Genomic DNA, 102,275 nt, shown 5'->3' with positions numbered 1-102,275 from the left:
CCCTGGTCGACGCGGGCCGGCCGGGCAGTACCCCGGTGGCCTCCGGCGAGGGCGCCGGCGACGAGGTCCCGGTCCCGGTGGCCGCCCACTGACCCACCGGTCCCGACGGAGGAATCCCGCAGGGCAAGGGCCCGTTCGTACGGACCAGGAAGGGGACGCCTCGTCCGTACGGCCCCCCGGACCTGCCCGGGCCGCGCGGAGCGACAGCCGCTGATCCATCAGAGGGGCCCTAGCGCAGCCAGGGCAGGTCCGCTCCCGCGTCCGGGGGCTGAAGTCCCTCGGCGACGATCTGCATGATCTCGCCGAGGGACTTCTTCTGTTCCGGGGTGAGCCGGTCGAACAGGGCCTGCCGTACGGCGGTGACATGGCCGGGCGCGGTGCGGCGCAGCACCTCGTAGCCGTCATCGGTGAGCACGGCGAACTGGCCGCGCTTGTCGGAGTCGCAGTTCTCCCGGCGCACCCAGCCGTTCTTCTCCAGCCGCGCGACGGCGTGCGAGAGCCGGGACCGGGTGATCTTCGCGTCCATGGCCAGCTCGGTCATCCGCAGCCGCCGCTCCGGGGCGTCGCCGAGCCGTACGAGCAGGCCGTAGTAGATGTGCGGCATGCCCGCGTCGCGCTGGAGCTGGCGGTCGAGGTGGTCCTCCAGCAGGGTGGTGGCATGGAGGTAGGAGCGCCAGACGCGCTGCTCCTCGGCGGTGAGCCAGTGGGGCTCGCCGAGGGGCGTGCGATCGGCCGCGGCTGCGCCGGTGGTTGCGGGTGCCGTGTTCATGGGTCCACTCTACGACCGTAGTCCTTGAAGTTTAAACAAGACTGGCCTAGCCTCATACCGAGAGGAAGCTTTAAAGTTCAAGTGTCAGTCAGGCCTCCGGAGGGAGTCGTCGTCATGTCCGCCACCCAGGAGCGCATGCCCGCCCTGTATCTGTCCCACGGGGCCCCGCCGCTCGCGGACGACCCGGTCTGGCCCGGCCAGCTCGCCGCCTGGTCCGCCGGACTGCCCCTGCCGAGGGCGGTCCTCATGGTCTCCGCGCACTGGGAGGAGGCGCCGCTGGCGCTCGGCGCGGTGGAGACCGTGCCGCTGGTCTACGACTTCTGGGGCTTCCCCGAGCACTACTACCGCGTCCGCTACGACGCCCCGGGCGCGCCCGGACTGGCCGATTCCGTACGCAAGCTGCTGCGTGCCCCCGGTATGCCGGTGCAGGACATCCCCGACCGCGGGCTCGACCACGGGGCCTATGTGCCGCTCGTGGAGATGTACCCCGAGGCCGACATCCCGGTCCTCCAGATCTCCATGCCGACCCTCGACCCCGTGCGGCTGATGGAGATCGGGCGCAGGCTCGCCCCGCTGCGCGACGAGGGCGTGCTCATCGTCGGCTCCGGCTTCTTCACGCACAACCTCGCCGCGCTCCGGCACACCGGCGTTCCCGGCTGGTCGGCCGAGTTCGACGACTGGGGGCGGCACGCGCTGGAGGCGGGCGACGTGGACGCGCTGCTCGACTTCACGGCCAAGTCCCCCGCCGGGCAGCTCGCCCACCCGCGCACCGAGCACTTCGCCCCGCTGTTCGTGACCATGGGGGCCGCCGACGCGGGCGGCGGGCTCGCGGAACAGAAGTCGGTGATCGACGGGTTCTGGATGGGGCTGGCCAAGCGGTCCGTACAGTTCGGGTGAGTTCCGTGCGGTTCGGATGAGGCCGGTGGGCCTCGCGCGGGGCTCTCGGACGAGACCCGTGAGCCCCGCGCGGGGCTACAGCTCCTTCTCGTGCCAGGCCACGTCCCAGTAGCGGCCGAACCTGCGACCCACCTCGCGGTACGTGCCCACGTGCCGGAAGCCGAAGCGCTCGTGCAGCCGTACCGAGGCCTCGTCGGGCTGGGCGATGCCCGCGTACGCGCGGTGCACGTCCTCGCCCGCGAGGGCCTCGAACAGCGCCTTGTAGAGCAGCGTGCCGATGCCGCGCCCGCCCGCGTGCGGGGCGACGTAGACCGTGACCTCCACCGAGGTCGCGTAGGCCGGCTTCGCGCGGAACGGGCTCGAGGTGGCGTAGCCGAGGACGTCCCGGGTACCGGCGTCCAGGGCAACCTTCAGGCGGTACGGGCCGTCTTCAGGGTGGGAGAGCAGCCACGGGCGGCGCTCCCGAGCGGTGAAGACGCCGGTGTCGAAGGTGATGGGCGTCTCGCGGACGTAATGGTTGTAGAGGTCGGTGAGAGCCTCGAGATCTTCGTCGATCCCCGCTCTGACCTGCACTTCCGACGGTTCCGACAGCATCCGACCCCCTTCGTGGCGGCACAGGGTACTGCATGATCAGAAAAATCGAGGGACGGGTTGGGAATTCTGTCCTGATTCCAGTCGTTGTTTCCATCGGATGCCGGGCACCCGACGAGAGTGATCCAGTGTCCCGACCGCCCGCTGACCCCACCATCGCAAGGGAGCACGCATGGCAACCCGTGCCGTCGCCCGTCGTAAGTCCGCCACCGGCGAGACCGCAGACGCGGCCAGCAGTGTTCGCACCCATGGCGGCGAGATCGCCGACCGCGACCTGGTCGGCATGTATCTCGACGAGATCGCGCGCACGCCGCTGCTCGACGCCGCCAAGGAGGTCGAGCTGTCGCAGACGATCGAAGCGGGTGTGTTCGCGCAGCAGGTCCTCGACGGGTACGAGGCGTCCAAGGCCGACGCCACCCGCGACGAGCTGGAGGCCCTCGTGGAGGAGGGCGAGCGCGCGAAGGACGTCTTCATCCGCTCCAACCTCCGGCTGGTCGTGGCCGTCGCCCGCCGCTACCCGCGCAGCGGCCTGCCCCTGCTGGACCTGATCCAGGAGGGCAACGCCGGACTGGTGCGCGCGGTCGAGAAGTTCGACTACCGCAAGGGCTTCAAGTTCTCGACGTACGCCACCTGGTGGATCCGTCAGGCCATCACGCGGTCCATAGCGGACCAGTCCCGCACCATCCGCCTGCCCGTCCACCTGGTGGAGGAGCTCGGCCGGATCCGGCGCGTGCAGCGCGAGTTCAACCGTGACCAGGGCCGTGAGCCGGAGCACACCGAGATCGCCGTGGAGCTCGGCACCACGCCGGAGCGCGTCGGTGACGTCCTGGACTGGGCCCGTGACCCGGTCTCGCTGAACATGTCGGTCGACGACGAGGGCGAGACCCAGTTCGGCGACCTCCTGGAGGACACCTCCGCGGTGTCGCCGGAGCAGTCGGTGCTGACCCTGCTGCGCAGCGAGGAACTGGACGGCCTCATCGGCCGCCTGGACCAGCGCACGGCCTCGATCATCAAGATGCGGTACGGCATCGACGACGGCCGGGAGCGCACGCTGACCGAGGTCGGCAAGGAGCACGGGCTGACCCGTGAGCGCATCCGCCAGATCGAGAAGCACGCGCTGCTGGAGCTGAAGAAGCTGGCCCACCAGACCGGCTTCGACGCGGCGGCCTGACGGACGAGGTGACCGGAAGGACACGGGTGACCTGACGGACGCGGCGGTCTGACGGACCAGGTGGGGCGCCGGGCGCGGCGGGGTACCGGGTGCCCGAAGTCGGGCTGTCGTTGCGGGGGTTGCCGGCCGAGACTGCCGCAGGGGTGCCGGGGCGGGCGCGGCAGGGGGTTCCGTCATGGGCGACAGGGGCGTACGCCGGGTGGCGCAAGGCCGCGCAAACATGGCTGTGTTCCGTCGCTTCAACCCCTGAGGCGGCGGGAACAACCCTTCAGGGCAAGCGGGTTCGCACCCGGCGTGCGGAACGCGGCCCCCGAGGGCCTGTGCGCAGGACCGTTCCGCCTGTGCCGCGAGGCTTCGGTACGACCCGGTACCACCGCTCGTCCGCGAAGACCTTCCGTCCACGTCCCGACGCACTCCCCCCGGTGCCGGGACTTTCCCGAGCCGGGCTTCGGCGTCTCTCCCCCCCCCTGAGCGCCGGGGCCCGGCTCTTTTGCGCGCGCCCGGCGTGACCGGCGGGTGGTGCGAGTGGTGCGAGAACCTGCGCATGCGGGCAGGGGCGGATGCCCGCCGGGCGGACGGGCACGCGGACATGGAAGGACGGGGCACCCCGGACCTGAACCCCGGGGTGGCCCGCCGGATGGCAGATTGTGCCACATCGGCATAGCCTGCCGACGTGAGCAGTACCACCTCCGGGCAGAACCGGCCCGGTTCCTCCGCGTCCCTGACCGAGCGGCGCAAGGCCGAGACCCGCATGGACATCGCCCGCGCGGCCGCCGGTCTCTTCGTCAGCCGTGGCCTGAAGGCGACCCGTGCCGAGGACATCGCCCAGGCCGCCGGAGTCGCCCCGCGGACGTTCTACCGCTACTTCGCCTCCAAGGAGGAGGCCGTCGCGCCGCTCTACGCGGCCGGGGCGCAGCGCTGGACCGACGCCGTGCGCGAGGCCCCCGCCGGGCTGGACGTGCCGCAGGCCCTGGAGCACGCCGTACGGCACACGCTGCTGCCCGGTGCCGGCGCGGGTGCTGCGTCCGGAGCAGGGGTGTCGGCCGCCTCCTGGGAGTGGGCGCGCACCCTGATCCGGCTCGCGGACTCCAGCCCCGCCCTGCGCAAGGTGTGGGCGGAGGTGTGCCAGGCCTCGGAGCAGACGCTGGGCGAGGTGCTGGCGGAGCGGGCCGGGGCCGGGGCGGGGGACGGGGTGAGCGAGAGGCCGGGTGGGTCCCGGGCGGACGGTGATGACAACGTTGCCCGGGGCGCGAAGGCCGAGGACGGCGCGGGGCAGCGGTTCCTGGCCGCCGTCGCCAGTGCCGCCGTACGGACGGCCGTGCAGGCGTGGGCGTCCGGTGACGCGCTTTCCGGGGGAGAGCGGGGGCCGGCGGCGCTGGCACTGCGGAACCTGGAGGCGCTGAAGGGGTTCGACTGGCGGCTGCGCTAGCGTGGCAACGGCGTGCGGTGGCCGCTGCGGTGCCGCCGTCGGTTCACTCCTCCGCGCTCCGCCGCCGTCGGTTCACCCCGCCGCGCGTGTGAGGCGGGCGCCCAACTCGCGGACGCACGCAACCAGTTCGGCGGGCTCCTGGACCGTGAAGTCATGACCGAGCATGACGAGCCGTACGGCGAGCCACTCGACCGGATCGCCGCTCGTCCCGCGCAGCCGGCAGGTGCCGGCGTCGAGCGGTTCGGGCGGGCTCAGCCAGGCGGGGAGCCGGGCGGCCACGGCGTCGGCGGGCGCGGCGAACGTGACGGCGAAGTCGTAGGACTCCTGGCGCCTGCCGATGGACTGCCGCAGGTACTCCGCGGCGCTGCCCGTGGGCAGTTCCCGCGGCGCGAACCGCGCGCCCGTGGCGAAGGGTTCGCTGACCCGGTCGACGCGGAAGGTGCGCCAGTCGGCGCGGTCGAGGTCGTAGGCGACGAGGTACCAGCGGCGGCCGGTGGACACCAGCCGGTACGGCTCGGTCAGACGGCGGGACTCGATGCCGTCCTTGGCCCGGTAGGCGAAGCGCAGCCGTTCGTGGCCGGCCACCGTCGAGGCCATCACGGTGAGCGTCTCGGGCGCGATGCTCGGGCCGTCGCCGCTGGTCAGGGCGGTCGTCGCGGCCTGAAGGGTGGTCACCCGGCGGCGCAGCCGGGACGGCAGGACCTGCTCCAGCTTGGCCAGCGCGCGCACGGACGCCTCGTCGACGCCCTCGACCGCGTGCCCGGCGCCGGCCCGCAGGCCCACCGCGATGGCCACGGCCTCCTCGTCGTCGAGCACGAGCGGGGGCATCGCCTTGCCCGCGACGAGACGGTAGCCGCCGTCGGAGCCCTTGGTGGCCTGGACCGGGTAGCCGAGTTCGCGCAGCCGGTCGACATCGCGCCGGACCGTGCGCCGGGAGACCCCGAGCCGGTCGGCCAGCTCGCCGCCGGGCCACTCCCGGGGCGTCTGGAGCAGGGACAGCAACTGGAGGAGCCGTGCCGGGGTGTCCGTCGTCATGGAGAAGAGGATGCCTCGGAACTAGGACACGATCTGGCCTAATGACCCTCTAGCTTTGTCTCATGACCTCCACCGAGACCACCTCCGCACCCGCCCCGGGCAGCTCGGGCAGCCCTCAGGGGCAGCCGGAGCCGAACGACCGGCGTCGCTGGTTCGCCCTTGCCATCGTCATGACCGCGGCCTTCATGGACCTCGTCGACGTCACGATCGTCAACATCGCCATCCCGTCCATCCAGCAGGACACCGGCGCCTCCTTCAGCCACATACAGTGGATCACCGCCGGATACGCCCTGGCCTTCGCCGCCGGACTGATCACCGGTGGGCGGCTCGGTGACATCTACGGCCGCAAGCGGCTGTTCCTGCTCGGCATCGGGGGCTTCACCATCGCCTCCGCGCTGTGCGGCTTCGCGTCGAACCCGGACATGCTGGTCGCCGCGCGCATCCTCCAGGGCGGTATGGCGGCGCTGATGGTGCCCCAGGTGCTGGCGATCGTGCACGCGACCTTCCCGGCGCACGAGCGCGGCAAGGTGTTCGGCCTGTTCGGCGCGGTCGTGGGTATGGGCGCGGTGCTCGGCCCGCTGCTGGGCGCGCTGCTGACGGAGTGGAACCTCTTCGGCCTGGAGTGGCGGCCGATCTTCCTCATCAACCTGCCCGTGGGCATCGCCGGACTGCTGCTGGGCCGCGCGTTCATCACCGAGTCCCGCGCCCCGAAGGCGCTGAGGCTGGACCTGGTGGGCGTCGCGCTGGTGACCCTCGGCCTGCTGATGCTGCTCTACCCGCTCACCCGCGGCCGTGAGCTGGACTGGCCGCTGTGGGGCTACCTCTCGATGGCCGGCTCGCTCCTGGTCTTCGGCGCGCTGGTCGCCTACGAGCGGTACAAGACCGCGCGGGACGGCTCCCCGCTGATCGAACTGTCGCTGTTCCGCGTCAAGAGCTTCGCCGCGGGCATCGCCGTGCAGATCGTCTTCGGTGTCGGGCTCGGCATCTTCTTCCTGGTCTGGACGCTGTACCTCCAGATCGGTCTGGGCTGGGGCCTGCTGAAGGCCGGACTCACCGGCGTGCCGTTCTCCATCGCGGTGTCGGTGGCCGCGGGGATGTCCGTGCAGAAGCTGGTGCCCCGGTTCGGGCGCAAGGTCCTCCAGGCGGGCGCGCTGGTGCTGGCGGCCGGAGTGCTGCTCTACCGCTGGGAGTCCGAGCACTTCGGGCTGGACATCACGCCCTGGCAGATGATCCCGCCGCTGGTCGTGATGGGCGCGGGCATGGGTCTGATCTTCGCCCCGCTGACCGACGCGGTGCTGTCCGAGGTGCCGCGCGAGCACGCCGGCTCGGCCTCCGGCCTCATCAACACGGTCAACCAGATGGGCAACGCCCTCGGGCTCGGCCTGGTGTCCGTCGTCTTCTTCGGGGTGATCGACGAGAAGGTGGCCCCGGCGCAGGTGGGTCCGGAGTTCGTGAACGGCTTCCAGCACGCGCTGGGCTACGTCGTCGCCGTGATGGGCGCGATCTTCCTGCTGATGTTCGCGCTGCCCAAGCGGTCGGCCGAGCACGCGGAGGCGGCCGCCTTCGAAGGTGCCGTAAGCGTCGAGGGTGCCGGGGGCGCGCGGGGCGCGGACGAGGTGCCCGCCGAGGTGCCTGCCGGGGTCGTCGCGGGTGGCGCGCACGACCACGACCCGAAGAGTGCCTCGCGTGCGGCGAACTGAGCCGGACGAAACCTCCTGACGGTCTGCGAGCCGTCTCCCACGGGCCTCCGCCCCGTCCCGCGCAACCGCGTCGCGGGACGGGGCGGAGGCCCGTTCTCGCGAGAGCCGGCGGCCCGGTGACGGCGGCGGACGAGATGGTCCACGGGATGCGGGGCGGTGCCGACGGCCCCTGGGGGCGGGCCGCCCCGAACGGCCGCGCCCCCGGACGGAGGAGAGGATTCCCCGCCCCTGGCCTCCGTCACCCCAGGTGTCCCGGGTTCCCCCTTTTCCGCTCTGTCACGCCGAGGAGCGTGATTCCACGGCGACCCGGCCGGGAAGTGCGCCGACGGCCTGGAGCGGGGAGTGTGCCGCCGGCCCGGAAGAGGGGCGCGTCGACGGTCCGGAAGGAGGGCACGGGGAGGGCGGCCTGCCCCTTTGAGGGGCCGTGTGCCGTTCGTTCTTTTCAGCCATATTCACGTCACCTGGGCAATAACAAGCCAACTGCACCACCTGCGAGATACATCACGGTCCGAGTCGAACGCCCGGAGCGTGGTGTCTACTGGGATGTATGCCTGAGCATGTCTCGATCCTCCAGTGGGCGGGGGTGACCGTCCTCGCCCTGGGCGCCGCCGCCTGGGCGGTCGGCCTGAGCCGGGCGCTGCGCCGTGGCCGCTTCGAGGCCGTCGCACAGATGCCGGGCCCGGTCGCGCTGCCCGCGCTTCCACGTCAGCGGCAGGCGGCTCCCGACCTGGAGTCGGTCGAGCTGACCCCCGCCGAACGGGACGCCTTCGCGGGCCTCGTGCGGCAGTTCGCCGAAGGTCACTGAACGCGCGGTGGATCACCGGCGTGGTTCACCGGGGGCGACGCCGCGCCCAGGACACTGATCAGGAGACCTGCGCCGCGCGCCGCTCCATCGCCTCGCGCGCGGCGTCCTCACTGCAGTACACCTCGCACATGTGCCGCCCGTCGGGCGTGGCCGTGTGCTCGGCCTCCCACAGGGACAGCTCCCTGCCGTCGCGCAGCAGGAACGCGTGCTCGTAGAGCGCGAATCCCAGCCCGATCCGCCCCGCGCGGCACGGCCGCCCGAACGCCTGGGTGATCTGGTGCGCGAACGCCGTGGCCAGCAGCGCGGCCGTCTCCGCGTCCGGCCGGTCCGGGTTCTCCGCCCGGCGCAGCAGCCGACGCGCGTGATCCGCCGAGTCGTCGGGCACATACGCGTGCCGCGGGCCCGGCGGGGACCACAGCGGGGTGAGCGCCGGCAGCTCGAAGTCGGGGAGTGCGGGCGGCAGCGGGAGCCGGTCGGTGGCCGCGCGCAACTCCTCCTCGTCGACGTACACCTCGTGCTGTGTCGCTCCCGACAGGGTGTTGTGCACCAGCTCCCACAGGGTGAGCGCCGAGCCGTCGGCCAGCAGCCAGGTGTGCCGGTAGGTCTCCCGGTGCAGGCCCGCGCTGTGGTGGGCGGAGTGCAGCGAACTGTCGTGCGCCAGCGCGGTGTCGAGCTGTCGTATCACGTCGTCGGGCAGTTCGAAGGAGTTCAGGGCGCGGCCGAGCAGTCGCGCGAGATGCTCCTCCGGAGACTCCGGCGACTCGTGTGGTTCGTACGCTTCCGTGTCGTACGGAACGCTCAAGGTTTCTCCCGGCGTTGCTGCATGTCACCTTGTGGGTGCATACCGTAGCCCCTCGGTCGGACATCATGTCCGGGAACCGAGAAAACGTACGGGGGGAAACGGACGGGCCGCCGGGGAAGTTCCCGAACGGCCCGACACTCCGTCAAAATCCGCTGGCCGCAGGCCATTTACCCCCAGGACACCCGGTCAGACCGCGCTGCCCGCGACCCAGTCGTCCCACGCCATGTTCCAGCCGTTGAGCCCGTTGTCCGGGGCGACCTCCTTGTCGGCGGAGTTCTTCACGATCACCACGTCCCCGATCATCGAGTTGTCGAAGAACCACTTGCCCGGCGTGTCCCCCTGCGCGCCCTGGGCGTCCTGGAGCCCCACGCAGCCGTGGCTCGTGCCCGCGCGCCCGAACGGCGGGTTGGCCTGGTCGTACCAGTAGTTGCCGTGGATGAACGTGCCCGAGGTGGTCAGCTGCATGGCGTGGGGCACGTCGTCGATGTCGTACTGCCCGGCGAAGCCGACCGTCGAGCCGTCCATCCGCATCTGCTCGGCCTTGCTGGAGATCACCATCTGGCCGTTGTAGGTGGTGTTATCGGGACTGCCCGCCGAGATCGGGAGCGTCTTGAGGGTGCTGCCGTCCCGGACGACCGTCATCGTCTGCGTGGCCGTGTCGACCGTGGAGACCTGGGAACGGCCGACGGTGAAGGTGACGGTCTTCTTCTGCACGCCGTAGGCACCGTTCGGGCCCTCCACGCCGTCCAGGTCGATCTTCATCGTGATCTTCGAGCCGGCCTTCCAGTACTCCTCGGGCCGGAAGTCCAGCCGCTGCGAGCCGAACCAGTGCCCGACGACCTTCTGCCCGCTGTCCGACGTGACCTCGATGTGCGACTGCACGGCCTTCTTGTCGCTGATCTCCTTGTCGAACGTGAACGACACCGGCATCCCCACGCCGACCGTGGTCCCCGCGTCCGGCAGATACGTCCCGATGTAGCTGTTCGCCTCGGAGACCGTCGTGAACCGGGCGTCGGCCGCGGCCGTCCGGCCCTCCCCGTTCCTCGCGCTCGCCGCTATCCGGTACGCCGTGCCGCGCTCCAGCTGCTCCTTCGGGTGCCAGCTCGTGCCGTCCGCCGACATCGCCCCCGGAACGGCCTCGCCCGACTCCGACTCCGTCATCTTCACGCTCGTCAGCCTGCCGTCGCTGACCTTCACGCCGGTGGCGTTGATGGACGCGGCCGTCGAGCCGTTCTTCGCCGAGATGACGATCCGCGGCACGGCGCTCCTGGGGTCGCCGCCGCCGTTCTTGTTGTCGTCCGCGCCGGCGCTTCCGCCGCACGCGGTCAGGGTGAGCGCGCCGACCGCCAGGGCGGCGCACGCCGCGATCATGCGACGCGAGGCTATGTCCGGCGTTGCCACGGGCTGCTCCAGGTTCGTGTGATGTGTGTGATCCGCTCCAATGCGTGGGGAAAGAGGCGACCGGACGCGGGCGGGTTCCCGCGCTGTCGCCCCGTGGTCCATCGGTGACACAACCAAGACAATCGGCCGTACGCGAGGGGCCGTTGGGGAGTCCGTGATTCCGTGCGGGAGACCGCGCCGGGGCAGGTCAGGGGTAGCTCAGGGGCGTGTGTTCACCGGCCGGGCAAGCGCCCGCTCGCAGTGGTGCAGCCGTTCCTGCCCTCAGCGGCGGCCGTACAGCTCCTCGTACGACGGCCAGGCCCCGCCCGGACCGTCCACGGACCCGGCGGCACGCACGGCCCGGACGATGGCCCGGGTCACCGTGTCGGCGCCCGCGGCGAGGATCTCGTTCAGCGCCAGCGGACGTCCGGAGTCCAGCGGCCGCGCCCCGGTGGCCAACGCGAACACCGTGTCGCCGTCGTTGAGCAGATGCACCGGCCGCACGGCCCGCGCGATGCCGTCGTGTGCGGTGCCCGCCAGCTTCTGCGCCTGCGCCCTCGACAGCTCCGCGTCGGTGGCGACCACCGCGAGGGTGGTGTTCAGGGGCGGCGGGGCGTTCTTCGCGGCGGCCTCGTCCAGGCGCCTGCGCGCGGCGGCGTGGACCGCGGCCGCCGGCCGCTCCAGACACCCCTCGAACAACTCCCCGTACAGCACGCCCGATTCCGGGTCCGCCGCCGAGCCCGCCGCGTTGGCCACCACCAGGGCCGCCACGGTGATCCCGGAGCCGAGCACGGTGCTCGCCGTCCCGATCCCGCCCTTGAGCAGCCCGACCGCCGCGCCCGTTCCCGCGCCCACATTCCCCTCGGCCACGCGCGCACCGGCCTCGGCCGCCGCGGCGGCCTCGACGGCGGCCCGCCCGGTGGCGGCGTCCGGCCTGGCCCGGAAGTCGCCACCGCGGCCCAGGTCGAAGACGCAGGCGGCGGGCACGACGGGCACGACGTGCGCCGGGTCCGGGCCGACGGACACCCCGCGCCCCCGTTCCTCCAGCCAGGCCATCACGCCCGAGGCCGCGTCCAGCCCGTAGGCGCTGCCGCCGGTCAGCACGACCGCCTCGATCTTCTGCACCACGTTGCGCGGGTCGAGGGCGTCGGTCTCCTTGGTGCCGGGGCCACCGCCCCGTACGTCGACGGCGGCGATCACCCCGCCCTCGGGCGCGAGGACGACCGTGGTGCCGGTGAGCCATCCGTCGCCGGTGCGCGTGGCATGCCCCACGCGCAGACCGGCGACGTCCGTCAGAGCGTCGACTGTCATGTGATCCAGTCTTGCCCGGACCGGGGCCGCGCGAGGCCGTTCCCGCGTGAAGGCGTGGCCCCGGGCCGGACTTGCGGGTGCGTGGTGCGGTAGAGGTGCGGTGCGGCCCGGGCGGGAGGGGTGGGGTTCAGGCCACCGGCGCGGTCGCTCTCGCCCCGCTGCCCGGCGTCGACGTGCGGCTCGTCAGGACGATGCCGGCCGCCACCGCCAGCGCCGACACCAGCCCCGCGGCGAACACGGCCCAGTCGCCGAGGAAGGTGCAGCAGATGACCGCCAGAGCCGTGGCGGGCAGTACCACCTGCTGGGCGATACCCGCCTTGAAGTGCCGGGAGTGCAGCGCCCACACGGTGAGCAGATACAGGGCGGTGGGCAGGGTCACGGCGGCGGAGGCGGCCAGGGTGGAGATGTGCGCCTTGCCGACCGTCTGCTCGACGGCCACCTCCAGGCCCGCTCCGACGGCCGCCGCGGAGGCGAAGATCAGGTAGTGGCCGTAGCCCCACAGGAACGCCTGCCGGTTGGAGCGCAGATGGCCGTGGATGGGTACCGCGAAGTAGATCCACCAGGCGGAGAAGACGATCAGCAGGCCGCCCGTCGCGATCGGCACCAGGTCGGCGAGGGCGTCGTGCTCGTCCACGCCGGTCTTCACGGCGACCGTGGCCGCCGCGACGGTCTCGCCGAGCACGATGATGGTGAACAGCCCGTACCGCTCGGCGATGTGGTGCGGGTGCCAGGCGGTCCCCGCGCCGCGTTCCGCGAGGACCGGCACGCAGAGCTCGGCGATGGCCATCACCAGGAACACCCAGGGCCTGGCGCCCTCCGGGAAGAACAGCAGTCCCAGCCAGCCGACCTGGCAGAGCAGCACACCGGCCGCGTAGCGCACGGCCACGGTTCTCTCCGCGCCCCGGGCGGAGCGTGCGGCCCGCAGCCACTGCGCCGCCATGGCGATGCGCATGATGGCGTAGCCCAGCCAGACGGCCAGGAAGTCGTGGTCCTCGAACGCCCGCGAGACACCGGCCGCGAGCACCAGCACACCGGCGATCTGGACGAGGGTGACCACTCGGTAGGGCACGTCGTCGTTGTCGTACGCCGAGGCGAACCAGGTGAAGTTCATCCAGGCCCACCAGATGGCGAAGAAGACCATCGCGTAGTTCATGACCCCCTCGCCCACATGGTTCTCGGCGAGGGCGTGCACCAGCTGGGCACCCGCCTGGGCGATGGCGACGACGAAACACAGGTCGAAGAAGAGTTCCAGCGGGGAGGCGACCCGATGGGCCTCGTCACGGCCCCGAGCGGTCAGTCTGCGCACCGGTCGTCCGGCGGTGGGTGGTCCGGAGTGCGCCGCCGGCGGAGTCGAACTGGATGTCATGTCTCCCAGCACAGCAGATACCGGCCGGAAAATCCTGTGGATGGTTTCACAAGCGAACAAGGGACGTCGGGGCGCAGGGGCACCGACGGCGGCCCCGTACGCTGGAGGCATGAGCACCGCATCCGCCCCCGAGCCGCGCGATCCGAAGTCCGCGCTGAACTTCGACGACCCGCTGTCCCAGCAGTCCTCGGACGACACGGACCGCGGATGGGGCGAGCGGCCGTCCGGCGACAGTGCCGACGACCTCAGGCGCTTCTTGGACGAGAAGCCGCCGCACCACCTCTGAGCAGCCCGCCGGGGCACGGGCCGGGCAACCTGGGAGGGCCGTGTCCCCGGGGCCGCCCCCGACCCCGCCGTCAGCTCTCGCTGTGGCCCGAGCCCCGCTGCGCGACCAGCGCGTCGCGGATCTCCTTCAGCACCTCCAGCTCGGTCACCTCGATGAGCTCGTGGGTGCCCTCCTTGGCCTTGCGCTGGGCCTCCACCCGGGCCAGGTACTTCGCCATCGGCAGCACCATCAGGAAGTAGACCACCGCCGCGGTGATCACGAAGCTCAGCGTCGCGCCGAGCACCGAGCCCCACAGGATCGTCACGCCGCTGGTGACCGTCCCGTCGGCCGCGACCACGCAGGGGCCCTTGAGGCATGACCTGTAGCTGTCGAGGTTCTTGGTGCCGATCGCTCCGACCAGCGGATTGATGACGCCCCTCACCACCGAGTTGACGATGTTGGTGAAGGCGGCACCGATGACCACCGCGACTGCCAGATCGATGACGTTTCCGCGCGTCAGGAAGGCCTTGAAGCCTGCCCAGACGCCCGGATCCTTCTTCTCGCTCACTTCGGAGCCTCTCCTCGTGCGCACAGGTTGTGGAACAAGTCGGTCCGCAACCTATGTCAGGGTGAGGCCAAGCTGTCCAATTCTGCCGCTCGAAAGGGCGACTTGACAGCGTGTCAGGCAGAGAAGGGCGCGTTTCGTTCAGCACAGCGTCACCGCCAGCCGTGCCGTGGCGCTCGCTCCGGCCAGCCGTGCCGCCACGGGGCGGGGTACGGCGAGCACGACCAGCGCCCCGCTGTCCGTCCCGCCGTCCGCGGTCCCGGCGAGCGGCTCGGGCACCTCGGTCACCAGCGCGCCGCGGGCGATCACCTTCGCCTCGCCGCCCGCCGGCGTCTCCTGGGCGGCGATGACGTCGACACGGTCGCCGGGGCGCAGCAGCCGCACCGTGGCCGCGTCGGCGATGCGTACCGGCGCGGTCACCGGCCGGACCGGAGCCCTGCGGTCCGGGGCCCGGACCGGAGCGGGATGGCCGCGGGTCTGCTCACCCCGGTGCGGACCGGCACCGGCGTGCGGCCCGGCGGCCACGAGCGCGGCCGCCGTCACCGCGAGCCCGGCCGCCAGGGCGCGCCTGCGGTGCCGGAGGAGCCGGCCCAGTCGATACCGCCCGCCGCGCACGCGGACGGGTGCGAAGTGCGGCACCTCGCACGTGGCCGGGGCGTCGCTGCCCGGCGGATGCGCGGAGGAGTAGGGGGAGGACGGGGATGACGAGGGAGGGGACACGTGAGTCATGGGAACCACCACCTGCGACGGGAATCGGTGTGCGGTCCCCACGATGGGCCTTCGCTGCGACGCCCGTCGGAGCCGGTGGACACGCGGCCGCCTGTGGACAACTCCCTCACCCGAACGGGGCGTTCCACCGGCCACCCGCCTCAGGCGCAGGGCCCCGGGCCCCCAGCCCGACCCCCGCCTACGCCGAAGCGGACCTCACCCCGCCTACGGCAGCGCGAACCCCGGGTCCATCCCGCCCAGCGCGTTCACGCACAGACAGTCCCGCTCGTCGTTCGCGGGCAGTGCGGCGACCGCGTCGAACAGCACACCCCGCAGCCGGTCCACGTTCTCCGCGAACACCCGCAGCACGTCGTCGTGCGAGACGCCCTCCCCGCTCTCCGCGCCCGCGTCCAGGTCGGTGACCAGGGTGAGCGTGGAGTAGCAGAGTTCGAGTTCCCGGGCGAGCGCGGCCTCCGGGTGGCCGGTCATGCCGACGACCGACCAGCCCTGCGCCTGGTGCCAGAGCGATTCGGCGCGGGTCGAGAAGCGCGGTCCCTCGACCACGACCAGCGTGCCGCCGTCCACCGGCTCCCAGTCGCGGCCGCGCGCGGCCTTCAGCGCGGCCGTGCGGCCGGCGGGGCAGTACGGGTCGGCCAGCGACACATGCACCACGTTCGGCACCGTGCCGTCGGGAAGCGGGAGCCCGTCGAAGTACGTCCCGACGCGCGACTTGGTGCGGTCCACCAGCTGGTCCGGAACGAGCAGCGTGCCCGGCCCGTACTCCGGGCGCAGCCCGCCCACCGCGCACGGGCCGAGGACCTGGCGCACGCCGACGGAGCGCAGCGCCCACAGGTTGGCCCGGTAGTTGATCCGGTGCGGCGGCAGATGGTGGCCGCGGCCGTGCCGGGGCAGGAACGCGACCCGCCGGCCCGCGATCTCGCCGAGGAAGAGGGAGTCGCTCGGCGGCCCGTACGGCGTGTCCACCTGGATCTCGGTCACGTCGTCCAGGAACGAGTAGAAGCCGGAGCCGCCGATTACACCGATGTCTGCGTTCGCCATGACGAGCACGGTAACTCGCACGCCCGGCACGCGAGCGCCCGGCACCGGAAACACCGAGGACCCGCCCCGGGAGCCCTGGTGCACCCGCCCCGGGAACCCGGTGCACCCGCCCCGGGAACCCGGAACGCCCGTCCCCGGAAGCGCCGAGAACCCGGCAACGGAAACCCGAGAACCCGGCAATGGAAACCCGAGAACCCGGCAACGGAAGCCCGGCGCACGAGCCCCGCCCCCGGAAACGCCGAGGACCCTGTCGTCGTACGACGACAGGGTCCCGCGCGCGGATGCGTCAGGCGGCGGAGGTGCCCGCCGAGCTCGTCGAGCCCGAGGACTTGGAGTCCGAGGAGGACGCGGAAGACGTCGAGGAAGCCGTGGAAGCGGGCGTCGAGGACGACGACGACTTCGACGACGACGCCGGCGAGCTGCTCGACGAGGAGCCGCGGCTGTCGTTGCGGTAGAAGCCGGAGCCCTTGAAGACGATGCCGACCGCGGAGAACACCTTCTTGAGGCGACCGTTGCAGTCGGGGCACTCGGTCAGGGCGTCGTCGGTGAACTTCTGCACCGCCTCGAGGCCCTCGCCGCACTCGGTGCACTGGTACTGGTACGTCGGCACTGTCTTCCTCCTGGCACTCTCACTCGATGAGTGCTAACGACGATCCATAGTGACGTATTCCGGGGATTCAGTCCACCGTCACCGGCACGCGGTGACCGACGCCACGCGCGACGGTGATGCCGCGGGGACGTGCGACGAGGTGTGCGCGCAGGGCGAGGACGGTCGCGAGGGCCAGCACGGTGCCGCCCATCGGCACGAGGAATCCTGCACCGGTCCAGAAGCGGTCCTCCAGCTGACCGGCCACGGTGACCGCGGCCGCCTGGCCGAGCGCGACGGCGCCCGTCAGCCAGGTGAAGGCCTCGGTGCGCGCGCCGGCCGGGGCCAGGCCCTCCACCAGCGTGTAGCCGGTGATCAGCGCGGGCGCGATGCACATGCCGACCAGCAGGCCGAGCCCGGCGAGCACAAGCACGGAGTGCGCGGCCCACAGGCCGGACGCGACGAGCGCGAGCGCGGCGTACCCGACGACCAGGCGCTGCTGGGGCGCGGCCTTCCAGGCGATGGCGCCGCAGGCGATGCCGGAGATCATGTTGCCCGCGGCGAAGGTCCCGTACAGGACGCCGTTCAGGCCGGGCTCGCCGATGGACTCGGTGAAGGCCGCGAGGGAGACCTGCATGCCGCCGAAGACCGAGCCGATGCCGAGGAAGGCCACGATCAGGACGCGCACGCCGGGGATCCGCAGCGCGGACTCGTGCCTCACGCGCGCGTGCCCGTCGGCGGCGACCCTGGGCTGGGTGCTCTTCTGCGCGGCGAACAGCAGACCGCCGAGCAGGGTCAGCGAGGCCTCGGTGACCAGGCCCGCGGCCGGGTCCACGGCCGTGCACAGGGCCGTCGCCAGCAGCGGGCCGACGACGAAGGTGAACTCGTCCGTGACCGACTCGAAGGCGGCCGCCGTCGACATCAGGGGCGACCCCTGGAGCTTCACGCCCCAGCGGGCGCGGACCATCGGCCCGACCTGGGGGACGGACGCGCCGGTGGGGACGGCGGCGGCGAACAGGGCCCACAGAGGAGCGTGGGCGAGCGCGAGCGCGGTGAAGGTCAGGCCCGACGCCGCGTGCACCAGGACGCCGGGGAGCAGTACGGCGCGCTGTCCGTGGCGGTCGGCGAGACGGCCGCTGAAGGGCGCGAACAGGGCCATCGACACGCCGGTGACGGCCGCGGCGGCGCCCGCCGCCCCGTACGAGCCGGTCGTGTGCTGGACGAGCAGCACGATCGAGATGGTCAGCATCGCGAACGGCTGGCGGGCGGCGAAGCCGGGGAGCAGGAACGTCCAGGCGCCGCGGGTGCGCAGCAGTTGCCCGTATCCGGGGCGGGAGGGTGCCGGCGAGTTCTGCGACGGCTCGGTGGTGACCGTGGACGCCACGGCCGTGCCTTTCTGCCGCCTGGTAGCGCCGCCCCTGAGGGTGGGGGGCGACGCCGAGAGCTGTCCTCTTGCGCGGAACTGCGGTAGATACCGGCGCCCCACTGAGAGGAAGGCGTCGCGGCCGCCATACGGTCGCGCCAGCTCTGCGTCAGGCAGAGTTGGTTCGATCAAGTCTTCCTTCATCCTACAGGGGTCTACGCGCGTCACACCTGTGAAAGTGGGCACCATCGCAGGGTGGGCTTGTGATCGAAAGTGGTGTGAGCGGTACGAAACACGCCATTAACGGCACGCACTCCCGGCGTGGAGCGGAAGCGCCAGTACCTCCCGCACTCCCGGGGCGCAGCGGAAGGTGTCAGCGGATCCCCTGCTCCCGGGGCGCAGCGGAGGCGCCGGCGGATCCCCCGCTTCCGCGGCGGCAGCGTCAGTGGCTCCTGTGCTCCCGCCCGCCCGTCCCCAGCCATCCGGCCAGCTTGCCGCCCTGGCCCACCGCGCGCAGCCGGTGCTCGGCGGCGTCGCGCACCGGGTCGGTGGCGACGACGAGCAGTTCGTCGCCACGCCGCAGCACGGTCGAGGGCAGCGGCACGAACGACTTCCCGTCGCGGACGACGAGGGTGACGGCGGCGCCGGCCGGCAGCCGGAGCTCGCTGACCTCGACGCCGTGCATCTTGGAGCCCTCGGGGATCGACACCGACAGCAGATGCCCCCGCAGCCGCTCCAGGGGTGCGGACTCGATGCCGAGGTCGGTGGCGCCGGACCCGTCGCCCAGGCGCAGGGCGCGGGCGAGCCAGGGCAGGGTGGGGCCCTGGATCAGGGTGTAGACGACGACCAGCACGAAGACGATGTTGAACAGACTGCGGCTGCCCTCGACACCGCTCACCATGGGGATCGTCGCCAGGATGATGGGCACGGCGCCGCGCAGCCCGGCCCAGGACATCAGCGCCTGCTCCGGCCAGGGCACCCGGAAGGGGAGCAGGCAGAGCACGACGCTGAGCGGCCGGGCCACCATGGTCAGCACGAGGCCGATGACCAGGGCGGGCCAGATGTCGTCGCCCAGCTCGTGCGGGGTGACGAGCAGGCCGAGCAGGACGAACATGCCGATCTGCGCGATCCAGCCCAGTCCCTCGGCGAAGCCGCGGGTGGCGGGCCAGTGGGGCAGCCGGGCGTTGCCCATCACCATCGCCGCGAGATAGACGGCGAGGAAGCCGCTGCCGTGCGCCAGGGCGCCGGCGGCGTACGCGGTCACGGCGATGGCCACCACGGCGATCGGATAGAGGCCGGAGGCGGGCAGGGCCACGTGCCGCAGCGCCCAGGCGCCCAGCCAGCCCACCGCGAGGCCGATGGCCGCGCCGATGGCCAGCTCCAGGAGGATCTCGAGGATCAGGACGGACCAGTGCTCGACCGGGCCCGCGGTGGAGAAGGCGACGACCAGGATGACGACCGGGGCGTCGTTGAAGCCGGACTCCGCCTCCAGGGTGCCGCTCACGCGCGCGGGCAGCGGGATCCTGCGCAGGACGGAGAACACCGCCGCCGCGTCGGTCGACGAGACGACCGCACCGATGATCAGGGCCTGACGCCACTCCAGCCCGACCAGATAGTGCGCGCCCGCGGCCGTGACGCCGACGCTCACCGCGACCCCGCCCAGCGCCAGCGCCGTGGCGACCGGCATGACCGGTTTGATCTCCGTCCACTTCGTGCCGAGACCACCCTCGGCCAGGATCACGACCAGGGCCGCGTACCCGATGACCTGGGTGAGCACGGCGTCGTCGAAGTGGATGTCGCCGACCCCGTCCTGGCCCATCAGGACGCCGATGCCGACGTAGATGAGCAGACTGGGGAGCCCGCTGCGGGAGGAGATCCGGACCGCGGCCACGGCGACGAGCAGGACGAGCGAGCAGACGAGCAGGAGCTGGTTGAGGTCGTGGACTGTCAGTGGCCGTTCCCTTCCCTGGCTCACGGAGGCAAGCACGCGCGCGTGAACGCTGATGTCCATCGGACACGAGATCAAGGAATCCCGCATCCAACTACTTCGTTACCTTACCTAACTCTTGACGCTTTCTTGACGCTCGACCGGGCAAGATCGAACATCCGTCCGCGCGGCTTCCCGACTCCGGGTCCAGTGGCGCGGGGCCCTGCGCCTATGGTTGCTCCAGCGCTCATTCGAAGTCACAGCCCGCCTGCCGCTCGCGTTAGGACAGCAAGGACAGCGATGCCCCCCAACACCACCGCCTCAACGGGTCACAAGCCCGCCAAGTCCGGCCGGAAGAAGGGGCGCAAAGCCCGACTTTTCGTGCTTGTGCTGGTGCTGGCTCTCGTCGGCGGCGTCGCCTACGGCTCGTACTGGTCCATCAGCACCGTGCGGGCCAGCTTCCCGCAGACCGAGGGCACGATCACGCTCGAGGGGCTCTCGGGCCCCGTCGACGTCAAGCGTGACGGCAACGGCATCCCGCAGATCTACGCGTCCTCCGAGGAGGACCTGTTCATGGCGCAGGGCTTCGTGCAGGCGCAGGACCGGTTCTACGAGATGGACGTACGGCGGCATCTGACCTCGGGCCGGCTGTCGGAGATGTTCGGCGAGGGACAGGTCGAGAACGACGAGTTCCTGCGCACCCTGGGCTGGGACCGGGTGGCGAAGAAGGAGTACGACAGCGTGCTGTCCGACTCCACCAAGAAGTACCTCCAGGCGTACTCCAAGGGCGTCAACGCCTATCTGAAGGGCAAGCAGGGCGAGGACATCTCCCTGGAGTACGCGGCCCTCGGCTTCGCCAACGAGTACGAGCCCGCCGAGTGGACCCCGGTCGACTCGGTCGCCTGGCTCAAGGCGATGGCGTGGGACCTGCGCGGCAACATGCAGGACGAGATCGACCGCGCCCTGATGACCAGCCGCCTCGGCCCCAAGCAGATCGACGACCTGTACCCGGCCTACCCCTACGCCCGCCACAAGGCGATCGTCCAGGAGGGCCGCTACGACGAGTCCACCGAGACCTTCGACGGTGACGGCGGCGAGAGCGAGGGCGAGGGCGGCGGCTCCGGCGCCGACCCCGGCGCGTCCGGCGACTCCGGCGCGACGGACGGCGGTACCGGCGCCACCGGCGCCTCCGCGGACGGCGAGGCCCTCCAGACCCAGCTCTCGGGCCTCTACGCAGTGCTGGAGGACCTCCCCGAGGCCGTCGGCGTGAACGGCAACGGCATCGGCTCGAACTCCTGGGTCGTCGGCGGCGCCCACACGATCACCGGCAAGCCCCTGCTCGCCAACGACCCGCACCTGTCGGCCTCGCTGCCGTCCGTCTGGTACCAGATGGGCCTGCACTGCCGCACGGTCTCGGACAAGTGCGGGTTCGACGTCAGCGGCTACACCTTCGCGGGTCTGCCCGGTGTGATCATCGGCCACAACAAGGACATCGCCTGGGGCATGACCAACTCGGGCGTGGACGTCACCGACCTCTACCTGGAGAAGCTCACCGGCGACGGTTACCAGGTCGACGGCAAGGTCAAGCCCTTCAGGACGCGCGAGGAGACCATCGAGGTCGCCGGCGGCGAGTCCAAGACCATCGTCGTGCGCGAGACCGACAACGGCCCGCTGCTGTCCGACCGCGACGACGAGCTCGTCAAGGCCGGCCGCAAGGCCACCGTCGACACCTCCGCCCCCGACCGCGGCGACGGCTACGGCATCGCCCTGCGCTGGACCGCGCTGGACGCCGGCACCTCCATGGACGCCGTGTTCGCGATGGACCGGGCGGCCGACTGGGACGATTTCCGCGCTGCGGCCGCGCTGTTCGACGTGCCCTCGCAGAACCTGGTCTACGCCGACACCAAGGACCACATCGGCTACACCCTGCCCGGCAGGATCCCCACGCGCGCGCAGGGCCACGACGGCTCCGTCCCCGCGCCCGGCTGGGACTCCGGCTACCGGTGGAAGGGCTTCATCGACCAGGACGAGCTGCCGTACGAGTTCGACCCCGCCCGCGGCTACATCGCCACCGCCAACCAGGCCGTGGTGAACAAGGGCGACTACCCGTACACCCTCACCACCGACTGGGGCTACGGCACCCGCAGCCAGCGCATCAACGACCTGATCGAGTCGAAGATCAAGGGCGGCGGCAAGGTCTCCACCGACGACATGCGGCAGATGCAGCTGGACAACAGCAGCGAGATCGCCAAGCTGCTCGTCCCGATGCTGCTGAAGATCGACATCGACGACCCGGACGTCCGCCAGGCGCAGAAGCTCCTGGAGGGCTGGGACTACACCCAGGACGCCGACTCCGCGGCCGCCGCGTACTTCAACTCGACCTGGCGCAACATCCTGAAGCTCGCCTTCGGCAACAAGCTGCCCAAGGAGCTGCGCGCCAAGGGCCAGTGCCTGTGGGTGAAGCCGACCGACACCACCGGACCGGCCGACGAGAACCGCTCGGTCCGTGAGTGCGGCCAGCGCGACGCCGACCAGGCCCAGCCGGACGGCGGCGACCGCTGGTTCGAGGTCGTGCGCAACCTGGTGAAGGACGAGGACAGCGACTGGTGGTCCACGCCCGAGGTCGGCACGCGCGAGGGCGCGAACAACCGTGACGAGCTGTTCGAGCGTGCCCTGATCGACGCCCGCTGGGAGCTGACGGCCAAGCTCGGCAAGGACATCGACACCTGGAGCTGGGGCCGGCTGCACCGCCTGTTCCTGAAGAACCAGACGCTCGGCACCGAAGGCCCCGGCTTCCTCCAGTACATGCTCAACCGCGGTCCGTGGAAGCTCGGCGGCGGCGAGGCCACGGTCAACGCCACCGGCTGGAACGCCGCCGGCGGCTACGGCGTCGTCTGGGTGCCCTCGATGCGCATGGTGGTGAACCTCGCCGACCTCGACAAGTCGCGCTGGATCAACCTCACCGGCGCCTCCGGGCACGCCTACAACGCCCACTACACCGACCAGACGGACAAGTGGGCCGAGGGCGAGCTGCTGCCGTGGGCGTTCACCGAGAAGGCCGTCGAGGAGAAGACGGGCGACACCCTGACCCTCGAGCCCTGACCTCGCCCGGCGCCGCCCCTCGCGGACGGCGCCGGACGCCGGAACGGCCCTCACGCACGCGTGAGGGCCGTTCCGGCGTCCGGGCCGCGTGAGACATACATCACGTACTGACCGGCCGCGTGGCGCCTTCCGCGCCCGCTCAGCCGCCGGGCCGGAAGCGGCGCACGCCCGAGGGGGTGACCACCGCGTGGACCGGCCGGTCGTGCTCCTCCTCGGGCACGCGCTCGACGACCTCGGCGTCGTAGAGGAGCACCACCAGGGCGGGCCGGGCACCGGCGCGCTCCAGCCGGGCGAGCACGCGGTCGTAGGAACCGCCGCCCCGTCCGAGGCGCATCCCGCGGGTGTCGACGGCGAGCCCGGGCAGCAGGACGGCGTCGGCGGAGGTGACCGCGCCGGGGCCGAGGCGTTCGCCGGAGGGTTCCAACAGCGCCATCCTTCCGCCGTGTTGGACGCTCATGAGAGAAGCGGTGCCGTCGTACGTACCCCAGTCGAGGTCGTTGTCGGGCAGAAGGGCGGGAAGCAGTACGCGGACGCCCCGCGCGCGCAGCGCGTCGAGCAGCGCGAGGGTGCCCGGCTCGGTGCCCACGGAGACGTACGCCGCCACCGTGCGCGCGTCCGCCAGCTCGGGGAGGTGCAGCGCGCGTTCGGCGAGGCCGGCGGCCGCCTCCTGGACGACATCTGCCGTCAACCTGCTTCTCACCGACAGGAGCTCTCGCCGCAACGTTCTCTTGTCAGTCTCGCTAGGACGTCCGAACTGCCTCACTGGTTCCTCCCGTTCCGGCCCAATGCGCTCATATGAGAGCCAATTAACCGGAGCCACAGATTCCTCGCAAAGGCACCGGATAAGGTTACGGCCATGACTCAGGCGCACCCCAGGATCAGCAAGGCTGTCATCCCCGCAGCAGGCCTCGGCACCCGGTTCCTGCCGGCCACCAAGGCCACTCCCAAGGAGATGCTGCCGGTGGTCGACAAGCCCGCGATCCAGTACGTGGTCGAGGAGGCCGTGTCCGCGGGCCTCGACGACGTCCTCATGGTCACGGGGCGCAACAAGCGCCCCCTGGAGGACCACTTCGACCGCAACTACGAGCTCGAGTCCGCCCTGCAGAAGAAGGGCGACGCCGCGCGACTGGCCAAGGTACAGGAGTCCAGCGACCTGGCGACCATGCACTACGTCCGCCAGGGCGACCCCAGGGGCCTCGGCCACGCGGTGCTGTGCGCCGCCCCGCACGTCGGCCACGAGCCCTTCGCGGTACTCCTCGGCGACGACCTGATCGACCCGCGCGACCCGCTGCTCCAGCGCATGATCGAGGTCCAGGAGCGGCACGGCGGCAGCGTCGTGGCCCTCATGGAGGTCGCGCCCGAGCAGATCCACCTGTACGGCTGCGCGGCCGTGGAGGCGACCGCCGACGGCGACGTCGTGAAGGTCAACGGCCTGGTCGAGAAGCCCGACGCGGCCGACGCGCCGTCGAACTACGCGATCATCGGCCGCTACGTCCTCGACCCGCACATCTTCGAGATACTGCGCAAGACCGAGCCCGGCCGCGGCGGCGAGATCCAGCTGACCGACGCCCTCCAGCAGCTCGCCGAGGACGAGAAGGTCGGCGGCCCCGTGCACGGCGTCGTATTCCAGGGCCGCCGCTATGACACCGGAGACCGCGGCGACTACCTGCGTGCCATTGTCAGACTCGCGTGCGAACGTGAGGATCTGGGACCGGACTTCCGGACCTGGCTTCGCAGTTACGTCACCGAGGAGATGTAGCACTTTGAGCACCGCCGCGCCCCGTTCCGCCGGCCAGGACCACCTGTGGTCGGTCGACGAACACCTGGAGGACATCCTCGCGACCGTCCGCCCCCTCGAACCCATCGAGCTCCAGCTGCTGGACGCCCAGGGCTGTGTCCTGGTCGACGAGGTCACGGTGCCGCTCTCGCTGCCGCCGTTCGACAACAGCTCCATGGACGGGTACGCGGTGCGGGTCGCCGATGTCGCGGGCGCGAGCGAGGAGTTCCCCGCCGTCCTGGAGGTCGTCGGGGACGTGGCCGCCGGCCAGGCCGGGCTGCTGCACGTCGGCCCCGGCCAGGCCGCCCGGATCATGACCGGCGCCCCGCTGCCGCCGGGCGCCGAGGCGGTCGTGCCGGTCGAGTGGACCGACGGCGGGCTCGGCGAGGGCCCGGCGACCGGGATGCGCGCGAGCAGTCTCGCCCCCGGGGGCGCCGCCGGACAGGTCCAGGTCTTCCGCCCGGCCGAGGCCCGCGCGCATGTGCGCGCCCGGGGCAGCGACGTGAAGTCCGGTGACCGAGCCCTCGCCGCGGGCACCGTCCTCGGCCCGCCGCAGATCGCGCTGCTCGCCGCGATCGGCCGCGGCACGGTACGGGTGCGCCCGCGCCCGCGCGTGGTCGTGCTCTCCACCGGCAGCGAGCTCGTCCAGCCCGACGAGAGCCTGGGCAGCGGCCAGATCTACGACTCCAACAGCTTCGCCCTCACCGCGGCGGCCCGCGACGCCGGAGCCATCGCCTACCGGGTGGGCGCTGTCGCCGACGACGCCGAGACCCTGCGCACCACCGTCGAGGACCAGCTGGTCCGCGCCGACCTGATGGTCACCACCGGCGGGGTGAGCGTCGGCGCCTACGACGTCGTCAAGGAGGCCCTGTCGCACGTCGGCGACGAGGACGAGGCGGGCAGCGGCATCGACTTCCGCAAGCTCGCCATGCAGCCCGGCAAGCCACAGGGCTTCGGCTCCATCGGCCCCGACCACACCCCCCTGCTGGCCCTGCCCGGCAACCCGGTGTCGTCCTACGTCTCCTTCGAGCTGTTCGTGCGCCCGGCCATCCGCACCCTCATGGGCCTCGAGGACGTCCACCGGCCGCGCACCCGGGCCACCCTCTCCGGCGACCGGACACTGACCTCGCCCAAGGGCCGCCGTCAGTTCCTGCGCGGCTCCTACGGCGACGGCGCGGTGACCCCGGTCGGTGGTGCCGGGTCCCACCTGGTGGCCGCTCTGGCGCTGGCCGACGCGCTGATCGTGGTGCCCGAGGACGTCGAGTCCGTCGAGCCCGGCAGCGAGGTCGAGGTCGTCCTGCTCGGCTGAGCGCACCCGCGCGGGGCGCGGCCCACCTGCTCCGCCCCGCGTCCCGAAGTGGCGGTACCGTGTCGCGCACAGCAGGCCCGTGCGCCGCACCGCGACGGGCCCGGACCGGGAGCGCCCACAGCATGAGCACGCAAGGCCGACTGACGCACATCGACGACGCGGGCGCCGCCCGGATGGTCGACGTATCCGGAAAGGACGTGACCGCGCGCACCGCGCGCGCGAGCGGCCGTGTGCTCGTCTCGCCGCAGGTGGTGGAACTGCTGCGCGGCGAGGGTGTGCCCAAGGGGGACGCCCTGGCCACCGCGCGGATCGCGGGCATCATGGGCGCCAAGCGCACCCCGGACCTCATCCCGCTGTGCCACCCGTTGTCGGTGTCCGGTGTGACACTGGATCTGTCGGTCGCGGACGACGCCGTGGAGATCACCGCCACGGTGCGTACGACGGACCGCACGGGCGTCGAGATGGAGGCCCTCACCGCGGTCTCCGTCGCCGCGCTCACCGTGATCGACATGGTCAAGGCGGTCGACAAGGGAGCGGTCATCACGGACGTACGGGTGGAGGAGAAGACGGGCGGCAAGTCGGGCGACTGGAGCCGGGCATGACACTGGACGCCTCTCTGGGCGGCGCGCTGGTCGCGCCGTACGCCGCGCTGGTCGTGACCGCCTCCAACCGGGCCGCCGCCGGGGTCTACGAGGACAGGGGCGGCCCGCTTGTCGCCGACGGTCTCAGGCGCCTCGGCTTCGCCGTCGACGGGCCGTGGGTGGTGCCCGACGGCGATCCCGTCGAGGCCGCCCTGAAAGCCGCCGCGGAGGCGGGGTACGACGTGGTCGTCACCACCGGCGGGACGGGCATCTCGCCCACCGACCGCACGCCCGAGGCGACCCGCGCGGTCATCGACCGCGAGGTGCCGGGCATCGCCGAGGCCGTCCGGGCGTTCGGCCGCGAGAAGGTGCCGACAGCGGCGCTCTCGCGGGGACTGGCCGGGGTGGCGGGCGGCACGCTGATCGTCAACCTGCCGGGCTCCACCGGCGGGGTGAAGGACGGCCTCGCCGTCCTGGAGCCCCTGCTGAGGCACGCCGTCGACCAGATCCGCGGCGGGGACCACCCCAGACCCGGCACAGGCAGTGGGGGTGCGAGCTGAACAGCCCGTCCTGGCCCGTCGTGCTGGCGGACGGAGACGTCGTCCTCCGGCCGATAAAACTGCGCGACCAGCGGGCCTGGCGCGAGGTCAACCGGCGCAACCGGGACTGGCTGCGCCCCTGGGAGGCGACCATCCCGCCGCCCACCCCGAGCGGCCCGATCGCGCACCGGCCGACCTACCGCCAGATGGTCCGGCACCTGCGCTCGGAGGCGAACTCGGGCCGGATGCTGCCGTTCGTGATCGAGTACCAGGGACGGCTGGCCGGGCAGCTGACGGTCGCCGGGATCACCTGGGGCTCGATGTGCTCGGGGCACGTCGGCTACTGGGTGGACCAGAGCGTGGCCGGGCGCGGGGTGATGCCCACGGCGGTCGCGCTGGTCGTGGACCACTGTTTCCGCGGCGTCGGGCTGCACCGCATCGAGGTCTGCATTCGCCCCGAGAACGCGCCCAGCCGAAGGGTCGTGGAGAAACTCGGATTCCGTGAGGAGGGGCTGCGGCCCCGTTATCTCCACATCGACGGCGCCTGGCGCGACCATCTCGTCTACGCGCTGACCGCGGAGGAAGTCCCGGACGGGCTGATGAACCGCTGGCGGCGCACCCGCTCCGGGAGCGGGGCGCGCGACGAGCGCGGCACGCCTCCCGACCGGCGGAACACACAGGGAAATCCTGCATGGCCCGGAAATTGAATGCGTGTTCGATAACTACCGGCCGGTGACCGGTTCGGGGCAATCAATTCCCCGTCCGTGCGGCCTGCTGATCGCATCGGTCACAAGAAAAGTTCGAAATATCAGCCAGATCGTGCGACACACCGGCCCAATTGGCGGATGGCCTCACGCAAACCCCTCTACCGTGTGAGGCGTGAGCAGCAGCGGCCTCATCTACGCAGTCATTGTCGGGGCCTGGGCCGCCTACTTGGTGCCGATGTGGCTCCGTAGGCAGGACGAGCTGAACGAGGCCCGTCCGACGGAACGCTTCAGCACCGCCATCCGGCTGCTGTCCGGACGGGCGGGAATGGAGCGCCGGTACGCCAAGGACCGGGCGCGCTCCACCGACGAGGGGGAGCCTGGCACGACCGACCCGGACGGGGTCACCGACTCGGTGGACGTCCGGGCCTTCGCCATGCCTCCGACGCGCCCGCAGACGGCGGCCCAGGTACCAGGAGCACCCGGCCACGCCCCCTCGGGAGCCTCCGGTCACGCCCCGTCCGGCCACGCCCCCGTGCCCCGCGCGGCCGAGGCCCCGTCCCCCCGGGTCGCCGACGCCCCCTCCGCCCGTGCGGCGGACCCCGCGTCCGCCCGTGGTGCCGGTGCCGGGCCCGCGCGCAGGCCGGTGCCGGGTGCCCGGCGTGCGCCCGGCGGGAAGGCCGCCGCAGCACGCACCGAGCGCTCCAAGGTGCTCGCCCGCCGGCGGCGGACCACCATGATGCTCTTCCTGGCGTTCACCCTGGGCGCCATCGTGGCCGCCGTGGGCGGGCTCGCGCTCCTGTGGGCGCCGGCCGTGCCCGCGGTGCTGCTGAGTGGGTACATCGCCTATCTGCGCTCGCAGGAGCGGCGCCGGTTCGCGTACCAGATGGACCGCAGGCAGGCCGAGGCCGCGGCCCAGCGGCTGCGCGAGCGGACCCGTCAGCCGCGCCGGCCCGCCGCCGAGCCGGTGGCCGAGGACTCCGAGGAGCCCGAAGAAGCGGCCGAACCGGAGGAGGACCCCGGCCTTTCGGCCCTGGCGGCGGACCGCCGGGCGCTGGTGGAGCAGACCGACCACGCCGAGTGGGTCGACCAGCAGCGGGAGCGGCAGCGCGGCCCGGGCCGGGGCGAGAGCTGGGAGCCGGTGCCGGTGCCCCTGCCGACCTATGTGACCGCGCCGGTCGCCCCGCGTGCCACCTCCGACGTCGACCTCGGGGCGCCGGACACCTGGAGCTCCGCGCGGTCGAGCACGATCGCGGGCGAGCAGGAGACGGGCGCCGCCGACCGGGCCGACGAGATCCGTGCCGAGGACCGCTCGGACGCCGCCGACGGCCCTGTCGTCTCCGCCGCCTCCGCCGGGGCGGACGGCGCCGACGACCGCCCCGCCGAGGACGACGGCCGCAGTGACGCGCGCCGGGCCGCCTCGGCGCGCCGGTCGCGCGGGCGCGCCCGTACGCCGCTGTTCGACCAGTACGAGGACGGCGGGCGGCCGCGGGCCGCCAACGAGTGAGGTTCCGGCCCGGTCGCGGCGGCCCGCCGCCGCGACCAGGCACCCTGCCGGGAACGGATTTTTAAGCACGGCGATCGGGATGCTAGAGTTTCACTCGTTGCAAGGGCCTGTGGCGCAGTCCGGTAGCGCACCTCGTTCGCATCGAGGGGGTCTGGGGTTCAAATCCCCACAGGTCCACCGCAACAACCGATCCCGGTTAATTCCGGGGGAAGTTGAGAAGATCCCGTCCGATCCACTGATCGGGCGGGATCTTTGTCTTGCCCGCGTGCGGGGACCCCGACGGGGCGTCAGGCGCCCCCGCGCCGGACGCCCCTGGGGTGAGGGGTGTCACAGGGTCTTGGCGTAGCAGCGGCTGTCCGGGTGGAAGCGGTAGTAGCCGAACTTGGTGCAGGGCGCGTAGCCCGCGGAGACGTACAGGGCGATCGCCTCGGGCTGCTTGGTGCCGGTCTCCAGGACCATGCGCACCCGGCCGGCCGCGCGGGCGTCGTCCTCCAGGGCGGACAGGATGCGGCGGGCGAGACCGAGGCCGCGCATGTCGCCGACCACGTACATGCGCTTGAGCTCGGCGTCGCCGTCCTCGTTGCCCTCGCCGTTGCCGTCCCGGCTGCGCCAGCCGCCGCTGGCCACGGGGCGGCCGGAGTGGTCGTAGGCGACGAGGTAGACGCCGTTCGGCGGTTCGAAGTCGGCGGCGGCCATCGAGGTGGCGTCGCCGCCGTCGCCGTAGCGCACGTGGTACTCGGCCTGGACCTCTTCGTCGAGCTTGACGGCGTCGGGGTGGTCGTAGGGGACGGGGCGGATATCCATGCTGGTCATCGTACGTAGCGGCAGTTTCTCGTTGTTCGAATTCTGGACCCGGTCCAGTGTGCCGTATCGTGCCGGGGTGCTCACTGTGACCTCTGTGAACGTGAACGGGCTGCGTGCCGCCGCGAAGAAGGGCTTCGTGGAGTGGCTCGCCGGTACCTCCGCCGATGTGCTGTGCCTCCAGGAGGTGCGGGCCGAGCCGCAGCAGCTGCCCGAGCAGGTGCGGACGCCGGAGGGGTGGCACGTGGTGCACGCGCCCGCCGCCGCCAAGGGCCGGGCCGGCGTCTCGCTCTACACCCGCCGGGAGCCCGACGCGGTGCGGGTCGGCTTCGGCTCCGCCGAGTTCGACGGCAGCGGCCGCTATGTGGAGGCCGACCTGCCGGGTGTCACGGTCGCCTCGCTCTATCTGCCCTCGGGCGAGGTCGGCACCGACCGGCAGGACGAGAAGTACCGCTTCATGGGCGAGTTCCTGCCCTACCTCAAGGATCTGCGCGAGCGGGCCGCCGCCGACGGGCGCGAGGTGCTGGTCTGCGGCGACTGGAACATCGCCCACCGGCCCGCCGACCTGAAGAACTGGCGCGCCAACGGCAAGAACTCCGGCTTCCTGCCCGAGGAGCGGAAGTGGCTCGGCCAGGTGTTCGACGCCGCGGACGGCGGCTATGCCGACGTCGTGCGGGAACTGCACCCGGACGTGGAGGGGCCGTACACCTGGTGGTCGTACCGGGGGCGGGCCTTCGACAACGACAGCGGCTGGCGCATCGACCTGCTCGCGGGGACGCCGGGGCTCGCGGGCAGCTGCGTGAAGGCGTACGTGGAGCGGGCCGCGAGCCATGGGGAGCGGTGGAGCGACCACGCCCCGGTGACGGCGGTCTTCGAGCGCTGACGGCCGTACGCGGGTCCCCCTCCGCGGGCGGGGGCTGTACGCGCGTCCCGGTTCCCCTCCGCGGGCGTTCCGCCGCCCCCGGAGGGGGCCCGTCCGGAGCCCGTCCAGGGCCGGTAGGCGGTCGGCCGACGTTCTGACCACAACTGTGTGACCGTCAGGTGTCCGCTCCGTATACTCCGCCGGAGCACGGGGTTCCGGGCCGTTCCGGGCCTCGTCCGTCCGAGCAACCGGCCAGAGAGTCGTACGCCGCATGAGTAATTCGCTGCCTCCGCTGTCCCCGAACTACGCGGCGCGGATGAACCGCGTCTACCTGGAGAGCGTCGAGACGCACGGGAAATGGCCGGTCGAGTTCCAGTTCAGGGCGGCGCAGGGGGACCACCGGCATCTGCTGGTGGTGTTCTCCTCGGTGGGCAGCAGGTACGGATTCGGGAACGCGCTCGACAGCGTCAAGTGCAATGTCCTCAGGATCCGCGACCACTTCGACGGCGCGGCCTCCTACTACGTCGCCCGGGACATGGACTTCAGCGTCTCGGACTCCATACACGCCCTGATCCAGGACCGTATGCGGCGGCTGCGGATCACCCGCGACGAGGTGACCCTGCTCGGCGCCTCCAAGGGCGGAAGCGCCGCCCTCTTCTACGGTCTGAAGTACGACTACAAGAACATCGTGGCCTCGACACCGCAGTATTTCCTCGGCAGTTACTCCAAGGGGCACGGGCAGCTCGGTGACGCCGTGCTCGGCGAGGGGCAGCCGGACGCGAACGTGGCCGTCATGGACGGCGTGATGAGGGACGTGATCGAGAGGGACACGGACTTCAAGCGGAACATCTATCTGGTGTCCTCTCCGGCGGACTACCAGTACGAGCAGGAGGTCGTGCACTATCTGCCCGCGCTGCGGGAGTACGAGAACTTCAACTTCCTGCTCGTGGAGTCCCCGACCGTGCGGCGGCACGACGAGGTGGTCCGGCAGGCGCTGCCGTCGCTGCTGGGCATCGTGTACTCCGTCACCGAGGGCGTGGCACCCCGTTGGGGCGAGGTCACCGTCGGGGCCCGTTCCGAGGAGCCGGAGGAGGCCGCCGCGCACCTCGCGAAGCTGCGGGCCGACGACACCGCGCTGGCCAGGCTCGCCCGGGCCGTCTTCACCGACGGGAAGCTGGAGCTGAAGGGTCATGCCTTCCTGCCGGGGGTCGGGCCGGAGGGCCCGGTGGACGAGACCAAGCGTCTCGTCCTGGAGAAGGACGGACGGTCCTGGATCTATCCGCTGGAGACGACCGGCGAGATCCGGCTCTACCGGGACTATTTCGACGAGTACTTCTGCGCGTACGAGAAGGGTGGTTTCGCCTCGCGGGGCGACCTGGCCTTCACGGAACTCCCGCAGGGGACGTACACCGTTTCCGTGAGTGTCGAGAGCGAGTCCGAGGGGATCGCGCGGCGGACCCGGCTGGTCTCCGCGGCCGCGGTGGACCGGCGGCAGGCGTGCGGCGACTCCGAACTCCTCTTCCGCGGCGGGAAGGGCGGCTTCAAGCTGGTCAAGAGGAGCATCGTCGGGGTCGATTCGCCCGGTGTGCGCTTCGACGCGGTGAAGGCGGAGGAACGCGGGCGGAGAATCCACGCCGAGGGTGTCTTCTTCCTGCCCGGTCGCAATGCCGACCGGGACGGGCACGCGCAGTACTACCTCGTCCTCGACGGCCGCTCCGGCCGCCACTCCTTCCCGCTGGCCGTGCTGAGGAAGCCCGACGCCGTACGGCCGCACAAGCTGCCGGGGGACCTCGGCACCTACGACTTCGGCTACTACGCCACGGAAGCCGCCGGAATCGACGTCTCGGAGCTGCCGGCCGGGAAGTACACGCTGCTCGTGTCGATGAGCGTCGGCGGTGCGCTGTTCACCAAGAAGGCCGGGAAGGTCACCCTCAGGAAGCCGCTCCAGCCGGCCGCGTGAGTCGCACCGGCCGGCCCGCGTCGGTCGCACCAGCCGGCGGCGTCAGTCGCTCTTGCGCAGCTTGCGGTCCATGGCGAGGGACAGCTCCGCCTCCACCACGCTGCGGGCCAGCGGACGCAGACGCTGGAGGTCCTCCTCCGGGCCGTGGCGCAGCACCAGGTCGGCGAAGAGCTCGGCGAGGGCGTCGGCGTGCTCGCGCACCCGGGTCGCGGCGCCGAGCACCTCGGCGAGCGGGATGCCCTCGCGGACCAGGGCGGCGGACACGTCGAGCAGCCGACGGCTGATGTGGACGATGCTCTCGCCGTCGGTGCCGACGTAGCCGAGCTCCATGGCCGCGGCGAGGTTCTCCGCGGTCACGTCGCCCGCGAAGTGGTCGGCGAGCTCCTCCGGGGTGAGGCGGACCGGCTCCTCCTCGGTGGGGGCGCCCAGGCCCAGCAGGTCGCCGACGTCCCGGCCGTGGTCGAAGGTCTCGGTCAGGTCGGCGATGCCGCTGAGGGTGTGGCCGCGTTCCAGCAGTGCCGCGATGGTGCGCAGCCGGGCCAGATGGTGGTCGTCGTACCAGGCGATGCGGCCCTCGCGGCGCGGCGGCGGGATCAGCTTGCGCTCGCGGTAGAAGCGCAGGGTGCGCACGGTGATGCCGGCCAGCCGGGCCAGTTCCTCCATGCGGTACTCGCCGGGCCGTCCCTCGCTCGGGGTCCGGGGCTCGCGCTCGGTGTCGTCAGCCCTGCCGGGCACATCGTCTCCCACGCCGGAAAGCCTATGTTGTACCGCCGGTAACTTTCCTGGCCCGCACCCCTACCGGTCGGTACGCCGCTGCTCTACTCTCCCCATTGCGCCAGTGTTCACTGGCATGGTCCTGCGATGCGTGGAGGCTTCGGGATGGCCGAGCACGAACATGTTCGGGTGGCGGTGATCGGGTCCGGGTTCGGCGGACTCGGAGCGGCCGTACGCCTGCGACGCGAGGGGATCACCGACTTCGTCGTCCTGGAGCGGGCCGGCGGCGTCGGCGGGACCTGGCGGGACAACAGCTACCCCGGGTGCGCCTGCGACGTGCCGTCCCATCTGTACTCCTTCTCCTTCGCGCCCAACCCGGACTGGCCGCGCACCTTCTCCGGCCAGGAGCACATCCGCGCCTACCTGGAGCACGTCACCGACACCTTCGGGCTGCGCCCGCACATCCGCCTCGACTCCGAGGTCGAGCTGATGACCTGGGACACCGAGAAGCTGCTGTGGCGCATCGAGACCGGCGCGGGGACGCTCACCGCCGACGTCGTGGTCTCCGCGACCGGGCCGCTGTCCGACCCGAAGATCCCCGAGATCCCGGGGCTGGACTCGTTCCCCGGCAAGGTGTTCCACTCCGCCCGCTGGGACCACGACTACGACCTGCGCGGCAAGCGCGTCGCTGTGGTCGGCACCGGCGCCTCGGCCATCCAGATCGTGCCGGCCGTCCAGCCGCAGGTCGCGAGCCTCACCGTCTTCCAGCGCACCCCGCCCTGGGTCATGCCCCGGATGGACCGCGCGATCAGCGGCCTCGAGCGCTCCCTGCACCGGGCGCTGCCCTTCACCACCCAGCTGCGCCGCGGGCTGCTGTGGGGCATCCGCGAACTCCAGGTGCAGGCCTTCACCAAGCGCCCGAACGAGCTGGGCCTGGTCGAGCGGCTGGCCCGGCAGAACATCGCACGGGCCGTCAAGGACCCGGCCCTGCGCGCCAGGCTCACCCCCGACTACCGCATCGGCTGCAAGCGCATCCTGCTGTCCAACACGTACTACCCGGCCCTCGCGCAACCCAATGTGGACGTCGTGGCGGGCGGGCTCCGCGAGGTCCGCGGCTCCACGCTCGTCGCCGCCGACGGCACCGAGGCCGAGGTCGACGCGATCGTCTTCGGCACCGGCTTCCACGTCACGGACATGCCGATCGCCGAGCGGGTCGTCGGCGCGGACGGCACGACCCTCGCCGAGCACTGGAAGGGCGGCATGGAGGCGCTGCGCGGCGCGTCCGCCGCCGGCTTCCCGAACTGGCTGTCGATCATCGGCCCCAACACCGGCCTCGGGAACTCCTCGATGATCCTGATGATCGAGTCCCAGCTGAACTACATGGCCGACTATCTGCGCCAGCTCGGTGTCCTCGGGGGCCGCGCCGCGCTCGACGCCCGCCCCAGCGCGGTCGGCGCCTGGAACCGCCGGGTGCAGGACCGCATGCGGCGCACGGTGTGGAACACCGGCGGCTGCACCAGCTGGTACCTGGACGCCAGTGGCCGCAACACCACCATCTGGCCCGGCACGACGACCGAGTTCCGGCGTGCCACCCGCCGGGTGGACCTCACCGAGTACGCCGTGCTGCGGCCGCCCGGGGCGAGCGGCCCCGCGGCCGGTGAGGCCGCCCCCGGCAAGCCTGCCCTGAAGATCGTCGACGCCGAGGACGTGAGCGCATGAGCCGCCTGACGCATGTGGCCTCCGGGCCCTACGCACCGCCCGTGCCCGCCCGCACCCTCACCGCGGTCTCCGCGGACGGCGCCCGGCTGCATGTGGAGGTGCACGGACCCGAGAAGGCGCCCGTCGTCGTCCTCGCGCACGGCTGGACCTGCTCGACCGCCTTCTGGGCCGCACAGATCCGCGACCTCTCCGCCGACCACCGCGTCATCGCCTACGACCAGCGCGGCCACGGACGCAGCCCGTCGAGCCCCGCGTGCAGCACCGACACGCTCGCCGACGACCTCGAGGCGGTGCTGCTGGCCACGCTCGCGCCGGGCGAGAAGGCCGTGGTCGCCGGGCACTCGATGGGCGGCATGACCGTCATGGCCGCCTCCGCGCGGCCCGCCTTCCGGGCGCACGCGGTGGCGGTCCTGCTGTGCAGCACGGGCAGTTCGCGGCTGGTCGCCGAGTCCACGGTCGTCCCCTTCCGGGCCGGCCGGCTGCGGACCTGGCTGACCGGGCGCATCCTCGGCTCCAGCGCGCCGCTCGGGCCGGTCACTCCGCTCGCCCGGCGCGTCCTGAAGTACGCCACCATGGGCGCGGCTTCGGCTCCGCACATGGTGGAGGCGTGCGCGCGGATCGTGCACGCCTGTCCGCGCAGGGTCCGGCACGCCTGGGGCAAGGTGCTGTCGGCGCTCGACCTCGACCACGGCGTACGGGAGCTGCGGGTGCCGACCGCCGTGATCGCCGGCACCGCCGACCGGCTCACCCCGGCAGTGCACGCCCGCGCCCTGGCGGCCGAGCTGCCGCTCTGTGTCGGGCTCACCGAACTGCCCGGACTCGGGCATATGACTCCCGTCGAGGCGCCGGAGGCGGTCAGCAGCCGCATCCGGTCGTTGGTCACCACGTACACGCAGGTCAAGGAGGGCGCATGAGCAAGGTCGGTCTGGAAGGGCAGGTCGCGGTCGTCACCGGGGCGGCGCGCGGGGTCGGGGAGCTGCTCGCCCGCAAGCTGTCCGCGCGGGGCGCGACCGTGGCGCTGGTCGGCCTGGAGCCGGACGTGCTCAAGGAGGTCTCCGGGCGGCTGCACGGCGAGAGCGGCCACTGGTACGCCGACGTCACCGACCACGAGGCGATGGCCCGGGTGGCGCGTGAGGTGAAGGAGCGGTTCGGGAAGGTCGACATCGTCGTCGCCAACGCCGGTGTGGCGAGCGGCGGTCCGTTCGTCGGGTCCGACCCGGTGGCCTGGCGGCGGGTGATCGAGGTCAACCTCATCGGGTCGGCCGTCACCGCCCGCGCGTTCCTGCCGGTGCTGATGGAGAGCCGGGGGTATCTGCTGCAGATCGCGTCCCTCGCGGCCATGACGCCGGCGCCGATGATGACGGCGTACACCGCGTCCAAGTCCGGTGTGGAGGCGTACGCGCACAGTCTGCGGGCCGAGGTCGCCTTCAAGGGGGTGAAGGTGGGCGTCGGTTATCTGTCGTGGACCGACACGGACATGGTGCGCGGGGCGGACCAGGACGACGTCATGCGGGAGCTGCGGCAGCGGCTGCCGTGGCCGGCCAACAAGACGTATCCGCTGGGGCCGGCCGTCGACCGGATCGTCGAGGGGATCGAGCGGCGGTCGAGCCATGTGTACGGGCAGTGGTGGCTGCGGGGGATGCAGGGGGTCCGGGGGTATCTGCCGGGGGTCATCGCGGCGGTGGGGCAGCGGGAGGTCGCGCGGTTCGCGGATCGGCTGGGTGGGATGCGGGGCGGGTTGGTGGGGGCGGGTGGGGCGGCGGACGAGAGGGATCGGGCCGGGCGGGGTTGATCGTCTCTTTTTGGTTGTGCGGGGGGTCCCCGCGGCCCCCTTGCCGGGTGGGTGGGGTGTGGGGGTGCGGGGTGGGCTGGGCGGCCGGTGGGGGTTCGCGCAGTTCCCCGCGCCCCTGAGGATCGCGCCGTTCCCCGCGCCCCTTGGAAGATCGCGCGGTTCCTCGCGCCCCTGAGGATTGCGTCGTTCCCCGCGCCCCTAAAAGATCGCGCCGTTCCCCGCGCCCCTTGGAAGATCGCGCGGTTCCTCGCGCCCCCGAAAGATCGCGCGGTTCCCCGCGCCCCCTGCAGGCGGTCCTCGCGTCTCCGAGGAGGTCGCGTGTTCCTCGTGGTTCTAGTGGGTTCTTGGGGGGAGTTCGGGGCGGGATCTGTTGGGGGTGGACTGGTAGTCGGGGGGTGTGGCCGGGGGGGTGGTGGTGAGGAGGGTCAGGGCCAGGCGCACGGCGTCGTCGAGTTGGGCGTGGCGGCCCTCGGCCCAGTCGAGGGGGGTGCGGAGGGCTTCGAGGTCGGGGGAGACGCCGCGGTTCTCGATGGACCAGCCGTAGGCGTCGAACCACGCGGCGTTCATCGGGACGGTGATCACCGAACCGTCGCCGAGGCGGTGGCGGCCGGTCATGCCGACCACGCCGCCCCAGGTGCGCTGGCCGACCACCGGGCCCAGGTCGAGGAGCTTGAACGCGGCTGTGATCATGTCGCCGTCCGAGGAGGTCGCCTCGTCGGCCAGCGCGACGACCGGGCCGCGCGGGGCGTTGGAGGCGTACGAGACGGGCTGGGCGTCGCGGGTGAGGTCCCAGCCGAGGATCGTCCGGGTGAGCTTCTCGACGACGAGTTCGCTGATGTGGCCGCCCGCGTTGCCGCGCACGTCGACGATCAGGGCGGGCCGGGAGACCTCCATGCGCAGGTCGCGGTTGAACTGGGCCCAGCCGGAGCCGCCCATGTCGGGGATGTGCAGATAACCGCACTTGCCGCCGCTCAGCTCCCGTACGACCGCACGGCGTTTGGCCACCCAGTCCTGGTAGCGCAGGGGCCGTTCGTCGGTGAGGGGGACCACGGCGACACGGCGGGAGCGGCCCGCCTCGCCCTCGGCGGGGGTGAAGGTCAGCTCGACCGTCGTACCGCCGGCGCCCGCGAGCAGCGGGTAGGGGCCGGTGACCGGGTCGACCGGGCGGCCGTCGACATGGGTGAGGACGGCGCCCTCGCGGATGCCGGTGCCGGCCAGCGGGGAACGGGCCTTGGAGTCGGAGGAGTCGCCGGGCAGGATCCGCTTGACCATCCAGCCGCCGTCCCGGCGGACCAGGTTGGCGCCGAGCAGTCCCTGCAGCCGCTGGTAGTGCGGCGGGCCCTCGTTGCGACGGGCGGCGGTGACATAGGCGTGCGAGGTACCCAGCTCGCCGAGCACCTCGCGCAGCAGGTCCGCGAACTCGTCGGGCGAGGCGACCTCGTCGACCAGCGGGCGGTACTGCTCCAGCACGGCGTCCCAGTCGATGCCGCACATGCCCGGGTCCCAGAAGTAGGCGCGGATCAGACGCCCGGCCTCCGCGTAGGACTGGCGCCACTCGGCGGCCGGGTCGACGGTGTGCAGGATGCGGCGCAGATCGATCCAGACGACGGAGTCGCTGTCGCCGGACTCGGCCGCGGGTACGGCCCTCAGGTCGCCCTCGTCCACGACCACCAGACGGCTGCCGTCGCCGCTGACCGCGAACCAGTCCAGATGGTCGACGAGTTCGGTCCGCTTGGCCTTGGTGATGCCGAAGTGCTCCAGGGTGGGGCGGCCGCTGGTGTCGTCCGGGTTGGCGAAGGTCTCGCCCAGCGCGCCCGAGATCGGCCAGCGCAGCCACACCAGTCCGCCGCCCGCGACGGGCTGGAGGGCCGAGTACTTGGACGCGGTGACGGGGAACGGCGTCACCCGGCTCTCCAGGCCCTCCAGTTCGACGGTGACCGTGCCGTCCCCGGCGCCCTCGTCCTCCACCGGGTCCAGGCCGCCCGCGGCCGGGCGCCCCTCCGGGGTGAGCGCGAAGGGGGAGGGCGTCGCCGAGGACAGGGGCACCAGATAGGGGCGGCAGCCGAGCGGGAAGGACAGGTCGCCGGTGTGCACGTCGTAGACGGGGTCGAAGCCGCGCCAGGAGAGGAAGGCGAGATAGCGGCCGTCGCGGGTGAAGACCGGGTTCTCGTCCTCGAAGCGCCCGTTGGTGACGTCGACGACCATACGGTCCTTGATCCGGGCCATCTTGATCTGGCGCAGCGACCGGCCGATGCCCGGGTGCGACCAGGTCAGCCAGGCCCCGTCGGGGGAGAACGCCAGGTCGCGGACGGGTCCGTTGATCGAGCGGATCAGCTCGGTCACCTCGCCGCCCGAGTCCTCCGTGGCGTCGACGAGCAGCAGCCGCCCGTCGTGCGCGGCGATGGCCAGGCGTTCGCCGTCCGGGTCCGACACCATCTCCAGCACCCGCCCCAGCTCGCCCGAGGCCAGCCGGCGCGGCTCGCGGTCACCCGTGGCCCGGGGCAGGTAGGCCACCTCCACGGCGTCCTCGCCCTCGGCGTCGGTCACGTAGGCGACCTGCCCGCTGGAGCCCAGCATCTCGGGCAGCCGTACACGCACGCCCGGGGTGTCGGTGATGGTCCTGGCCGGGCCGTCGCGGTGGGTCAGCCAGTACAGGCTGCCGCGCACCACGACCGCCCCGGCCCGGCCGGTCTCGTCGACCGAGATGCCGTCCACGTGCTGCGCGGCCGGCACCTGGTAGGGGCGGCGGCCCGCGCGCGGCCCGCTCAGCCGTACGTCGAGGCGGCGCGGCTGCGAGGCGGCGCCCAGGTCGTCCACCAGCCACAGCCCGCCCGCGCACTGGTAGACGACCCGGGTGCCGTCGGTCGCGGCGTTGCGGGCGTAGAACGCGTCGTGGTCGGTGTGGCGGCGCAGGTCGGAGCCGTCGTGGGCGCAGGAGTAGAGGTTGCCGACGCCCTCGTGGTCGGAGAGGAAGGCGATCCGGCCGCCGACGAACATCGGGCAGGCCAGCTGCCCCTCGAGGTCGGCCAGCAGCCGCTCGCCGTGCAGCCACAGCCGGCCCGTGGCGCCGCCGCGGTAGCGCTTCCAGGAGGCCATCTCGTGCGGGGCGGTGCCGGTCAGCAGCAGGCTCCTGCGCTCCCCGTCGAGGTCGGCGACCTGGATGTCGGAGACCGGGCCCCAGGGCAGCTTGCGGCCGGGGTCGCCGTCGGGGGTGACCTTGTAGGCCCAGGTGAAGTAGGAGAAGGGCTCGCCGTGCGAGGCGACCGCCAGGATCGTGCCGTCGGGGGTCCAGCCGCACACCCGGGTGTCGAGGCTGCCCCAGTGGGTGAGCTGGCGGCCCGTCCCGCCGTCGACCGGCAGCACGTGCAGTTCGGGGGCGAGGCTGCGCCAGCTCGTGTAGGCGAGGTGGCGTCCGTCGGGGGAGAAACGCGGCTGGCCGAGCTTGGTCCGGTCGACCGTGAGCCGCCAGGCCCGGCCGGGTTCGTCCAGCGGGGCGAGCCAGAGGTCGTCCTCGGCCACGAAGCAGAGCAGGTCACCGCTGATGTGGGGCAGGCGCAGATAGCTCACCTCCCCATGCTTTTCCGCTGGCGGGGGCGGAGCAACTCGTGGTTCCGGGGTGCGGGCACTCGCGGGTTCCCGGACGCGGGCAACGTGCGGGTCCCCGGGCGCGGGCAACGTGCGGGTTCCCGGACGCGTCCTGAAGTACGAAACAGTTTCGTACGTGGCACAGGTCACGTACGAAACGGTTTCGTTTCGCAAGAGTCCTGCGCTACATTCGTCCCTGTAGGAGTCGGACGGACCGGGAGGGTGAGTGACATGGCTGAGGCAGCGGTCACCGCGCAGCGTCGCAGCCGGATCACGCCCGAGCGCGCGGCCGAGCTGTACGCGGCCGTGCTGGACCTGCTCCGCGAGGTCGGCTACGACGCCCTGACGATGGACGCCGTCGCCGCCCGTACGAGGTCCAGCAAGGCCACGCTCTACCGCCAGTGGGGCGGCAAGGCCGAACTGGTCGTCAAGGCCCTGCGGCACAACAAGCCGGGCAAGGTCGAGGACATCGACACCGGCTCGCTCCGCGGCGATCTGCACGCCGTGGTGAGCATGGAGGACGACTGCACCATGGAGCAGAACTCCGCGCTGATGCGGGGTATCGCCATGGCGATCCACCAGAACCCGGATCTGCGTCAGGCGTTCCAGGAACTGCTGATCGAACCGGAGATGGCCGAGTTCCAGCGGGTGCTGCAACGCGCCGTCGCCCGGGGCGAGGTCCGCCCCGACTGCCCGGCGCTCGACTTCATGCTCCACATGATGGTCGGCGGGTTCGTCACCCGCGCCCTGCTGGACGAGCAGCCGCCCACCCGGGCCTTCCTCACCTCGTACGTGGACGCCGTGGTCCTCCCCGCCCTCGGCGTGCGCACCGGCTGAACCCCGATCCCCCGATCCCTGTTACCTGACGTCACCGCTCATGTCGTCGGGCCGATCGCCCCTGCCTCCCCGCCGGGCCGGTCACCCCTGCCCAGATCCACCCCCACGACCTGACCGGGAGTACGCCCCGTGGCCACCTTCCTGTACAAACTCGGCCGTCTCGCCTTCCGGCGACGGCATTTCGTCGCCCTGATCTGGGTGGCGCTGCTGACCCTCGCCGGGGTCGGCGCGGCCAGCGCGCCCGCAGCGGGCACCACCTCGTTCTCCATCCCCGGCACCGAGGCGCAGAAGGCCTTCGACCTGCTGGAGGAGCGCTTCCCCGGGATGAGCGCCGACGGGGCCACCGCCCGCGTGGTGTTCAAGGCGCCGGCCGGGGAGAAGATGACGGACGCCGCGAACAAGGCGACCGTCCAGAAGACCGTCAAGGAGCTGTCGACCGGCAGCGAGGTCGTCTCCGTCGCCGACCCGTACCAGGCGAACGCGGTCAACGAGTCCGGCTCGATCGCCTACGCGTCCGTCACGTACGACGTCTCCGGCATGGAGCTGAAGGACGCCAGCCGTGAGGCCCTCCAGGACGCCGCCGAGCAGGCGCGCGAGTCCGGCCTGACCGTGGAGATCGGCGGTGACGCCCTCCAGGCCACCCCGCACACCGGCTCCTCCGAGATCATCGGCATCGCGGTCGCCGCGGTCGTCCTGGTCATCACCTTCGGCTCGCTGCTCGCCGCCGGGCTGCCGCTGCTCACCGCGATCATCGGTGTCGGCATCGGCGTCTCCACCATCACCGCCCTCGCCAGCGCCCTCGACCTGGGCTCCACCACCTCGACGCTGGCCACGATGATCGGCCTGGCCGTCGGCATCGACTACGCGCTGTTCATCGTCTCCCGCTACCGGGCCGAACTCGCCGAGGGCCGCGACCGCGAGGAGGCCGCCGGACGCGCCGTCGGCACCGCGGGCTCCGCGGTGGTCTTCGCCGGGCTCACCGTCGTCATCGCCCTGGTCGGCCTCGCGGTCGTCAACATCCCGATGCTGACCAAGATGGGCTTCGCCGCCGCCGGCACCGTCGCCATCGCCGTCCTGATCGCGCTCACCCTCATCCCGGCCCTGCTCGGCTACGCCGGCCGCAAGGTGCGTCCGACGGGCGAGAAGTCCAAGCTGCTGGGCGGCGGCCGGGCCGCGAAGAACGCGGGACGCCCGAACATGGGCACCCGCTGGGCCAGCTTCGTGGTGCGCCGCCCGATGGCCGTGCTGCTGGTCGGCGTCATCGGCCTCGGCGCCGCGGCCGTCCCCGCCACCTCGCTGGAACTGGGCCTGCCCGACGACGGCTCCCAGCCCGTCTCCACCACCCAGCGCCGCGCCTACGACCTGCTCTCCGAGGGCTTCGGGCCCGGCTTCAACGGCCCGCTCATGGTGGTCGTCGACGCCAAGGGCAGCGCCGATCCGCAGGCCGCGTTCGACGAGACCGGCGACCGCATCAAGGCTCTCGACAACGTCGTGACGGTCACCCCGGCCGCCCCCAACAAGGCGGGCGACACCGCCACGATCACGGTCGTCCCCGACGCCAAGCCGTCCTCGGCGACGACGGAGGAACTCGTCCACTCCATCCGGGACACCGGTACGGCCATCGCGGCCGACACCGACTCCGAGGTCCTGGTCACCGGCGCGACCGCGATGAACATCGACGTCTCGCAGAAGCTGAACGACGCCCTGATCCCGTACCTGATCCTGGTGGTCGGCCTGGCCTTCCTCCTGCTGATCGTGGTGTTCCGCTCGATCCTGGTCCCGCTCAAGGCGGCCCTCGGGTTCCTGCTCTCCGTCATGGCCGCCCTCGGCGCCGTGGTCGCGGTCTTCCAGTGGGGCTGGCTGTCCGGGCTGCTGGGCGTGGAGGAGACCGGACCCGTCATGTCGATGATGCCGATCTTCATGGTCGGTGTGGTCTTCGGTCTCGCCATGGACTACGAGGTCTTCCTCGTGACGCGGATGCGTGAGGCGTACGTCCACGGTGAGAACCCGGGCCAGGCGGTGGTGACCGGCTTCAAGCACGGCGCCCGGGTGGTCACCGCGGCGGCGGTGATCATGATGGCGGTGTTCGCGGGCTTCATCGGCTCCAGCGAGTCCATGATCAAGATGATCGGCTTCGGCCTCGCCATCGCGGTGTTCTTCGACGCCTTCGTCGTCCGGATGGCCATCGTCCCGGCGGTCCTCGCCCTGCTGGGCCGGCGGGCCTGGTGGCTGCCGAAGTGGCTGGACCGGATCCTGCCCAACGTGGACGTCGAGGGCGAGGGCCTGCGCACCGAGGCCGAGCGGGGTGGCCTGGACGAGGAGAAGCGGCTCGTGCGCGCCTGACGCGCCGCCGCGGAACCGGCCGGTGAGGGACCCGTGGGGACGGGGACCCCTCACCGGCCTCCCGGCGTACGGCCCCCTGCGCCGGGATCCCTCACCGGCTTCCCGCGTACGGGGCCGGACCGCACGGAGGCGGAACCGGACCGCACGGAGGCGTAACCGGGCCGTGTACGGCTGGCCCGACCCGGGGCGAATCGGCCGGACCGGCCAGGGGCGATTCCGGCGGGACCGGCCAGGGGTGAATCCGGTCGCGTGCCCGCTACACGCACCGCTAGCGTGCCGCGCATGACGACGACACCCGCCACCGACGCCGAGGGCTCCGGAGCCCATCCCCGCTTCGCCGAGGCCCTGTCCGACTCGGGCCTCGGCGACCTGCTCGGCAGGGTCCGCCGGTTCCCGGACGGGACCCGGACCGCGGCCGAGGCCGCCGCCGCGATCGGCTGCGAGCTCAGCCGGATCTGCAAGTCGCTGATCTTCGCGGCGGACGGTGTCCCGGTGCTGGTGCTGATGGACGGCGCCTCACGCGTCGACGTCGAGCTGGTGCGGCGCGAACTCGGCGCCGCGAAGGTGACCCGGGCCGACGCCGACGTCGTACGGGAGACCACCGGGTACGCCATCGGCGGGGTGCCGCCGTTCGGGCACCGGACGCGGACCCGGGTGCTCGCCGACCGGGCACTGCTCAGGCACCACGAGGTGTGGGCGGCGGCCGGGAACCCGCACGCGGTCTTCCCGATGGCACCCGAGGCGCTGGTCGAACGGGCCGGGGCGACCCTGGTGGATGTGCGCGAGCGCAGCGCGTGACGCCGGCCGTCACCGCGGCGGTGCTGCTCGCCGCGGTCACACACGCCTGCTGGAACGCGATCGCCCACAAGATCACCGACAAGCTCGTCGGCTTCGCCCTCATCTCCGGCGGCGGGATGCTCATCGGGCTCGCCCTGGCGCCGTTCGCGGCGTTCCCGGCGGCCGCCGCCTGGCCCTACCTCGCCGCGTCCGCCGTCATTCACATCGCCTACTACGTGCTGCTGATGCGGTCCTTCCGGCTCGGCGACTTCGGGCAGGCCTACCCGATCGCCCGCGGCAGCGCCCCGCTGGTCGTCACCGCCCTGGCCGCCGTGTTCGCCGACGAGGTGCCCGACGGCTGGGCGGCGGCCGGTATCGCGCTGTCCTGCGCGGGGCTGGCCGGTGTCGCGCTGTGGGGGCTGCGCGGGCGGCGGCCCGACTGGGCGGCGATCGGGGCCGCGCTCGCGACCGGTCTGTCCATCGCGGCGTACACCGTGGTGGACGGCCTGGGAGTGCGGGCCTCCGGGACCTCCCTCGGCTACATCGCCTGGCTGATGATCGCCGAGGGCTTCGTCCTGCCCGCCTGCGCCTTCCACCGCTGGCGCGGCGGGACCCTCGCCCGGCTGCGGCCGTTCGCCGGGGTCGGCCTGCTCGGGGCCGCGCTGTCGGTCGCGGCGTACGGGCTGGTGCTGTGGGCCCAGACCAGGGCCGAGATGGCCCCGATCGCCGCGTTGCGCGAGTCGTCGATCCTGGTCGGCGCGGCGATCGGGGCCGTCGTCTTCAAGGAGCGGTTCGGTGCGGCCCGGGTCTGGGCGGCCGGGCTGCTGGTCGTCGGGATCGGGCTGATGCTGCGAGGCGGGTGAGCGCCGGCGCGGCCACCCGGTGCCAGGGGTGACCCGCCCGGCCGGGCGGGTCACCCGGGGACGTCGCGTCGGCCGCCGGGGGTGAGGTGGCGGCGCAGGGGGACGACCTTGCCATCGAACGCGCGGGTCTCGGCCAGGTCGAGCGGGGGCCGCTGGAGCGAGCCGCGGAGGGCGGGCCTGCCGCCGCCGAGCACGACGGGGTGGATGAAGACCTGGGCTGTCGCCGCAGAAGGCCCGTGAGGCCGGTGAGGGGGTCATCGACATGGTCGAGCGGGGGATATGGGCGGAATCGTCCTGATTGGGTGCGGTCGTGGCGTGCCGGGGGCACCCTGGAAGCAGATGTTTTCCGGAGGTGATCGTCATGATGCACACCACTGTGGGATGGCATGTCGAGCTGGAGTTCATGGAGGACGACCAGCACACCAAAGCGGCCGCCATGGTGCGGCTGCCCGACGGGACCGAGGTACGGGGCCACGGGCACGCCAGCAGGCACCAGACCGACTCCAATCAGCCGCGCGTCGGGGAGGAGATCGCCGGTGCGCGGGCGCTCGACCAGATCGCCCGGCAGTTGCTCTCCAAGGCGCACGGCGAGATCGACCAGGCGTCGGGCCGTACGTCGCACCCCATCCACATGTGAGACGCCCCGCCCTGTCGGAGCGTCAGTCCCCGCTGGTGAGGGCCGTGCCGACGGCCCTCACCAGTGCCTGTGCCCGCGGGTCGGCCGTCACGCTCCTGCGGAAGCCGTTGGTGACATAGCCGAAGGCGACCCCGGTCTCCGGGTCGGCGAAGCCGAGGGCGCCGCCGCGGCCGGGATGGCCGAAGGAGGTGGGGTTCAGCAGCGGGGACGCGCTGCCGTGGAGCATGTAGCCGAGGCCGAAGCGGGTGCCGACGACCAGCACCCGGTCCTCGCCGAAGGACTGCTCGCCGCGTGCCAGTTCCGTCGTCTCCGGCGTGAACAGGCGCCGTCCGCCGTCCACTTCGCCGATGAGCGAGGCGTAGATCCGGGCCAGGCCGTCGGCGGTGGCGATGCCGTTGGAGGCGGGCAGGGCGGCGGCGCGGTAGGCCGCGTCGTTCTCGTCGGGGAGCGGGGTGATCGCGGCGAAGGCGCGGCGGGTGAGCGAGTCCGGGTCGGCGTAGGCGTCGGCGACCGCGCGCTTGGGGCGGGTCCGCAGCGCGCCCGCGGCCTGCGGGATCTCCGCCGGGCCCACCCGGCCGGCCCGGGCGGTCTCGCCCTCCGGCAGCCCCAGCCAGAAGTCCGCCGCGGCCGGACCCGCTATCTCCTGCGCGATCCATTCGCCGATCGGCCGTCCGGTGACCCTGCGCACCAGCTCGCCGGTGAGCCAGCTGTAGGTCTGGGCGTGATAGCCGTGGCCGGTGCCGGGCTCCCAGGCGGGCGCCTGCGCGGCGACGGCCTGTGCGCCGAGGTCGGGGTCGGCGGCCTCCGCGGGCGTCAGCGGCCGGTCCAGCGCGGGCACGCCCGCGCGGTGCGCGAGCAGATGCCGGACGAGGGTGTGCTCCTTGCCGGCCGTCTTGTACTCGGGCCACCACCAGCTCACCGGGGCGTCCAGGTCCAGCTCGCCGCGCTGGTGCAGCAGCAGGATCGCGGCGGCGGCGACACCCTTGGTGGCCGACCGCACGATCTGCGCGGTGCCGCGCTCCCAGGGGGCCGTGCCGTCGATGTCCCTGGTCCCACCCCACAGGTCGACCACCCGGTGGCCGTCCCGGTACACGGAGACGGCGGCGCCGCGGTCGCCGAGCACCTCGAAGTTGCGTACGAACGCCTCCCTGACCGGCTCGAAGCCCTCGGCGACAGTGCCGTGCACGTCCACGTCCGTATGTCCTTTCCGCCCTGCCTTCGACAGCGGGTGCAACAAGCCCGGGCCGCCTGCGATTCCTTCTCGGCCCGGGGTTCCCGCTTCGGCTACGGAAGGGTACGACGTCAGCCGAGCACGATCGTGACGTCGATGTTGCCCCGGGTGGCGTTGGAGTACGGGCACACCTCGTGCGCGGCGTCGACCAGCCGGGTCGCGACCTCCCGCTCCAGGACCGGCAGCGAGACGCTCAGCGCGACCGCGAGGCCGTACCCCTGCCGCGCGTTGGGGCCGATGCCCACCTTCGCCGCGACCGTGGAGCCGGTGAGGTCCAGGCCCGCCCTGCGGCCCACCAGGACCAGCGCGTTGTGGAAGCAGGAGCTGTAGCCGGCCGCGAACAGCTGCTCGGGGTTGGTGCCGTCGCCGTCCCCGCCGAGCTCCGGCGGCATCGCGACCTTCAGTTCGAGGCGGCCGTCGTGGCTCGTGACGTACCCGTCGCGGCCGCCGTGCGCGGTCGCCTCGGCGACGTACATGATCTTCTTCGGACGGCTGTCGACGACGGCACCTTCGACCACGACGGGACCTCCCCCTGGACATGCGGACTGCGGGCAACACGGAAGTGTGCAACTACATCGTGCACAAGGTACCGACCGGTAGGGAGGCTGGGTAAGGGCAGGGGTGGGGAAACCGCGGGTAACGGGGGCGCTCGGGCCGACGGGCCCTGGTCCGGGCCGGTCCTGGGTCCGTCGGCTGGGGCGTCCGGGGCGTCCGGGTCAGCCGGTGCGGGGCGCCGCCCCGTCCGCTCGATCCGCCAGCGCGCGCAGTTCCTCGCGCAGCCGCGCGACCTCCGGGCCGTCGAGCCCCGTGGCCCGCAGCAGGGCGCCGGGGACACGGGCCGCGCGCTCCCTGAGCTCCTCGGCGCGGCCCGTGCACACGACGTGCACCGACCGCTCGTCCCGGGCCGACCGCTCCCGGCGCACCAGACCGGCCGCCTCCAGGCGCTTCAGCAGCGGGGAGACGGTGCCGTAGTCGAGGCGCAGGGCGGCCGCGAGCTCCTTGACCGTGGCCTCGCCGCGCTCCCACAGCACGAGCAGCACGAGGTACTGCGGGTAGGTGAGCCCCAGTTCGTCGAGGAGGGGCCGGTACGCGGCCGTCACCGCGCGCTGGGCGGCGTACAGCGCGAAACACAGCTGCTCGTCCAGCAGCAGCGACCCGGCGGGGGTCTCGGGGTGCTTCTCGTCCTGGCGCGTCACGCGCCCATTGTCACGGACCGCGGGTCGAAGCCGAAGGGCAGCTCCAGCCGGTGGGCGCGCATCAGGCCGTCGTCGGCCAGCAGCGTGCCGGTCGGCCCGTCGGCGGCGATGACGCCCTCGCTGAGGACCAGCGACCTCGGGCACAGCTCCAGGGCGTAGGGCAGATCGTGGGTGACCATCAGGACGGTGACGTCCAAGGAGCGCAGGATGTCGGCGAGTTCGCGGCGGGAGGCGGGGTCCAGGTTGGAGGACGGCTCGTCCAGGACGAGGATCTCCGGCTCCATGGCGAGGACGGTGGCGACCGCCACCCGGCGGCGCTGGCCGAAGGAGAGGTGGTGCGGCGGGCGGTCCTTGAAACCGGCCATGCCGACCTGCTCCAGGGCCCGTTCGACGCGATCCTCCAGCTCGGCGCCCCTCAGCCCGGCCGCGGCGGGCCCGAAGGCCACGTCCTCGCGGACCGTCGGCATGAACAGCTGGTCGTCGGGGTCCTGGAAGACGATGCCGACCTTGCGGCGGATCTCTGCCATGTGCTGCCTGCCGACCGGCAGTCCGGCGACCGTGACCCGGCCCGTGCCGCCGGTCAGGATGCCGTTGAGGTGCAGTACGAGGGTGGTCTTGCCGGCGCCGTTCGGGCCGAGCAGGGCGACCCGCTCGCCGCGTCCGATCGAGAAGTCCACGCCGAACAGGGCCTGGTGGCCGTCGGGGTAGGCGAAGGCGAGGCCGGAGACCTCCAGGGAAGCAGTCACAGGGTCCATCCCAGCAGACAGACGCCGAGGGCGGCGACGGGGAGGGCGAGGGCGTGCGTCCACTGCGCCCGGGAGGCGGTCACCTCGTCGATGACCGGCATCGAACCGGCGTAGCCGCGGCTGACCATGGCGAGGTGGACGCGCTCGCCGCGTTCGTAGGAGCGGATGAACAGCGCGCCCGCCGACTTGGCGAGCACGCCCCAGTGACGCACTCCCCGGGCCTCGAAGCCGCGTGACTCGCGGGCGATCCGCATGCGCCGCATCTCGTCCGCGATGACGTCGCCGTAGCGGATCATGAAGGACGCGATCTGGACGAGCAGCGGCGGCAGCCTGAGCCGTTGCAGGCCGAGCAGCAGCTCGCGCAGCTCGGTGGTGGAGGCGAGCAGTACGGAGGCGGCGACGCCGAGGGTGCCCTTGGCGAGGACGTTCCAGGCGCCCCAGAGCCCGCTGACGCTCAGGGACATGCCGAGCACCTCGGTGCGCTCGCCCTCGGCCACGAAGGGCATCAGCACGGCGAACGCGACGAACGGCACCTCGATCAGCAGCCGTTTCAGCAGGAAGCCCGCGGGCACGCGCGCGTAGGCCGCGGCGCCCGCGAGCAGCACGGCGTAGAGCCCGAACGCCCACATCGCCTCGCGCGGGGTCGACACCACGACGAGCACGAAGGCGAAGGTCGCGACGAGCTTGGTGTGCGGCGGAAGCGCGTGCACGGGCGAGTGCCCGTGCCGGTAGAGCCTGTGCGCGTGCCCGGCCCCCATGTCAGGCGCCCGCGGTCACGGAGGTGTCGGTGACCGGGGCCGAACGCCGCCGGCGGACCGCCCAGAACACCCCGCTGCCGGCCACCACCGTGCCACCGACGCCGATGACGCCCGCGAGGCCCCCGGACAGCCGGGCGTCGTCGACGTCCTTGACGCCGTAGTCGGCGAGCGGGGAGTCCGCGTTCGCGTGGTCCTCGGTCTTCCGGTCGATGCCGTGGTCGGCGGCGACCTTCTCCAGGCCGTCGGGGCTGGCGGAGGCGTAGAAGCTGACGACCCCGGCGAGCACCAGGGAGGCGGCGAGGCCGGAGAGCCACACCTTGCGGGTGGAACGGGCGGCGGCCGGGACGGGGCGGGCGGCGGGGGCGTCGACGAGTTCGCCGTTCACCCGCAGCTTCAGCGGCCGGTGCAGGTCGCGGGCGCCGTGGACCAGGTCGGGGCGGACGGCGAGGACGGCGCCGACGGTGAGAGAGGTGATCACGGCCTCGCCGACGCCGATCAGGAGGTGGACGCCGACCATGGCGGCGGCGACCTTGCCGATGGCGACGTCGGTGGTGCCGCCGACGGCGTACAGCCCGGTGAAGGCGAGGGCCGAGACCGGCACGGAGAGCAGGGCGGCGACGAAGGTCGCGGCGGTCACCGAACGGCGGGTGCGCGGCAGGACCTTCACCAGGGCCCGGAAGACGGCGTAGGCGACGACGGTCGTCACGACGGCCATGACGGTGATGTTCACGCCGAGCGCGGTCAGGCCGCCGTCGGCGAACAGCACGCCCTGCATCAGCAGGACGACCGACACGCACAGCACGCCTGTGTACGGGCCGACGAGCAGCGCGGCCAGGGCTCCGCCGAGCAGATGGCCGCTGGTCCCGGCGGCCACGGGGAAGTTCAGCATCTGCACGGCGAAGATGAACGCGGCCACGAGTCCGGCCAGCGGCGCGGTCCGCTCGTCGAGCTCGCGGCGCGCACCGCGCAGGCTCACGGCCACGGCGGCGGCGGCGGCCGCTCCGGTGGCGAGGGAGGTGGGGGCGTCGATGAATCCGTCAGGCACATGCACCGTTCGATGATAGTGGCTTAATGCGAACTACTTGCAAGAGCGTGGGGGCGCTAATTACCCGGCGATCTCACGCTGTCGAGGGGCGCGGCACCGGAAATGTGCGACATTGGAGGGAAAGCGGAAGCCGGGCTTTCGCTCAGGTCACGCAGCGTAAGGGGCCTGCCGATGTCCGTGGTCGAGCAGTACGCACGAGCCCACATCGTCAAGGACACCGACGTCACGGTGCTGGAAGAACGCGGAGCCGTACCCGTCGTGCTGCGCTACGACCCCGACATCGATCCCCGCGCGGTCCGGATCGGCCTGCCCGGACCGCACGAGTGGACCTTCTCCCGGTCCCTGCTCGAACAGGGACTGCGCGTTCCCGCCGGTAACGGAGAGGTCCGCGTGTGGCCCTGTGGCCGGGTTCAGGCCGTCGTCGAGTTCCACTCCGCGCAGGGCGTCGAGGTCGTGCAGTTCGAGTCCAAGGCGCTGCTGCGCTTCCTGCGCCGGACGTACATCGCCGCGGCGCAGCCGGTCGCCCACTGAGCGGTCCGGCTCCGCGGCCGACGCGGCCTCGACGACCCGGCCAGGAGCACGGCCCGTCGGCCTCGGCCGGGGGTGCGGCTCAGCCGCCCGCCTTCAGCATGGCCGCCACGATCGGCCCCGCCGTCTCGCCGCCGTGGCCGGCCGCCTGGACCACGCCCGCGGCCGCGAGATCACCCCGGTACGCCGTGAACCAGCCGTTGGGCTTCTTCTGCCCGTCGACCTCGGCCGAACCGGTCTTGGCGCCCACGCTGCCGGTGACGCCCTGCATGGCCTCGGCCGCCGTGCCGTACGCCGCGGTGTACGACATCACGTCCCGCACCTGCGCGAGCGCGCCCGCGGACAGCCGGCGCGGGGCCGTCGCCAGCGTGCGCCCGTCCACCGCGGGGGCGACCAGATAGGGCTGGCGGAAGGTGCCCGACTGGATCGTCGCCGACACCGACGCCATGTTCAGCGGGTTCATCCGCACGCCGCCCTGTCCGATCAGCGAGGCCGCCATCTGCGCCTGCGACTGCACCGGAACCGCCCCGTCGAACGTCGGCACCCCCACGGCCCAGTTGTCCATGCCCAGCCCGAACACCTGCTGCGCCTGGGTCGTCAGGTCCGAGTCCTTCAGCTTCGGCGCCTGGCTGATGAAGGCGGTGTTGCAGGAGCGGGCGAAGGACGCCTTGAACGTGCCGTCCCTGATCTCGAACTTGTCGTCGTTCTGGAACTTCCAGTGGCCGTAGGTGAAGAACTTCGGGCACGGGTGCTTCCTGTCCGCCGAGGCCAGCCTCTTCTCGAACAGCATCGAGGCGGTGACGACCTTCATCGTGGAGCCCGGCGCGAGGGAGCCCTGGAAGGCGGTGTTGAAACCGGGGGAGGAGTTGGCGACGGCGAGGATCTCGCCCGTCGACGGGCGCAGCAGCACCACCGAGGCGCGCTTGCGGGCGGCGACCTGCTTCTCCGCCTGGGCCTGGAGCGCCGGGCTGAGCGTGGTCCTCACCGTGCCGGGCGTGCCCTCGCTGAGCTCCAGCACCGTCTTGTCGGACAGCTGCGCGTCGGACGTCCTGGAGGCCTCGCCCCGCACGACGCGCAGTTCGATCCCGGCGGTGCCGCCGGCCTTCTTGCCGTACTTCTCGCGCAGTCCGTCCAGGACGGGCGTCAGCGAGGGGTACTCCTTCGCGCTGAGCTCGCCGCCCTCACGGTCCAGCGCCCTGATCGGCGGGCTGCCCGCCGCGCCGGTGACCAGCCGGTCGCCGTCCTTCAGATCGGGGTGCACGACCGCGGAGTCCCACCGCACCCGCGGCCTGCCGTCGGCCTTGTTCCGTACGACGGTCAGGGCGCTGGTGTAGGTGAGCGGCTTGCTGACGGTGCCGTGGGTGACGGTGCCCTTGACGGTGAAGGGCACCTTGTCGCCCTGGCGGGCGCCGGGGGTGAGGGTGACGTCCCTGACCCGGGCGTCCCTGGTGTAGCCGGTGAGCAGGGCGGTGGCGGCGGTGGCGTCGTCCGTGGCGGCGGCGGCCGCGGGCACCCGGCCCTGCTGCCAGGCGGTGAGGAAGCGCTGGGAGGCCTGGGTCACCTCGGCGGCGGACAGCGGGCCGGTCTTCACCGGCCTGCGCTCGGCGTCGCCCGCGGTGTCGTCGGCCGCGGCGCCCCCGCCGTAGAGCACATAGCCGCCGATGCCGACGGCGCCGACGACCGCGGCGATCACCGACCCGATGACGGCAGGACTGCTGGTCCGTCTCTGGGGGACGCGCCTTCTCTTGCCCACTGCTTCCCGATCCTCCGCATCTGTCCCCGGGGCCGTCGTCCTCGTGGCCCCGGTTGCCGCCGCCCTCACCGTCCCCGACGACGGTGCCATGGTGGAGTCCCGACCTGTGCGGGTGGCGTCGGCCACCCGTCGGCGGGCCGCGGGTCCGTCGCCCGCCGACCGGCCCGTCGGGCCGCCCGGCCGGTCGTGTGCCCGTGCGAGCCTGTCATGCCCCCAGCGAGCCTGTCATCCGCCCGCCCGCAGGACCTGCGCCACAATCGGCCCGGCCGCGTCACTGCCGTGCCCGCCCTGCTGGGCCATCGCGGCCGCCGCGACATCACCGCGGAAACCGGTGAACCAGCTGTTGGACGTGGCCTGTCCGTCGACCTCCGCGGAGCCGGTCTTCGCGCCGATGTCGCCGCTCAGCCCGGACATCGCCTTCTGGCCGGTGCCGCTGGTCGCGGTGCGGTTCATCAGGGCGCGCAGCTGGTCCACCGTGCTCGGCCGCAGCCCCTCGGCGCGCGCGAGCGTCCGACCGTCCAGGCTCTGCGGCACGATCACCGGCTGGCGGAAGGAGCCCGTGATGGCGGTCGCGGTGACGGACGCCATGTTCAGCGGGCTCATCTGCACCTTGCCCTGGCCGAGCAGCGCGGCCGCGGTGTCCGGGCCCTCGGATACCGGGACGCTGCCGTCGAAGGTGGTGACACCGGCCTTCCAGTCGTCACGGCCGAGCCCGAACCGCTCCTGCGCCTCCTTGGTGAGGGAGTCGTCCTGGATCTCGTCGGCGAACTTCACGAACGCGGTGTTGCAGGAACGGGCGAAGCTGTCGGCGAGCGTGGCGTCCTCGTTCGCCTCGAGTCCCTTGAGGTTGTTGAAGGTGTGGCCGTCCGAGAGCGCCTTCGGCGGACAGGGCGCCGGGCCGTCCGCGGTGGTCAGGCCGTTGTCGATGAGCATCGCCGCGCTGATGATCTTCATCGTGGAGCCGGGGGCCAGCTCGCCCTCGAAGGCGGCGTTCCACTTGTCCACGCGGTTGTTGGCGATCGCGAGGATCTCGCCCGTGCTCGGCTTCACCGCGACCACGGACGACTCCTTGAAGCCGGTGACGGCCTTCTCGGCCGCCGCCTGCAGCCGCGGGCTGATCGTGGTCGGCAGCCGGCCCGCCCGGCCCTCGGTGAGGGTCAGCAGCGCCGTGTCGGCCGCGCCGGTCGCGGTGTGCCGGATCGACAGCTCCACCCCGCGCGTGCCGCCCGCCTCATGGCCGTAGCGCTCGCGCAGGTCGTCCAGGACCGGGCCCAGCGACGGGTACTCGTCCTTCGTCAGGACGCTGCCGTCGCGCGCGACCGCCTCGATCGGCGGGCTCGCCGACTCCTCCGTGACCAGGGTGTCGCCCTTCACCAGCTCCGGGTGCACCACCGTGGGCTGCCAGTCGACCAGCGCCCGCCCGGTCGTGATCCCGCGCACCACCGTCAGCTGGCTGTCGTACTCCAGCGGCTTGGCCGCCCCCTTGTACGACACCGTCGCCCGCACCGAGAAGGGCACGGTGGTGCCGGACGGTGTCCCCGGCGTGATCCGCACATCCGTCAGATGCGCGCTGCCGCCGAAGGACGTCAGCACCGGCTCCGCGTCGGCCGCGTTGTTCGTGAACGACGCCGCCCGCGCACCCCGGCCCTGTTCCCAGGCGGCGAAGAACTCCTTCGTGGTCTCGGCGACCTCGTCCTCGTCCGGCGGCCCGCTCTTCGAGGACGTCGAGCCACCCGGGCCCGAACCGCCGTCCCCGCCCAGCGCGGACACCAGATTGAACGCGCCGTACCCGGCGCCGCCGATCATCGCCGCGAACACCGTCCCGACGACAGCTCCCCTGACCCCCTTGCGCATCGCGCGGTCCCTCCCGTGTCCCCCGTTTCCCCTTCCCCAGCACTGTAAGGGGCGGCGCCCACATCCGGGACGGGTGCCCTGCCGCCAGGGCCCTTCAAGGCCGAAACCAAGGACCGCGTCAGACCCACGTATCCAGCCACATCCGCGAGCGCCAGTCGTCTATGGGGATGGCCTGGCCGGTGTAGATCGGCCAGAAGTAGACGAAGTTCCAGGCGATCAGCAGCACCAGGACGCCCGCGCTCGTCGCGCCGGCCACGCGGCGGGCGTCGCCCGCGCCCGGCGGGCCGACCAGCGCGCCGACCAGCATCGCCACCGCCAGGCAGAGGAACGGCACGAACACCACGGCGTAGAAGAAGAAGATCGTGCGCTCCTGGAAGAAGAACCAGGGCAGATAACCCGCCACGATCGCGCAGGCGATGGCGCCCGCGCGCCAGTCGCGGCGGAAGAACCAGCGGTAGAGCACGTACAGCAGCGCGAAGCAGCCCACCCACCACAGCACCGGCGTGCCGAGGGCCAGCACCTCGCGCGCGCACTTCCCGCCCGCGTCCGCCGGGCAGCCGTCCTGGCCGGGCGCCGGGGACTCGTAGAAGTACGACACCGGGCGGCCCAGCACGATCCAGCTCCACGGGTTGGACTCGTACGTGTGCGGCGAGGACAGCCCGACGTGGAAGTCGTACACCTGCGTCTCGTAGTGCCACAGGCTGCGCCACCAGTCCGGGAACAGCCACGACCAGGAGCTGTCGCGGCCGTCCTTGGCGGCCCAGTCGCGGTAGTAGCCGCCGGTGCCGTCGGCCGGGGACAGGATCCAGCCGGTCCACGAGAGCAGGTAGGTGAGGACGGCGACGGGCACGGTCGCCAGGAACGCGAAGCCCAGGTCGTACTTGAACACCGCCAGATACGGGTGCCGGGCGCCCGCCACCTTGCGCGAGCCGACGTCCCACAGCACCGTCATCAGCCCGAACGCGGCCAGGAAGTACAGGCCGTTCCACTTGGTGCCGATGGCCAGACCCAGCATCAGGCCCGCGGTCCAGCGCCACGGCCGCAGACCCAGCCGCAGCGTGTCGGCGACCTCGGCGCTGGGCCGCACCCGGCCGTCCTCGTCGGCCGGCAGCGCGGCGGCGAGCCTGGCCCGCGCCTTGTCCCGGTCGATCACCAGCGCGCAGAACGCCGCCAGGACGAAGAACATCAGCACCCCGTCGAGCAGCGCGGTGCGGCTCATCACGAAGTGCAGCCCGTCCACCGCCAGCAGCGCGCCCGCCAGGCAGCCGAGGAACGTCGAACGGAACAGCCGCCGCCCCACCCGGCACACCATCAGCACCGACAGCGTGCCGAGCACCGCCGTCATGAACCGCCAGCCGAACGGGTCGAACCCGAAGAGCAGCTCGCCCAGCCCGATCACGTACTTGCCGACCGGGGGATGCACGACGTACGCCGCGTCCGCCGGGATCGTGACGTGCCCGCCCGTCGACAGGACCAGGTCGTTGGCGTTCTTGTCCCAGTTGACCTCGAAGCCGCGGTGCACGAGCGCCCACGCGTCCTTCGCGTAGTACGTCTCGTCGAATATCACCGCCTTGGGGCTGCCCAGGTTCCAGAACCGCAGGACGCCCGCGAACAGCGTCACCAGCAGCGGGCCGAGCCAGCCGGACAGCCGGTTGAACCGCTCGGCGAGGGCGGGCGGCGCGCCGAGCACCGACCACAGCCGCGGCGAGGGCTCGGCGTACGGCGGCACCAGCCGGTCCCGGACATCGCCCTCGGGCCTGGCCCCGTAGCCGAACCGGCGCAGCCGCTGCTGCCACGACGGCCGCTGGTCGTGCGGGGCCTGCTCTTGGCGGAGGTCCGTCGAGGACGCGGAGGACGCGGTACTGGTCACCGCGCCATCGTAGGGAACGGTGCTGTGTGAGTCCCGTGCATGCGGTGGATGCGTCGGACCCGAGTGACGTCCGGGAGGGCTGCGGCGGCCTCCGGGAGAGCGGGCTTGTTCCCTTTGGGAGGATGGGGGCGTGACTGGAACCCTTGTTTTGGCGGGCACCCCCATCGGCGACCTTTCGGACGCGCCGCCCCGGCTGGCCGAGGAACTGGCCGCTGCCGACGTCGTCGCGGCCGAGGACACGCGGCGGCTGCGCCGGCTGACCCAGGCGCTGGGCGTGACGCCCAAGGGCCGCGTGGTGTCGTACTTCGAGGGCAACGAGTCCGCGCGCACGCCCGAACTCGTCGAGGAACTCCTCGGCGGCGCGCGCGTGCTGCTGGTCACCGACGCCGGCATGCCGTCCGTGTCCGACCCCGGCTACCGGCTGGTCGCCGCCGCCGTGGAGAAGGACCTGCGCGTCACCGCCGTGCCCGGCCCGTCCGCCGTGCTCACCGCGCTCGCCCTGTCCGGGCTGCCCGTCGACCGCTTCTGCTTCGAGGGGTTCCTGCCCCGCAAGGCCGGCGAGCGGCTCGGCCGGCTGCGGGAGGCCGCCGGGGAGCGGCGCACGCTGGTCTACTTCGAGGCGCCGCACCGGCTCGACGACACCCTGGCCGCGATGGCCGAGGTCTTCGGCGGCGACCGGCGCGCCGCGGTCTGCCGCGAACTGACCAAGACCTACGAGGAGGTCAGGCGCGGTCCGCTGGCCGAACTCGCGGCGTGGGCCGCCGAGGGGGTGCGCGGGGAGATCACCGTGGTCGTCCAGGGCGCGCCCGAGCGAGGCCCCGAGACGCTCGACGCGGCCGAACTGGTGCGCAGGGTGCGGGTGCGCGAGGAGGCGGGCGAGCGGCGCAAGGAGGCCATCGCGGCGGTCGCGGCGGAGGCCGGACTGCCCAAGCGGGAGGTCTTCGACGCGGTCGTGGCGGCGAAGAACGCGGGAGCCGGGTCCATGCCCGCGGGCGGCTGATTTCTGGGCAAAGCCGGTGCGGCTCAGGGCAAAGGCCTGACGCCCCCTGGCAAAGGCCGGAGGCCCCAAGGCAAAGCCCGGACCTCCCGGCAGGGTCGTCGCGGCAAGGAACGCCCAAATCGGCTCCAACACTCGACAGGTCCGTCGCGCTCGGGCGGGCCGGGGAGTCCACTGGTGGAGGGACGCCCGGGGACGCACCCGTCCCCGCCCACCAGCGGACTCAGGAGCTGGCATGACAGAGATCGCCGGCCGCACCGGCCACCGGGCACAGCCGCCCGCCTCCCTCGCCCCCGCCGCCCCTCACGCCGACGAGTCGTACTCCTTCGCCTGTATGCACTGCGGACACGGCTGGGAGCAGTCGTATGTGATCGAGCACCATCTGGACGCCGAGGGGCGGGAGTTCGTCACCTATCTCGCCGACGGCCGTGCCGTCCCCTCGCCGCTGAGCCGGCCGCTGTGCGAGCGCTGCGACAGCCATGTCGTGCGGATCATGCGGGCCGGGCAGGTGGCCCTGGTGCTGAGCGCGGGGCGGCCGCGGCCCGGCCCGCGGGAACCCCTGCCGCGGCCCGGGACGGCGGCGGGGCGGGAACCCGGGGCGCGGCACCGGTGGCAGCTCTCGGACCTGCTGCACCCCTTCCAGCGCCGGGCGAGCTGAGCCCCGGGGGCCGGCTGGGCCTGCCCGTGAACCGAGCCTCGGGGTTCTGCCGGGCGGGCCGTGAGTCGGGCTTCGGGGTTCTGCCGGGCGGGCCGTGAACCGAGCCTCGGGGACCTGCCGGGCAGGCCCCTTTCGTAGGATCGGGGCATGCCTTCGAACGCCGCCGACAAGAACGCCGCGCCGCCGCTGCCCGTACCCCTCGCGGTGCCGGTCGCCGACTCCCACACCCACCTCGACATGCAGTCCGGCACGGTCGAGGAGGCGCTGGCGAAGGCGGCGTCGGTCGGGGTGACGACCGTGGTGCAGGTCGGCTGCGACGTGGCCGGCTCGCGCTGGGCCGCCGCGACCGCCGCGGTCCACGACGCCGTCCACGCGACCGTCGCCCTGCACCCCAACGAGGCCCCGCGCATCGTCCACGGCGACCCCGACGGCTGGTCCCGGCAGGGCGCGCGGCGGCCCGGCGGCGAGGCGGGCCTGGACGAGGCGCTCGCCGAGATCGACCGGCTCGCCGCGCTGTCCCAGGTCAAGGGCGTCGGCGAGACCGGACTGGACCACTTCCGCACCGGCGAGGACGGCAGGGCCGCGCAGGAGCGCTCCTTCCGCGCCCACATCGAGATCGCCAAGCGGCACGGCAAGGCCCTGGTCATCCACGACCGCGACGCCCACGCCGACGTCCTGCGCGTGCTGAAGGAGGAGGGCGCCCCGGAGCGGACCGTCTTCCACTGCTACTCAGGCGACGCCGGAATGGCGGAGATCTGCGCGGCCGCGGGCTACTTCATGTCGTTCGCCGGCAACGTCACCTTCAAGAACGCCCAGAACCTCCGGGACGCCGTGGCGGTGGCGCCGCTGGAACTGCTCCTGGTGGAGACGGACGCGCCGTTCCTCACGCCCGCGCCGTACCGCGGACGGCCCAACGCCCCGTATCTCATTCCGGTCACGGTGCGCGCCATGGCGGCCGTGCGCGGCATCGACGAGGACGCGCTGGCGACGGCCCTCGCGGCGAACACGGCCCGGGCCTTCGGCTACTGACCCACGCTCGCCCCGGCACCCTCCGCGGGGCCCGCCCGCCGCCGCGCGACGACAGTGCGTAGTCGCGTCGCTTTGGAGAGTGACGATCGCTCCGCTAGGTTCTGGTGGCCCGATCGGGACCCCTCTGGACTCCTGGAGCGTGTCGGCGTGAGCGATTCGCCGTACGTGCGCGACGAGCGGTACACGCGCACCCCCGAGTACGACCCGTTCGACCACCCGGTCCCCGCGTACGCCCCCGGCACGGGCGGTCCGCCGTACACCGCCCCCTTCGACCCGCACTCCGCCGAGACGCTGGGCTACGGCGAGAGCTACCCGCAGCCCCGCACACGCGCCCCCTACCTGGCGCCGCACGCCTCGCCGTACGCCTACGCCCCCGAGGACGTCCGCGCCCCGGGCGCCGACACCCGCGCCCCCGCCGAGTGGGGCGGCGACCCGTACGGCGGCGCGCCCGCCCGCCCCGCGCCCCACGCGCCCGGCGCCGACGGGGAGGGCCGGGCCGCGCGCAGGCGCCGGGCCCGGGGCGGCGCACCGGCGGACACCGCACCCCGCCCCCAGAGCCCCGCGCACGCCTACAGCCCGGCCCCCGCGCACGCGCCCGGCCTCGCCCACCCCGAGGGCCCCGGGCGCTCCCCGGGCCCAGGGCACCACGACAGCCCCACGCTCCCCTACGGCGCCGCCCCCGGCCGCCCCCACGAGGACGACCCCACCGGTCACCCCACCAGCCCCGCCCGCCCCCCGCGCGGCGACGGCCCTGTACGCCGGCTGCTGCCCCAGGCACTGGTCGTCGCCTTCCTCGCGGGCGGCACGACCGCCTTCGTCGCCGAGGACAAGGCCGTGGAGCTGACCGTCGACGGCAGTCCCCGGGCGCTGCACACCTTCGCCGACGACGTGACCGAGCTGCTGGCGAAGGAGGGCGTCGCCGTGGGACCGCACGACGTGGTGTCGCCCGCCCCCGGCACGGAGCTGGAGAGCGGCGACGAGATCGAGGTGCGCTACGGGCGCCCGCTCCGGCTCACACTCGACGGGCACAGACGCGAGGTGTGGACGACGGCGCGGACGGTGGAGGACGCGCTCGAACAGCTGGGCGTGCGCGCCGAGGGCGCTTATCTGTCGGCCGCGCGCTCCCGCTCGATCGGACGCGAGGGCCTGGCCCTGGACGTACGCACCGAACGCTCAGTCACGATCATGGCCGACGGCCGTGCCCGCACCATCCGCACCAACGCCGCCACCGTGGGCGAGGCGGTCGCGCGGGCCGGGATCACCCTGCGCGGCCAGGACACCACCTCCGTCCCGCAGGACAGCTTCCCGCGCGACGGGCAGACCGTCACCGTGCTGCGCATCACCGGCAGCAGGGAGGTCCGCGAGGAACGCCTTCCGTTCGAGGTGCGGCGGGTCGAGGACCCGACGCTGTTCAAGGGGACCGAGGTCGTCACGCGCCCCGGACTGCCGGGCCTGCGCCGCCTCACCTTCCACCTGCGCACGGTCAACGGCGTGCGGCAGAAGCCGCGGCTCGTCGAGACCGTGACCGTGCGCGAGCCGCGCGACCAGCTGGTCAAGGTGGGCACCAGGGCGCTGCCGGCCGCCGTGAGCGGTGCCGACGGCCTCGACTGGCAGGCGCTCGCCGCCTGCGAGTCCGGCGGCCGGCCGAACGCGGTCGACCCCTCCGGCACCTACGGCGGGCTGTACCAGTTCGACACCCGGACCTGGCAGAGCCTCGGCGGCAGCGGCCGGCCGCAGGACGCGTCCGCCTCCGAGCAGACCTACCGCGCGAAGAAGCTGTACATCCGCCGCGGCGCGAGCCCCTGGCCGCACTGCGGGACCCGGCTGCACGGCTGAGCCGCGCCGCCGCCCCGGCCCCGCCCCGCCGCCCCGCGGGACCCGGCCGCCTGGCTGAGCCGCCCCGCCTCGGCCCCGCCCCGCGGAGCCCCGGCCCCGCCGCGCCGCCCCGCGGGACCCGGCCGCCTGGCTGAGCCGCCCCGCCTCGGCCCCGCCCCGCCGCCCCGCGGAGCCCCGGCCCCGCCGCGCCGCCCCGCGGAGCCCCGGCCTCGCCGCGCCGCCCCGCGGGACCCGGCCGCCTAGCTGAGCCGCCGCGCCGCCCCGGCCTCGCCGCGCCGCCCCGCGGAGCCCCGGCCTCGCCCCGCCGAGCCCGGCCCCCGGGTGAGGCGTCGGGGCGGGGCGGCGGGCCCCCGTACCCTTGTGCCGTGAGCAGCCCCACCCCCGACGCCCTTCTCGGCCCCGCCGACGTCCGCGAACTCGCGGCCGCCCTCGGTGTGCGCCCGACCAAGCAGCGCGGCCAGAACTTCGTGATCGACGCCAACACGGTCCGCCGTATCGTGCGGACCGCCGAGGTCCGCCCCGAGGACGTGGTCGTCGAGGTCGGCCCGGGGCTCGGCAGCCTCACCCTCGCCCTGCTGGAGGTGGCCGACCGGGTCACGGCCGTAGAGATCGACGACGTGCTGGCCGCCGCGCTGCCCGCCACCGTCGCGGCCCGCATGCCCGGCCGGGCGGACCGCTTCGCGCTGGTCCACTCCGACGCCATGCGGGTGGCGGAACTGCCCGGCCCGGCGCCCACCGCCCTGGTCGCGAACCTGCCCTACAACGTCGCCGTGCCCGTCCTGCTGCACATGCTCGAGACCTTCCCGACGATCGAGCGCACGCTGGTCATGGTGCAGTCGGAGGTCGCCGACCGGCTCGCCGCGGCACCGGGCTCGAAGGTCTACGGCGTGCCGTCCGTGAAGGCCAACTGGTACGCGGAGGTCAAGCGGGCCGGCGCCATCGGCCGCAACGTCTTCTGGCCCGCTCCGAACGTCGACAGCGGCCTGGTCGCCCTGACCCGCCGCGCCGAGCCGCTGAAGACCGGGGCCACCAGGCGCGAGGTCTTCGCCGTGATCGACGCGGCCTTCGCCCAGCGCCGCAAGACGCTGCGCGCGGCCCTCGCCGGCTGGGCCGGTTCCGCGGCGGCCGCCGAGGCCGCCCTCGTCGCGGCCGGGGTGTCCCCGCAGGCGCGCGGCGAGTCCCTCACCGTCGAGGAGTTCGCGCGGATCGCCGAGCACGCCGACCACGCCGAGCACGAGGAGACCGGCAAGTGAGCGTCACCGTACGGGTCCCGGCCAAGGTCAACGTGCAGCTCGCGGTCGGCGCCGCCCGCCCCGACGGCTTCCACGACCTGGCCAACGTCTTCCTCGCCGTCGGGCTGTACGACGAGATCACGGTCACCCCCTCGCCGGACGGGCTCCGCGTCACCTGCGAGGGCCCCGACGCCGGTCTGGTCCCGCTGGACGAGTCCAACCTCGCCGCCCGCGCGGCCGTCCTGCTGGCCGCCCGCCACGGCCGCACGCCCGACGTCCACGTCCACATCGCCAAGGACATCCCCGTCGCCGGCGGCATGGCCGGCGGGAGCGCGGACGGCGCGGGCGCGCTGCTCGCCTGCGACGCCCTGTGGGGCACCGGCGCCTCCCGCGAGGAACTGCTGGAGATCTGCGCCGAGCTGGGCAGCGACGTGCCGTTCAGCCTGGTGGGCGGCGCCGCCCTGGGCCTCGGCCGGGGGGAGCGGCTGACGCCCCTGGAGGTGGGCGGCACGTTCCACTGGGTGTTCGCCCTCGCCGACGCGGGGCTGTCGACCCCGGCGGTGTTCCGCGAGTTCGACCGACTGACACAGGGCACGGACGTCCCCGAGCCGGTCGCCTCCCCGGACCTGCTGGCCGCCCTCGCCAAGGGCGACGCGCACGCCCTCGCCGCGAACCTGGTCAACGACCTCCAGCCCGCCGCGCTGTCCCTGCGCCCGTCGCTCGCCGCCACCCTGGACGCGGGCACCGCCGCGGGCGCGCTCGGTGCCCTGGTCTCCGGTTCCGGCCCGACCACCGCCTTCCTGTGCGACTCGGCCGAGGCGGCGCGCAAGGTCGCGGGCGCCCTGGGCACCTCGGGGACGTGCCGCGCGGTCCGTGCGACCCAGGGCCCCGCGGAAGGCGCCACGGTCGTCTGAGGACCACGACGGGCGACACGGACCACGGGAGGGACGCGTCGGCGACAGCGCCGCGGAGCCGGGCTCGCTCACCCCGCCGACAGGCTGTACGAGCTCACCCGCGACGAGCGCCGGCGCACCCGGATCGACGCCGTCGCCGCCCCGGCCCACCGCGACGACCCGCGCCGCGTGGCCGCCGAGGCCCGCATCGGACCGCTGGAGGAAGGGCTCGACCCGGAGGGCCTGCCGCTGCTCGCGGTCCGGTACCACCAGCGGCGCATGAAGGAGCGCGCGGACGCCACCTGACCGCACCGCCCAGGCGCACCACCGCACCACCCGGCCGCACCGCCCCACCGCACCGCCCGACCGCGGGCGCGCCCCGCCCCCGGCGGCCCGGCCGACCCTCCGGGCGTGCCCCCTGGTCCGACTACTCTGGATGGTCGATCCATCCCCGCGCTCAGGAGTGAAATGGCCGTCAACCTGGTCAATGTCGAGAACGTCAGCAAGGTGTACGGCACGCGTGCCCTCCTCGACGGCATCTCCCTGGGCGTGTCCGAAGGCGACCGCATCGGCGTGGTCGGCCGCAACGGCGACGGCAAGACGACCCTGATCCGCATGCTGGCGAAGCTGGAGGAGCCCGACACCGGCCGGGTCACGCACGCGGGCGGGGTGCGGATGGGCGTGCTCACCCAGCACGACTCGCTCGACCCGAGGGCCACCGTCCGGCACGAGGTCATCCGGGACATGGCCGACCACGAGTGGGCGGGCAACGCCAAGGTCCGCGACGTGCTGACCGGCCTGTTCGGCGGCCTGGACCTGCCCGGCTTCCCCAAGGGCCTGGACACCGTGATCGGCCCGCTCTCCGGCGGTGAGCGACGCCGGATCGCGCTGGCCAAGCTGCTCATCGAGGACCACGACCTGATCGTGCTCGACGAGCCCACCAACCACCTCGACGTCGAGGGCATCGCCTGGCTCGCCCGGCATCTGCGCGAGCGCCGCTCGGCGCTGGTGTGCGTCACCCACGACCGCTGGTTCCTGGACCAGGTCTGCACCAGCATGTGGGACGTGCAGCGCGGTGACGTCTACGAGTACGAGGGCGGCTACTCCGACTACGTCTTCGCGCGCGCCGAGCGCGAGCGGATCGCGGCGACCGAGGAGGCCAAGCGGCAGAACCTGGTCCGCAAGGAGCTGGCCTGGCTGCGCCGCGGCGCCCCCGCCCGCACCTCCAAGCCCCGGTTCCGCGTCGAGGCCGCCAACGAGCTGATCAAGGACGTGCCGCCGCCCCGCGACACCAGCGAGCTGATGAAGTTCGCCTCCTCGCGGCTCGGGCGGACCGTGTTCGACCTGGAGGACGTCAGCATCCACGCGGGCCCCAAGGTGCTGCTCGAGCACGTCACCTGGCAGCTCGGCCCGGGCGACCGGATCGGCCTGGTCGGCGTCAACGGCGCGGGCAAGACCTCCCTGCTGCGGGCGATGGCCGACGCCGCGCGCACCGAGGGCGAGACCCAGCCGGCCGGCGGCCGGGTCACCGTCGGCAAGACGGTCAGGCTGGCCTACCTCTCCCAGGAGGTCGCCGAACTCGACCCCGCCGTGCGGGTCCTGGAGGCCGTGCAGCAGGTGCGCGAGCGCGTGGACCTGGGCAAGGGGCGCGAGCTGACGGCCGGCCAGCTCTGCGAGACGTTCGGCTTCGGCAAGGAGAAGCAGTGGACGCCGGTCGGCGACCTGTCCGGCGGTGAGCGGCGGCGGCTGCAGCTGCTGCGCCTGCTCATGGACGAGCCCAACGTCCTCTTCCTCGACGAGCCCACCAACGACCTCGACATCGAGACCCTCACCCAGCTGGAGGACGTCCTCGACGGCTGGCCCGGCTCCATGATCGTCATCTCCCACGACCGGTTCTTCGTCGAGCGCACCACCGACAAGGTGTTCGCCCTGCTCGGCGACTCCACCCTGCGGATGCTGCCGCGCGGCATCGACGAGTACCTGGAGCGCCGCAAGCGGATGGAGGAGACGGCCGCCGCCTCCGCCCCGGCCGCGGCCCCGAAGCCCGCCGCCGAGAAGAGCGCCGCCGACCAGCGCGCCGCGAAGAAGGAACTCCAGAAGATCGAGCGGCAGTTGGACAAGGTCTCCGAGAAGGAGTCCAAGCTGCACACGCGGATCGCGGAGCACGCCACGGACTTCGCGAAGGTCGCCGAACTCGACACCGAACTGCGCGCTTTGTCCGACGAGCGCGAGGAGCTGGAAATGCGCTGGCTGGAACTCGCCGAGGACGCCTGAGAGTCGGCCCCGTCCCGGCCACCCGGCGCGCGTGGAGGTGGCGCGCGGCGCGTGAAGGGGGCGTGAAGGCGCGTAACGGACCCATCACGGCCCGGTCCTCCCTTGGGAACAGGGGAGGAACCGGGCCTCTTGACTGTCGGTGGCGAGTGATAGAAAGGGCCGTCTGAGAACCGTCTGAGACCGAACGGCTCTGGGTCGTCACACACCTCAGGGCGTGGCTAAAAATCAGTGAACGAGGGGGAAGACGCTGATGACTCAGCCGCCCGATCAGCCGCCGCAGGGCGGATTCGGAGCACCGCAGGACCCGCCGCCGCAGGGCGGGGGCTTCGGCGCGCCCCAGACTCCGCCGCAGCCGCCCGCGCAGCCCGGCCAGCCGCCTCAGACCCCGCCGGCGCCGCAGCCCGGCTACGGCTACCCGCACCAGCCCGGCCCCTACGCCCAGCCGGGCCCCTACGCCCAGCCGGGCCCCTACGGCCAGCCGCAGCAGCCGGGACCGTACGCCCCGCAGCCCGGCCCCTACGGCCAGCCGCAGCAGCCCGGCCCGTACGCCCCGCAGCCCGGCTACGGCCACCCGCAGCAGCCCCAGTACCCGGGCGCGCCGGTGCCCCCGCCGCCGGGCGGCGGCTCCCGCAACCCCTTCAAGGGCAAGCCCGCGATGATCATCGGCGCGGCCGTGGCCGCCCTCCTCGTCGTCGGCGGCGCGGTGTTCGCGTTGTCCAGCGGCGACGAGAAGGGCAAGGGCAAGAAGCCGGTCGCCCAGCAGAGCGACGACGACAAGCCGAAGGCGTCGGACAGCCCGGCCAACCCCGGGGACGGCGGCGGCGACGGCGGCGAGGACCCCGAGAACCTCAACGAGGGCCGCAAGCCCGGCGAGGCGAAGGTCCTCTGGTACAAGGAGGCGCCCGACGCCCCCGGTTCCGGCGCCGACGCCGTCGGCATGTGGATCAGCGACAAGACGGCGGTCAAGGCCGCGTACAAGCAGATCTTCGCCTACGACGCCGGTGACGGTGCCCCGAGCTGGGACCCGATCACCCTCCCGCAGAAGATCTGCGCGGTCACCCCGCAGAAGACCGCCGACGACAAGATCGTCGTGGCGTACATGAGCGGCGCCAGCGACCGCGCCAAGTGCAACCAGCTCCAGCAGATCGACCTCGGCACCGGCGAGAAGGGCTGGACCGGGAAGGTCGCGGACGGCGCCCTGTTCGACAGCGCCATCACGATCGAGCTGTCGCTGGCCGGCGACACCCTGCTGGTGGGCCGCTCGCAGTCGGGCGTGGCCTACGACGCCGGGACCGGGAAGAAGCTGTACGAGAAGAAGAAGTACGGCGACGCCTGCTACCCGAGCGCGTTCGCCGGCGGCACCCGGCTGATCTCCGTCGCCTCCTGCGGTGCCTCCACCCCGACCGAGCACGAGGAGATCCAGGAGCTCGACCCGAGGACCGGCAAGGTCAAGTGGACGTTCAAGTACGACAAGGGCTACCGGATCAACCGGACCCTGTCCGTGGACCCGCTGGTGGTCTACAGCGAGAACGAGGACGAGAAGACGTGGAACATCGCCACGTTCACCGCCGCCGGCAAGGTCCGCTCCCAGGTCGACACCAAGGAGTCCATCGCCCCCGACTGCGGCTGGGCCATCCTCCAGCGTGACCTGACCGGCTGTCAGGGCGTCGCGGTCGGCGGCGACCTGCTCTACCTCCCCACCGAGGCCACCGGCAGCGCCAACGAGATCCTCGCGATCAGCCTGGCCACCGGTAAGGAGAAGTGGCGGGTGAAGTCCCCCACCGAGGAGTCGATGCTGCCGCTGACGGCGGAGGGCGGCAACCTCATCGCCTACGTGGAGCCCTCGTACGAGGAGGGCGGCCGGGTCGTGTCGATCCCGGCCGCGGGCACCGCGCACACGCCGGTGACGGTGCTCCAGAACCCGGGCGGCGCCGCCGACATCGAGGACAGTTTCTTCTCGCGCGACCTGGAGTGGGCCGACGGACGGCTGTACCTGTCGTCGACCCGGCTCACCGGCAACGACCAGGACCAGGAGAAGCTGATGATCGTCTTCGGCAAGTGACCCGACGGGGTCGGCCCTGGTGGCCGGCCCCTCGGTCTTGCGCACGATCGTCCGCCGCCCGTCCCCGCTTCCGCTCCGTCCACCGAGGTACGCACACCATGAGCACCCCGCCCCCGCCGCCCGGCCAGCCGCCGCAGGACCAGCCGCCCCAGCAGCCCGGTTTCGGCGCCCCCCAGCCGCCGCAGACCCCGCCGCCCGCGCCTCCGGCCTCGGGTCCTGCCCCGCAGACCCCGCCGCCCGCGGCACCGCAGCCCGGCGGCTACGGCCAGCCCCAGCCGCCGGCGCCCCAGCCGGGCTACGGCTACCCGCAGACCGCGCCGCAGCCCCAGGCCGGTTACGGCTACCCCGGCCAGCAGCCCGGCCCGTACGGCGGCCAGCCGAACCCGTACGCGCAGCCCCAGCAGGGCGCCTACCAGCAGGGTTACGGCTATCCGCAGGCGACGGTCCCGATGGCACCGGCCGTGCAGCCGTCCGGCGGACGGAAGATGAACGCGCAGCTGGCGATCATCGGTGCGGCGGTCGTGGCCATCGCGCTGATCATCGGCGGCGGCGTCTGGTACGCGGGCACCGGCGACGACGGCGGCAAGGACGACACCTCGAAGTCCGGCGGCGGCACCACCGGCGGCGGTGGCGGCGACGAGAAGGGCGGCACCACCGGCGGCGAGGGCAGCGAGAAGGTGCCCTCCGACCCGGCCTCCAAGGTGCTCTTCCAGGTGCCCATGCCGAAGGTCGGCGAGGACGAGACGACCGTCGTCGAGGGCTCCTGGCTGACCGACACCGTGTACGCCAAGAGCGGCATCGCCGAGGTCGTCGGCTACGACCTCGACAAGGGCACCAAGAAGTGGACGGTCAAGCTGCCCGGCCCGGTGTGCCACGCCAGCCGGTTCGTCGGCGAGGGCGACAAGGTCGCCGTCGTCTTCCAGCCGAAGATGCCCGCCAAGAACTCCTCCGAGGGATGCAGCCAGATCGCCGCGATCGACCTGGCCGCCGGCACCAGGCTGTGGACGAAGACCGCCCAGCTCGGTGACTCGGACATCGGCTGGGACAACGTCACCGTCAGCGCCGGCACGGTCGCCGTGGGCAGCACCGTCGGCGGCGCCGCCTTCGACCTGGCCTCCGGTGACCCCCTGTGGTCCCCGAAGCCGACCGACACCTGCTTCGACGCCGGGTACGGCGGCGGCCCCAAGCTCGTCGCGCTGCGCAAGTGCGGCCAGTACGGCAACCAGACGATCCATGTGCAGACCCTCGACCAGAAGTCCGGCAAGGTCGTCTCCGAGTACAAGATGGCCCAGGGCATCGAGTACGCCAGCGTCGTCTCCACCGAGCCCCTGGTGGTGGCCGCCGAGGTCGGCAACTCCAGCGGCGACTCCGCCCGCATCCTGGACTTCTTCTCCATCGACAACAAGACGGGCGAGCTGCGCAACCGCATCGCCGCCCCCGACGACCAGTACGAGGTCGACTGCGACGGCATCTCCGAGGTCGAGGACTGCTCGGGCGTGGTCGTCGGCAACGACCGGCTGTACCTGCCGACCAAGGAACACGACGGCGCCACCGAGTACAGCGACACCAACGAGATCGTCGCCTTCGACCTGGCCACCGGCAAGGAGACCGGCCAGCGCGCGGACGCCGGTGACGACTACGCGCTGGTGCCGCTGCGCATGGACGGCGGCAACCTGATCGCGTACAAGACCCCGCCCTACGACAAGGGCGGCCAGATCGTGAGCATCGACGGCGGCTCCTTCAAGCAGACCAAGCTGATGGAGAACCCCGCCGACGAGAAGGTCCGCGACGCGGAGGCCCGGTTCCGGCCCGGCACCGCCGAGGTCCTGTTCGCCGCCGGCCGGCTGTTCATGGCGGACGTCTACGCCAGCAGCCTGGGCTCGGTCTCCGGGGAGCCCGAGTACCTCTTCATCGCCTTCGGCACGAACTGAGCCCCGGCAGGGCGATCGTGCGCCGGACCCCGTCCCTGTTCAGGGGCGGGGTCTTGCGCGTTGTCGTGCAACACCGTTCGAATGAGAGGAATTTCGGCGATCCGGGGCACTTCTCACGAGTAGGGGGAGCGCAACGTCGAACAAGCGTGTAGCTTCCGGGTGCAGGTGAGGGCGGGGACGCCGGGGCCCCGGTGCTCGGGCTCTGTCCGTGGGGACCTTGTGGGAACCACAGGGGCGTCCGAGGGGGACTGGGGGGTCTCGATGGGAGTGCGGCTGATGGTGGTCGACGACCACCGGCTGCTGGCCGAGGCGCTGGCCTCGGCGCTGAAACTGCGCGGGCACCGGGTGCTCGCGGCGGCGGCGCCCGCGGCGGGCGCCGCGGAACTGGTGATCGCGCGGGCGCCGGAGGTGTGCCTGCTGGGGACGGGCACACCGGCCGAGCCGGGCGCCTTCGACCCGGTGGTGAAGATCAAGCAGGAACGTCCGCAGGTGGCGGTGCTGGTCCTGGGCCCGGTGCCCAGCCCGCGCGGCATCGCGGCCGCCTTCGCCGCGGGCGCCTCGGGGTACGTGCGCCACGACGAGCGCATCGAGGGCGTCGAGCGGGCGATCATGAAGGCCCGGCAGGGTGAGGCGGCGGTCGCCCCCCAACTGCTCCAAGGCGCGTTCAGCGAATTGCTCAATCCGGCGGCCCAGCCCGACGACGAGGGCCGCCGGCTGCTGGAGATGCTGACGCCGAGGGAGGTGGAGGTGCTGGTGCGGGTCGCGGACGGGGAGGACACCCGGCTGATCGCTGCCGGGATGGGCATCGCCCCGTCCACCGCGCGCACCCATGTCCAGCGGGTCCTGATGAAGCTGGGTGTCGGCTCCCGGCTGGAGGCCGCCGCGCTGGCGGCCCGCACAGGCCTCCTGGACCGCGCGGGCCCGCCACCGGGCCTGTCCCGGGACTAGGTCCGTCCCCCGGCCGGGGCCAGGGGACATCGCCCTCAAGGGGCGCGGGGAACTGCGCGACAAGCCCCATACGGCCCGCACACACACGACGGCCACAGCGACCCGCAGGGAACCGCGCGAACAGCCACGCCACGGCCCTGCGACCGCTGTACGCGCAGGCCCGTCACCGGCCTGTCCCGGGACTGGGTTCCGCCCCACAACCGGGGCCAAGGGCACCGCCTTCAAGGGGCGCGGGGAACTGCGCGACAAGCCCCATACGGCCCGCACACACACGACGGCCACAGCGACCCGCGGGGAACCGCGCGAACAGCCGCGCCCGGCCCTGCGACCGCCGTACGCGCGGGCCCGGCGGACCCTAGGACCGCCGCGGCTCCCCGTCGTCCTCCGGTTCCGCACCGGGCGGCGGCGGGGCCGCCGGGCGCAGCTTCAGCCAGGCCAGGAAGAACAGGCCGAGCAGCAGCATGCCCAGCCCGGTCCAGAGGTTGATGTTGACTCCCTCGGCCTTGTCGAGGTCGGCTTCGGACACGGTGATGCCCGCGACGGTGACGATGACGCCGTAGATCACGAACAGGCCGCCGATGATCCGCCGGATGTCGAACAGCCGGGCGGCCGTCGTCGACCGCCCCGCCAGCTCGGTGACTTCGCGCTGGACGTCCTTCTCGGAGTATCCGTGGTGCTCGGGCTCGGACATGGTCTCTCCACCTCCTGATCAGGATGCCGCTAGAACGAGAACGGGATGTAGCAGGCGGCCGCGAGGATCACCGCGCCCCAGCCGAGCAGCGCCGGGCGGCGGTACCAGGCGTCGTCGCCCTCGGCGGGCGGCTCGGCCATGCCGGGGGACCGGGTGCCGTAGACCAGGCCCTGGAGCTCCTCGGCGGGCTTGGGCGCGGTGAACAGGGAGACGGTGAACATCACCACGGCGCCGGCCACGAAGCCCGCGATGGCGGAGACGAAGTTGGCGCCCTGGTCGGTGGGGATGGAGATGACGTCCTGCTTGTAGAGGACGAAGTAGTTCACCATCGCGGCGGTCGTCCCGGCGAGCAGTCCCCAGAAGCCCGACCTCATCGACGCGCGCTTCCAGAACATGCCGATGATGAAGACCACGAACATCGGCACGTTGAAGAAGGAGAACAGCGTCTGGAGGTAGCTCATGATGTTGGAGAAGGAGGAGGCGAGGAACGCCGTGCCGATCGACGCCATCACGCCGATCGCGGTGATCAGCCGGCCGAAGCGGACGTAGTAGCCGTCCTCGCGGTCCGTGACGACGTACCTGGCCCAGATGTCGGTGGTGAACACGGTGTTGAAGGACGACACGTTGGCCGCCATGCCCGCCATGAACGCGGCCAGCAGACCGGTCACGGCGATGCCGAGCACACCGTTGGGCAACAGGTCCTCCATCAGGTACGGGATGGCGTCGTTGTACTGGTAGCCCGACTCCTCGGTGCCGAAGCCCGGGACCAGGGCGGCGGCCGCCAGGCCCGGGATCATCACCAGGAAGACGATGAAGATCTTCGGGTACGCGGCGATGAGCGGGGTGCGCTGGGCGGCGGAGAGGTTCTTGGCGGACAGGGCGCGCTGCACCTCGGCGAAGTTCGTCGTCCAATAGCCGAAGGAGAGGACGAAGCCGAGGCCGAGGACGATCGTCAGCCAGTTCGCGCCGAGAGGGTTGTCGCTGCCGATGCCGGTGCCGCCCCAGGCGGTGACGAAGTCCGGGCCCCGGGCGGCGGTCAGGGTGTCGCTCAGGCCGTCCCAGCCGCCTGCCTTCTTCAGGGCGAGCACGGTGATCGGGATCAGGGCCGCCAGGATCACGAAGAACTGCAGCACCTCGTTGTAGATCGCCGAGGACAGGCCGCCGAGGGTGATGTAGGCGAGGACGAAGAACCCGGCGACGACGATGGCCACCCACTGCGGCCAGCCCAGCAGGGCCTCGACGACGATCGCGAGCGCGTAGAGGTTCACCCCGGCGATCAGGATCGCCGCGAAGGCGAACAGGACCGAACTGAGCAGATGCGCCCAGCGGTCGAAGCGCAGCAGCAGGAACTCCGGCACCGAGCGGACCTTGCTGCCGTAGTAGAAGGGCATCATCACCAGGCCGAGGAAGACCATGGCCGGGATGGCGCCGATCCAGTACCAGTGGACGGTGTAGGCGCCGTACTGGGCGCTGTTGGCCGCCATGCCGAGGATCTCGGTCGCGGCCAGGTTGGCCGAGATGAAGGCGAGGCCGGTGACCCAGGCGGGCAGGGAGCGCCCCGACAGGAAGAAGTCGAGGGTGGTCTTCACCGAGCGGCGGGCGGCGAAGCCGATGCCGAGGACGACCACGAAGTAGATCGCCAGGATCGTGTAGTCGAGCCAGTTGGTGGGGAGCCGCAGTTCGGCCGCGAGCGGGACGAGGCGGGTGTGCTGTGGGGGGATGTGCATCCGGACCTCACCTGGAGTGGTGTTCTTTGTTCGGTTGTGGTGGTGACTCGCGTGGAGGTTTGTGCTTTGATGTGTTCGGTTCTGTTGGAACCTTTGCCCCTGTGCGAAGCCTTGCCCTGTGTACGGATGGAGAGTCGCGGTGAAGAAGACCTCGACCCGGCTGGCCGACGGTCGTGAGCTGATCTACTACGACCTGAGGGACGACTCGGTGCGCGACGCGGTGGACCGCCGCCCGCTGGAGCCCACGGTCACCACTTCGGAGGTACGCCGCGACCCGCTGCTCGGCGACACCGTCGCGGTCGCCTCCCATCGGCAGGGCCGCACCTACCACCCGCCCGCCGGCGAATGCCCGCTCTGCCCCTCCCGGGGCGAACGCCTCAGCGAGATCCCCGACTCCGCCTACGACCTCGTCGTCTTCGAGAACCGCTTCCCCTCCCTCGCCGGGGACTCCGGCCGCTGCGAGGTGGTCTGCTTCACCTCCGAGCACACCGCGTCCTTCGCCTCCCTCACCGAGGAGCAGACACGCCTCGTCCTCGACGCCTGGACCGACCGCACCTTGGAGCTGTCCCATCTGCCCTCCGTGGAGCAGGTGTTCTGCTTCGAGAACCGGGGCGCCGAGATCGGTGTGACCCTGCAGCACCCCCACGGGCAGATCTACGGCTACCCCTTCACCACGCCCCGTACCGCCCTGATGCTGCGCCAGGCGGCCGCGCACAAGGAGGCCACCGGCGGCGAGAACCTCTTCGACGCCGTCCTGGAGCGTGAACTCGCCGGTGAGCGGGTCGTCCTGGAGGGTGAACACTGGGTCGCGTTCGTCCCCTACGCCGCCCACTGGCCCTACGAGGTCCACCTGTACCCGAGGCGCCGGGTGCCGGACCTGCTCGCCCTGGACGAGGCCGCTCGCACAGAGTTCCCCAAGGTCTATCTGGAACTCTTGCGGCGATTCGACCGTATCTTCGGCGAGGGTGCCTCCCCCACGCCCTACATCGCCGCCTGGCACCAGGCGCCGTTCGGGCCGCTGGAGGAGTTCGACGGCGTCAACCGCGACGACTTCGGACTGCACCTGGAGCTTTTCACCGTCCGAAGGACTTCCGGAAAGCTGAAGTTCCTCGCGGGTTCCGAATCCGGCATGAGCGTGTTCATCAACGACGTGCCGCCGGAACGCGCGGCCGAGCGACTGCGAGAGGTAGCGAGTTCATGAAGTACCTGGTGACGGGCGGGGCGGGTTACGTCGGCAGCGTGGTCGCCCAGCATCTGCTGGAGGCGGGCCACGAGGTCACCGTCCTCGACAACCTCTCCACCGGCTTCCGCGAGGGCGTTCCCGCGGGCGCCGCCTTCGTCGAGGGCGACATCCGCGACGCCGCCAAGTGGCTCGACGCCTCCTACGGGGCCGTGCTGCACTTCGCCGCCTCCTCACAGGTCGGCGAGTCCGTGGTGAGGCCGGAGAAGTACTGGGAGAACAACGTCGCCGGCACCATGGCGCTGCTGACCGCCATGCGCGAGGCGGGCGTGCGCAAGCTCGTCTTCTCCTCCACCGCCGCCACCTACGGCGAGCCCGAGCAGGTCCCGATCCCGGAGAGCGCCCCGACCCGCCCCACCAACCCCTACGGCGCCTCCAAGCTCGCCGTCGACCACATGATCACCGGCGAGGCGGCCGCCCACGGCCTCGGCGCGGTCTCCCTGCGCTACTTCAACGTCGCCGGCGCCTACGGGGACTGCGGCGAGCGCCACGACCCCGAGTCTCACCTGATCCCGCTCGTCCTCCAGGTCGCCCAGGGCCGCCGCGACGCCATCTCCGTCTACGGCGACGACTACCCGACCCCGGACGGCACCTGCGTCCGCGACTACATCCACGTCGCCGACCTCGCCGAGGCCCACCTCCTCGCCCTGACGGCCGCCACCGAGGGCGAGCACCTGATCTGCAACCTCGGCAACGGCGAGGGCTTCTCCGTGCGCCAGGTCGTAGAGACCGTCCGCCAGGTCACCGGCCGGCCCGTCCCCGAGGTCGTGGCCCCCCGCAGGGGCGGCGACCCGGCGGTCCTGGTCGCCGCCGCCGACACCGCCCGCGAGCGGCTCGGCTGGAACCCGTCCCGCCCGGATCTCGCCGGGATCGTCGCCGACGCCTGGCAGTTCGCACAGGCCATCGCAAGGGAGCGTTAAGTGGGGGCAGTTGAGGTCCGAGACGGCTTCGTCGCACTGTACGGAGCCACACCCGACGGCGTCTGGTCCGCGCCCGGCCGGGTCAACCTGATCGGCGAACACACCGACTACAACGACGGCTTCGTGATGCCCTTCGCGCTGCCCCACACCGCCGTCGCCGCCGTCTCCCGCCGCACCGACGGCGTCCTGCGCCTGCACTCGGCGGACATCGGCACCGGCGTCACCGAACTGCGCCTGGACGAACTGCAGCCGCTCGCCGACAAGGAGTGGACCGCGTACGCGGCCGGTGTGGTGTGGGCGCTGCGCGAGGCCGGGCACCCGGTCACCGGCGCCGACGTCCACCTCGCCTCCACCGTCCCCGCGGGCGCGGGCCTGTCCTCGTCGGCGGCCGTGGAGGTCGTCGTCGCCCTCGCGCTGAACGACCTGTTCGAACTGGGCCTCGCCCGGCCGCAGCTGGCCCGCCTGTGCCAGCGCGCGGAGAACTCCTACGTCGGCGCGCCCGTCGGCATCATGGACCAGACCGCGTCCGCCTGCTGCCAGGACGGCCACGCGCTGTTCCTCGACACCCGGGACCTGGCGCAGCAGCAGATCCCCTTCGACCTGGCCGCCGAGGGCATGCGCCTGCTGGTCGTCGACACCCGCGTCAAGCACGCCCACAACGAGGGCGAGTACGGCAAGCGCCGCGCGGGCTGCGAGCAGGGCGCCGCGCTGCTCGGCGTCGACGCCCTGCGCGACGTCCCCCACGACGGCCTCGACGAGGCCCTCGCCCGGCTCGACGACGAGGAGGTGCGCCGTCTGGTGCGCCATGTCGTCACCGAGGACCGGCGCGTGGAGCGCGTGGTGGCCCTGCTGGAGGCGGGCGACACCCGCGCCATCGGCCCCGTCCTCACCGAGGGCCATGCCTCGCTGCGCGACGACTTCCGGGTCTCCTGCCGCGAGCTGGACCTGGTCGTCGACACGGCGGTCGCCGCGGGCGCGCTCGGCGCCCGGATGACCGGCGGCGGCTTCGGCGGCTCGGCGATCGTGCTCGCCGAGGCGACGGACGTCGACGCGATCACCAAGGCCGTCGAAGAGGCCTTCGCGACGGCGGGCCTGACGGCCCCCCGGGTCTTCGAAGCGGTCCCCTCCCCGGGCGCCCACCGCCTCGACCCGGCCGCCTGACCACCCACCCCGCCCCGGGTGTCCGGGGCATCCGCACGGCCGTCCGCCCGGCCGCCGCCCGGTCTACGGTCCGCGCGATCCGGCCGTCGCGCCTACGGATGCCCCGCCCGGCCCGGCGGTCCGCCCGGCGCGGGTGTTTCGCCCGGTGTCCGCCGGGCCGGGGCCGTCCGTCCGGCAGACGGTGGCGCCGCCCGGCCGTCCGCGCGGACGGGCCGTCGCGCCCGCAGCTGTCCGCCCGGCCCGCCCGGCCCGGCGGTCCGTCCGGCGCGGGTGTTTCGCCCGGTGTCCGCCGGGGCGGGGCCGGCAGGCGATGGCGCCGCCCGGCCGTCCGGACGCCCCACCCCCGGGCGGCTGTCCCGGACGGCCGGGTCCCGGTCCGCCCGGAGGGCCCCCGTTCAGGCCAGCCGTTTGACCAGGGTGTACTCCGTGATCCCCGGCGGATAGTCGGGGATCACGCACACCACGTCGTAGCCCTGCTTGCGGTAGAACTCCGGCGCCTGGAAGTCCCAGGTCTCCAGCCGGGCGGCCCGGCAGCCGCGCCCCTCGCGCGCGAGGCGCTCCGCCTCCGCCAGCAGCCGGCCGCCGAGCCCCCCACCGCGGTGGCGCTCGTCGACCCACAGGTACGCCACGTGCAGCCAGGTCGTCCAGGTGTGACCGACCAGCCCTCCCGCCAGTTCGCCCCCCGCGTCCGACGCCCAGACGTGCAGGGGGTTCTCGCGTTCCTGCGGCGTGCCGCGCAGCGCGCGCAGGATCGGCGAGGCCGCCGTGTTGGTGTCGCGCAGACGTGAACGGAGCAGATCTCGCCGGGCCTTGTCGACTTCCGCCTCGATACGAAACATGCGGCACACCATAAACGCGTCCGGCGGCCAGTTCTGCAAATAGCCTTCCGCTGCCGTTCCCCGTCCGTACCCTGATGGACAGCACCGGTGGGGGCCGGTGCCGTTCAGGGGGCGAGACAGTCGGGTACGACGCCCGAAGTGGGGGTAGCTGTTTCCGCACGGCGGCGGCCGTGGCGGTACGACGCTCCGGGCGCCGTGCCCGTGCCTGTCACAAGTTTCTCCCGACCTTGGCATCCCCTGCTCGTGAGAGAGCTTGGGGAAGGGGGTTTCGTGGTACGCATCCGAGTCCTGGTCGTCGACGACCATCGCATCTTCGCCGAGTCGCTCGCCGCCGCCCTGGCCGCCGAGCCCGACGTCGACGTCTCCGCCGCGGGCAGCGGCCCCGCGGCGCTGCGCTGCCTGGAGCGCGCGGCCGCCGAGGGGCGCCGCTACGACGTCCTGCTCGTCGACGCCGACCTCGGCGGGGCCGTGCCCGGCATACGGCCGACGGTGCCCGTGCAGCCCGTAGCGTCCGTGCCGGACGCCGGCGAGGAGGGCACCGTCGACGGGATCTCGCTGGTCACGGGGGTGCGCGGCGCCCAGCCGGGTGTGCGCACGGTCGTGCTCGCCGAGAAGGACGACCCGCGGCGCGCGGCCCTCGCGCTCCAGGCCGGGGCGTCCGGCTGGGTCGCCAAGGACTGCTCGCTGTCGCGGCTGCTGACCGTCGTCCGGGGCGTGCTGCGCGACGAGACGCATCTGCCGCCCGCCCTGCTGACCGGGGTGCTGCGCGAGCTGACGGCCGCCCGCAGGCACCGCACCGAGAGCGAACGCCTGGTGGAGTCACTCACCCCGCGCGAACGCGAGGTGCTGCGCTGCATGGTCGCTGGGCTCGGCCGCAAGGCGGTCGCCGAACGGCTGTTCCTGAGCCCCCACACCGTACGCACCCATATGCAGAACGTCCTCGGCAAGCTGGGCGTCCACTCCACCCTCGCCGCGGTCGCGCTCGCCCGCAGGGCCGGGGTCGGCCCGGTCGACCTAACCGGGGATGTTGTCGAACGGGGCGGTCAGCTGGCGTAGCAGCGCGGCCAGTTCACCGCGCTGGGCACGGGAGAGCTCGGCGAGGATGGCCCGCTCCTGGTCGAGCAGTCCGGCCAGGGCCTGGTCGGCGCGGTCGCGGCCCTCGACGGTCAGCCGCACCAGCACACCGCGCCGGTCGCTGGGATCGGGCAGCCGCTCGACGAGGCCCTTCTTGGCGAGCCGGTCGATGCGGTTGGTCATCGTGCCGGAGGTGACCAGCGTCTGGGTCAGCAGCTGCCCGGGGGAGAGCTGGTACGGCGATCCCGCGCGCCTGAGCGCGGTCAGCACGTCGAACTCCCAGGGCTCCAGGCTGTGCTCGGAGAACGCCAGCCGGCGCGCCCGGTCCAGATGCCGGGCCAGCCGGCTCACCCGGCTGAGGACCTCAAGCGGTTCCACGTCGAGGTCCGGGCGCTCCCGGCGCCACGCCGCAACCAGCCGATCGACCTCGTCCTCCATGACGATCAGTGTAGTGGTTGTGTCGACGTGAAGTCTCTTGATGTAAAGTCTCTTGACGTCGAGATAACGCGGACGGAGAGTGGACCCATGACCACCCCCACCTGGAACCCCGTCCAGTACCTGCGCCACGCCGGCCCCCGCGCCCGCCCCTTCACCGACCTCCTCGCCCGCGTCCCCGCCCTCCCGGCAGAAGACCGCCCCCGCATCGCCGACCTCGGCTGCGGCCCCGGCAACGTCACCGCCCTGCTCGCCGAACGCTGGCCCGGCGCCCGCATCACCGGCTACGACAACTCCCCCGAGATGCTCGACAAGGCCCACACCGACCACGAAGGCCCCACCCCCGGCGGCGGCCACCTCGGCTTCACCCACGCCGACGTCCGCACCTGGTCACCCGCCGAGCCCCACGACCTGATCATCAGCAACGCCACACTCCAGTGGATCCCCGGCCACACCGAGCGCTTCGCCGACTGGATCGCGGCACTGAACCCCGGCGGCACCCTCGCCTTCCAGGTCCCCGGCAACTTCGACGCCCCCAGCCACCGCCTGATGCGCGACCTCGCCGCCCGGCACGGCGTCACCGACGCCCTCCGCCACGACGACGCCGTCCTCACCCCCGCCGCCTACCTGCGGCACCTGACCGCCCTGGGCTGCGAGGCCGACACCTGGGAGACGACGTACATCCATCTCCTGAAGGGCGAGGACCCCGTCCTCGACTGGGTCAAGGGCACCGGCCTGCGCCCCGTCCTCACCGCCCTCGCCGACCGGCCCGAGGCCCACGACGCCTTCCTGCGCGCCTACCGCCAGGCACTGCGCGAGGCGTATCCGGCGACGGAGCACGGGACGCCGTTCCCGTTCCGCCGCGTGTTCGCGGTGGCCCGTAAGGGAGGATGAGCCGGTCAGACGGCCCGGCCGAGGCGGGAGCCGAGGATGTGGATCACGTCGTCGATGACGTGGACGACGCGGTAACCGCCGACACGGAGGCGACGGACACCTCATTCAACTCTTGCGATGCCCGATCAAGCGCGGCTTCGCCTCCAGGCCGTCCAGCCCGTGCCACGCCAGATTCACCAGATGCGCCGCCACCTCGGACTTCTTCGGCCGCCGCACCTCCAGCCACCACTGCCCCGTCAACGCGACCATCCCCACCAGCGCCTGCGCGTACAACGGCGCCAGCTTCGGATCGAAACCACGGCTCTTGAACTCACGCCCCAAGATGTCCTCCACCTGCGTGGCGATGTCCGAGATCAACGACGCGAACGAACCCGTCGACTGCGGAATCGGCGAATCACGCACCAGGATCCGGAACCCGTCCGTGGACTCCTCGATGTAGTCCAGCAACGCGAACGCCGCCTGCTCCAGCAGCTCCCGCGGATGCCCGGCCGTCAACGAACCCGTCACCATGTCCAGCAGCCGCCGCATCTCACGGTCGACCACCACCGCGTACAAGCCCTCCTTCCCGCCGAAGTGCTCGTACACCACCGGCTTGGACACCCCGGCCTTCGCCGCGATCTCCTCCACCGACGTGCCCTCGAACCCCTTCGCCGCGAACAGGGTCCGCCCGATCTCCAGCAGCTGCTGGCGGCGCTCCGCACCGGTCATCCGGGTACGGCGCGTCCGCCGCGGCTTGTCATCGCTGATGCTGCTGGAGTCGGTCGCCACGGCGTCAATCATGCCGCCTCGACGGGCGCCTTCCGGCGCCGGGAACCACCCTCGTCGGGGTTGCGCCGCGAATCGATACGCGAGCGTGACGGCCAGCGCACGTCGTACGCCCACCCCGCCAGCTCGAACCACCGGATCAGCCGCGCACTCGAATCCACCTGCCCACGCATCACACCGTGCCGCGCCGACGTCGGGTCCGCGTGATGCAGGTTGTGCCACGACTCACCGCACGACAGCACCGCCAGCCACCACACATTGCCCGAACGGTCCCGAGACTTGAACGGCCGCTTGCCCACCGCGTGACAGATCGAGTTGATCGACCACGTCACGTGATGCAGCAACGCCACCCGCACCAGCGAACCCCAGAAGAACGCCGTGAACGCCCCCCACCACGACATCGTCACCAGACCACCGATCACCGGCGGCAACGCCAGCGACAGCATCGTCCACAGCACGAACTGCCGCGAGATCGCACGCAGCGCCGGATCCTTGATCAGATCCGGCGCGTACTTCTCCTGCGACGTCTGCTCCTCGTCGAACAACCAGCCGATGTGCGCCCACCACAGGCCCTTCACCAGCGCGGGCAGCGACTCGCCGTACCGCCACGGCGAATGCGGATCACCCTCCGCGTCGGAGAACTTGTGATGCTTGCGGTGATCGGCCACCCACCGCACCAGCGGACCCTCCACCGCCATCGACCCCGCGATCGCCAGCGCGATCCTCAAAGGCCGCTTCGCCTTGAACGAACCATGCGTGAAATGCCGGTGGAAACCGATCGTGATGCCATGACAGCCCAGATAGTAGAAAAACACCATCAGACCCAGATCCAGCCAGCTCACCCCCCATCCCCACGCCAGCGGCACCGCCGCCACCAGCGCAACGAACGGAACGGCGATGAACAGCAGCAGCGCGATCTGCTCGATCGAACGCTTCTGCTCCCCGCCGAGCGTCGCGGAGGGCACAGCACCGCCGGAAGCCTCCGGGGCCTCTTCGATCACATCGGAACTCGTGGTCATTGGGGCGTCCCCTGTGGGGTCGAGGGTCGTGAGAGCGGAAACCGCACGACCGGAACCGGTCAGGTGTTCCTACGGTTCCGTAACCTACGGCGTCGTAAGTATGGCAGCGCCCGGCCCGGCGGCAAGAGCCCCTGAACCTGCGCGTCCGCCCCGACACCTATCCTTGGAACCGGTCGGACAGCGCGGTCCGCTCTGAAACTCTTCCCGGAAGCACCGCCCGTATGCGGCACCCCGCCGCGCGCCGGTCACCCGGGTTCCCTCCCAGACGAGCTTCAACACTGCAAGGAGCCGCACCTGTGAGCAGTGCCGACGACCAGACTGAGCCCCAGGCGAACACCAGCACCGAGCTGCGCGCCGACATCCGCCGCCTGGGCGACCTCCTCGGCGAGACACTCGTCCGCCAAGAGGGCCCCGAGCTCCTAGAACTCGTCGAGAAGGTCCGCCGCCTCACCCGCGAGGACGGAGAAGCCGCCGCCGAACTGCTGCGCGGCACCGAACTGGAGACCGCCGCCAAGCTCGTACGCGCCTTCTCCACCTACTTCCACCTCGCCAACGTCACCGAACAGGTGCACCGAGGCCGCGAGCTGCGCGCCCGCCGGGCAGCCGAAGGCGGACTGCTCTCCCGCACCGCCGACCGCCTCAAGGACGCCGACCCCGAGCACCTGCGGCAGACCGTCGAGCACCTCAACGTCCGCCCCGTCTTCACGGCGCACCCCACCGAAGCCGCACGCCGGTCGGTCCTCAACAAGCTCCGGCGCATCGCCGCGCTCCTCGAGACCCCCGTCATCGACTCCGACCGCCGCCGCCACGACACCCGCCTGGCCGAGAACATCGACCTCGTCTGGCAGACCGACGAACTCCGCGTCGTCCGCCCCGAACCCGCCGACGAGGCCCGCAACGCCATCTACTACCTCGACGAACTCCACGCCAACGCCGTAGGCGACGTCCTCGAGGACCTCACCGCCGAACTCGAACGCGTCGGCGTCACCCTCCCCGACACCACCCGCCCCCTCACCTTCGGCACCTGGATCGGCGGCGACCGCGACGGCAACCCCAACGTCACCCCCCAGGTGACCTGGGACGTCCTCATCCTCCAGCACGAACACGGCATCAACGACGCCCTGGAGATGATCGACGAACTCCGCGGCTTCCTGTCGAACTCCATCCGCTACAGCGGCGCCACCGACGAACTCACCACCTCCCTCAAGACCGACCTCGAGAACCTCCCCGAGATCAGCCCCCGCTACAAGCGCCTCAACGCCGAGGAGCCCTACCGGCTCAAGGCCACCTGCATCCGCCAGAAGCTCGAGAACACCAAGCAGCGCCTCGCCAAGGGCACCCCCCACCAGGACGGCCGCGACTACCTCGGCACCGGCGAACTCCTCGCCGACCTCACCCTCATCCAGACCTCACTGCGCGCCCACCGCGGCGGACTCTTCGCCGACGGCCGCATGAACCGCACCATCCGCACCCTCGCCGCCTTCGGCCTCCAGCTCGCCACCATGGACGTCCGCGAACACGCCGACGCCCACCACCACGCCCTCGGCCAGCTCTTCGACCGCCTCGGCGAGGAGTCCTGGCGCTACACCGACATGCCCCGGGACTACCGCACCAAGCTCCTCGCCAAGGAACTGCGCTCCCGCCGCCCCCTCGCCCCCACCCCCGCACCCGTCGACGCGGCCGGCGAGAAGACCCTCGGCGTCTTCCAGACCGTCAAGAAGGCCCTGGAGGTCTTCGGGCCCGAGGTCGTCGAGTCCTACATCATCTCCATGTGCCAGGGCGCCGACGACGTCTTCGCCGCCACCGTCCTCGCCCGCGAGGCAGGCCTCCTCGACCTCCACGCCGGCTGGGCCAGGATCGGCATCGTGCCGCTGCTGGAGACCACCGACGAGCTCAAGGCAGCCGACACCATCCTCGAGGACATGCTCTCCGACCCGTCGTACCGCAGGCTCGTGGCCCTGCGGGGCGACGTCCAGGAGGTCATGCTCGGCTACTCCGACTCCTCCAAGTTCGGCGGCATCACCACCAGCCAGTGGGAGATCCACCGCGCCCAGCGCCGCCTGCGCGACGTCGCCCACCGCTACGGCGTCCGCCTGCGCCTCTTCCACGGCCGCGGCGGCACCGTCGGCCGCGGCGGCGGCCCCTCCCACGACGCCATCCTCGCCCAGCCCTGGGGCACCCTGGAGGGCGAGATCAAGGTCACCGAGCAGGGCGAGGTCATCTCCGACAAGTACCTCATCCCCTCCCTCGCCAGGGAGAACCTGGAACTGACGGTCGCCGCCACCCTCCAGGCCTCCGCCCTGCACACCGCACCGCGCCAGTCCGACGAGGCCCTCGCCCGCTGGGACGCCGCGATGGACGTCGTCTCCGACGCCGCCCACGCCGCCTACCGCGAACTCGTCGAGGACCCCGACCTGCCGACGTACTTCCTCGCCTCCACGCCGGTCGACCAGCTCGCCGACCTGCACCTGGGCTCCCGGCCCGCCCGCCGCCCCGGCTCGGGCGTCTCCCTCGACGGCCTGCGCGCCATCCCCTGGGTCTTCGGCTGGACCCAGTCCCGCCAGATCGTCCCCGGCTGGTTCGGCGTCGGCTCCGGCCTCAAGGCCCTGCGCGAAGCCGGACTCGACACCGTGCTCGAAGAGATGTACGGACAGTGGCACTTCTTCCGCAACTTCGTCTCCAACGTCGAGATGACCCTCGCGAAGACGGACCTGCGCATCGCCGGCCACTACGTCGACACCCTCGTCCCCGACGAGCTCCGCCACGTCTTCGACACCATCCGCGCCGAACACGAGCTGACCGTCGCCGAGGTCCTCAAGGTCACCGGCGAGGCCGAACTCCTCGACGCCCAGCCCGCCCTGCGCCAGACCTTCGCCATCCGCGACGCCTACCTCGACCCCATCAGCTACCTGCAGGTCGCCCTCCTCAAGCGTCAGCGCGACGCCGCCGAGGCAGGCGAGCAGCCCGACCCGCTGCTCTCCCGCGCCCTGCTGCTGACCGTCAACGGCGTCGCCGCCGGCCTGCGCAACACCGGCTGACCCCGCACCACCCGAAAGGGCGGCACCCACCAGGGTGCCGCCCTTCTCGTCTTCCCCCACGTCCCCCACGGCCGTCACACGGCCAGAAAAGCCGCCGTCAGCAGCACGAACCCCGAACCCGCCAGCACCCACGCCGCCCGCGTCCGCCGCAACCCGCCCGCCACCACCACCGACGCCAGCAGCAACGCACCCCCCAGCGGAACCCACGCGTACAACACCCCCGCCGGACCCGAACGCACCGCGCTCTCCCCGCCCGGCTTCACCACCACCGTGTACGTGCGCCCCTTCTCCACCGCCACCGTGTCCTCGACCTCGACACTCGCCCGCGCACGCGACCCCGGCGACAACGGCGCATACGGCCCCGAACAGGCCCGCTCACCACAACCCGTCACCTCGACCGTGCCACGCTCACGGCCCTTGGTCAGCATCACGTACTGGGCCGAACCCCAGGACGCCCACACACCCGCGACCAGGATCAGCACCGTGACCACACCCATGACGGCCACCCGGCCGAACCGGAGGGCGACGGTACCCGGCGCCGTCCCGGCCCCGTGCCGAGCAGAGACGGAAGCAGAAGGCATGGCCGCGATCCTTGGCCATGCCCACACACACCGTCAACCACGCCGAGGCACTTGTCAGGAGTTGTACGACCCCTGCGCCCGCTCCAGCCCCTCGATCACCAGACACTCCACCGCATCCGCCGCACGATCCACGAAGTAGCCCAGCTCCTTGCGCTCCGCCGACGCGAAATCCCTCAACACGAAATCCGCCACCTGCATCCGCCCCGGCGGACGCCCGATCCCGAACCGCACCCGGTGATAATCCGCCCCGAACGCCTTCGTCATCGACTTCAGCCCGTTGTGCCCGTTGTCCCCGCCACCCAGCTTCAACCGCAACGTGCCGTAGTCGATGTCCAGCTCGTCATGCACCGCCACGACATTCCCCAACGGCACCTTGTAGAAGTCCCGCAACGCGTTCACCGGACCACCCGACAGATTCATGAACGACATCGGCTTCACCAGCACCACCCGGCGACCCGACGGCCCCGGCGGACCGATCCGCCCCTCCACCACCTGCGCCTGCGCCTTGCCGGCCCGCTTGAACTTCCCCCCCAACCGCTCGGCCAGCAGATCCACCACCATGAACCCCACGTTGTGCCGGTTCATCGCGTACTCGGGTCCGGGATTGCCCAGCCCGGCGATCAGCCAGGGGGCACTCGGGTCGGTCGTCACGTCCACGTCTCCTTCGAATACGCCTCGAACACACGCCAGCCGCCGCTCCCCGACAGGAAGCAGCGGCTGACAAAAACGACGCCAGGCGTCAGGCTCAGGCCTCCTCGGCCACAGCCTCCGCACCCTCGGCGGCCTCGCCCTCCGGGGCCTCCTCCGCCTGCGCGGCCAGCACCTGAAGGACCACCGCGTCCTCCTCGACCGCCAGCGTGGTGCCCTTCGGCAGCGTGATGTTCTTGGCCAGGACCGAGGCACCGGCCTCAAGACCCTCCACCGACACCGACACCGACTCCGGGATGTGCGTGGCCTCGGCCTCGACCGGCAGCGCGTTCAGCACGTGCTCCAGCAGGTTGCCACCCGCCGCCAGCTCGCCCTCGGCCACGACCGGAACCTCGACCGTGACCTTCTCGCCACGCTTGACCAGCAGCAGGTCGACGTGCTCCAGGAAGCCCTTCAGCGGGTCACGCTGCACGGCCTTCGGGATCGCCAGCTCCTGCGTCTTGCCGTCGATGTCCAGCGAGATCAGGACGTTCGGCGTACGCAGCGCCAGCAGCAGCTCGTGACCCGGCAGGGTCAGGTGCTTCGGGTCCGTGCCGTGACCGTACAGAACGACGGGCACCTTGCTCTCACGACGGATGCGGCGCGCGGCACCCTTGCCGAACTCGGTACGGGACTCGGCGGCGAGCTTGACCTCGGACATGTTCACTCCTCGCAGAAGGTGGAAAGCGGACGTGGTCACCCGGCCACGAACGGCCTGCTACGAAGAGCGCGTCGATAACGGACAGCCGCACACAGAAGTGCGGCCTCCCTCGCCGAGCAACTCCAGCAGTCTACTCGGCAGAAAGGCCGCACCCAAAAGGATCACCGGCCCCCGTCACCAGGAGCCCCGAAAAACCCTTACTGCTCGTCGAACAGGCTCGTCACCGAACCGTCCTCGAACACCTCACGCACCGCACTCGCGATCGTCGGAGCGATCGACAGCACCGTCAGCTTGTCCAGATCACGGCTCAGCTCACCCGGCGTCGGCAGCGTGTTCGTGAACACGAACTCACTCACCCGCGAGTTCTTCAGCCGGTCCGCCGCCGGACCCGACAGCACACCGTGCGTCGCCGTCACGATGACATCCTCCGCACCGTGCGCGAACAACGCGTCCGCCGCCGCACAGATCGTGCCACCCGTGTCGATCATGTCGTCCACCAGCACACACACCCGGCCACGAACCTCACCGACCACCTCATGCACGGTCACCTGGTTCGCCACGTCCTTGTCACGCCGCTTGTGCACGATCGCCAGCGGCGCACCCAGCCGGTCGCACCAACGGTCCGCCACCCGCACACGACCCGCGTCCGGCGACACCACCGTCAGCTTCTCCCGGTCCACCTTCTCGCCCACGTAGTCCGCCAGCAGCGGCAGCGCGAACAGGTGATCCACCGGACCGTCGAAGAACCCCTGGATCTGATCCGTGTGCAGATCGATCGCCAGAATGCGGTCCGCACCCGCCGTCTTCATCAGATCCGCGATCAGACGCGCCGAGATCGGTTCACGACCCCGGTGCTTCTTGTCCTGCCGCGCGTAACCGTAGAACGGCACGATGACCGTGATCGACCGCGCCGACGCACGCTTCAGGGCGTCGATCATGATCAACTGCTCCATGACCCACTTGTTGATCGGAGCCGTGTGGCTCTGGATCAGGAAGCAGTCCGCACCACGCGCCGACTCCTGGTAGCGAACGTAGATCTCACCATTGGCGAAGTCGAAGGCCTTCGTCGGGACGACCCCGACACCCAGCTGGTGGGCGACCTCCTCGGCAAGCTCGGGGTGGGCGCGGCCGGAGAAGAACATCAACTTCTTCTCGCCGGTCGTCTTGATCCCGGTCACAGCACTGTCTCCTCAGAGGTGTCGCAGCTGGGTGTCGAGCAGACCTCGCCACTGGGCGTGAGAGGCCGTCTCAGCTGGGGGTGTGCGGGTATGCACCTATCACGGTACGCCGTGTCCGGCGTGCCTGTTTCCGGTCAGCCCTCGCCGCCCGGCTCCCGGGAAGCCGCCTCGGCCGCCTTCGCCGCCGCGCTCCCCGGACGCTTACGAGCCACCCAGCCCTCGATATTCCGCTGCTGACCACGGGCCACGGCCAGCGAACCGGGCGGCACGTCCTTCGTGATGACGGACCCCGCCGCCGTGTAGGCACCGTCCCCGACCGTGACCGGTGCCACAAACATGTTGTCGGAACCGGTGCGGCAGTGCGACCCGATGGTCGTGTGATGCTTGTCCTGCCCGTCGTAGTTCACGAACACGCTCGCGGCACCGATGTTCGAGTACTCACCGATCGTCGCGTCACCCACGTACGACAGATGAGGAATCTTCGTCCCCTCGCCGATCGAGGAGTTCTTCGTCTCCACGAACGTGCCGATCTTGCCCTTGGCGCCCAGCCGCGTCCCCGGACGCAGATACGCGAACGGCCCCACCGACGCACCCGGACCCACCACGGAGCTCGTCGCCACCGTGTTGTCCACCCGGGCCCCCGCACCCACACGCGTGTCCACCAGCCGGCAGTTCGGCCCGACCTCCGCGCCCTCGGCGACATGCGTCGCGCCCTGCAGCTGCGTACCCGGGTGCACCACGGCGTCCTGCTCGAACGTCACGGTCACGTCCACCCAGGTGGTCGCCGGGTCGACGACGGTCACACCGGCCAGCATCGCCCGCGTGAGCAGCCGGTCGTTGAGGATGCGACGCGCCTCCGAGAGCTGCACACGGTTGTTGATCCCCGCGATCTCCCGGTGGTCCCCGGCCACGGAGGCACCGACACGGTGGCCCGCCTCACGCAGGATCCCCAGCACGTCCGTGAGGTACTCCTCACCCTGGCTGTTGTCCGTGCGGACCTGCTTGAGGGCCTCGGCCAGCAGCCGGCCGTCGAACGCGAACACCCCCGAGTTGATCTCCCGGATCTCCCGGACCGTCTCGCTCGCGTCCTTGTGCTCGACGATCGCCGTCACGGCACCGCTGTCGTCCCGCACGATCCGGCCGTAGCCGGTCGCGTCCGGCACCTCGGCGGTCAGCACGGTGACGGCGTTGCCGTCGGCCGAGTGCGTGCCGGCCAGGGCGCGCAGCGTCTCACCGGTCAGCAGCGGGGTGTCGCCGCACACGACGACCACGGTCCCCTCCAGGGGGCCGCCCAGCTCCTCCAGGCCCATCCGCACCGCGTGCCCGGTGCCGTTCTGCTCCGCCTGCACGGCCGTACGCACGTCGGGCGCGACCTCGGCCAGATGCGCGGTCACCTTCTCCCGCGCGTGACCGACGACCACGACCAGGTTCTCGGGGTTCAGCTCACCGGCCGCCGCCAGCACATGGCCGACCAGACTGCGGCCACAGATGTCATGCAGGACCTTCGGTGTGGCCGACTTCATACGGGTGCCCTCACCCGCTGCGAGAACGACGACGGCTGCCGGGCGAATGGCGCTCACGGGATGCCCTTCGGCTGTTGGGGGGAGGGGTGACCTCCGCAGGATACCGGGGCGGGGGTGGGGAGAAATGAGCGCGGGCCCTGACGGAACTGTCTCCAGTCAGGACCCGAACCTGCAGCTGCTCCCGGGGGAGGACTCGAACCCCCATGATCAGAACCAAAATCTGACGTCTTGCCCTTAGACGACCCGGGATAGCCCTTATGTCCGGTTTGGTAGATCGTCCGGACGGACAGCCCCTACTATGCCGTACCAGGCGCCTTCGATGCGACGGTACAACTCGGCTCCTTGCAGCACATTGACCACCAGGCAGCCCCGGTAGTCCTCGCCCACGTTCTTGCGGACCGTCCTGGGGTTGTGCTTCTTGACCGTCGTCTTCTGGAGCTCGGTGATGTCGACGCCGACCGTGTCGGCCCAGTACTGCTCGGCGGCCTCGATGTCCCCCGTCTCGTGGATCATGAGTCGAAAGCGCAGAAGATCCCGGTGCACGCCGAGCTGGTCCAGCCATGCGATGAAGACCTGGATCATGTCCGGGTCACTATTGACGAACTGGACCTTCTCGCGCCTGGCGTACGGCTTGTCCTTCGAGCCCTCGGCCCAGTAGAGCCCGACACCCAGCAGAAAGAGCTCCCGGTCGGTCAGTGTGCCGATCTCGCCTGCTGCCGTCAGTTTCGTCTTCTGGCGCTCCATGTCCCGCATGGCCAGTTCGTGCTCCCAACGCTTGCGGGCCGCCAGCTTCGCCTGTTCCGACGGGTCGCGGCGTTCCGGCTTCGGCAGATCCCGCACCCACAGCGAGATCGAGCCCTTCGAGCACCCCAGCTCCATCTCGATCTGGTCGTAGGTCCAGCCCTGGAGGCGTAGCTCTCGGGCCTTCGCACGGAGGCCGTCCTTCGCTCGCGGGCGTTTCGTCCATTCCGGCGGCGGCTCTCCCTTCACCAGCTGGTTGAGGAGGTCGTTGTTGTAGACCTTCAGCTCGTCGCGGATCTGGCGGAGGCTGTGGCCTGATCGGCGTAGGGCTACTGCCTGGTCCCGGAGGGACTCGAAGTCGGCGTGTTTGCCGTTGGAATGTGCCATGGGCATACCGTCCGGGCGGAATGGAGGGTTCCGGGGTCGAACGGGGGGTGATTCAACAGTTCGAGGGATACCTGTCGGTTTCGTGGTTATTCGATTACGGGGTGTGGTGTAGGCCAGTCGTCGAAACTCTCCGGAAAAGGGAGGGGTCGCGACCGTAGGCTGGTCGCATGACCACGACGGGGGAAGAGCATGCCGCGGCCCGGCAGGGGCCGTGGTGGTGGGTCAGGTGGCGCAGTGCCCTGCTGGACGGGTCGCTGGCGTTGGTGTCGGCGGTGGAGTGCGGGGTCAGGGGCGTCGGGTTCGCGTCGGACGCCGGGATTCCGGTGGCGGTGGGGGTCGTGTTCGGCGTGCTCGCCGGGTCGGTCCTGCTGGTGCGGCGCCGGTGGCCGATCGCCGTGGTGCTGGTGTCGATCGCGGTGGCGCCGGCGGAGATGGGCTACCTCATGGGCGTGGTGGGTCTGTACACCCTCGCCGCGTCGGAGCTGCCGCGGCGGATCATCGCCTCGCTGGCGGGGATGTCGCTGCTGGGGATGTTCGTGGTGACGTTCGTGCAGGCGCGCCGGCTGTCGGACTCCGAGGTGCGGCTGGGCGAGTGGGCGGTGCCGTTCATCGCGGTGACGATGTCGGTGGGGATGACGGCGCCGCCGTTGCTGCTGGGGCTGTACGTGGGGGCGCGGCGGCGGCTGATGGAGAGCCTGCGGGAGCGGGCGGACAGTCTTGAGCGGGAGTTGCAGCTGCTGGCCGAGCGGGCCGAGGAGCGGGCGGAGTGGGCGCGGGGCGAGGAGCGGACGCGGATCGCGCGGGAGATGCATGACGTGGTCGCGCACCGGGTGAGTCTGATGGTGGTGCATGCGGCTGCGTTGCAGGCGGTGGCCCGTAAGGATCCGGAGAAGGCGGTGAAGAACGCGGCGCTGGTGGGGGACATGGGCCGGCAGGCGTTGACGGAGCTGCGGGAGATGCTGGGCGTGCTGCGCAGTGGTGAGGGCGTGCGGGCGCGTGAGGTGCCGTTGGTGGCGGTGGCGGTGGCCGCGTCGAGGGCGGCGGACGAGGCGGTGGAGGGGCCTTGTCTGGAGGAGCTGGAGGAGTTGGTGGGGCAGTCGGCGGCTGCGGGGATGGTGGTCGCGCTGTCGGTGGAGGGTGAGGTGCGGGGGTATGCGCCGGAGATCGAGCAGACGGCGTATCGGGTGGTGCAGGAGGCGCTGACGAACGTGCACAAGCACGCGGGCGGCGCGAGGACGTATGTGCGGTTGGCGCATCGGGTGTCGGAGATCGCGATGCAGGTGGAGAACGAGCCGCCGCCGGAGGTGGCGTCGTCGGCGTTGTTGCCGTCGGGTGGGAACGGTCTGGTGGGGATGCGGGAGCGGGTGGTGGCGCTCGGAGGGGTGTTCGTGTCGGGGCCTACGGACGCGGGTGGTTTCCGGGTGTCGGCGGTGATTCCGGCGTCGTAGGGCCGGGGTGTGGCCGGTCAGCCGGTGGTGAGGCGGGTGGGCTGGATTCCGGTGACGAGGGTGTTGAGGGCCTGGTCGATGTCGGGGCCGAGGTACCAGTCGCCGGTGTGGTCGAGGGCGTAGACGCGGCCCTGGGTGTCGATGGCGATGAGGGTGTCGGTGCCGGGTTCGGCGCCGAGGGGGCTGATGTCGGTGTCGAGGGCGCGGCCGAGGTCGCCGAGGGTGCGGGCGAGGTGGAGTCCGTGCAGGGGGTCGATGTGGAGTGCGGCGGGGGCTATCTGGCGGCCGGGGCCGGTGGGGGTGAGGTGGAGGCCGCCGAATTCGGCCCACGCTTCGACGGCGGCGGGGAAGACGGCGTGGCGGTGGCCCGCTGGTGAGGTGTGGTCGCGGAGGGTGTCGGCCCAGGTTTCGGCCTGTTTGATGTCCCAGCGTCCGGGGTGCCAGCCGGCGGTGCGCAGGGCGGCGTCGACGGGGACGGGGAAGCGTGTGGTGGAGGTGCGGTCGGGGTGCATCTGTCCACTGTTCGGTGTGTGGGGGCGGGTGCGGGTTTTGCGGGTGTGCTAGTCGGCCGGGGTGGCGGGGTCGACGATGCGGACGCCGAAATGGGCGCTGAGCGCGGTGCAGGCCTGGCAGGGGGTGGCGAAGCCGCCGTGGAGGGGGTCGCCGTCCTCGCGGATGCGGCGGGTGGTGAGTTTGGCCTGCCGGAGGGCTTTGCGGGCTTCTCCGTTGGTCATGGGTTTGCGGGCGGCGCGTTTGCTGCGTTCGGTGTCGGCCGCGGTGATGTGGCGTGAGATGAGGATGGTCTCGGCGCAGCGGCCGGTGAAGCGGTCGCGTCGGTCGCTGGTGAGGGTGTCGAGGAAGTCCTGGACGAGGGGGTGGAGCGGGGGTGGGGTGTCGCCGCGGGCGGCGGTGCCGGTGAGGGTGGCGCCGCGGACGGAGAGGGCGGCGGCGACGGTGGGGAGGATGCCGTCGCGGCGTTGGAGGAGGGTCGGGGTGTGGGGGGTTTCTGTGTGGCTCCAGCCGACGCGGGGGTCGCCGTTGGTGGCTGTGTGTGGTCCCGTCTGTGTCGCGTTCATGATCGCCATCCCCTCCCGAGCATCCCCCCGAAAGGTCCAGACTGCCAAACGGCGTGCCTGGTGCGGAAGCTGGGGCGGTGCGACACGCGGGGGTTTGGGCTGGCTGTCACGGCGGGGTGACGGCTGGTCACGGAAGTGGAGGCCCGGTGACCGGCGGAGGTGTACCGCATAGGCTGTCGGTGCCGCGACAGGTGCGGTCGACGCGTTGGTGTCAGCGGTCAGCGTGTCGGAGACAGTCGGATACGGACCGTGGTGGGCAGGGTCGGCGTCGGGTCGGCGGCCGCGGGGTCGTACAGAGTGCCGCAGGGGGCAACCGTCATGACGACAGGTCGGCTTGGGCAGCAGGCCGCGCCGCCGAACGCGGCCTACGCCGGGCAGGTCGTGCATTTCCCGGATCCGGTGCGGGCGTCCCGTCATCCGGCGGGGGTGCGGGTGGACGAGCGCGGTTATCCCGACTTCTCTCCTTATGCACGTGCGGCGGCGGAGATCGCCGATCCGCCGGAGGGTTTCGGTGTCGACGAGTTGCGGCTGACGGACTATGTGTCGGCGAACGCGGCGTTGTCGGCGTCGGGTCATGTGTTGTGGGACACGTTGCCGGCGGTGGCGACGCCGCACGGGTGGACGTGGCATCACGTGGCGGGTTCGCGGCGGCTGGAGCTGGTTCCGGTCGAGGTGAAGGCGTTGTTGCGGCATCACGGTGGTGTGGCGACGGCGGCGGTGGACCAGGGCAAGCGGGGGACGCGGCCGTTGCAGGAGACGCGTCCGGCGCATTTCGGGCTGCCGAGGTCGGGTGTGGCGGTGACGGAGCAGCAGGTGCTGCAGGTCGAGGAGGACCTGGGGTACCGGTTGCCGGGTGCGTACCGGTCGTTCCTGAAGGCGGCGGGTGGTTGTGCGCCGGTGGGGACGGCTCTGGATCCGGAGTCGGGGCTGTTGCTGGACCAGCCGTTCTTCACGGTGCGGGACGAGGCGGCGGTCAATGACCTGGTGTATGTGAACAAGTGTCTGCGTGATCATCTGACGAAGGACTATCTGGGTGTCTCTTTCGTGCAGGGTGGTCTGCTGGCGGTGAAGGTGAAGGGCGAGCGGGTCGGTTCGGTGTGGTTCTGCGCGTTCGACGACGCTCGTGACGTGGATCCGTCGTGGCCGCCGGCGGAGCGGGTGGAACGGTTGTTGATGCCGTGCGGTGAGGACTTCGACGTGTTCCTGTCCCGGTTGGCGGGTTCGCCGCCGGAGTTGGAGACGGTGGCGAATCTGATGGTGGACGGCGGTTTCGCGCGGTCCGTGCCGGTCTCGGGCACTGCGGGGGAGTGAGCTTCGCGATGGTGACGTTTGCGCAGGCGCAGGAGCGCGCCGAGGAGTGGGTCAACGGGGATGTTCCCTCGTATCAGCATCGTGAGGTGCGGGTGCGGGAGTTCGGGCTCGGTTTCGTGGTGTGGGCGGAGGACCGTGCGGACGGTCCGCGTTCGGACGGTGGTGCGCAGCGGCTGGTGATCGCCCGTGACAGTGGCGAGGCGACGCTGTGGCCGGGGCTGCCGGTGGGTGAGGTGATCCGCCGGTACGAGGAGGAGTACGGGGTGAGTGCGGAGGCGGCGGACGCGCCGCCGCCGGCTGCCGCGCGGGTGGATCTGAATCAGACGTCGTTCCTGCTGACTCCGCCGGAGTGGTTGCAGGAGGCGGCGGACCGGATGGGGATTCCGGATCGTCGTGAGGGCGGCGGGCCGGGTGGCGCTGGGGCTTCGGGCGCGAGTGCGGGTTCGGGTTCGGCCGGTCCGGGTGGTGCCGGTGCTGGTTCGGCCGGGTCCGGTGCGGGTTTCGCGGGTGCCGGTTCGGCCGGGGGTTCGGCGTTGCCGGAGACGCAGGCCGGGGTGCCGTTGGCCCGGACGCAGGCGGGGGTGCCGGTGGGCGGTGCGCCCGCGGGTGGTGCCGCTGTTCCGGGTGCCGGTACCGGTGCCGGGGCTGGGGCTTCGGTGCCCGGACCGTCGGTGCCGGGAGCGACTCCGTGGGCGGGTACGGACACCAACGCCGATGCCGGTGAGGACCGTTCGGTTCCGCTGCCGGAGACGGTGTTCGCCCCGCCGCTGAGCGGGATGGACGACGAGACGCCGCCGCCGGTGGCGCCGGAGGCCAAGACGGCGCTGATCTCGGGTGGCAGTCAGCTGCCGAGGACGACGATCGAGCCGGCGCTGCGGAACCCGAACGCGCCGGGCGCGCACGCTCCCGGTGCGTCGCAGGGCGGCACGCCTCCGCCGGTGCCGGGTACGCCTCCGTACGGCTATCCGCAGGGCCCGGGGAGCGCGGGTGGTGCCCAGGGTGCCGTGCCGCAGCCGCCCGACGGTCCGGGTGCGCCGGGCCGGCTCGCGCCGAACGCCGGTGACATCGCCGACGCGGCCACCAGCAAGGCCACGCCGCCGCCGCGCCGGGCGCGGGGTGGTGCGACGCCGCCTCCGCCGCCGGGTGTGCCGGGGGCGCCGGGCGCGCGGCCCGGGGGTCCGGTGCCGCCTCCGCCGGGCGTGCCCGGGGTTCCGGGGGCGCACGCTCCTGGCGTGCCGCAGGGCGGCACGCCTCCGCCGGGCCCTGCCGCGCCGGGTGCTCCCGGTGTTCCCGGTGCGGGGACGGGCGGGTACATCCCCACGCAGCTCATGTCCGCGCTGGGCCCCGACGGCCCGCAGGTCGCGGGCGGCCCCGGTGCGCCGCAGCCGCCGGGCACACCTGGCCCGCCGCCGGGCGGTGTCCACCACGCGGCGACGATGCTGGCCGACCCGGGCCGGGGCGGCACGGGCGGGGGCGCTCCGCAGCCTCCGGGTGCCCCCGGTGCCCCTGGTGCCCCCGGTGCTCCGGGAGTGCCGAACGCGCCGCAGCCTCCGGGTGCGCCGGGCATGCCGGGCACGCCCGGCGCGGGTCACGTCCCGGGTGCTCCGGGTGTGCCTGGTGCGCACGGCTCCGCGGGCGGTCCGCAGGGTGCGGTGCACCACGCGGAGACGATGCTGGCGGGCCCCGCGGTCGGCGGCCCCGGTGTGCCTCCGCCGCCGGCCCCCGGTGCTCCCGGTATGCCTCCGGGTGCTCCCGGTATGCCGCCGGGTGCGGGCGCTCCGCAGCCGACGGCTCCGGGCGGTCCGGGGACGCCGCCTCCGGCGTACGGCTATCCGCAGCAGCCGCCGGCCGGGCTGCCGACGGTCGGGCCGGGTTATCAGGCGGTGCTGCGCTACCGGGCGCAGGACGGTTCCGAGCAGCAGCTGATCCGGCGTTCGGCGCCGGGTACGCCGCACCCGGAGTGGCAGATCTTCCATGAGCTGCGGGCGATGAACGTGCCGCCGGACCAGGTGCTGGAGCTGCACACGGAGCTGGAGTCGTGCGAGCTGCCGGGGGCGTACTGCGCGCGGATGATCCGTGAGCAGTGGCCGCAGGCGCGGATCACGAGCATCGCGCCGTACGGCACGGACCATGCGAGCCGGCAGCAGGGCATGCGGCAGTTGCTGGCGCATCAGGGCGAGTTGCACCAGGTGGCGGACGGTCCGGCGCGGCCCGCTCCGGTGCGGGCGCCGTTGCCGGTAGTGCAGCCGTTGCCGCCGGTGGCGCCGGAGGCCGTGGCGCAGGAGCTGGCGGCGGCGTTCGGGCCGGGGGTGTTCCGTTTCGAGCAGGCGGCGGTGTCCCGGCAGGGTGTGCCGCCGGTGGTGGCGCACACGCTGGTCGTGGCGGGGCTGCCGCTGGACATGGGCCCGTTCTTCTGGGCGCAGGCGCAGCCGGGGCGGCCGGTGCCGACGCTGGCGGAGCTGGCGGCGGAGCGGGGTGTGCAGCCGGCCGCGGACGCGGGGTCGTACCTGGTGATGGGTACGGACTTCGGGCGGGCGGTCTGTGTGCAGTACGGGACGGCGCACATCGTCGCGGTGCCGGTGGAGGCGGGGCCCGGTGGGGCTCCGGTGCCGCCGCAGTTCGTGAACAGCGGTCTGCCGGAGTTCGTGCGCTGTCTGGCGCTGCTGGGCCGGATGTGGCGGCTGCGGTTCGGGCTGAACCAGGAGCAGGCGGGCCGGTGGACGGTGGACTTCCAGGCGCAGCTCGCCTCGCTGGACCCGGCGGCGCTGGGGTCGCCGGAGAGCTGGTGGTCGGTGCTGCTGGAGCAGATGTGGGACGGGCTGCTGTGATGTCCCGCCGCTGACGGGCGGTGCGCGCTCGGGGCGTGCGCGGAGGGGCCGGACCGGGTCGCTGGATTGACCGGTCCGGCCCCTTGCGCTTGGTCCACGTAACTTATGTGCGGAGTGTCGCGTTACGAACACTTCCGTCGGATCCATCAAGATGTGCGCGAAATCGAAAAGCACGAGCGCTCGATCGAAAGCGTTCGTGTGTGGCGGGCGCACGTCGTCGTGCCCAGGTGGCGTGTGCGGGTCGGCGGAGAGGGGTTCCAGGATGAGCAGCGCACCGGTGTCGCCGCATGGCTTCGTGGCCGTCCGGGGGCGCGGTTACCGCCCCGCGCAGGTGGAGCGGTTCATGGCGGTGCTGTGCCGGGACCGGGACGCCGCCTGGGAGCGGGCCGCCCGGCTGACGGTACTGGCCAAGGAGATGGAGGCCGGGGCCGAGCGGCTGCGCGAGACGGTCGCGGGGCTCGCGCCGCAGACGTACGACGCGCTCGGGGAGCGGGCCCGGCGTCTCTTCCAGCTCGGGGTGGAGGAGGCGGCGGAGCTGCGCGAGCGGGCGCGCGGCGCGGCGCACGAGGAGCTCGCGCGGGCCGAGTCGGACGCCGAGGGCGTACGGGAGCGGGCGGGCGAGGAGGCCGAGGCGGTGCGCGCGGAGGCCGAGGAGCGGGCCCGTCAGCTGCTGCTGCTCGCGCGCGCCGAGGCGGACGAGGTGCGGGTCGGCACCCGTCGGGAGGTCAAGGAGCGGCGCGGCGAGGCGCTGGCCGTTCTGCGTGACACGCGGCACCGCAGCGCCGCCCTGCTCGCCGGACAGGAACGCGAGCACGCCGAACGACGGGCTGCCGCCGAGCGTGAGGAGCAGGAGCGGTCGGCCGCTCTCGACGCCCGGCACGCCCGGCTCGTGGCGCGCGCGGAGGCGGCGCTGTCCGAGGCGAAGCAGGCGTTCGCGGAGGCCGAGGAGTCCGCGCGCCGTCGGCAGGAGGAGGCACGCGCGCGTGCCGCCGAGGTTCTCGCCGAGGCCCGGCTGCGCGCGGACCGTATTGCCCGGGAGACCGAGCGGGTCCTGCGCGAGCACGGCGAGCGCTGGGACGACGTGCACGCGCACATGGACCATGTCCGCACCAGCCTGGCGTCCCTGACGGGCGGCAGGCTGCCGGCGGAGTAGTGCGTGGGGCGGGGTGCGAGGGTGCGGGCCGGGTGTCAGTTCTTCCTGACGGCACCCGCCAGGATCCATCCCTCGACCGCCTCGTACTGGCGGCGCTGTTCGGCGGCCTTGCCGCGGCCGGAGGCCAGGGTGCCGAGCCAGCCGAGGGCGAAGCCGAGCGGGACGGTGACGATCCCGGTGGTGGTGAAGGGGAAGAAGTTGAAGTCGGCCTCGGGGAAGGCGGAGTGGGGGGAGCCGGAGACGAGGTTGGTGCCCGGCAGCAGCAGGAAGACGGAGAGGGTGCCGCCGACGAGGGTCCACAGCAGGCCGGTGCGGGTGTAGCGGCGCCAGAAGAGGCTGTAGACGAGGGCGGGGGCGAGCGCGGAGGCGCCGACGCAGAAGGAGACGGTCACCAGCGGCTGGAGGCTGCGGTGCTGGACGAGGGTGGCGAGCAGGACGGCGGGGATGCCGACGGCGAGGGCGGAGATCCGGGCCAGGGCCATCTCCTGGCGGCCGGAGGTCTCGCGCCTGAAGGTGGCGTAGACGTCGTGGGCGAGGGAGTTGGCGCAGGCGAGGATCATTCCGGCGACGGAGGCGAGCAGCGTCAGGAACAGGGCGGTGGTGACGGCGGTGAACAGGAAGGTCTCGGCGGTGGACACCTCGGCGCCGAACGCGGCCTGGGAGCCCAGCAGATAGGCGGAGTTGCCCTGCGGGTCGGCCTGGGCGAGCGCGGCGCGTCCGATCAGGGCGGTCGCGCCGAAGCCGACGACGGTGATGACGAGGACGAACAGGGCGACGGTGGACACGGCCCAGGACATCGAGCGGCGCACCTGGCGGGCGCTGGAGGCGGTGTACATGCGCATGGTGACGTGTGGCAGGCAGGCGCCGCCGAGGACGACGGCCAGCTGGGAGCTGACCATGTCGAGCTCGGGGTACGGGCCGCCGGAGAACTGGAGTCCGGAGCGCAGGAAGGCGTCGCCGACACCGCTCTGCGCGGCGGCGGCGCCGAACAGGGCGCCCGGGTCCCAGTCGAAGCGTTGGAGTATGAGCGCGGCGACCACGGCGCCGGAGCCGAGCAGCATCACCATCTTCACCGTCTGGATGAAGGCGGTGCCCTTCATGCCGCCGATGGCGGCGTAGCTGATCATGAGGGCGCCGACGCCGACGATGCAGCCGGTCTGCACCGATTCGCCGGAGAAGCCGAGGATGAAGGAGAGCAGCTGTCCGGTGCCCGCGAGCTGCACCAGCATCAGCGGCAGCAGTGCCGCGAGGGTGACCAGGCTGGCGGCGATGCGTACCTTGCGGCCGGGCATGCGGCGGGCGAAGGCGTCGCCCATGGTGAACCGGCCCGCGTTGCGCAGGGGTTCGGCCAGCAGGAACATCAGGAGCATCAGCGACAGGGCGGTGCTCAGGGCGAGGACGACGCCGTCGTAGCCGTAGAGGGCGATCACTCCGCCGGTGCCGAGGACGGTGGCGGCGGAGATGTAGTCGCCGGCGATGGCGAGGCCGTTGCGCATGGGGGACAGGGAGTTGTAGCCGGTGTAGAACTCGTCGAGGTCGTCGCGGTCGGGGCCGGTCATGACGCACAGCAGCAGGGTGACGGTGGCGACGGCGGTGAACGCCATCAGGGACAGGGTCTGGCTGGTGTCGCTGAGGCCGTTCATCGGGTGGCTCCCCGTTTGGCGTCGAGGCGGGCCTGTTCCCGGATGCGTGCGGCGATCGGGTCGAGGTAGCGGTGGGCGGTGTGTTCGTACAGGACGATCGCCAGCCAGGTGACGGGGACCTGGACGAGGGCGAGGAGCAGTCCGACGGGGAGGCCGTCGGTGACGGTGCCGGCCATGAAGCCGGGGGCGAACGCGGACAGGAGCAGGAACAGCACGAAGTAGCCGAGCGCGGTGAGCGTGGCGGTGCGGCGCTGCCAGCGGTAGGCGCCGCGCAGGATGCGCAGGTCGCTGTGGTGGCCGAGCGGGGCGTGCACGGGGGCGGGCCGCTCGGGTGGGGGCTCGGGGGCCGGTGCGGGCTGCCAGGGGTAGGTGGGGCCCTGTTCGCCGTACCGGTGCCCGCCGGGGGCGGGGTGGGGGCGGCCGCCCTGGCCGCTGTCGCCGCCGTAGGGCTGACGGTCGTAGGGCTGGCCGCCGTACGGCCGGCTGTTTTGGGACTGGTTGCCGTACGGCCGGCCGCCCTGGGGCCGGGTGCCGTAGGGCTGGTCGTCGTAGGGCTGGCTGCCGTACGAGCGTCGTGCGGGGGTGGGGGGAGTGAACGGGGGTCGGGTGGGCGGTGGGCCGGTGTTCGGGTACGACGGGGAGGAGTCGTAGGACATCCCGGGGCTCCTTGCGCGGCTCGGGTCCGTGGCGGCGGACCGCAGGGAGTGGGGGGCGCGGTCCACGCACGTTACTCGCCGGGAACTTATTGTGCGAGGGTTTCGGCAAACCGATTGGTCGGTAACCGTTTCCCTCGCTGACCTGCGGTGTTACCGCCGTTAACTCGGACTTTTGGCGGCCCCGCCCGGTCCGTCCGGCCGGTCCGCGAGCTCGCCGGGCCCGCTCCCCGGGTCCGCGGGCAGCACCGGGAACCGCCGCGGGGCGACGAACAGCAGCACCGCGAACGCCACCGCCGCGGCGACCGCGGCGCCCAGATACACGGCGTGGACGGCGTCCGCGACGGCCCGGCGGGACGCCTCCGCGGCGGCGCCGGAGCCGAGCGCGTGGCTCACCGAGTCGAGGTCGCCCGCGCCGCCGAGCCGGGCGGCGAGCACACCGTTGGCGACGGCGCCGAAGACCGCGGCGCCCGCGGTCTGCCCGGTCTGGCGGCAGAACAGGACCGAGGCGGTGGCGGTGCCGCGCTCGGACCACCCCACCGTCGACTGCACCCCCACGATCAGCGGCAGCTGGAAGAATCCCAGCGCCCCGCCCAGCAGCAGCATCAGCAGCGCCGGCTGCCAGGCCTCGCCCGGGTAGGGCAGGAACGGGAAGGCGGACAGCACCAGCGCGGCCGTGCCGATGCCCACCAGGGCGGTGTCCCGGAAGCCGATGCGCCGGTACAGGTGCTGGCTGTGCGCGGCGGCGACCGGCCAGCTCAGCGTCCACACGCTCAGCACGAACCCCGCGGCGACCGGGCCGAGACCCAGCACGGCCTGGGCGTACGTCGGCAGGAACACCGTCGGCGCCACCATCAGCAGACCGAGCGCCGCGAGGGCGAGGTTCACCGCGGCGATGGTGCGCCGCCGCCACACCCAGCCCGGGATGATCGGCTCGGCCGCCCGGCGCTCCACGGCGACGACCACACCGGCCAGCGCCAGCCCCGCCGCGAACAGGGCCAGCGAGGGCGCCGACAGCCACGGCCAGGCCACCCCGCCCTGCACCAGCGCGGTCAGCAGGACCCCTCCGCAGGCGAACACCGCCAGCGCGCCCGCCCAGTCCACGCGCGCGCGTGGCGCGGTGTCGCGCACGGGCTCGTGCAGATGACGGACCAGCAGCCACAGCGCGAGGCCGCCGACGGGCAGGTTGACCAGGAAGATCCAGCGCCAGTCGGCGTACCCGGCGAGCAGGCCGCCGACCGCGGGCCCGGTCACCGCGGACACCGCCCACACGGTGGACAGCCTGGCCTGGATCTTCGGGCGCTCCTTGAGCGGGTACAGGTCCGCGGCGAGGGTCTGCACGGTGCCCTGGAGCGCGCCGCCGCCGAGCCCCTGGACGATGCGGAAGGCGATCAGCGCGCCCATGTCCCAGGCGAGCGCGCACAGCAGGGAGCCCAGCAGGAACAGCACGGCCCCGGCGACCAGCACGGGTTTGCGGCCGAAGGTGTCGGAGAGCTTGCCGTAGACGGGCAGGGTGACCGTGACGGCCAGCAGGTACCCGGAGAACAGCCAGGAGAAGACGGAGAAGCCGCCCAGGTCCCCGACGATCTGCGGGACGGCGGTGGAGACGATCGTGGAGTCCAG

General features: G+C 72.2%; 88 protein-coding genes and 2 tRNA genes (1 of these 90 only partly in view). 45 read left to right on the top strand and 45 right to left on the bottom strand.

Annotation, left to right across the window (positions count from 1 at the left end; all coding sequences use genetic code 11):
* Positions 1 to 229: 229 nt before the first annotated feature.
* Positions 230 to 769, bottom strand: a complete 540-nt coding sequence (locus ACFYR0_RS23610) for a MarR family winged helix-turn-helix transcriptional regulator (protein WP_389331345.1) — start codon at positions 767 to 769, stop codon at positions 230 to 232.
* 114 nt (positions 770 to 883) lie between these two features.
* Between ACFYR0_RS23610 and ACFYR0_RS23605 the strand changes: the two genes are divergently transcribed.
* Entirely contained in the window at positions 884 to 1,666 is a 783-nt protein-coding gene (locus ACFYR0_RS23605; RefSeq protein ID WP_389331342.1) for a dioxygenase, read from the top strand.
* A gap of 75 nt (positions 1,667 to 1,741) precedes the next feature.
* Here the strand turns inward: ACFYR0_RS23605 and ACFYR0_RS23600 are convergent, their stop codons facing one another.
* On the bottom strand, positions 1,742 to 2,260 hold the full coding sequence (locus ACFYR0_RS23600; protein ID WP_389331339.1) for a GNAT family N-acetyltransferase: 519 nt from the start codon (positions 2,258 to 2,260) through the stop codon (positions 1,742 to 1,744).
* A 169-nt stretch (positions 2,261 to 2,429) separates the two neighbouring features.
* Between ACFYR0_RS23600 and ACFYR0_RS23595 the strand changes: the two genes are divergently transcribed.
* Complete coding sequence (locus ACFYR0_RS23595; protein ID WP_389331336.1) at positions 2,430 to 3,428, top strand: RNA polymerase sigma factor RpoD/SigA; 999 nt, start codon at positions 2,430 to 2,432, stop codon at positions 3,426 to 3,428.
* A gap of 751 nt (positions 3,429 to 4,179) precedes the next feature.
* Positions 4,180 to 4,857 carry a TetR/AcrR family transcriptional regulator gene (locus ACFYR0_RS23590; protein WP_389331371.1) on the top strand — a complete coding sequence of 226 codons (678 nt, stop codon included), beginning with the start codon at positions 4,180 to 4,182 and terminating at the stop codon, positions 4,855 to 4,857.
* A gap of 72 nt (positions 4,858 to 4,929) precedes the next feature.
* Here ACFYR0_RS23590 and ACFYR0_RS23585 read toward each other — a convergent pair whose 3' ends face one another.
* A complete protein-coding gene (locus tag ACFYR0_RS23585) occupies positions 4,930 to 5,892 on the bottom strand; it encodes a helix-turn-helix transcriptional regulator (protein ID WP_389331333.1) in 963 nt (320 codons plus the stop codon).
* A 62-nt stretch (positions 5,893 to 5,954) separates the two neighbouring features.
* Between ACFYR0_RS23585 and ACFYR0_RS23580 the strand changes: the two genes are divergently transcribed.
* Together ACFYR0_RS23580 and ACFYR0_RS23575 are read left to right on the top strand one after the other, a co-directional pair.
* Positions 5,955 to 7,592: an MFS transporter gene (locus ACFYR0_RS23580; RefSeq protein ID WP_389331330.1), complete on the top strand. Its 1,638-nt coding sequence runs from the start codon at positions 5,955 to 5,957 to the stop codon at positions 7,590 to 7,592.
* A gap of 547 nt (positions 7,593 to 8,139) precedes the next feature.
* Entirely contained in the window at positions 8,140 to 8,397 is a 258-nt protein-coding gene (locus ACFYR0_RS23575; RefSeq protein WP_389331328.1) for a hypothetical protein, read from the top strand.
* 58 nt (positions 8,398 to 8,455) lie between these two features.
* On the opposite strand, the gene ACFYR0_RS23570 is transcribed toward ACFYR0_RS23575, so the two are convergent.
* From ACFYR0_RS23570 to ACFYR0_RS23555, 4 genes are all read right to left on the bottom strand, one after another.
* On the bottom strand, positions 8,456 to 9,199 hold the full coding sequence (locus ACFYR0_RS23570) for a DUF6227 family protein (RefSeq protein WP_389331325.1): 744 nt from the start codon (positions 9,197 to 9,199) through the stop codon (positions 8,456 to 8,458).
* Positions 9,200 to 9,385: 186 nt separating this feature from the next.
* Positions 9,386 to 10,600 carry an Ig-like domain-containing protein gene (locus tag ACFYR0_RS23565; RefSeq protein ID WP_389331322.1) on the bottom strand — a complete coding sequence of 405 codons (1,215 nt, stop codon included), beginning with the start codon at positions 10,598 to 10,600 and terminating at the stop codon, positions 9,386 to 9,388.
* Positions 10,601 to 10,861: 261 nt separating this feature from the next.
* On the bottom strand, positions 10,862 to 11,890 hold the full coding sequence (locus tag ACFYR0_RS23560) for a P1 family peptidase (RefSeq protein ID WP_389331319.1): 1,029 nt from the start codon (positions 11,888 to 11,890) through the stop codon (positions 10,862 to 10,864).
* Positions 11,891 to 12,017: 127 nt separating this feature from the next.
* Positions 12,018 to 13,256: a low temperature requirement protein A gene (locus ACFYR0_RS23555; protein WP_389331316.1), complete on the bottom strand. Its 1,239-nt coding sequence runs from the start codon at positions 13,254 to 13,256 to the stop codon at positions 12,018 to 12,020.
* Positions 13,257 to 13,365: 109 nt separating this feature from the next.
* On the opposite strand from ACFYR0_RS23555, the gene ACFYR0_RS23550 reads away from it, so the two are divergent.
* Positions 13,366 to 13,542 (top strand): hypothetical protein, encoded by a 177-nt coding sequence (locus ACFYR0_RS23550; protein WP_386386902.1) that lies wholly within the window; start codon positions 13,366 to 13,368, stop codon positions 13,540 to 13,542.
* 70 nt (positions 13,543 to 13,612) lie between these two features.
* Here ACFYR0_RS23550 and ACFYR0_RS23545 read toward each other — a convergent pair whose 3' ends face one another.
* From ACFYR0_RS23545 to ACFYR0_RS23520, 6 genes are all read right to left on the bottom strand, one after another.
* A complete protein-coding gene (locus ACFYR0_RS23545) occupies positions 13,613 to 14,089 on the bottom strand; it encodes an MscL family protein (protein WP_389331313.1) in 477 nt (158 codons plus the stop codon).
* A gap of 138 nt (positions 14,090 to 14,227) precedes the next feature.
* The gene (locus ACFYR0_RS23540) at positions 14,228 to 14,815 is read right to left on the bottom strand and encodes an RcpC/CpaB family pilus assembly protein (protein WP_389331310.1); all 588 of its coding nucleotides are present in this window, start codon (positions 14,813 to 14,815) and stop codon (positions 14,228 to 14,230) included.
* Positions 14,816 to 15,019: 204 nt separating this feature from the next.
* Positions 15,020 to 15,853, bottom strand: coding sequence for an S-methyl-5'-thioadenosine phosphorylase (locus tag ACFYR0_RS23535; RefSeq protein WP_389331307.1), 834 nt, complete (start codon positions 15,851 to 15,853; stop codon positions 15,020 to 15,022).
* A gap of 286 nt (positions 15,854 to 16,139) precedes the next feature.
* Positions 16,140 to 16,463, bottom strand: a complete 324-nt coding sequence (locus ACFYR0_RS23530) for an FmdB family zinc ribbon protein (protein WP_389331304.1) — start codon at positions 16,461 to 16,463, stop codon at positions 16,140 to 16,142.
* A gap of 67 nt (positions 16,464 to 16,530) precedes the next feature.
* Positions 16,531 to 17,823 carry an MFS transporter gene (locus tag ACFYR0_RS23525; RefSeq protein ID WP_389331301.1) on the bottom strand — a complete coding sequence of 431 codons (1,293 nt, stop codon included), beginning with the start codon at positions 17,821 to 17,823 and terminating at the stop codon, positions 16,531 to 16,533.
* Positions 17,824 to 18,244: 421 nt separating this feature from the next.
* Positions 18,245 to 19,813, bottom strand: a complete 1,569-nt coding sequence (locus tag ACFYR0_RS23520; protein WP_389331298.1) for a potassium/proton antiporter — start codon at positions 19,811 to 19,813, stop codon at positions 18,245 to 18,247.
* 216 nt (positions 19,814 to 20,029) lie between these two features.
* Between ACFYR0_RS23520 and ACFYR0_RS23515 the strand changes: the two genes are divergently transcribed.
* Entirely contained in the window at positions 20,030 to 22,831 is a 2,802-nt protein-coding gene (locus ACFYR0_RS23515) for a penicillin acylase family protein (protein WP_389331295.1), read from the top strand.
* Between the two features lie 139 nt (positions 22,832 to 22,970).
* On the opposite strand, the gene ACFYR0_RS23510 is transcribed toward ACFYR0_RS23515, so the two are convergent.
* Positions 22,971 to 23,594 carry a 5-formyltetrahydrofolate cyclo-ligase gene (locus ACFYR0_RS23510; protein ID WP_389331292.1) on the bottom strand — a complete coding sequence of 208 codons (624 nt, stop codon included), beginning with the start codon at positions 23,592 to 23,594 and terminating at the stop codon, positions 22,971 to 22,973.
* A 93-nt stretch (positions 23,595 to 23,687) separates the two neighbouring features.
* On the opposite strand from ACFYR0_RS23510, the gene galU reads away from it, so the two are divergent.
* From galU to ACFYR0_RS23475, 7 genes are all read left to right on the top strand, one after another.
* Entirely contained in the window at positions 23,688 to 24,590 is a 903-nt protein-coding gene (gene galU, locus ACFYR0_RS23505; protein WP_389331289.1) for a UTP--glucose-1-phosphate uridylyltransferase GalU, read from the top strand.
* Between the two features lie 4 nt (positions 24,591 to 24,594).
* Positions 24,595 to 25,917: a gephyrin-like molybdotransferase Glp gene (gene glp / locus ACFYR0_RS23500; RefSeq protein WP_389331286.1), complete on the top strand. Its 1,323-nt coding sequence runs from the start codon at positions 24,595 to 24,597 to the stop codon at positions 25,915 to 25,917.
* 122 nt (positions 25,918 to 26,039) lie between these two features.
* On the top strand, positions 26,040 to 26,519 hold the full coding sequence (gene moaC, locus ACFYR0_RS23495) for a cyclic pyranopterin monophosphate synthase MoaC (RefSeq protein WP_386387373.1): 480 nt from the start codon (positions 26,040 to 26,042) through the stop codon (positions 26,517 to 26,519).
* Positions 26,516 to 27,058, top strand: a complete 543-nt coding sequence (locus ACFYR0_RS23490; RefSeq protein ID WP_389331283.1) for a molybdenum cofactor biosynthesis protein B — start codon at positions 26,516 to 26,518, stop codon at positions 27,056 to 27,058. The genes moaC and ACFYR0_RS23490 overlap by 4 nt, the downstream gene beginning before the upstream one ends.
* 20 nt (positions 27,059 to 27,078) lie before the next feature.
* Positions 27,079 to 27,744, top strand: coding sequence for a GNAT family N-acetyltransferase (locus tag ACFYR0_RS23485; protein WP_389331280.1), 666 nt, complete (start codon positions 27,079 to 27,081; stop codon positions 27,742 to 27,744).
* 172 nt (positions 27,745 to 27,916) lie between these two features.
* On the top strand, positions 27,917 to 29,248 hold the full coding sequence (gene glpR, locus ACFYR0_RS23480; RefSeq protein WP_389331277.1) for a gephyrin-like molybdotransferase receptor GlpR: 1,332 nt from the start codon (positions 27,917 to 27,919) through the stop codon (positions 29,246 to 29,248).
* Between the two features lie 103 nt (positions 29,249 to 29,351).
* Positions 29,352 to 29,425 (top strand) — tRNA-Ala (locus ACFYR0_RS23475).
* Between the two features lie 150 nt (positions 29,426 to 29,575).
* Here ACFYR0_RS23475 and ACFYR0_RS23470 read toward each other — a convergent pair.
* Positions 29,576 to 30,052, bottom strand: a complete 477-nt coding sequence (locus ACFYR0_RS23470; RefSeq protein WP_389331274.1) for a GNAT family N-acetyltransferase — start codon at positions 30,050 to 30,052, stop codon at positions 29,576 to 29,578.
* Between the two features lie 76 nt (positions 30,053 to 30,128).
* On the opposite strand from ACFYR0_RS23470, the gene ACFYR0_RS23465 reads away from it, so the two are divergent.
* Together ACFYR0_RS23465 and ACFYR0_RS23460 are read left to right on the top strand one after the other, a co-directional pair.
* On the top strand, positions 30,129 to 30,932 hold the full coding sequence (locus ACFYR0_RS23465; protein ID WP_389331271.1) for an exodeoxyribonuclease III: 804 nt from the start codon (positions 30,129 to 30,131) through the stop codon (positions 30,930 to 30,932).
* A gap of 250 nt (positions 30,933 to 31,182) precedes the next feature.
* A complete protein-coding gene (locus ACFYR0_RS23460) occupies positions 31,183 to 32,871 on the top strand; it encodes a hypothetical protein (RefSeq protein WP_389331268.1) in 1,689 nt (562 codons plus the stop codon).
* A 42-nt stretch (positions 32,872 to 32,913) separates the two neighbouring features.
* On the opposite strand, the gene ACFYR0_RS23455 is transcribed toward ACFYR0_RS23460, so the two are convergent.
* Positions 32,914 to 33,534 (bottom strand): MerR family transcriptional regulator, encoded by a 621-nt coding sequence (locus ACFYR0_RS23455; protein ID WP_386387393.1) that lies wholly within the window; start codon positions 33,532 to 33,534, stop codon positions 32,914 to 32,916.
* 216 nt (positions 33,535 to 33,750) lie between these two features.
* Here ACFYR0_RS23455 and ACFYR0_RS23450 point away from each other — a divergent pair, with 216 nt between their 5' ends.
* Genes ACFYR0_RS23450 through ACFYR0_RS23440 form a run of 3 tightly spaced genes read left to right on the top strand, consistent with a single transcriptional unit; the run spans position 33,751 to position 37,096 of the window.
* Positions 33,751 to 35,304 carry a flavin-containing monooxygenase gene (locus ACFYR0_RS23450; RefSeq protein ID WP_389331265.1) on the top strand — a complete coding sequence of 518 codons (1,554 nt, stop codon included), beginning with the start codon at positions 33,751 to 33,753 and terminating at the stop codon, positions 35,302 to 35,304.
* Entirely contained in the window at positions 35,301 to 36,218 is a 918-nt protein-coding gene (locus tag ACFYR0_RS23445) for an alpha/beta fold hydrolase (protein WP_389331263.1), read from the top strand. The genes ACFYR0_RS23450 and ACFYR0_RS23445 overlap by 4 nt, the downstream gene beginning before the upstream one ends.
* The gene (locus ACFYR0_RS23440; protein ID WP_389331260.1) at positions 36,215 to 37,096 is read left to right on the top strand and encodes an SDR family oxidoreductase; all 882 of its coding nucleotides are present in this window, start codon (positions 36,215 to 36,217) and stop codon (positions 37,094 to 37,096) included. Before ACFYR0_RS23445 ends, ACFYR0_RS23440 begins: the two co-directional genes overlap by 4 nt.
* Positions 37,097 to 37,429: 333 nt before the next feature.
* Here the strand turns inward: ACFYR0_RS23440 and ACFYR0_RS23435 are convergent, their stop codons facing one another.
* On the bottom strand, positions 37,430 to 40,663 hold the full coding sequence (locus ACFYR0_RS23435; RefSeq protein ID WP_389331257.1) for a S41 family peptidase: 3,234 nt from the start codon (positions 40,661 to 40,663) through the stop codon (positions 37,430 to 37,432).
* A 249-nt stretch (positions 40,664 to 40,912) separates the two neighbouring features.
* Between ACFYR0_RS23435 and ACFYR0_RS23430 the strand changes: the two genes are divergently transcribed.
* The 4 genes from ACFYR0_RS23430 (at position 40,913) to ACFYR0_RS23415 (ending at position 45,501) form a co-directional block, all read left to right on the top strand.
* Entirely contained in the window at positions 40,913 to 41,518 is a 606-nt protein-coding gene (locus ACFYR0_RS23430) for a TetR/AcrR family transcriptional regulator (protein ID WP_389331254.1), read from the top strand.
* 129 nt (positions 41,519 to 41,647) lie between these two features.
* Positions 41,648 to 43,861: an MMPL family transporter gene (locus tag ACFYR0_RS23425; protein ID WP_389331251.1), complete on the top strand. Its 2,214-nt coding sequence runs from the start codon at positions 41,648 to 41,650 to the stop codon at positions 43,859 to 43,861.
* Between the two features lie 282 nt (positions 43,862 to 44,143).
* A complete protein-coding gene (locus ACFYR0_RS23420; protein WP_389331248.1) occupies positions 44,144 to 44,659 on the top strand; it encodes a YbaK/EbsC family protein in 516 nt (171 codons plus the stop codon).
* A complete protein-coding gene (locus ACFYR0_RS23415; protein WP_389331245.1) occupies positions 44,656 to 45,501 on the top strand; it encodes an EamA family transporter in 846 nt (281 codons plus the stop codon). The genes ACFYR0_RS23420 and ACFYR0_RS23415 overlap by 4 nt, the downstream gene beginning before the upstream one ends.
* Positions 45,502 to 45,551: 50 nt before the next feature.
* Here ACFYR0_RS23415 and ACFYR0_RS23410 read toward each other — a convergent pair whose 3' ends face one another.
* Positions 45,552 to 45,695 carry a hypothetical protein gene (locus ACFYR0_RS23410; RefSeq protein ID WP_389331242.1) on the bottom strand — a complete coding sequence of 48 codons (144 nt, stop codon included), beginning with the start codon at positions 45,693 to 45,695 and terminating at the stop codon, positions 45,552 to 45,554.
* 167 nt (positions 45,696 to 45,862) lie between these two features.
* On the opposite strand from ACFYR0_RS23410, the gene ACFYR0_RS23405 reads away from it, so the two are divergent.
* Positions 45,863 to 46,138 (top strand): DUF1876 domain-containing protein, encoded by a 276-nt coding sequence (locus ACFYR0_RS23405; RefSeq protein ID WP_386379014.1) that lies wholly within the window; start codon positions 45,863 to 45,865, stop codon positions 46,136 to 46,138.
* 22 nt (positions 46,139 to 46,160) lie between these two features.
* On the opposite strand, the gene ACFYR0_RS23400 is transcribed toward ACFYR0_RS23405, so the two are convergent.
* The 6 genes from ACFYR0_RS23400 to ACFYR0_RS23375 all read right to left on the bottom strand — a co-directional run bounded on the left by ACFYR0_RS23400 (position 46,161) and on the right by ACFYR0_RS23375 (position 51,120).
* Positions 46,161 to 47,330 (bottom strand): serine hydrolase domain-containing protein, encoded by a 1,170-nt coding sequence (locus ACFYR0_RS23400; protein WP_389331239.1) that lies wholly within the window; start codon positions 47,328 to 47,330, stop codon positions 46,161 to 46,163.
* Positions 47,331 to 47,440: 110 nt separating this feature from the next.
* Positions 47,441 to 47,845, bottom strand: a complete 405-nt coding sequence (locus ACFYR0_RS23395; RefSeq protein ID WP_389331368.1) for an organic hydroperoxide resistance protein — start codon at positions 47,843 to 47,845, stop codon at positions 47,441 to 47,443.
* A gap of 240 nt (positions 47,846 to 48,085) precedes the next feature.
* Complete coding sequence (locus ACFYR0_RS23390; RefSeq protein WP_389331236.1) at positions 48,086 to 48,565, bottom strand: MarR family winged helix-turn-helix transcriptional regulator; 480 nt, start codon at positions 48,563 to 48,565, stop codon at positions 48,086 to 48,088.
* Positions 48,562 to 49,320, bottom strand: a complete 759-nt coding sequence (locus ACFYR0_RS23385; RefSeq protein WP_389331233.1) for an energy-coupling factor ABC transporter ATP-binding protein — start codon at positions 49,318 to 49,320, stop codon at positions 48,562 to 48,564. Before ACFYR0_RS23385 ends, ACFYR0_RS23390 begins: the two co-directional genes overlap by 4 nt.
* Positions 49,308 to 50,069 carry a cobalt ECF transporter T component CbiQ gene (gene cbiQ, locus ACFYR0_RS23380; RefSeq protein ID WP_386379018.1) on the bottom strand — a complete coding sequence of 254 codons (762 nt, stop codon included), beginning with the start codon at positions 50,067 to 50,069 and terminating at the stop codon, positions 49,308 to 49,310. Before cbiQ ends, ACFYR0_RS23385 begins: the two co-directional genes overlap by 13 nt.
* A 1-nt stretch (position 50,070) precedes the next feature.
* On the bottom strand, positions 50,071 to 51,120 hold the full coding sequence (locus ACFYR0_RS23375) for an energy-coupling factor ABC transporter permease (protein ID WP_389331229.1): 1,050 nt from the start codon (positions 51,118 to 51,120) through the stop codon (positions 50,071 to 50,073).
* Positions 51,121 to 51,285: 165 nt separating this feature from the next.
* Here ACFYR0_RS23375 and ACFYR0_RS23370 point away from each other — a divergent pair, with 165 nt between their 5' ends.
* Complete coding sequence (locus tag ACFYR0_RS23370) at positions 51,286 to 51,645, top strand: SsgA family sporulation/cell division regulator (protein WP_389331226.1); 360 nt, start codon at positions 51,286 to 51,288, stop codon at positions 51,643 to 51,645.
* 79 nt (positions 51,646 to 51,724) lie between these two features.
* On the opposite strand, the gene ACFYR0_RS23365 is transcribed toward ACFYR0_RS23370, so the two are convergent.
* The 3 genes from ACFYR0_RS23365 to ACFYR0_RS23355 all read right to left on the bottom strand — a co-directional run bounded on the left by ACFYR0_RS23365 (position 51,725) and on the right by ACFYR0_RS23355 (position 57,119).
* Complete coding sequence (locus tag ACFYR0_RS23365; protein WP_389331223.1) at positions 51,725 to 53,395, bottom strand: penicillin-binding transpeptidase domain-containing protein; 1,671 nt, start codon at positions 53,393 to 53,395, stop codon at positions 51,725 to 51,727.
* Between the two features lie 225 nt (positions 53,396 to 53,620).
* Positions 53,621 to 55,249 (bottom strand): penicillin-binding transpeptidase domain-containing protein, encoded by a 1,629-nt coding sequence (locus ACFYR0_RS23360; RefSeq protein ID WP_389331220.1) that lies wholly within the window; start codon positions 55,247 to 55,249, stop codon positions 53,621 to 53,623.
* Between the two features lie 118 nt (positions 55,250 to 55,367).
* A complete protein-coding gene (locus ACFYR0_RS23355) occupies positions 55,368 to 57,119 on the bottom strand; it encodes a dolichyl-phosphate-mannose--protein mannosyltransferase (RefSeq protein WP_389331217.1) in 1,752 nt (583 codons plus the stop codon).
* Between the two features lie 130 nt (positions 57,120 to 57,249).
* Here ACFYR0_RS23355 and rsmI point away from each other — a divergent pair, with 130 nt between their 5' ends.
* The 10 genes from rsmI to ACFYR0_RS23305 all read left to right on the top strand — a co-directional run bounded on the left by rsmI (position 57,250) and on the right by ACFYR0_RS23305 (position 70,979).
* Positions 57,250 to 58,119 (top strand): 16S rRNA (cytidine(1402)-2'-O)-methyltransferase, encoded by an 870-nt coding sequence (gene rsmI / locus ACFYR0_RS23350; RefSeq protein ID WP_389331214.1) that lies wholly within the window; start codon positions 57,250 to 57,252, stop codon positions 58,117 to 58,119.
* Between the two features lie 232 nt (positions 58,120 to 58,351).
* Positions 58,352 to 58,774: a hypothetical protein gene (locus ACFYR0_RS23345; protein ID WP_389331211.1), complete on the top strand. Its 423-nt coding sequence runs from the start codon at positions 58,352 to 58,354 to the stop codon at positions 58,772 to 58,774.
* Positions 58,775 to 58,921: 147 nt separating this feature from the next.
* Positions 58,922 to 59,803 carry a TatD family hydrolase gene (locus tag ACFYR0_RS23340; protein WP_389331208.1) on the top strand — a complete coding sequence of 294 codons (882 nt, stop codon included), beginning with the start codon at positions 58,922 to 58,924 and terminating at the stop codon, positions 59,801 to 59,803.
* A gap of 147 nt (positions 59,804 to 59,950) precedes the next feature.
* Positions 59,951 to 61,639: a ubiquitin-like domain-containing protein gene (locus ACFYR0_RS23335; RefSeq protein ID WP_389331205.1), complete on the top strand. Its 1,689-nt coding sequence runs from the start codon at positions 59,951 to 59,953 to the stop codon at positions 61,637 to 61,639.
* A 365-nt stretch (positions 61,640 to 62,004) separates the two neighbouring features.
* Positions 62,005 to 62,892, top strand: a complete 888-nt coding sequence (gene rsmA / locus ACFYR0_RS23330) for a 16S rRNA (adenine(1518)-N(6)/adenine(1519)-N(6))-dimethyltransferase RsmA (RefSeq protein ID WP_389331202.1) — start codon at positions 62,005 to 62,007, stop codon at positions 62,890 to 62,892.
* Complete coding sequence (locus ACFYR0_RS23325; protein WP_389331199.1) at positions 62,889 to 63,785, top strand: 4-(cytidine 5'-diphospho)-2-C-methyl-D-erythritol kinase; 897 nt, start codon at positions 62,889 to 62,891, stop codon at positions 63,783 to 63,785. Before rsmA ends, ACFYR0_RS23325 begins: the two co-directional genes overlap by 4 nt.
* Positions 63,786 to 64,232: 447 nt before the next feature.
* Entirely contained in the window at positions 64,233 to 66,038 is a 1,806-nt protein-coding gene (locus tag ACFYR0_RS23320) for an ABC-F family ATP-binding cassette domain-containing protein (protein ID WP_389331196.1), read from the top strand.
* Positions 66,039 to 66,288: 250 nt separating this feature from the next.
* Positions 66,289 to 68,100 (top strand): PQQ-binding-like beta-propeller repeat protein, encoded by a 1,812-nt coding sequence (locus ACFYR0_RS23315; RefSeq protein ID WP_389331194.1) that lies wholly within the window; start codon positions 66,289 to 66,291, stop codon positions 68,098 to 68,100.
* A 98-nt stretch (positions 68,101 to 68,198) separates the two neighbouring features.
* Positions 68,199 to 70,031: a PQQ-binding-like beta-propeller repeat protein gene (locus tag ACFYR0_RS23310; RefSeq protein WP_389331191.1), complete on the top strand. Its 1,833-nt coding sequence runs from the start codon at positions 68,199 to 68,201 to the stop codon at positions 70,029 to 70,031.
* A 261-nt stretch (positions 70,032 to 70,292) separates the two neighbouring features.
* Positions 70,293 to 70,979 (top strand): LuxR C-terminal-related transcriptional regulator, encoded by a 687-nt coding sequence (locus ACFYR0_RS23305; RefSeq protein WP_389331188.1) that lies wholly within the window; start codon positions 70,293 to 70,295, stop codon positions 70,977 to 70,979.
* 355 nt (positions 70,980 to 71,334) lie between these two features.
* Here the strand turns inward: ACFYR0_RS23305 and ACFYR0_RS23300 are convergent, their stop codons facing one another.
* Positions 71,335 to 71,670, bottom strand: coding sequence for a hypothetical protein (locus tag ACFYR0_RS23300; RefSeq protein WP_389331185.1), 336 nt, complete (start codon positions 71,668 to 71,670; stop codon positions 71,335 to 71,337).
* A gap of 29 nt (positions 71,671 to 71,699) precedes the next feature.
* Positions 71,700 to 73,397, bottom strand: a complete 1,698-nt coding sequence (locus tag ACFYR0_RS23295) for a sodium:solute symporter family protein (protein WP_389331182.1) — start codon at positions 73,395 to 73,397, stop codon at positions 71,700 to 71,702.
* A 139-nt stretch (positions 73,398 to 73,536) separates the two neighbouring features.
* On the opposite strand from ACFYR0_RS23295, the gene galT reads away from it, so the two are divergent.
* The 3 genes from galT to galK are packed head-to-tail and all read left to right on the top strand — an operon-like array spanning position 73,537 to position 76,718.
* A complete protein-coding gene (galT, locus tag ACFYR0_RS23290) occupies positions 73,537 to 74,598 on the top strand; it encodes a galactose-1-phosphate uridylyltransferase (RefSeq protein ID WP_389331179.1) in 1,062 nt (353 codons plus the stop codon).
* Positions 74,595 to 75,557 carry a UDP-glucose 4-epimerase GalE gene (galE, locus tag ACFYR0_RS23285; protein WP_389331176.1) on the top strand — a complete coding sequence of 321 codons (963 nt, stop codon included), beginning with the start codon at positions 74,595 to 74,597 and terminating at the stop codon, positions 75,555 to 75,557. Before galT ends, galE begins: the two co-directional genes overlap by 4 nt.
* Positions 75,558 to 76,718 (top strand): galactokinase, encoded by a 1,161-nt coding sequence (galK, locus tag ACFYR0_RS23280; protein WP_389331171.1) that lies wholly within the window; start codon positions 75,558 to 75,560, stop codon positions 76,716 to 76,718.
* Between the two features lie 395 nt (positions 76,719 to 77,113).
* On the opposite strand, the gene ACFYR0_RS23275 is transcribed toward galK, so the two are convergent.
* Positions 77,114 to 77,569: a GNAT family N-acetyltransferase gene (locus ACFYR0_RS23275; protein WP_389331365.1), complete on the bottom strand. Its 456-nt coding sequence runs from the start codon at positions 77,567 to 77,569 to the stop codon at positions 77,114 to 77,116.
* A gap of 258 nt (positions 77,570 to 77,827) precedes the next feature.
* On the opposite strand from ACFYR0_RS23275, the gene ACFYR0_RS23270 reads away from it, so the two are divergent.
* Positions 77,828 to 78,613: a LuxR C-terminal-related transcriptional regulator gene (locus ACFYR0_RS23270; protein ID WP_389331169.1), complete on the top strand. Its 786-nt coding sequence runs from the start codon at positions 77,828 to 77,830 to the stop codon at positions 78,611 to 78,613.
* Here ACFYR0_RS23270 and tamR read toward each other — a convergent pair.
* Complete coding sequence (gene tamR / locus ACFYR0_RS23265) at positions 78,572 to 79,069, bottom strand: MarR family transcriptional regulator TamR (protein ID WP_386379045.1); 498 nt, start codon at positions 79,067 to 79,069, stop codon at positions 78,572 to 78,574. The two genes, ACFYR0_RS23270 and tamR, sit on opposite strands and share 42 nt — an antisense overlap.
* An 87-nt stretch (positions 79,070 to 79,156) precedes the next feature.
* On the opposite strand from tamR, the gene ACFYR0_RS23260 reads away from it, so the two are divergent.
* On the top strand, positions 79,157 to 79,960 hold the full coding sequence (locus ACFYR0_RS23260) for a trans-aconitate 2-methyltransferase (RefSeq protein ID WP_389331166.1): 804 nt from the start codon (positions 79,157 to 79,159) through the stop codon (positions 79,958 to 79,960).
* A gap of 105 nt (positions 79,961 to 80,065) precedes the next feature.
* On the opposite strand, the gene ACFYR0_RS23255 is transcribed toward ACFYR0_RS23260, so the two are convergent.
* Positions 80,066 to 80,740 carry a TetR family transcriptional regulator gene (locus ACFYR0_RS23255; protein ID WP_389331163.1) on the bottom strand — a complete coding sequence of 225 codons (675 nt, stop codon included), beginning with the start codon at positions 80,738 to 80,740 and terminating at the stop codon, positions 80,066 to 80,068.
* On the bottom strand, positions 80,737 to 81,744 hold the full coding sequence (locus ACFYR0_RS23250; protein ID WP_389331160.1) for an acyl-CoA desaturase: 1,008 nt from the start codon (positions 81,742 to 81,744) through the stop codon (positions 80,737 to 80,739). Before ACFYR0_RS23250 ends, ACFYR0_RS23255 begins: the two co-directional genes overlap by 4 nt.
* A 296-nt stretch (positions 81,745 to 82,040) precedes the next feature.
* On the opposite strand from ACFYR0_RS23250, the gene ppc reads away from it, so the two are divergent.
* Positions 82,041 to 84,782 (top strand): phosphoenolpyruvate carboxylase, encoded by a 2,742-nt coding sequence (gene ppc / locus ACFYR0_RS23245; RefSeq protein WP_389331157.1) that lies wholly within the window; start codon positions 82,041 to 82,043, stop codon positions 84,780 to 84,782.
* A 74-nt stretch (positions 84,783 to 84,856) separates the two neighbouring features.
* Here ppc and ACFYR0_RS23240 read toward each other — a convergent pair whose 3' ends face one another.
* The 7 genes from ACFYR0_RS23240 to ACFYR0_RS23210 all read right to left on the bottom strand — a co-directional run bounded on the left by ACFYR0_RS23240 (position 84,857) and on the right by ACFYR0_RS23210 (position 90,540).
* Positions 84,857 to 85,363, bottom strand: a complete 507-nt coding sequence (locus ACFYR0_RS23240) for a hypothetical protein (protein WP_389331154.1) — start codon at positions 85,361 to 85,363, stop codon at positions 84,857 to 84,859.
* A 54-nt stretch (positions 85,364 to 85,417) separates the two neighbouring features.
* Positions 85,418 to 86,020 carry an aminoacyl-tRNA hydrolase gene (pth, locus tag ACFYR0_RS23235; protein ID WP_389331151.1) on the bottom strand — a complete coding sequence of 201 codons (603 nt, stop codon included), beginning with the start codon at positions 86,018 to 86,020 and terminating at the stop codon, positions 85,418 to 85,420.
* Positions 86,021 to 86,108: 88 nt separating this feature from the next.
* Complete coding sequence (locus tag ACFYR0_RS23230) at positions 86,109 to 86,711, bottom strand: 50S ribosomal protein L25/general stress protein Ctc (RefSeq protein WP_389331148.1); 603 nt, start codon at positions 86,709 to 86,711, stop codon at positions 86,109 to 86,111.
* 197 nt (positions 86,712 to 86,908) lie between these two features.
* Positions 86,909 to 87,889 (bottom strand): ribose-phosphate diphosphokinase, encoded by a 981-nt coding sequence (locus ACFYR0_RS23225; RefSeq protein WP_389331145.1) that lies wholly within the window; start codon positions 87,887 to 87,889, stop codon positions 86,909 to 86,911.
* Between the two features lie 134 nt (positions 87,890 to 88,023).
* The gene (gene glmU / locus ACFYR0_RS23220) at positions 88,024 to 89,469 is read right to left on the bottom strand and encodes a bifunctional UDP-N-acetylglucosamine diphosphorylase/glucosamine-1-phosphate N-acetyltransferase GlmU (RefSeq protein ID WP_389331142.1); all 1,446 of its coding nucleotides are present in this window, start codon (positions 89,467 to 89,469) and stop codon (positions 88,024 to 88,026) included.
* A 121-nt stretch (positions 89,470 to 89,590) separates the two neighbouring features.
* Positions 89,591 to 89,661, bottom strand: a tRNA-Gln gene (locus ACFYR0_RS23215).
* Between the two features lie 6 nt (positions 89,662 to 89,667).
* A complete protein-coding gene (locus ACFYR0_RS23210; protein ID WP_389331139.1) occupies positions 89,668 to 90,540 on the bottom strand; it encodes a hypothetical protein in 873 nt (290 codons plus the stop codon).
* Between the two features lie 167 nt (positions 90,541 to 90,707).
* Here ACFYR0_RS23210 and ACFYR0_RS23205 point away from each other — a divergent pair, with 167 nt between their 5' ends.
* The gene (locus ACFYR0_RS23205) at positions 90,708 to 91,988 is read left to right on the top strand and encodes a sensor histidine kinase (protein WP_389331137.1); all 1,281 of its coding nucleotides are present in this window, start codon (positions 90,708 to 90,710) and stop codon (positions 91,986 to 91,988) included.
* Positions 91,989 to 92,005: 17 nt separating this feature from the next.
* Here the strand turns inward: ACFYR0_RS23205 and ACFYR0_RS23200 are convergent, their stop codons facing one another.
* Together ACFYR0_RS23200 and ACFYR0_RS23195 are read right to left on the bottom strand one after the other, a co-directional pair.
* Positions 92,006 to 92,500, bottom strand: a complete 495-nt coding sequence (locus tag ACFYR0_RS23200; RefSeq protein WP_389331134.1) for an SUKH-3 domain-containing protein — start codon at positions 92,498 to 92,500, stop codon at positions 92,006 to 92,008.
* A gap of 48 nt (positions 92,501 to 92,548) precedes the next feature.
* The gene (locus tag ACFYR0_RS23195) at positions 92,549 to 93,073 is read right to left on the bottom strand and encodes a YwqJ-related putative deaminase (RefSeq protein WP_389331131.1); all 525 of its coding nucleotides are present in this window, start codon (positions 93,071 to 93,073) and stop codon (positions 92,549 to 92,551) included.
* A gap of 309 nt (positions 93,074 to 93,382) precedes the next feature.
* On the opposite strand from ACFYR0_RS23195, the gene ACFYR0_RS23190 reads away from it, so the two are divergent.
* The 3 genes from ACFYR0_RS23190 to ACFYR0_RS23180 all read left to right on the top strand — a co-directional run bounded on the left by ACFYR0_RS23190 (position 93,383) and on the right by ACFYR0_RS23180 (position 98,356).
* Positions 93,383 to 94,375, top strand: a complete 993-nt coding sequence (locus tag ACFYR0_RS23190) for an SMI1/KNR4 family protein (protein WP_389331127.1) — start codon at positions 93,383 to 93,385, stop codon at positions 94,373 to 94,375.
* An 8-nt stretch (positions 94,376 to 94,383) separates the two neighbouring features.
* A complete protein-coding gene (locus tag ACFYR0_RS23185) occupies positions 94,384 to 97,203 on the top strand; it encodes an SUKH-4 family immunity protein (protein ID WP_389331124.1) in 2,820 nt (939 codons plus the stop codon).
* A gap of 262 nt (positions 97,204 to 97,465) precedes the next feature.
* A complete protein-coding gene (locus ACFYR0_RS23180; RefSeq protein WP_389331121.1) occupies positions 97,466 to 98,356 on the top strand; it encodes a cellulose-binding protein in 891 nt (296 codons plus the stop codon).
* A gap of 35 nt (positions 98,357 to 98,391) precedes the next feature.
* Here the strand turns inward: ACFYR0_RS23180 and ACFYR0_RS23175 are convergent, their stop codons facing one another.
* From ACFYR0_RS23175 to ACFYR0_RS23165, 3 genes are all read right to left on the bottom strand, one after another.
* Positions 98,392 to 99,999, bottom strand: coding sequence for a cation acetate symporter (locus tag ACFYR0_RS23175; protein ID WP_389331118.1), 1,608 nt, complete (start codon positions 99,997 to 99,999; stop codon positions 98,392 to 98,394).
* A complete protein-coding gene (locus ACFYR0_RS23170; protein ID WP_389331115.1) occupies positions 99,996 to 100,655 on the bottom strand; it encodes a DUF485 domain-containing protein in 660 nt (219 codons plus the stop codon). Before ACFYR0_RS23170 ends, ACFYR0_RS23175 begins: the two co-directional genes overlap by 4 nt.
* Before the next feature lie 159 nt (positions 100,656 to 100,814).
* Positions 100,815 to 102,275: the 3' portion of an MFS transporter gene (locus ACFYR0_RS23165; protein WP_389331112.1), read on the bottom strand. The gene runs 108 nt beyond the window's last position; the window shows 1,461 of its 1,569 coding nt (coding positions 109-1,569); its start codon lies beyond the right edge, outside the window; the stop codon is at positions 100,815 to 100,817.

The sequence above is a fragment of the Streptomyces sp. NPDC005017 genome (assembly GCF_042873115.1).
Lineage (GTDB): Bacteria > Actinomycetota > Actinomycetes > Streptomycetales > Streptomycetaceae > Streptomyces.
This window is presented reverse-complemented; position numbering and strand designations above follow the sequence as displayed.

Excerpts from the sequence above, each read along its gene's own strand:
- ACFYR0_RS23610 (WP_389331345.1), bottom strand. The coding sequence starts at position 769 with ATGAACACGGCACCCGCAACCACCGGCGCAGCCGCGGCCGATCGCACG.
- ACFYR0_RS23605 (WP_389331342.1), top strand. The coding sequence starts at position 884 with ATGTCCGCCACCCAGGAGCGCATGCCCGCCCTGTATCTGTCCCACGGG.
- ACFYR0_RS23600 (WP_389331339.1), bottom strand. The coding sequence starts at position 2,260 with ATGCTGTCGGAACCGTCGGAAGTGCAGGTCAGAGCGGGGATCGACGAA.
- ACFYR0_RS23595 (WP_389331336.1), top strand. The coding sequence starts at position 2,430 with ATGGCAACCCGTGCCGTCGCCCGTCGTAAGTCCGCCACCGGCGAGACC.
- ACFYR0_RS23590 (WP_389331371.1), top strand. The coding sequence starts at position 4,180 with ATGGACATCGCCCGCGCGGCCGCCGGTCTCTTCGTCAGCCGTGGCCTG.
- ACFYR0_RS23585 (WP_389331333.1), bottom strand. The coding sequence starts at position 5,892 with ATGACGACGGACACCCCGGCACGGCTCCTCCAGTTGCTGTCCCTGCTC.
- ACFYR0_RS23580 (WP_389331330.1), top strand. The coding sequence starts at position 5,955 with ATGACCTCCACCGAGACCACCTCCGCACCCGCCCCGGGCAGCTCGGGC.
- ACFYR0_RS23575 (WP_389331328.1), top strand. The coding sequence starts at position 8,140 with ATGCCTGAGCATGTCTCGATCCTCCAGTGGGCGGGGGTGACCGTCCTC.
- ACFYR0_RS23560 (WP_389331319.1), bottom strand. The coding sequence starts at position 11,890 with ATGACAGTCGACGCTCTGACGGACGTCGCCGGTCTGCGCGTGGGGCAT.
- ACFYR0_RS23555 (WP_389331316.1), bottom strand. The coding sequence starts at position 13,256 with ATGACATCCAGTTCGACTCCGCCGGCGGCGCACTCCGGACCACCCACC.
- ACFYR0_RS23550 (WP_386386902.1), top strand. The coding sequence starts at position 13,366 with ATGAGCACCGCATCCGCCCCCGAGCCGCGCGATCCGAAGTCCGCGCTG.
- ACFYR0_RS23540 (WP_389331310.1), bottom strand. The coding sequence starts at position 14,815 with ATGACTCACGTGTCCCCTCCCTCGTCATCCCCGTCCTCCCCCTACTCC.
- ACFYR0_RS23535 (WP_389331307.1), bottom strand. The coding sequence starts at position 15,853 with ATGGCGAACGCAGACATCGGTGTAATCGGCGGCTCCGGCTTCTACTCG.
- ACFYR0_RS23520 (WP_389331298.1), bottom strand. The coding sequence starts at position 19,813 with ATGGACATCAGCGTTCACGCGCGCGTGCTTGCCTCCGTGAGCCAGGGA.
- ACFYR0_RS23515 (WP_389331295.1), top strand. The coding sequence starts at position 20,030 with ATGCCCCCCAACACCACCGCCTCAACGGGTCACAAGCCCGCCAAGTCC.
- galU (WP_389331289.1), top strand. The coding sequence starts at position 23,688 with ATGACTCAGGCGCACCCCAGGATCAGCAAGGCTGTCATCCCCGCAGCA.
- moaC (WP_386387373.1), top strand. The coding sequence starts at position 26,040 with ATGAGCACGCAAGGCCGACTGACGCACATCGACGACGCGGGCGCCGCC.
- ACFYR0_RS23490 (WP_389331283.1), top strand. The coding sequence starts at position 26,516 with ATGACACTGGACGCCTCTCTGGGCGGCGCGCTGGTCGCGCCGTACGCC.
- ACFYR0_RS23470 (WP_389331274.1), bottom strand. The coding sequence starts at position 30,052 with ATGGATATCCGCCCCGTCCCCTACGACCACCCCGACGCCGTCAAGCTC.
- ACFYR0_RS23460 (WP_389331268.1), top strand. The coding sequence starts at position 31,183 with ATGAGTAATTCGCTGCCTCCGCTGTCCCCGAACTACGCGGCGCGGATG.
- ACFYR0_RS23455 (WP_386387393.1), bottom strand. The coding sequence starts at position 33,534 with ATGGAGGAACTGGCCCGGCTGGCCGGCATCACCGTGCGCACCCTGCGC.
- ACFYR0_RS23450 (WP_389331265.1), top strand. The coding sequence starts at position 33,751 with ATGGCCGAGCACGAACATGTTCGGGTGGCGGTGATCGGGTCCGGGTTC.
- ACFYR0_RS23445 (WP_389331263.1), top strand. The coding sequence starts at position 35,301 with ATGAGCCGCCTGACGCATGTGGCCTCCGGGCCCTACGCACCGCCCGTG.
- ACFYR0_RS23440 (WP_389331260.1), top strand. The coding sequence starts at position 36,215 with ATGAGCAAGGTCGGTCTGGAAGGGCAGGTCGCGGTCGTCACCGGGGCG.
- ACFYR0_RS23430 (WP_389331254.1), top strand. The coding sequence starts at position 40,913 with ATGGCTGAGGCAGCGGTCACCGCGCAGCGTCGCAGCCGGATCACGCCC.
- ACFYR0_RS23420 (WP_389331248.1), top strand. The coding sequence starts at position 44,144 with ATGACGACGACACCCGCCACCGACGCCGAGGGCTCCGGAGCCCATCCC.
- ACFYR0_RS23405 (WP_386379014.1), top strand. The coding sequence starts at position 45,863 with ATGATGCACACCACTGTGGGATGGCATGTCGAGCTGGAGTTCATGGAG.
- ACFYR0_RS23395 (WP_389331368.1), bottom strand. The coding sequence starts at position 47,845 with ATGTACGTCGCCGAGGCGACCGCGCACGGCGGCCGCGACGGGTACGTC.
- ACFYR0_RS23385 (WP_389331233.1), bottom strand. The coding sequence starts at position 49,320 with ATGGACCCTGTGACTGCTTCCCTGGAGGTCTCCGGCCTCGCCTTCGCC.
- cbiQ (WP_386379018.1), bottom strand. The coding sequence starts at position 50,069 with ATGGGGGCCGGGCACGCGCACAGGCTCTACCGGCACGGGCACTCGCCC.
- ACFYR0_RS23370 (WP_389331226.1), top strand. The coding sequence starts at position 51,286 with ATGTCCGTGGTCGAGCAGTACGCACGAGCCCACATCGTCAAGGACACC.
- ACFYR0_RS23360 (WP_389331220.1), bottom strand. The coding sequence starts at position 55,249 with ATGCGCAAGGGGGTCAGGGGAGCTGTCGTCGGGACGGTGTTCGCGGCG.
- ACFYR0_RS23345 (WP_389331211.1), top strand. The coding sequence starts at position 58,352 with ATGACAGAGATCGCCGGCCGCACCGGCCACCGGGCACAGCCGCCCGCC.
- ACFYR0_RS23340 (WP_389331208.1), top strand. The coding sequence starts at position 58,922 with ATGCCTTCGAACGCCGCCGACAAGAACGCCGCGCCGCCGCTGCCCGTA.
- ACFYR0_RS23320 (WP_389331196.1), top strand. The coding sequence starts at position 64,233 with ATGGCCGTCAACCTGGTCAATGTCGAGAACGTCAGCAAGGTGTACGGC.
- ACFYR0_RS23315 (WP_389331194.1), top strand. The coding sequence starts at position 66,289 with ATGACTCAGCCGCCCGATCAGCCGCCGCAGGGCGGATTCGGAGCACCG.
- ACFYR0_RS23310 (WP_389331191.1), top strand. The coding sequence starts at position 68,199 with ATGAGCACCCCGCCCCCGCCGCCCGGCCAGCCGCCGCAGGACCAGCCG.
- ACFYR0_RS23305 (WP_389331188.1), top strand. The coding sequence starts at position 70,293 with ATGGGAGTGCGGCTGATGGTGGTCGACGACCACCGGCTGCTGGCCGAG.
- ACFYR0_RS23300 (WP_389331185.1), bottom strand. The coding sequence starts at position 71,670 with ATGTCCGAGCCCGAGCACCACGGATACTCCGAGAAGGACGTCCAGCGC.
- ACFYR0_RS23295 (WP_389331182.1), bottom strand. The coding sequence starts at position 73,397 with ATGCACATCCCCCCACAGCACACCCGCCTCGTCCCGCTCGCGGCCGAA.
- galE (WP_389331176.1), top strand. The coding sequence starts at position 74,595 with ATGAAGTACCTGGTGACGGGCGGGGCGGGTTACGTCGGCAGCGTGGTC.
- ACFYR0_RS23275 (WP_389331365.1), bottom strand. The coding sequence starts at position 77,569 with ATGGTGTGCCGCATGTTTCGTATCGAGGCGGAAGTCGACAAGGCCCGG.
- tamR (WP_386379045.1), bottom strand. The coding sequence starts at position 79,069 with ATGGAGGACGAGGTCGATCGGCTGGTTGCGGCGTGGCGCCGGGAGCGC.
- ACFYR0_RS23260 (WP_389331166.1), top strand. The coding sequence starts at position 79,157 with ATGACCACCCCCACCTGGAACCCCGTCCAGTACCTGCGCCACGCCGGC.
- ACFYR0_RS23255 (WP_389331163.1), bottom strand. The coding sequence starts at position 80,740 with ATGATTGACGCCGTGGCGACCGACTCCAGCAGCATCAGCGATGACAAG.
- ACFYR0_RS23250 (WP_389331160.1), bottom strand. The coding sequence starts at position 81,744 with ATGACCACGAGTTCCGATGTGATCGAAGAGGCCCCGGAGGCTTCCGGC.
- ACFYR0_RS23240 (WP_389331154.1), bottom strand. The coding sequence starts at position 85,363 with ATGCCTTCTGCTTCCGTCTCTGCTCGGCACGGGGCCGGGACGGCGCCG.
- ACFYR0_RS23230 (WP_389331148.1), bottom strand. The coding sequence starts at position 86,711 with ATGTCCGAGGTCAAGCTCGCCGCCGAGTCCCGTACCGAGTTCGGCAAG.
- ACFYR0_RS23210 (WP_389331139.1), bottom strand. The coding sequence starts at position 90,540 with ATGGCACATTCCAACGGCAAACACGCCGACTTCGAGTCCCTCCGGGAC.
- ACFYR0_RS23205 (WP_389331137.1), top strand. The coding sequence starts at position 90,708 with ATGACCACGACGGGGGAAGAGCATGCCGCGGCCCGGCAGGGGCCGTGG.
- ACFYR0_RS23200 (WP_389331134.1), bottom strand. The coding sequence starts at position 92,500 with ATGCACCCCGACCGCACCTCCACCACACGCTTCCCCGTCCCCGTCGAC.
- ACFYR0_RS23195 (WP_389331131.1), bottom strand. The coding sequence starts at position 93,073 with ATGGCGATCATGAACGCGACACAGACGGGACCACACACAGCCACCAAC.
- ACFYR0_RS23190 (WP_389331127.1), top strand. The coding sequence starts at position 93,383 with ATGACGACAGGTCGGCTTGGGCAGCAGGCCGCGCCGCCGAACGCGGCC.
- ACFYR0_RS23185 (WP_389331124.1), top strand. The coding sequence starts at position 94,384 with ATGGTGACGTTTGCGCAGGCGCAGGAGCGCGCCGAGGAGTGGGTCAAC.
- ACFYR0_RS23180 (WP_389331121.1), top strand. The coding sequence starts at position 97,466 with ATGAGCAGCGCACCGGTGTCGCCGCATGGCTTCGTGGCCGTCCGGGGG.
- ACFYR0_RS23175 (WP_389331118.1), bottom strand. The coding sequence starts at position 99,999 with ATGAACGGCCTCAGCGACACCAGCCAGACCCTGTCCCTGATGGCGTTC.
- ACFYR0_RS23170 (WP_389331115.1), bottom strand. The coding sequence starts at position 100,655 with ATGTCCTACGACTCCTCCCCGTCGTACCCGAACACCGGCCCACCGCCC.